Here is a 113662-nt window from a genome sequence, read left to right as displayed (position 1 = left end):
CGGGCAGGCCGCTGTCGTGGTGGAAGCAGGTGATCTCGCGCCGCCGCAGGATGGCGGCCAGGCGCGGGTGCTCCTTGACGGCGAAGCGCCGGCCCAGCGCGTCGCTGGACAGCCCGTCCACGGCCACCGGCCGCAGGAACTCGCCGTCGCCGTCCAGGCGCAGCAAGGCCACGGCGCCACAACGGAAGTGCAGGCGCAGCGTCTCGGTCAACCGTTGCTGGCGCACGCCGGCCGGCAGGTCCACCGCCAAGTCGGTCAGCAGCAAGGCATTGACTGCATTCATGGTCATAAATACCTTTTAATGGTTTGTTTAACCATTATTAGATCAGGTTGTTTTTACCATTATATTCGCAACCCATTGAATTGAAAAGGATTTTTTCTGGCTTGTCGATTGCATCGTGATGAAGGCCGGCAACGGCACTCACTTCCGGAGGAATTCACCACCATGACCCCACGCTTGCCACCCACCCGCGCGCCGGGCGCGCGCCCCGAGTCCCCCTCACCCAAGGAGCCCTCATGAACTACCTGGACCAATCGCTGGGCCACCTGGCCCGCCGCATCCCGGGCGCCACGCGCCTGTTCGGCGACCACCGCCTCGACTTCTGCTGCGCGGGCAACCGCACGCTGCGCACGGCGGCGCATGCCGCCGGCATCGACGCCAGGCCCATCGCCGCCGAGCTGCAGGTCCTGCATCGGCGCGCCGGCACCGCGCCGGACCGCGACTGGAGCGCGGCCACCGACGCCGAGCTGGTCGATCACATCCTCACCCGCTACCACGAGGTGCACCGCGAGCAACTGCCGGAGCTGATCCGGCTGGCGCGCAAGGTGGAGCAGGTGCATGGCGAACGCGCCACCTGCCCGCACGGCCTGGCCGACCACCTGCAGGCCCTGGCGCTGGAGCTCGTGAGCCACATGCGCAAGGAAGAAATGGTGCTGTTCCCGCTGATCGCGCAAGGCCAGGGCGAGATGGTCGCCATGCCGATCGGCGTGATGCGCCTGGAGCACGACGGCCACGGCGCCGAGCTGCGCCGCCTGGAGGCGCTGACCCGCGGCATCACCCCGCCGCCCGGCGCCTGCACCACGTGGCGCGCGCTCTACGCGGGCCTGCGCGCCTTCCGCCGGGACCTGATGGCGCACATCCACACCGAGAACAACATCCTGTTCGAGCGCTTCGCGCCGGCGCAGGTGCATTGACACAAGAAAAGGAGAGACCATCATGGGTCCGTACAAAAAACACTGGTTCACGCTGATCGGCCTGTGCATCGCGATGTTCTCGCTGCTGGGCTACTTCGGCGTCGACATCTACCGCTCGGCGCCGCCGGTTCCCGCCCAGGTCGCTACCACCCAGGGCCAGGCGCTGTTCACCGAGAAGGACATCCTGGACGGCCAGACCGCCTGGCAGTCGGTGGGCGGCATGCAACTGGGCTCGATCTGGGGCCACGGCGCCTACCAGGCGCCCGACTGGACGGCCGACTGGCTGCACCGCGAGCTGAGCGCCTGGCTCGACCTGACCGCCCAGGAGCGCCACGGCAAGGCCTACGCGGAACTGGACGAAAGCCGCCAGGGCGCGCTGCGCGCCGAGCTGAAGGCCGAGTACCGCAAGAACCGCGTCGACGCCTCGAACCACCTGGTGGTGAGCGCGCGCCGCGCCCAGGCCATCGCGCAGACAGCGGCCTACTACGACCAGCTCTTCTCGGCCGATCCGGCGTTCAGGAAGACCCGCCAGAGCTTCGCCATGAAGGAAGACACGCTGCCCAGCGCCGAGCGGCGCCAGCAGCTCGCGCGCTTCTTCTTCTGGACCGCCTGGGCCGCCGCCACCGAGCGCCCCGACAGCCGCGTGACCTACACCAACAACTGGCCGCACGAGCCGCTGATCGGCAACGTGCCCAGCAGCGAGAACGTGGTGTGGTCGATCGCCAGCGTGGTGGTGCTGCTGGCAGGCGTGGGCTTCCTGATCTGGGGCTGGTCCTTCCTGCGCCGCCATGACGAGCCCCACCCGGAAGCGCCGGCGCGCGACCCGCTGACCAGCTTCGCCCTCACGCCCTCGCAGCGCGCGCTGGGCAAGTACCTGTTCCTGGTGGTGGCGCTGTTCGTGTTCCAGGTGTTCCTGGGCGGCTTCACGGCGCACTACACCGTGGAAGGACAGCACTTCTACGGCATCGACGTGTCGCAGTGGCTGCCCTACGCGCTCACGCGCACCTGGCACATCCAGAGCGCGCTGTTCTGGATCGCCACCGGCTTCCTGGCCGTGGGCCTGTTCCTGGCGCCGGTGATCAACGGCGGCAAGGATCCGAAGTTCCAGAAGCTGGGCGTGGACGTGCTGTTCTGGGCGCTGGTGTTCGTGTGCGTCGGCTCCTTCGTCGGCAACTACCTGGCCATCGCGCACATCATGCCGGCCGAGTGGAACTTCTGGCTCGGCCACCAGGGTTACGAGTACGTGGACCTGGGCCGCGTCTGGCAGATCCTCAAGTACGTCGGCATCCTGCTGTGGCTGGTGCTGATGCTGCGCGGCGTGCTGCCGGCGCTGTTCAGGCGCAACGGCGAGGACAAGAACCTGCTGGCGCTGCTCACCGCCTCGGTGGGCGCCATCGGCCTGTTCTACGGCGCCGGCCTGTTCTACGGCGAGCGCACCAACCTGTCGGTGATGGAGTACTGGCGCTGGTGGGTGGTGCACCTGTGGGTGGAAGGCTTCTTCGAAGTGTTCGCCACCACGGCGCTGGCCTTCGTGTTCAGCAGCATGGGGCTGGTGTCGCGGTCGATGGCCACCTCGGCCAGCCTGGCCTCGGCCTCGCTGTTCATGCTGGGCGGCATTCCGGGCACCTTCCACCACCTGTACTTCGCGGGCACCACCACGCCGGTGATGGCGGTGGGCGCCGCCTTCAGCGCGCTCGAAGTGGTGCCGCTGATCGTGCTGGGCCACGAGGCCTGGGAAAACTGGCGCCTGAAGACCCGCGCGCCGTGGATGGCCAACCTGAAGTGGCCCCTGGCCTGCTTCGTCGCCGTGGCGTTCTGGAACATGCTGGGCGCGGGCGTTTTTGGCTTCATGATCAACCCGCCGATCTCGCTGTACTACATCCAGGGGCTGAACACCACGCCGGTGCATGCGCACGCCGCGCTGTTCGGGGTCTACGGCTTTCTGGCCCTGGGCTTCACGCTGATGGTGCTGCGCTACGTGCGGCCGCGGTTCGTGTTCAGCGAAGGGCTGATGAAGACCGCCTTCTGGGGCCTGAACGCCGGCCTGGTGCTGATGATCACCACCAGCCTGCTGCCCATCGGCGTGATCCAGTTCCACGCCAGCGTGACCGAGGGCCTGTGGTGGGCGCGCAGCGAGGCGTTCATGCAGCAGCCGCTCCTGCAGACGCTGCGCTGGGTGCGCACCTTCGGCGACGTGGTGTTCATCGTCGGCGCGGTGGCGATGGCCTGGCAGGTGGTCATCGGCCTGATGGGCCGTGGCGCCACGAGCCCCGCGGAACCCCTGTTGCAACCCGCCAGGTAGCGCGGCATGCGGGCCGCGCGGGATCGTCCTGCGCGTGCCCCGTACCTCTCTCGACGATGAAAAATCGCGTGCCCGGCGACCCGGTGCACGCGATTTTTTTGGCGCGGCGGCGGAGCGAAGTCCGCCCGGCCCCAGGCGCTTACTTCAGCGCCTTGAACCTCACCCGGTGCGGCCGCGCGCCCTCCTCGCCCAGGCGCTTCTTCTTGTCGGCCTCGTACTCCTGGTAGTTGCCGTTGAAGAACACCCACTGGCTGTCGCCCTCGGCGGCCAGGATGTGGGTGCAGATGCGGTCGAGGAACCAGCGGTCGTGGCTGATGACCATCACGCTGCCGGCAAATTCCAGCAGTGCGTCTTCCAGCGCGCGCAGGGTTTCCACGTCCAGGTCGTTCGACGGCTCGTCCAGCAGCAGCACGTTGCCGCCCTGCAGCAGCGTCTTGGCCAGGTGCAGGCGGCCGCGTTCGCCGCCCGACAGCGTGCCGACGCGCTTCTGCTGGTCGCCACCGTTGAAGTTGAAGCGCCCGCAGTAGGCGCGGCTGGGCATCTGGAACTTGCCGACGGTGATGATGTCCAGGCCGCCGGAGATGTCTTCCCACACGGTCTTGTCGTTGGCCAGGTCGTCGCGGCTCTGGTCGACGAAGGCCATCTTGACCGTCTGGCCGATCACGACCTCGCCGCTGTCGGGCTTCTCGCGCCCGGCGATCAGCTTGAACAGCGTGGACTTGCCCGCGCCGTTGGGGCCGATGATGCCGACGATGGCGCCGGCCGGCACCTTGAAGCTGAGGTTGTCGATCAGCAGGCGCTCGCCGAAGCTCTTGCTGACGTTGGTGAACTCGAACACCTCGTGGCCCAGCCGCTCGGCCACGGGGATGAAGATTTCCTGCGTCTCGTTGCGGCGCTGGTACTCGTAGTCGCTCAGTTCCTCGAAGCGCGCCAGGCGCGCCTTGGACTTGGCCTGGCGGCCCTTGGGGTTCTGGCGCGCCCACTCCAGCTCCTTCTTCATGGCCTTGGTGCGGGCGTCCTCGGTGCGCTGCTCCTGCTCCAGGCGCGCTTCCTTCTGCTCCAGCCAGGTGCTGTAGTTGCCCTTGTACGGGTGGCCCTGGCCGCGGTCGAGTTCCAGGATCCACTCGGCGGCGTTGTCCAGGAAGTAGCGGTCGTGCGTGATGGCGACCACGGTGCCGGTGAAGCGCTTGAGGAAGATCTCCAGCCATTCGACGCTTTCGGCGTCCAGGTGGTTGGTGGGCTCGTCGAGCAGCAGCATGTCGGGCTTGGACAGCAGCAGCTTGCACAGCGCCACGCGGCGCTTCTCGCCGCCGGAGAGCTGGCCGACCACGGCGTCCCACGGCGGCAGGCGCAGCGCGTCGGCGGCGATCTCCAGCTGGTGCTCGCTGTCGGTGCCGGCGGCGGCGATCACCGCCTCCAGCCGGCCCTGCTCATCGCTTAAGCGCTCGAAGTCGGCGTCGGGCTCGGCGTAGGCGGCATAGATCTCCTCCAGCCGCGCCTTGGCGGCGTTGACCTCGCCCATCGCCAGCTCGACCTCCTGGCGCACGGTGTGGGCCGGGTCCAGTTGCGGCTCCTGCGGCAGGTAGCCGATGTCCAGGCCGGGCATGGGCGTGGCCTCGCCCTCGATCTCCTTGTCGATGCCGGCCATGATCTTCAGCAGCGTCGACTTGCCCGAGCCGTTGAGGCCCAGCACGCCGATCTTGGCGCCGGGGAAGAAGCTGAGCGAGATGTCCTTCAGGATCTGCCGCTTGGGCGGCACGATCTTGCCGACGCGGTTCATGGTGAAGACGTACTGGGCCATGGATATACTCTTAAATTAATAGCTGTTGGCGCAACATGGACGCCGGCTGGCGGCCAAAAACGCTTGAAATCTCTGGGGGAGGCAGGGACGGGACGGCGTGGTGCTCGGGCGGCCTGCGGCCGCGCGCCGTTCGGCGGTGATTATCGGCGCTGTGGGCGGCCCGCACCCGGCGTGCGATAATGCCGGCGCTGGCGGATCACCAGTCCCCCGCTTCAGCCAGCCCTTCCGCTGGGGCCCCTTTCAAGGCACTCAAGCCTTTTCAGGCGCCCACCCAAGAAGAACCCGCTTCAAGCCTTCCCTGACTGGCCGGCACCCGCCGGAACAGGTTTGACGCTCCCGCGCCGCGACGAGACCGGCGCCACCATCCGATGAACTTTGACGATCTGAACCTGGCGCCGGCCATCCTGAAAGCGGTGCACGAGCAGGGCTACACCCAGCCCACCCCCATCCAGGCGCAAGCCATTCCCGCGGTGCTCGAAGGGCACGACCTGCTGGCCGGCGCGCAGACCGGCACCGGCAAGACGGCCGGCTTCACGCTGCCCATGCTGCAGTTGCTGTCCACCCGCCCGGCGGCGCGGCCCGGCGCCATCCGCGCGCTGGTGCTCACGCCCACGCGCGAGCTGGCCGCGCAGGTCGAGGAAGCCGTGCGCGCCTACGGCAAGCACGTGGACCTGAACTCCACCGTCATCTTCGGCGGCGTCGGCATGAACCCGCAGATCGACCGCATCCGCGCCGGCTGTGACATCCTGGTGGCCACGCCCGGCCGCCTGCTCGACCTGGAGCAGCAGGGTCACCTGAACCTGTCCCACGTCGAGATCCTGGTGCTGGACGAAGCCGACCGCATGCTGGACATGGGCTTCATCCACGACGTCAAGAAAGTGCTGGCCCTGCTGCCCAAGGCCAAGCAGAGCCTGCTGTTCTCGGCCACCTTCAGCGACGAGATCCGCCAGCTCGCCGGCAACCTGCTGAAGGACCCCAAGAGCATCCAGGTCACGCCGCCCAACACCACGGTCGAGCGCATCCAGCAGGTCATCTACCCCGTCGGCCGCGCGCGCAAGAAGGACGTGCTGGCCCACCTGATCGGCGACAACGACTGGAGCCAGGTGCTGGTCTTCACCCGCACCAAGTTCGGCGCCAACCACGTCGCCGACTACCTGACCAAGCACGGCGTCAAGGCCATGGCGCTGCACGGCAACAAGAGCCAGAGCGCCCGCACCCAGGCGCTGGCCGACTTCAAGAGCGGCGAGTTGCGCGCCCTGGTGGCCACCGACATCGCCGCGCGCGGCATCGACATCGACGAGCTGCCGCACGTCGTCAACTTCGACATCCCCAACGTGCCCGAGGACTACGTGCACCGCATCGGCCGCACCGGCCGCGCCGGCGCCAGCGGTGAGGCCGTCAGCCTGGTCTGCATGGACGAGGAAGGCTTCATGCACGAGATCGAGCGCTTCACGCGCCAGCAGATCCCGGTGCGCATCCTCGACGGCTTCGGCCCCGACGAAGGCGAGCGCGCCGAGCCCATCGCCATGGGCCGCCAGACCCTGTGGGGCGGCCTCGGCAAGCCGCCCAGCCGCGAGGTGATGCAGGCCGCCGCCCGCGCCGCGCGCCAGGACATGATGCAGCGCATCCGCGACAACAAGGCCGCCCAGGCCCCGCGCGGTGGGCGCGGCCAGCAGCCGGCCCGTGCGGCCCAGGCGCCGCGCGCCCGGGGCGAGGACGGCCAGGACGGCGCGTTCGCCGCCGCCCCGCAGGCCGGCGAGCCGCGCCAGGGCGATGGCGCCGCCCGCGGTGATCGCGGCCGCAACCGCCGCCGCGGGCGCGGCGGCAACGGCCAGGGCAACTTTCCGCAGGACGCCCGCCCCAATGCGCAGGGCCACGCCGGCCCGGCCCACCACGCCCCGCGCGCGCCGGACCCCGGCTACGAGGAAGAGGACGACCGCGACCTTGAACGCCTGCCGCGCCACATCGACCCGCTGCAGACCAACCTGCACGGCCGCCGCAACGCGCCGCGCGGCCCCAGCCACGGCGCCGTGGGCCAGCCTGACCCGATGCGCACCAGCATCGACCTGATGGGCAACAAGGGCGGCGGACGCAACCGCAACCGGCCCCCGTCGGGCGGCAGCCGGGGTGGCTTCGGCGGCGGTGGTGGCGGCGGCGGCAACCGCCGGGGCGGCTTCGGGCGCTGACGCGCCGCGCCTGCCGAGGTTTTCAAGCCTTTTAGGCCACCAGCCCTCGTCTATTCTACGCCGCCAGCTATCTTTTCGATAGTTTTCGCCATCGCTCCGACCCCGTCCGCAGCATCCAGCAGGTAGCGCGCCAGGCGCGCGGCCGGCGGCGGCAGCGCGTCCCACCAGCGCGCGCACACCACCAGTTGCCGCGCCGCCCAGGCATCGCCCAGGGCCACGCGGCGCAGGCCGGCGCCGCGCGCCTCGCGCTCGGCCACGGCGCGCGGCACGATGGCCACGCCCGCGCCCCGGCCCACCATGCGGCACACCGCCTCCAGGCTGCCCAGGCGCACCCGGCAGGGCAGCGCCCGCCCCAGGCGGCGCGCCTGCGCCGTCACCAGCGCCTGCAGGGCGTTGTGCTCGTGCAGGCCCAGGAAGGGCTCGTCCACCACGTCCTCCAGCCGCACGCGCCGCCGCCCGGCCAGGGCGTGGCCGCGCGGCGTGACCAGCACCAGCGGGTCGGCGCGCCACACGGCGCACTGCAGCCCGGTCGCGTCGGCCGCGTCGGACATCACGCCCAGATCGGCCCGCGCCTGCCGCAGCGCATCGGCGATCTGGTCGCTGGCGCGCTCCTCCATGTCGAGCGAATAGCCGGGATGCGCGGCCAGAAAGCGCGCCAGCGACCCCGGCAGGTGGGCCGTGGCCGCCGAGGTGTTGGCCAGCAGGCGCACGTGGCCCTTGGGGCCGCCCGAATGCTGCGCCATCTCGCCCCGCAGCAGATCGACCTGTGCCAGCACCCGGCGCGCGTGATCGGCCAGCGTCAGGCCGGCCGGCGTGGGGCGCACGCCGCGCCGCTCGCGCACCAGCAGCGGCGTGCCCAGGGCCGCTTCCAGGGCCTGCACGCGGGCGCTGGCCGAAGCGAGCGTGAGGGGCATGCGCGCCGCGCCGGCGGTGATGCTGCCGGTGTCGTGGATGTGCAGGAACAGCCGCAGGTCGGTCAGGTCGAAGTGCATGTCCGAACGCTAGCACGCCCGCGGCCAGCCTCAGCCATGGACTGAGGCCGGGTCTGGCGATCGCGCATGGCCAGGCCCGCGGGCAGCGCCCAGAATCGGCGCCATGACCGACCTCGCCGCCTCGCCCGCCCTGCTCTGGCTCTTCTGCGCCGCCGTGTTCATCGCCGCCGGCATCGTCAAGGGCGTGGTCGGCCTGGGCCTGCCCACGCTGTCGATGGCGCTGCTGGCGCTGGCCATGGCGCCGGCGCAGGCGGCGGCGCTGCTGATCCTGCCGTCGCTGGTCACCAACGTGCAACAGATGCTGCCGCGCGCCACGCTGCGCCCGCTGCTCGGCCGGCTGTGGCCGCTGCAGGCGGGCGTGTGCGCCGGCACGCTGGCGGGCGCGTGGCTGCTGGGTGCGCCGGCCGGCGCCGGGGCCGCGCTGGCGCTGGGCCTGGCGCTGATGGTCTACGCGGCCTGGGGCCTGTCGGGCGCGCGGCTGCCGCGCGTGCCGGCCCGGGCCGAGGCCGCGCTGGGGCCGCTGGCGGGCGGCGCGACCGGCTTGGTGACGGCCGCCACCGGCGTCTTCGTGGTGCCGGCGGTGCCCTACCTGCAGGCGCTGGGGATGACGCGCGACGAGCTGGTGCAGGCCATGGGCCTGTCGTTCACCGTCTCCACCGTGGCGCTGGCGGCCGGCCTGGCGCTGAACGGCCAGATGCCAGCGGCCGTGCTGGGCGGTTCGGCGCTGATGCTGCCGCCGGCGCTGGCGGGCATGGCGCTGGGGCAGTGGCTGCGCCCGAGGCTGTCGGCCGTGCGCTTCCGGCAATGCTTCATGGGCGCGCTGGCCTTGCTGGGGCTGCACATGGCTTGGCGGGCGCTGTAAAGCAGTCAGTCCACGACGATCACGCGCCTGACGCGCCGCGCGCCGCCATCGCATGGCGCCCAAAAAGCCCGATGGCTGCGGAGCAAGCCATGCCAGCAACCGCAGCGTGTGGAGCCTGGGGGTGGGTCATTTCACGCGCACGAACAGCGTTTCCAGCGGCTCTTCGCCCACCTGCCGGCTGCGGTGGCCGTGCAGGCGCGGGTCGAACGCGGAGCCCTCGGGCAGCGTGTCGTTGGAGTAGAAGCACTCGCCCGGCCCGAAGACGCGCGCGCTGCCGTCCTGCAGGCCGATCTCCATGCGCCCATGCAGCACCACCAGCCATTGCGGCGTGGTGGTGCAGTGAAAGCCGCTCTCGAACCCGACCGGGCTGTGCCGCCACTGGCAGCCCGTGGACGCCGCCAGCGCCGACAGGCGCGAGGCCGGTGTGCCCTCGGTGAGCGGGATGGCCACGTCGCGGAAGCGCGCGCGGCCGTCGGCGGTGGTGTAGAGTTCGGTTTGGGTCAGGGTGGTCATGGGGCGGTCCGGCGGATCGCGGCCAGTGTAGCGATAACCACTCATTACAACTTCGCGCCGCCGCGCCAACCCCGCGCCCGCGCCGCCGCCGTTCAAGCAAGCTCCCCTTCACTGATGCGGAGCCCTTGATGAAACCTCTCTCCCGCCTCCTCACCGCCGCCAGCCTGGCCGCTGGCGCGCTGCTCGCCGCCGCGCCGGCGCACGCCGTCGGCCGCCTGGTCGATCTCGACGTGATCGACCGCGACACCGGCGCGCGGCTGCCCGTCTACCGCCACCAGGGCGACTACTGGATCGCCGGGCGCCCTGGCGCGCGCTATGCCGTGCAGGTGCGCAACGCCACGGGCGGCCGCGTGCTGGGCGTGATGTCGGTGGACGGGGTGAACGTGCTGTCGGGCGACACCGCCGCCTGGGACCAGGCCGGCTACGTGCTCTCCCCCTTGCAGACCACCCAGGTCACCGGCTGGCGCAAGAGCGACGCCGAGGTGGCGGCCTTCCACTTCACCGGGCTGCCCCACTCGTATGCCGCGCGCACCGGACGGCCGCGGGACGTGGGCGTGATCGGCGTCGCGGTGTTCCGCGAGAAGCCGCTGCCGCCGCCGCCGGTCTACCGCCCCGCGCCGCGCTGGGAAGCGCCCGCCGCGGGCGAGTCCGCCGACGCCCTGGAGCGCGAGGGCGCCGCCAAGTCCGCCCCCGCCGCCGAGGCCCCGATGGACGCCGTGCGCAGCGCCCGCGCCGCCCCACAGGCCGCGCCGCGCCTGGGCACGGGCCACGGCGAGCGCGAAAGCTCCCACGTGACGCACACCCGCTTCGAGCGCCGCGCCGGCCAGCCGGACGAAGTCATCACCCTGCGCTACGACAGCCGCGACAACCTGCTGGCGATGGGCGTCATTCCCCGCCCGCCCAGCGGCCCGCGCCGGCCCGACGCCTTCCCCGAATCGCCCAGCGCCGGCTACGTGCCGGACCCCCCGGCATGGCGGTGAAACGGCCCACCCCCAGGCTCCACACGCTTCGCGTTGTTCCGCCTCCTCCCTCAAGGGGGCACCGCCAGCGGCCCGGCGGAGCCGGGCCGCCGCGGTTGCTGGCATGGCTTGCTCCGCAGCCATCGGGCTCTTTGGGCGCCATGCGATGGCGGCGCGCAGCGCGGTGCGGTAGCCGGGAGGGCTTGGCCATAATCCGGCGCATGTCCTCCCCGGCCGCGCCCGAAGACGAGCAGCTCATGGCCGCCTACGCCGCCGGGGACGCGCGCGCCTTCGAGATGCTGTACGACCGCCATGAGGCGCGCCTGTGGAGCTACGTGCTGCGCAGCGTCGGCGACGCCGCCAACGCCGACGAGCTGGCGCAGGAGGTGTGGTTCAGCGTCGCCCGCCAGGCCGGCGCCTACCGCCCCACGGCCGGCGCGGCCGGCCGGCCGACGGCGCGCTTTTCCACCTGGCTGTTCACCCTGGCGCGCCACCGCGTCATCGACCACCTGCGCGCCCGGCGCCCCCACGCCCGCCTCGACGACGACCTGGGCGACGGCCAGACCCTGGCCGACACGCTGGCCGCGCCCTCGGGCTTCGGCCCGCTGCGCCGCGTCGAGACGCGCGAGCAGGCCGCCCAGCTGCTGGCCGCGCTCGACGCCCTGCCGCCGGCCCAGCGCGAAGCCTTCCTGCTGCAGGCCGAGGCCGGCATGGGCGTGGCCGAGATCGCCGCCGCCACCGGCGTCGGCCCCGAGACCGCCAAGAGCCGCCTGCGCTATGCCCGCGCCGCCCTGCGCCGGGCGCTGGAGCACATCGCATGAACCGGCTGGGCCGCTCCCAAGGCGAATACCGCAGCGCGGAGGTACTCCCATGACCCAGCCGCCGCTCCCTGACGACGACCTGCTGGCGCGCTACCGCGAGGCCAGCGCGCTGGCGGGCGACCGGCCCGATCCGCAACTGCGCGCCGCCGTGCTGGCCCAGGCCCGGATCCTGGCCTGGCGGTACGCCGACGCCGGCGAGGACCCCACTTTGGCCGGATCCGGTATCGCTCCTGAAAACATAGCTATTGGCGCAGACGGGACGCCGGCTGAGGTCGGTTTTTCTTCAGAACCGCTGGCTCCGATGCCGGTGGAAGCCGCCAACGACCGGCACTGGCGCATCCCCGCCCTCGCCAGCGTCGCCGTGCTGGGGTTGGCCGGCCTGCTGGCGCTGCAGTTCGACCGCAGCCCGCCGCACGAGCAGGCCGTGGCCACCGGCCGGCCGCCGGCCGCGTCGGCCGCCGCCGAGGCGTCCCCGCCCCTTCCGGCGCCGCAGTCCGCCCCGGTCCCTGAAGCGGCCGAGACGCCGAAGGCCGACGCCGCGCCGTCCCCCGACACGGCCACCCCTCCCGCGCCGCCGCAGGCACCCGCGCTGGTGCCCGAGCCGGCGCCGGAGGCCACGCGCGCGGCGCGGCCCGCGCCGCGCGCCGAAGCCGAGCGCGCCGCGCGCAGCGCCCGCCCCGCCACCGCCCCCACCGACAAAACGGCCAAGGCCGCCCACCCGCCGCCCGTCAGCGCCGCGCCGGTCCCGCGCCGCGAACGCCCCGCCCCGGCGGCGGCTGCGCCGGACGCGGCCCGGCGGGCCAAAGCCGTGGCGCGCCCGCCCGAGGCCGCGGCCGCCACCGCGCCGCCCATGCCGCCGCCGGCCCCGCCTGCCGCGGAAGCGGCCGAAGCCGAGGCGCCCTTCCTCACGGCCCCGGTGCAGCGCAATGCCGTGCGGCCGGCGGCGCCGATCGCGCTCACCCCGGCCCAGCGCCTGCTGGCCGCCGCCACGCACGGGCAGACGGACGCCGTGCAAGGCGCGCTGGGCCTGGGCGCCCCGGCCGACGCGGCCGACGGCGCCGGCCGCACCGCGCTCATGCTGGCGGCGCGGCGCGGCAGCGTGGACATCGCCCGCTTGCTGACCGAGGCCGGCGCCGACCGGCGGCGCACCGACCGCCAGGGCCTGACCGCCGCCGACCACGCCCGCCGCGCCGGCCACGAGGCCCTGGCCCGCTGGCTGGAGGAATGACCACCCCCGTGGCTCCACTCGCTGCGCGATGTTTCGCCTCCCCCCTCAAGGGGGCGCACCCATTGGCCGGGGGGACCCCGGCCAGGGGTGCACTGGCGTGGCCTGCTCCGCGGCCTTTTGCTCCTCTGTGCTCGATGTCCAGCGGATCGTGCGTGGCGTGCGGCGCCCTGGACAACTGAGAAGATCGAGCCCCTGCGCAACTTCACATTCCACCGCTCCATGACCGCTGCCCCCTCCATCTCCTTCGGCCTGCAGGGCCGTGTCGCCATCGTCACCGGCGGCGCGCAGGGCATCGGCGAGGCCTGCGCGCGCCGCTTCGCGCGCGAGGGCGCGCGGGTCGTCATCGCCGACGTGGCCGACGCGCGCGGGCAGGCGCTGGCGGACGAACTGGGCGCGCGCTACGTGCATTGCGACGTGGGCGACAAGGCGCAGGTCGATGCCCTGGTCGCCCAGGCGGTGCAGGCGCACGGCCGCATCGACGTGCTGGTCAACAACGCGGGCATCTTCCGCGCCGCCGATTTCCTCGACGTGACCGAGGAAGACTTCGACGCCGTGCTGCGCGTCAACCTGAAGGGCGCCTTCCTGGTCGGGCAGGCCGTGGCGCGCGAGATGGCCCGGGCCAGGCGCGGCAGCATCGTCAACATGAGTTCGGTCAACAGCGTGCTGGCGATCCCCGGCATCGCCAGCTACAACGTCAGCAAGGGCGGCCTCAACCAGCTCACCCGCGCCATGGCGCTGGCGCTGGCCGACCAGGGCATCCGCGTCAACGCGGTCGGCCCCGGCACCATCGCCACCGAACTGGCGACCCAGGCGGTGCTGACCAGCGAGGACGCCAGGCGCCGGATCCTGATGCGCACGCCGCTCAAGCGCCTGGGCGAGCCGGCCGAGGTCGCCGACGTGGTGGCCTTCCTGGCCAGCGACGCGGCCAGCTACATCACGGGCGAGATCGTCATGGTCGACGGCGGCCGCATGGCGCTGAACTACACGGTGCCGGCGTGAGGGCCTGAGCCGGCCCATAATCCGCCGCCATGAGACTGCTCCACACCATGCTGCGCGTCGGCGACCTGCAGCGCTCCATCGACTTCTACACCCGCGTCCTCGGCATGCAACTGCTGCGCACGTCCGAGAACCCGGAGTACAAGTATTCGCTCGCCTTCGTCGGCTACGACGGCGGCAACCCCGGCCAGGCCGAGATCGAGCTGACCTGCAACTGGGGCACCACCGAATACGAGCTGGGCACCGCCTACGGCCACGTCGCCCTGGGCGTGCCCGATGCCCACGCGGCCTGCGAGAAGATCAGGGCCGCCGGCGGCCAAGTCACGCGCGAGGCCGGGCCGGTGTTGGGTGGCAGCACCGTCATCGCCTTCGTGACGGACCCCGATGGCTACAAGATCGAATTAATACAAACAGAATCAACAACTTACGACGACAGACGCCATTCAGACGCCAAAAATGCCGATCCGCTGCGTAGCGCGTAGCAGATAAGCGACAGAAGCCCGTACAAGCGGGCTTCTGTTTTTGTACGGTGATGGCGCGCAGCCATGGCTACCGACTTCCGCTCCCGGCAAGGAACTGCCGTCCAACTCGCGGTGCCGACCGTCAACTCAGACTGATCTGAGTCATTCGTGCCCGGTGGCCCCAGCGGCGGCTGCGATCATCACCGGACTTTCGGCGGGCAGCGGCTCGTATGACCGCTGCGCCCGCGAGACTGGGTGCTCAAAGTGGCGCGGTCGTGGTCTGGTCGTGAATGACAGATCGGAGGCGGAACCAACGGGCACTGCCGACCCAAGGACGACACTCACCATCCGCGAAAGCGGGCCGTCGACCGCAGTTGACGCGAGAATATTATGAACGTAATATTACGATCATCATGTCAGCCACCACCAGCCGAAAGGAACTGACCCACGACCGCATCCTGGATGCAGCGTCGCGTGCAATTCGCCGCGCTGGCTACGACGGCGTCGGTCTGGCTACCATCATGAAAGAGGCCGGCCTGACGCATGGCGGCTTCTATGCCCACTTCGCATCCCGCGATGCTCTGTTGGCCGAGGCCACGCAGCGTGCTGGTCGCGACACCGGGGCCGTGCTCGTCGATCGGCTGCGCCAGGCGCAGGCCCAAGGGATGAGTCCGTTCTCCGCGCTGGTGCACACCTACCTGGCTGATGCGCAACTCGAGAATGCCGAGTGCGGTTGCGTGGTCGCCGCGTTGGCCTCCGAAATCCCGCGCCAGTCCGAAGAGGTCGCCAGCGCAGCCCGCGCCCGCGTGCTGGGGCTGGTCGAATTGGTGCGCCGCACCCTTCCTGCCGGTGCCGACCCGGCGCAAGCCCAAGTGGTCGCGGCCACCCTGGTCGGCGCGCTGCAACTGGCGCGCACGTTGCAGGGCAAGGCGGGGAGAGCTTGGCTAGCGAACGTGCGGGACAAATTGATCCACCAGTACGACACCTGACACGTCGGTACAAGCCGACGCCGCGCTTTTGCGTGCCGACGAATATGACGATCATCATTTTAAGGAGCATCATGCAACTTGACAACGCCACCGTCCTCATCACCGGCGCCAATCGCGGCATCGGACTCGCGTTCGCCCAGGCCGCCCTGGCGCGCGGTGCACGCAAGGTATACGCCGGTGCACGGGACCCGAAGAGCGTTACGCTGCCCGGCGTCACGCCGATCCAGCTCGACGTGAACTCTCCTACCGACATCGCCGCCGCCGTCGAGGCAGCCGGCGACGTGACGGTGGTCATCAACAACGCCGGCATCGCACAGTTCACCAGCCTCCTCGCGGCGGATGCCGAGGCCAGTTTGCGCCAGCAACTGGAGACCAACGTGTTTGGCGTGTTGCGCATCAGCCGCGCGTTCGCGCCGGTGCTGGCCGCCAACGGCGGCGGCGCGCTGCTCAACGTGGCTTCGGTCACCAGCTGGATCACCAGTCCGGCGCTGGCCGCGTACGCGGTGGCGAAGTCGGCCACCTGGAGCCTCAGCAACGGACTGCGCAACGAGTTGCGGGGCCAGAAGACCCAGGTGCTGACCCTGCACATGGCCTTTGTCGACACCGACATGACCCAGGGCATTGCCAGCCCCAAGTCGACGCCGGACGACATCGTCGCCAGGGCGTTCGACGCGCTCGAAGCCGGCGCCGACGAGGTGCTGGCAGACGAGGTGACGCAACAGGTCCAGCTCGGCTTGTCAGCGCAGCCTGGCGTGTACCTGCAGGCGCGGGGCTGAACATGACCGCCGCCGCCAGCACCCCGGCTCTTCGTGCATCCGCTCCCACGTCTGCGTGGCCCGTGTTCTGGGTCGCCAGCATCGCCACCTTCCTGGTGTCGCTCGACACGACGATGCTGTTCGCCGCATTCGACCCCCTGCGGCATGCTTTCGCCGACGCTTCGACGGCGGATCTATCGTGGGTGCTGAACGCCTACACGGTGGTGTACGCCACGATGCTGATTCCTGCGGGCGGCCTGGCCGACACGCATGGGCGCAAGCGCGTGTTCCTGATCGGCGTAGCGCTGTTCCTGGCGGCCTCGGCGGCCTGCGGTCTGGCGGGCAGCGTGGGCTGGCTGATCGCGGCGCGGGTGGCACAGGCCGTCGGCGCGGCGCTGCTGACGCCGGCATCGCTGTCGATCGTGCTGGCGGCGTTTCCACAGGACAAGCGCGCGGTGGTCGTGAGCCTCTGGGGCGCGGTCGGTGGGCTCGCGGCCGCGGTGGGGCCGAGTGCAGGCAGCTTGGTGATTGACCACTTCGGCTGGCCCTGGGCGTTCTACATCAACCTTCCCCTCGGTGGCCTGGCCTTGTGGCGCGGTGCGTCGCTGTTGAACGAATCGGAAAGGTCCAGCGAGCGTCGACGGGTGGATGGCGTCGGCATGGCCTTGCTGATGCTGGCGGTGGGTGCGGTCACCCTGGCCATCGTCGAGTCCGAGGTGCCGACCTGGAGCCGCATGGAACTCGCGATCATGGGTACGACCGGGTTGATCGCCGCCGGTGCCTTCGTTGCGTGGGCGCGCAGGGCAAAGGCGCCGCTGGTGGACCTGGCACTGTTCCACAACCGCACCTACCGCTACGTCAATCTCGCCACGCTGGCCTTCGGCACGGCGTTCTCGATGATGTTCCTGAGCTTGTTCTTCTACATGATGAACGTCTGGCACTTCAGCCTGCCGCAGGCCGGCCTGGCGGTCACCCCCGGGCCGCTGCTCGTGATGCCGACGGCCATCGTCACCGGTCGCCTGGCGACACGGCTGGGGCATCGCCGCTTCCTGGTCGGCGGTTCGTTGCTGTATGCCTGCAGCAGCCTGTGGTTCCTGCTCGTACCGGGGACCGAGCCGCAATATCTGTCGCTCTGGCTTCCCGGTCTGATGATGAGTGGCATCGCGGTCGGCCTGGTGCTGCCATCGCTCTCCGCTGCGGCCGTGAGCCGCTTGCCGGTGGCGCACTACGCCGTCGGCAGTGCGGTCAACCAGGCCACGCGTCAGATCGGCTCGGTGCTCGGCGTGGCGCTCACCGTGGCGTTGCTGGGCCATGCAGCGCTGCAACGCACGGACTTCAATGCGCTGTATGCCCTGCATGGAGCGCTGGCGCTGCTCACGGGCTTGCTCTGCCTGCCGGTGAACACGAAGCCGGGGGCGGCGCAGCCGTGAACATGGCTGCTCAATGCGATGTCGATGTTGGGTCTTGCAGAAGCGGACCGGCATCACGATCACTTTTTCACACCATCAGTTGGATCCCTTATGTCGATTGAGAACACGGTCGAAGCCATGTTGAGCGCCTGGCAGGCGCAATTGGAGCAGGTGAGGCGGCGCAGGCTCGAACGCGGCGGAGGTCATGCCGGCCTGGCCCATCCGCATCAGATTCAAGGCAAGACAGGTCTGGAGGTGATGACCGCCTTGCTCGAAGGCGACTTGCCCCATCCGTACATGGCCGATACCTTCGACTGTGAACTGGTCGAGTTGGGTGATGGGCGCGCGGTCTTTCAGGCGACTCCGCAGCTCAAGCACTACAACCCGCTGGGTTCGGTGCATGGCGGCTGGTACGCGACCTTGCTGGACTTCGCATTGGGATGTGCCGTGCAGACCAAGCTGCCCGCCGGACGCAGCTACACCACCAGCCAGATCAATCTCAACATCGTCCGGGCGGCCAACACACAGACCGGCCCGCTGCGTTGCGTGGGGACCGCGCTTCACGTCGGGCGCCAAGTCGGCACGTCTGAAGCAAGGATCGTCGGCCCCGACGGGAAGCTCTATGCCCATGCGACAACCACCTGCGCCATCTTTGAGTCTCCGCCTTCTGCGCGTTGACTCGGAAAGACCCGATTCCTTCGGGCGCTCACCCCTGGCGATCCGCCATGGCCCGATCAACCCGTGGCAGCCCATTCGGGTCCGCCACGACCAGGAAGAACCCATGAAAGCATTGACCTTCAAGCGCTACGGCAAGTCGCCCGAGATCGGGCTCACCGACGTTCCCCGACCCACGCTAAGGGCCGACGAACTGCTGGTCCAGGTTCATGCGGCCAGCGTCAACCCGATCGACAACATGATCCCCACCGGGATCTTCAAGGCCGTGCTGCGGTTTGAGTTGCCAGCCACGCTGGGCAGCGATCTCGCCGGTATCGTGGCCGAGGTCGGCAGCCGCGTGACCCGGTTCAAGGTCGGCGACGCGGTCTTCGCCAACATCTTCGACCAGGGTATCGGCTCCATCGCCGAGTTTGCAGTGGTGCCGGAGAGCGCTGCCGCGCTCAAACCGGCCAATTTGGACTTCGTGCAGGCGGCATCGATTCCGATGGTCGGGCTGACCTCGTGGCAAGCGCTGAAAGAGCGCGTCAATCTTCAGCCGGGCCAAAAGGTCTTCATCCCTGCAGGCTCCGGCGGCATTGGCACGTTTGCCATCCAGTTGGCCAAGCTGTTGGGTGCCAAGGTGGGAACGACCACCAGCACGGGCAATGTCGAACTGGTGCGCAGTCTGGGCGCCGACGAGGTGGTCGACTACAAGAAGCAGGCGTTCGAGACTGTGCTGAGCGGCTACGACGCGGTGCTGGGCACCGTCAGGGGCGACTCGATCGAGAAGTCCATCGGCATCCTTAAGGCGCGGGGCAAGATCGTCTCCCTTGTCGGGCCACTGGACGTCGCATTCGCTCGCGCCCGCCGGCTCAATCTCGTCCTGAAGCTCGTGTTCGCGCTGATGAGCCGCAAGATCATGCGCCTGGCCAAGAAGCGGGACGTCGACTACTCGTTCCTCTTTGCCCGCCCGGACGGCGAGCAACTTGCCCAGATCGGCAAGCTCCTCGAGACACAGCGCATCCGGCCGGTGATCGACAAGGTGTTTACGTTCGAACAGGCCAAGGAAGCACTCGACTATCTGGCCCTGGGACGCGCCAAGGGCAAGGTGGTCGTGAAGATGCGTTGACGCCCCTTTATGGGCAGCGGCGCCCCTGGGCTGCCGCGCTTCCGTCTCCAACATTCCTGACCCAGGATCGACTTGCTCTTCCAACCTTTTGCTACGCGCTCGCTCCAACTCGCGAATCGCATCGTCATGGCCCCGATGACGCGCAGCCGCGCGGTCAACGCCAGCACACCCAACGACTTGATGGCCGCGTACCACGGCCGACATCACTCGGACAGTCGGGGGTATGTGGCGTCGGCACAGTTTGCCGTCGAGGCCGGCTTCGATGGCATCGAGCTGCATCCGGTGAACGGCTAGGCATGCACGCCGAACAGGCATTGCGCCGGCTCCGAGATCAACGCAAACTGTTGATTTATAAAGGCCCCGAAAAATGGGGATTACGCCTGTGGACTACAAAATCGAGCTGATCCAGCGCGCCGAGAGCGCAGCCGGTGGCGGGCTGCGCTGAGGCGGGGCGGGCGCCCATGGCAAGACCCATCAGCACCCGGCACGTGGCGCTGCTGCGCGGGGTGAACGTCAACGGCATCACGATCAAGAGCGCCGACCTGAAGGCGCTGTTCGTCGAACTCGGTTTCGGCGCCGTGCGCACCGTGCTGGCCAGCGGCAATGTGCTGTTCGACATTGCCGAGCCCGATGCCGCCGCGCTGCGCGGGCGCATCGAACAGGCCCTGCGCCAACGCTTCGGCTACGACGCCTGGATCGTGCTGCTGACGCAGCAGGCGGTGGGCGAGATGGCGGCGGCCTACCCGTTCGAGCGCATCGACGAGGCGCGCCATCCCTACCTCGTGTTCGGCTCCGACGCCGCCATGCTCGACGAGATCATGGCCGCGGCCGGCGCGGTCGACCCCGCGCGCGAGCGCCTGCGGCGCGGCCGGGGCGTGCTCTATTGGCAATGCCCGCGCGGCGAGAGCACCGACACGGCGGTGGCCAAGCTGCTCGCCAAGACACGCTACAAGTCAAGCACCACCACGCGCAACCTGCGCACGGTTGAGAAACTGCTGGCGGGTTGAGCTTGGAAACGGCACTTGGATGCGCCCGATCGCACCGCGCTGACCGCGTCAGACGGCGGCGTGAAGCACGGGCGGTGCCCTTGCCCGCTCAGCGCCCCGTCGTGGCTCCGAGCGCGAATGGAGGGGTCAGGTCGACGAACCTTCGGTCGCGCCACCTGCCGCGCCCCACACGTTGTTGTCGCGCCAGATGTTTTCCTTGCGCCAGTGCTCCGGCAAGCCCTGCCCAGTGGCCCGGATCACCCTCTTGAGCAGCAGCTTGAGCAACCGCGCCTCGTTGAAGTCGAGCTCACCGGCCGCGTCGGCCTCGGCGGACTTGCCCGCCGCCATCAACTCGATCGCGTATCGGCGTCCAGCCTCGGTGAAGCGGACCTGCTCGCCGTCGACGACGATCAGTTCGCGTTCGGCGAGGGTGGCGAAGTGCTCGTCGACGACGCGGTGGCCGCTGAATTCGACCAGGCGGCTCAGCTCGGTCACGCTGCGTCCTTCGCCCGTGCTCAAGGCCGACAGGATGCGGTAGTGAATGTCGTCGAGCCCCTGCCGTTGCACCTCGGCACGCAGCGGCATCAGCATCTGGTAGTAGGCGCGGCCAAGCAGGAAGCCCAGCCACTCGTCGCCGAAGCTCGAGCGGGTGTCCTCGACGTCTTGCGCCTTCTTCTTCATCAGCAAGCCGTAGTTGCCGCCGTGGAAGACCAGCGGCGCGCGGCCGAAGCTGTCGAACGCCACCACCTCGCCGACGAAGATCACGTGGTCGCCGCCGTCATGGCGATAGGACGTGCGGCATTCGAATCGGGCCGAGCAACCGGCGATCAGTGGCACGTCACCGTGGCCGCGTTCGACGGCCAGGCCGGCGAAGCGGTCGACGCCGCGCGCGGCGAACTGGTTGGAGACCTGCTCCTGGTCCGCCGCCAGGATATGCACCGCAAAATGCTCGGCGGCCATGAACGCCGCGGCTGTCGACGACCTGCGGTCGAGGCTCCACAGCACCATCGGCGGATCGAGCGAGACCGAGTTGAAGCTGTTGGCCGTCAGGCCGACGTCCTCGCCCGCCACGCTGCGCGTGGTGACCACCGTGACGCCGGTGGTGAACGAGCCCAGGGCTGCGCGGAACTGCCTGGAATCGATGGTCGTACTGTTGCTCATGTTGTCCTCCTTGACGCGGATTCTCGGCGTCGGCGCGCGGACGATGGAAGCGCACCATGGCCTTTCACCCCTTGAGGGTCGGCTGGCCGTTCAGGCCATCGGTGTATCGGGAGTGTTGGCATGCGCCTGTACTCATTGCCGCGCCGCCCGCAGCTCGGCGGGTGACTGGCAGCGACGAAACCACGCCAGCGCCGCCGCACACAAGGCTACCGAGGCGATCAGCGTGATCAGCGCTGCAATCAGCGCAACGCGCTGTGAGTGCGCGGCTTGAGCGCCAAAGTAAACAGCGCCCACCACCGCGACACCAATGGCGTTCGCGACCTGTTGGGCCGTCACCAGCACGCCCGAAGCGGAGCCCGCCCGACCGTGCGCGATCGAGCCCAGCACCGTGTTGAACAGCTGCGCCATGACCAACCCCTGGCCGTAGCCGAAGATCGCGAGCGGCACCATCAGCGCGAACATCGACAGCGGGTCGAGGCATGTGACCAGAACCGCAAGGCCCGCGAGCCCGAGAGCCTGCACGGCGCAGGCTTTGACAAGCGCACCCACGCCGTCGGTCTGCACACCGCCAGCGCGTCGTGTGGCAACGATGAAGGCCAAGGTCAACGGGACCATCACCGTGCCCGCGTCGAGCGCGGAAAGCCCCATCGCAGACTGCATGAACAGCGTGATCAGAAAGTAGAACGAGATGTTGCTGAGAAAGAAACAGAAGGTCGCGATGAGCCCGCGCACGAAGGCGCCGTTCGCCAGCAATGCCGGTTCAATGAGCGGCGAGCCGCCGCGGCGCTCGACCGACTGCTCCAGGCGCGGGAAGGCCGCGAGCAGCACGGCGCCCAGGCCCATGACGACGAACGACCACCACGGCCAGCCGAATTCGTGGCCGAACAACAGCGGACCCACGAACAGCGTGAGACCGGCGAACAGGACCAGCACGCTCACAAGATCGAGCTGTGTCCGTTCCTGCTTTCTCTCTGCGGGCATCAGCCACAAGGTCGCGAGCACCAGCGCGGCGCCGATGGGGCCATTGACGATGAAGATCGTGCGCCAGCCCAGATCGTAGGGATTGAGGGCCAAAAGCCAGCCGCCGGCGATGAAGCCCACCACGCCGCCCAGCCCGCCCGCAATGCCAAAAATCGCGAACGCCCGGCTGCGCGCCGCATCGGGGAACAGCGTGTGGATCGTGCCAAGGATCTGCGGCACCATCAGCGCGGCCGTGAGGCCCTGGGCCAGACGCGCGAGAACCAGCGCACTGGCCGTGGGCGCCAGGCCGCAGGCCAGCGAGGTGACGGTGAATCCGATAAGGCCGATGAGAAACAGGCGCCTGGCCCCATGCATGTCGCCCAGACGCCCACCCGTGATCACCATTGACGCATAGGCGATCTGATAGAGCGCGATCACGCTCTCGATCTGCGCCGTGCTGGCATGGAGATCGGCGCGCATGGACGCGATGGCGACGTTGACGATGAATATGTCGACCACGTACATGAACTGCGCGGCAACCACCACCGTCAGAACAAGCCAGCGTCGCGGGTTGATTGCGCCAAGAGGTAATTTTTCCATGACACGTCTTCGCTGCTCGGTATGAATGTTGCCGGAGTTTGCGCCATGGAGAAACCCTGTTCCACCATTCAGCGCCAAGCGCGCGCCGCGCGTGAGCATGGCGGGCCGATGGATTCTCCTCGAGAGGCCGGAGTCGCTGGCCGTGCGGTGGCCCACGCTCCAGAGGCAGCCAGTCGCAGCCAACCCCCATTGGCCAGAGGAGCGCTGGATAGCCCTTCTCGCGCAGTGCAGCGATCACTTTGTCCGTGGACTTTCACGGGTCACCCTTGAGCCATGCCACCAGCTCGGTCAGGCGCGCTCGAAGGCCCGTAGTGCGTCGGCCGCGTCGAAGCGGATGTCGTCACTTTTGAAGCGTTGCACGGATTCCACGATCAACGCAAGCTGTTGATTTATAAAGACCCCGAGAAGTGAGGTGATTACGCCCGTCGACTACAAGATCGAGCTGATCCAGCGCGCCGAGAGCAGCGCCGGCGGCGGACTGCGCTGAGCGGCGCACCAGGCGCCAGCGCACGCGACAGCGGCACGCTTCCAATTCGATAGCACGTAGCGGTTCATTGGCGCCGACATCCGGGCTTTTTGCCGCAAAAAAACACCGGGAGCCACGCCGCATGCCCCACCCCGCGCCACCCGCCAGCCCGCTGGAGATCGAGCTCAAGCTCGCCCTGCCCGGCGCCGACCCGCGCCGCATCGCCGTGCAGTTGGCCGCCGTGCCTGCGCTGGCCGGCCTGCCGACGCAGGTGGTGCGGCTGGTCAACACCTACTTCGACACGCCCGAGCAGCACCTGCGCCGGCAGCGCGCCGCCCTGCGCCTGCGCGGCGAGCGCGCCGCCGGCGGCACCCGCTGGCTGCAGACCTTCAAGACCGCAGGCACGCCCGGCCCCTTGAGCCAGCGCGGCGAGTGGGAAACCGCGCTGCGCCGGGGCGTGCTGGACCCCGCCGAGCTGCAAGGCACACCCTGGGCTGCCCTCGACGCGCGGGGCGAGCTTTTCGGCCAGCTGGAGCCGGTGTTCCAGACCCGCGCCACGCGCACGCTGCGCGTGTTCACCACCCCCGAGGGCAGCCGCATCGAAGTGGCGCTGGACGTGGGCAGCGTGCGCGCCGGTGACCGCTCCGTGGCGCTGTGCGAGCTGGAGCTGGAACTGCTGCAGGGTCCGCCCGATGCCCTGTTCGCCCTGGCCGAACAGGTGGCTGTGCTGCTGCCGGTGCTGCCCAGCGACACCAGCAAGGCCGAGCGCGGCTGGCGGCTGGCCGATGGCGGCGCGCGCCCGCCGCGCCGGGCCCGCCCACCCGCGCTCACACCCGATCAGCCCGTGAGGCCGGCCGCCCAGGCGGTGCTGGGCGAGGCGCTGGGCCAGTTCAGCGGCAATCTGGCCGACCTGGCCGAGGCGGTGGGCAGCGACGACGCCGAGCGGGTGCACCAGGCGCGCGTGGGTTGGCGCCGCTGGCGCAGCGCGCTGTGGCTGTTCAGGCCGCTGCTGGGCACGCACGCCCCGCCCGACGCCAGCCCCCTGCGCCCCGTGCTGGCAGCCCTGGGCGCCGCGCGCGACCTGGACGTGGCGGTGCTGGACACGCTGCCGCGCTGGGCCGACGCCTACATCGACGCCGACCCCGGCGCCGCGCCACGCCGCGCGGCCTGGCAGGCGCTGCTGGCCGCGCTGCAGGCCGAGCGCCACCGCCGCCACGCTGCCCTGCGCGCCGCGCTGCAGGTACCCGCCACCGGGCTGGCGCTGGTGCGCCTGCAGCGCTGGCTGCATGCGATGGCGCCCACGGCCGCGGACGCCGCAGCGCCCACGCCGGCCGGCGCCGCGTGGCTGGGCCCTTGGGCACGACGGCGCGCGCGCCGCCTGCGCGCCCGCCTGAAGGCCGCCGTTCAGGCGATGCCCGGCGCCGACCCGATGGCGCAGCGGCATCGCGTGCGCCTGCTCGCCAAGCGCAGCCGCTACGTGCTGGAGTCGCTGCGCCCGCTGCTGCGCCCCAAGCGCACGCGCAAGGCCATCGCGCAGGCCACCGCGTTGCAGACCGACATCGGCGCCGCGCGCGACCTGGACCTGCTGGCGCGCCTGCTGGCCACGCTGGGCGCCGACCGCGCCATCGTGGGTTTCTTTCGCGGCGTCAGCGCCGCCCGACAACCGGCCGCGAAGGGCGAATCCTGAATAAAACAGGCTTTAGCCAGCACCAATATTAGATATTAAGCTTCATATTTGATAGCAATCGTACTGCCCATCCGCGACGACGCTGCCGCCACGCGATGCCTTCCATGCTCGCCAGAACGCCGCTTCCGACCGCGGCGCCAGCCGTCATACTCGGCGCCATGGCCCGCAAGAAGACAAGCAATCCCCCTGACCTGAACCACCTGCTGATGCCGCAGACCCCCATCATGGTGGCGGTCGAGCAAGCCGTGCTGCGTCGCCATGCAGGGGCCGGCGCCACGGCGCCGGTGGCCGACCAGATCGCCGTGCGGCTCGCCGGCGTGATCACCATGGACATGATCCACGCGGGCCAGCGCCTGCTCGAAAAGGACATCAGCGAGGTGCTTCGGGTCAGCCGCGCGCCGGTGCGGGAAGCCTTGCGCATCCTGGAGCGCGAACGCCTGGTGGAGTTCCAGGCGCGCCGGGGGGCCTGCGTCACCGCGCCGGACGCCAAGGACATCGCCGACATCTACGAGGTGCGCATCGCGTTGTTCCAGATCCTGTTTCGGCAGCTCATGGCGCAGCGCCCTCAGGAACTCGAAGCCGTGTTCGACCGGCACATGCCACAGCTGGAGCAGGCGACCCAACAAGGTTCGGTGGACGACCACGCGCTGGCGGGCTTCCTGATGAACATGGACATGTTCAAGCTGGCCGAGGGACGCCTCATCGCCGACCTGCTGGCCTCGATTTCGCTGCGCGTGCTGCGTTTCGTGCGCCTCGGGCTGGCCGCCGATCCGCCCCGCATGGCCCGGGCGATGGAGACCTGGCGCGCCCTGCACCGCGCCATCACGCGGCGCGACGTGGACGAGGTGCTGTCCACCGCCGTCCGGCGCATGGAGCTGTCGCGCGATGCGGCGGCCCATGCGGCACTGCCGCAAGGCTGACGCGCCTGTGACGAAGGTGTGGGGTTGACGCTGGGTACCAAGCGATTCATAATTAATGTCGACAATAACAAATATCGATCCGAGTTCCTCACCCTTCAGGAGACAAACCATGCAAATCGAACGCCTCACGGTCAACATCGGTGCCGAGGTGTCCGGCATCCATCTGCGCGACGCGGTGCGCGACGACGCGCTTTTCGCCGAACTCAAGGCGCAACTGCTCAAGCACCGCGTGCTGTTTTTTCGCGACCAGGACATGGACCGCTTCTCGCGCGCCGACCACGTGGCGCTGGCCAGCCGCTTCGGCCCGCTGGAAGGCCATCCCGTGCTGGGATGCCACCCGGACTATCCAGGGCTGGCGCAGATCTACCGCAGCGAGGAAAAGAACCCCTACGAGAACAACTGGCACACCGACGCTCTGTGGCGGCCCAAGCCTCCGATGGGCGCGGTGCTGCGCTGCATCGAATGCCCCGAGGTCGGCGGCGACACCATCTGGGTGAACATGGTCGAGGCCTACCAGCGCCTGCCCGACGAGGTGAAGCGCAAGATCGACCGCCTGCGCGCCAGCAGCAGCATCGAGCACAGCTTTGGCGCGGCCATGGACGAGGAGAAGCGGCGCGCGCTGGGGCGTGAGCACCCGCCCGTGGAGCATCCCGTGGTGCGCACGCACCCCGAGACGGGCGAGAAGGTGCTCTATGTGGCCAGTTTCACGACGCACTTTCTCAACTACCACACGCCGGACAACGTGCGCTTCGGCATCGACAAGACCCCGGGCGCCAGCCAGCTGCTGCACTACCTGCAAAGCCAGGCGACGATTCCCGAGTACCAGGTGCGCTTCAAGTGGCGGCCCAACAGCGTGGCGATCTGGGACAACCGCTCCACCCAACACTACGCGGTCATGGACTACTGGCCCGCGCCGCGCAAGATGGAGCGCGCCGGCATCGTGGGCGACGTGCCCTATTGATCCTCAGGCGTGCCGGACCGCTGCCACGGCCAGGCTCCGGATGGCCGCGGTCCGCTGGGCCGCGGCCGCCTGCACCAGGGCGATGTCGCGCTGGACCACCGCACCCTGGAATGCCCGCCAGCCCTCCAGCGATGAGGCGACCGCGCCGGGCGATGCCGCAAAGCCCAGGCGCACGTAGCGCAGGGTGCGCAGTGACAGCGCCTTGAGCTGGTCCACCACCAGCCGGTTGCTGCACAGATCGGCAATGCGCTGGTTCAAAAGAAAGCTCTGCACGGCGTAGGCCCCAGGCGTTTCGCGGCTGGCTTGCTCCAGGCGCGGCAGAAACTGCTCGAAGACCCGTTGCAGGTCGTCGGGACGGTCTCGCATGACTTGCGCCAGCAGGATGCCGTAGAGCGCGAGGCGGACCTCGAAGATGTCCAGCAACTCCTCGGCGTCGGGCGCGGTGACGGTCGCCCCGCGCCGCGCGCTCAACCGCGCCAGGTGGTCGCGCTCCAGGATGCGGAGAGCCTCGCGCACCGGCGCACGGCTGACTTGCAGCACCGCGCCGATGTCGGCCTCCAGGAGCCGCTGGCCCGGCTTGAGCAAGTCCAGCGCGATCAAGCCGGCCAGCCGCGCGGCGATCTGTTCGGCGATGGGGGGCGAGGCGTGGATGCCTTCGCCGCGCAGCAGCGCCTTTTCCACGGCCAGCATGGTGCTGTCCTTGGGGGTGAGCAGGGCGGCCAAGCCTGGGTCATGGGGCTTGCCAGTCGCGCTGGCGGATGGCGGCGCGGCGGCGGCCCGAATTCGTGTCGACATTGCTTCACGTTAGCACAGCCCTGCCGGCAAACCGGGCGTCGACCTAGTGAAATCACTAATGTCGACATTAATTATTCCAAATACACTGCGCTGGCACTTGTCAAGGAGACTCCCCGTGAAACTGCTGACCGTCTTTCGCCCTGCCGCGGCTGTTGCCACGGCACTCCTGTTTTCCTGCGCGGCATGGGCGCAGGGCGATGCGTGGCCCAGCCGGCCCATCACGCTGGTGACCGCGTCCTCGGCCGGCTCGGGCACCGATCTGCTGGCCCGCGAGCTGGCGCAGCGCCTGAGCGCGGAACTCAAGCAACCCGTCGTGGTGGACAACAAGCCGGGCGGCAGCGGCATCATTGGCACCCAGGCCGTGGTGCGCGCGGCGCCCGACGGCTACACGCTGCTCTACACCACTGGCTCCAACACGGTGATGGCGCCCGCACTCATGAAGAACCTTCCTTACGACGTCACGAAGGACCTGGCGCCGGTGGCGCAAACCGTCGAGGGCGGCGTGATCCTGCACGTGAGCAACGACATGCCGGTCAAGAACCTTCCGGAGCTGGTCCAGCTCGTGAAGTCCAACCCCGGCAAATACTCCTACGGCACCTGGGGCGTTGGCTCTTCGGGCCATCTCACGATGGAGTGGCTCAAGCGCAAGACGGGCATGGAGATGCCTCATGTGGCCTACAAGCAGTCCAGCCAGTTGCTCACCGAACTGGCCACCGGCACGCTGAAGATCGGCTTCACCGACCCTGGGGCGCCGCTGCCTTTCATCGAGACCAAGCGGCTGCGCAGCATCGCGGTGACCGGCATCGTCAGGCTGCCGCGCACGCCGGACATTCCCACGTTCCAGGAGCAGGGCTATGACTTCGAGCCGGTCGGCTGGTTTGGCGTGCTGGCCCCGGCACATACCCCAGCACCGATCGTGGAGCGCCTGGGCGCCTTGATCACGCGCATCCAGAACCAGCCCGACATGGTGAAGAAAGTGGCCGCCCTGAACGTCCAGGCCGCCCAAGCGAAGTCGCCCGCGGCGTTCCAGGCCGTCATCGGCCGGGATCTGAAGATGTGGAAGCAGATCGTGGCCGACACGGGCATCACGGTGGACAACTGACGAAGGAGACGACCCATGACCCCCTCATTCACGCGCAGGCATCTCGTGCTGGGCAGCGCCGCTTCCGTGCTGTACAGCGCATCCCGGGCCCAAGGCGACCCGCCGTGGCCGGCCCGCCCCGTCAAGGTCATCGTGCCCAGCGGCGCGGGCAGCGTGGTCGACGTGCTCGCGCGGCAGTTGTACGAGCCTCTGGGCAAGGCGCTGGGCCAGCCCTTCGTCATCGACAACCGCCCCGGCGCCAACGGCCTGCTGGGAACGCAGGCCCTCAAGAACGCGGCCCCCGATGGCTACACGCTGCTGCAAGGTTCGTCCACCGCCACCGTCATGGCCGAGGCGCTCAACCCTGAGTTGCCGGTCAAGACCTTGCGCGATCTGGAGCCCATTGCGCTGACCGCTGTCGGCGGCGTGCTGCTGGTGGTGCATCCCTCCGTGCCCGCCAACACCCTGCCCGAGCTGGTGGAGCTGCTGCGGCGCGAACCGGCCCAGTACCCGTCCTACGGCAGCTGGGGCGTGGGCTCCAATGGCCACCTGACGATGGAATGGATCCGGCAGCGCACGGGCATCACCCTCAACCACGTGCCCTACAAGACCTCGCCGGGGCTGGTGACGGACATCGTGGGCGGCGTGATTCCGATCGGCTGGGTGGACCTGGTGTCGCCGCTGGGCTTCATCCAGCAGGGCAGGCTGCGCGGCATTGCCGTCAACGGCAATGCGCGCGCCTCCCGACTGCCCGACGTCAAGCTGATGTCGGAGCAGGGCTTTCCCTTCCCCGCGACCGGCTGGAACGGCGTTTTCGCGCCCAAGAACACGCCCGCGCCGATCCTGGACCGGCTGCACGACGCGATCAACGCGGCACTGAGCACGCCCGCGGTGCAGGAAGGCAGCCGGCGCGTCAACGTGGAGCCCACCCAAGGCATCAGCCGCCCGGCATTCGCCAAGATCGTTGAGAACGATCTGGCCGTCTGGCGAAAGATCGTCGTGGACGGAAACATCAAGCCCGAGTAGAGCCCGCGTTTTATTCATTCATTTCTCAATCCGGAGACCCTCCATGAACTTTCTCGACGGCCACCTGTACCCCGAAAACCAGCAGCCCCTGATCATCACCGCCGCACCCTACGCGCCGGGCTGGATTCCCTCGGACTTTCCCGAAGACATCCCGGTCACGATGGAAGAGCAGATCCAGAAAGCGGTGGATTGCTACGAGGCTGGCGCCACCGTGCTGCATTTGCATGTGCGCGAAGCCGATGGCAAGGGCAGCAAGCGCCTGTCCATGTTCAACGAACTGATCGCGGGGGTGCGCAAGGCCGTGCCGGAGATGGTCATCCAGGTCGGCGGCTCCATCAGCTTCGCGCCCGAAGGCCCGGGCGGCGAAGCCAAGTGGCTGTCCGACGACACGCGCCACATGCTGGCCGACCTCGAACCCAGGCCCGACCAGGTGACGGTGACCGTCAACACCACGCAAATGAATGTGACCGAGCACGCGGGCGAGGACGATTTCCGGGGCGTGTCGCGCGGCTTCCCGAACCTCTATAACACCTACAAGGACATGATCGTCCCCTCGAACCCCAGCTTCGTGGAGGAACACATTCGGCGCCTCACGGCCGCCGGCATCCAGAGCGAGTTCCAGGTCTACAACATCAACAGCTTCGAGACGATCGAGCGCATGATCCGCCGCGGCGTCTACAAGGGCCCGCTGGTGATGAACTGGGTGGCCATCAGCGGCGGCATGGACCAGGCCAACATCTTCAACCTGGCCAACATGCTGCGCGCCGCGCCCGATGGCGCGGTGATCACGGTGGAAAGCTCGGTGCTCAACGTGCTGCCCATCAACATGATCGGCATCGCCCTGGGCCTGCACGTGCGCTGCGGCATCGAGGACGTGCTCTGGAACCAGCGCCGCACCGGCAAGATGAGTTCGGTCGAACAGATCAAGCAACTGGTGCGCATCTCCGACGGTGAATTCGGCCGCCCCATCGCCACGGCACAGCAGGCGCGCGAGATCATGAAGATCGGCGTGTTCTACGACACGGCCGAGGAAACGCTGGCCGCCAACGGCTTCTCGCCCAACCGCAACGGCGCCAACCAGGGCTTCCTGCGCAAGCCCGCCTGAAATCAGAAGGCCCTACACCTGCGCGTGGCTGGGCCGTCGTTAACCGTTCTTATTGCAGCGTCACTTCCACCCGGCGCGCCTCGGCGTTGCTGCCGCTGGCGGTGCTCACTTCGGGCTTCTTCAGCTCGACCTTGTCCTCGCCGATGCCCAGCGACAGCAGCGCGTCGCGCACGGCCAAGGCGCGCTGCTTGGCCAGTTCCTCGTTGCGGGCGGCATCGCCGGTGGCGTCGTGGTAGCCGCTGATGACGGCCGTCTTGCCGGCCGCCACGCCTTTCACCACGTCGCCCAGGGCTTCCTTGGCACCGGTGGCGAGGTCGGCCTTGGCGGTGGCGAAATAGAACTTCACCACGCCCTCCTCCACCCGCACGCTGGCGGCGTCGTCGCCCACCGCGCCGCTGGCGGCGCCCGCGTGGCCGGCGGCGGCCATGGCACCCGCGCCCGCACCGCCGGTGGCGCCCTGGGCGGCCGTTACCGCCGCCGCGCCCTTGCTGGTGCGGTACAGGCCCACGCCGATGGCGAGGCTGATGGCCAGCAGGATTACCCCGGCCAGCACCGCGAACACGATGCCGTGGCTGTCATCATCTTGTGAACTCATGCTCAGTGGCTCCAATCAAAATTTGAGGCCGATTGTATAAACACTCAACATGCACTCCGCCTACGCGCCTTTCGAGCACCTGCGCCAGGGTGGCCGCGACCCGCTGGCGCTGCTGGCGGCCACGCGCGCCGAGTGGCGCCGCCGGGCCGGCGAGGCGCCCCACCATCTGGGCGATCTTTGGGTATTTGGCTATGCCTCTCTGATCTGGCGGCCCGACTTCAATTTTGCCGAACGGCACGCCACGCGCGTGGCCGGCTGGCACCGGGCGCTGGCGATGTGGAGCCGCATCAACCGCGGCACGCCCGAGTCGCCGGGGCTGGTGTTCGCGCTGCTGCCGGGCGGCAGCTGCCGGGGCGTGGTGTACCGCATCCCTCGGCGCGACGCCGACGCGGTGCTGGACCAGTTGTGGGCGCGCGAGATGCCCACCAGCGTGTACGACGCGCGCTGGCTGCGCTGCGCCACGCCGCACGGGCCGGTGGCGGCGCTGGCCTTCACGCTGTCGCGCCGCAGCCCGTCCTTCACCGGCCAGCTGACGCCCGACCACTACAGCCGCATCTTCCGCGAGGCGCGCGGGCGCTACGGCAGCACGCTGGACTACGCGCGCGAAACGCACGCCAGCCTGCGCGCGCACGGCGTCGACGACCGGCGCCTGGCGGCCCTGCTGGCGCACGCGCCCACGCCGCACGGCGCCTGACGTCGATTTCTATACTTGCGCCCATGAACGCCAGCCCCGACATCACCCACCTGCGCAAGAGCTACGAGCGCGCCGAGCTGTCCGAAAGCGCCTCGCACACCGACCCCCTGCAACAGTTCGCCCAATGGTTCGAGGAGGCGCGCGCCAGCCAGGTGCCGGAGCCCAACGCCATGACCCTGGCCACCGTCGGCAGCGACCTGCGCCCCAGCACGCGCATCGTGCTGGTCAAGGGCTTCGACGCGCGCGGTCTCGTCTGGTACACCAACCACGACAGCCGCAAGGGCCGCGAGTTGGCCGGCAACCCCCTTGCCGCGCTGCAGTTCCATTGGGTGGAGCTGGAGCGCGTGGTGCGCATCGAGGGCCAGGTGTCCCAGGTCAGCGACGCCGAGAGCGACGCCTATTTCGCCAGCCGCCCGCTGGACAGCCGCATCGGCGCCTGGGCCAGCCCGCAGAGCCAGGTGATCGCGGACCGCTCGGTGCTGGTGACCGCCGCCGCCAAGTACGGCGCCAAATTCCTGCTGAACCCGCCGCGCCCGCCGCACTGGGGCGGCTACCGGCTGGCGCCCGACCGCTGGGAGTTCTGGCAGGGCCGCCCGAGCCGGCTGCACGACCGGCTGGTGTACCTGCGCGAGGGCGAAGGCTGGCGGCGCGAGCGGCTGGCGCCGTGAAGCCACCGGCGGAGGCTTCGATTCAGGTCATATTCAGCATTCACCCCGCTTCTAGCCTACGGTTTTAGCTACTTTTTATATAGCAAACGGAATCACCCGGACGTGGCGCTAAGATGGCTCCGCACGTACCTTTCCCCCTCGACAGGAGACCTGCCCCATGGGCACCAGCCACCCGAGCGCTTCGCCGTCGTGCGGCGGGCATTTCGACTTCCTCATCGTCGGCGCCGGCATCTCGGGCATCGGCGCCGCGTACCACCTGCACCAGCGCTTCCCCGGCAGCCGCTTCGCCGTGCTGGACGCGATGGACGGCTTCGGCGGCACCTGGTGGACGCACCGCTACCCGGGCGCCCGCTCGGACAGCGATCTCTACACCTACGGCTACGGCTTCAAGCCCTGGCGCGGCCGCTCCATCGCCACGGCCGACGAGATCCGCGCGTACCTGGGCGAGGTGATCGACGAGAACGGCCTGGCGCCGCGCATCCGCTACCGGCACAAGGTGATGACGGCCGACTGGTCGTCGCAAGAGCAGCGCTGGACACTGGAAGTGGCGCGCACGGACTCGGGCGAGACGCTGACCTTCACCACCCGCTTTCTCTGGATGTGCTCCGGCTATTACGACCACGGCCAGGGCCACACGCCGCAATGGCCGGGGCTGGCCGACTTCGAGGGCCGGGTGGTGCATCCGCAGCACTGGCCGCAGGACCTGGACTGCGCGGGCCAGCGCGTGGTCGTCATCGGCTCGGGCGCCACGGCCGCCACGCTGATCCCGGCGCTGGCCGGCTCGGCGGCGCACGTGACCATGCTGCAGCGCTCGCCCACCTTCTTCGCGGCCCAGCCCTGGGCGCACGAGCTGGAAGCCCCGCTGCGCGCGCTGGATCTGCCCGATGAATGGACGCACGAGATCCTGCGCCGCGCCCACCTGGCCCGCAACGCCGAGGTGGTGCGCATGTCCTTCGAGCAGCCCGAGGCACTGCGCGCCTTCCTCATCCACGAGACCCGCGCCCAACTGCCCGAGGGCTTCGACGTGGACCGGCACTTCAACCCCGGCTACCGGCCGTGGCAGCAGCGCCTGGCCCTGGTGCCCGACGGCGACCTGTTCGCCGCCATCCGCGGCGGCCAGGCCTCGGTGGTCACCGACACCATCGAATGCTTCGACGCCACGGGGATCCGGCTGGCCAGCGGCCAGCACCTCGCGGCCGACGTCGTCGTCACCGCGACGGGCTTCAACCTGCACCTGTTCGGCGGCGTGCCCTTCGGCGTCGATGGCGAGCCGGTGGACTTCAGCCGGCGCGTCACCTGGCGCGGCGTGATGATCGAGGGCCTGCCCAACATGGCCTACCTGCAGGGCTACTTCCGGTCGAGCTGGACGCTGCGCGTGGACCTGGTCTGCGACCTGGTGGGCCGCGTGGTCGAGCACATGCGCGCGCAGGGCCACGCGGCGGTAGTGCCCACGCTGCGCGGCGAGGACGCCGGCATGCCGCGCCTGCCCTGGATCGACCCCGACAACTTCAACGCCGGCTACGTGCTGCGCGCGCAGCACCGCATGTTCCGCCAGGGCGACCGCCACCCCTGGAAGCACGGCATGGAGTACCCCGAGGAGCGCGCCATCCTGCCCGGCGTGCGCCCCGACGACAGCGCGCTGGCCTACTACTGAGAAGCCGTGAACGAACCCGCCACGCCCGCGCATCCCGCGCAGGCGCACGCCCTCGGCGTTGCAAATGCTCGCCGTAGCCCGCGCTACGTCTGCGCTTTGCGCCTTGATGGCACACCCCTGCGCGGGATGCGCGGACGCGGCGAATTCATTCACAGCTTCTGAGCCGCGCCACCTTTTCCCATTCACCACCACAGGAGATTTCCCGATGCCTCTCGATCCCCACCTCGCCGGCATGCTGCAGATGATGGCCAGCGCGGGCGCCAAGCCTATCCACGAAAGCACGCCCGCCGAAGCCCGCGCCGGCTTTCTGATGCTGACCGCCGGCAGCCGCACGCCCGAGCAGATCGTGCCCGTCGCCAGCGTGCAGGACACCACCGTGCCTGGCGCGGCCGGTCCGCTGAAGGCGCGCATCTACCGGCCCGAGGGCGCCGGGCCCTTCCCCACCGTGGCCTTCTTCCATGGCGGCGGCTACGTCATCGGCGATCTGGACACGCACGACAACACCTGCCGCGACATCTGCCGCGGCGCCCAGGCGGTGGTGGTGTCGGTGGACTACCGGCTGGCGCCCGAGCACCCCTTCCCCGCCGGCATCGACGACGCCGTGGCCGCCACCCAATGGGTGATCGCCCACGCCGGCGAGCTGGGCGGTAACGCCACCGTCGCCGTGGCCGGCGACAGCGCGGGCGGCAACTTCTCGGCCGTGGTGGCGCAGCAGCTGCGCGACGCGGGCATTCCGCTGGCCGCACAGTTCCTCATCTACCCGGCCGTGGACCACGCCGACGCCAGCCACCCCAGCATCGAGCAGAACGGCAAGGGCTATTTCCTCGAAGCGGAGACCATGGCCTGGTTCTACAACCACTACGCCGGCGGCTTTGGCGACACCCTGGACCCGCGCCTGGCGCCGCTGCAGGCCAAGAGCCTGACCGACCTGCCGCCCGCCGTGGTGGTGACGGCCGAGTTCGACCCGCTGCGCGACGCCGCCATCGCCTACGTCGCCGCCCTGAACGCCGCCGGCGGCCAGGCCGAGCACATCCCCGGCCCCGGCATGATCCACGGCTTCTACGACATGGGCCGCTGGTCGCCCGGCGCGCAGGCCGTCATCCAGCAGGGCATCAAGCGCTTTGGCGAGGTGCTGCGCGGCGGTTGAGGCCGCAAGGCACCCCGGACGCGCGTCCGGATAGCGGCGCCCGCGCGCTCAGCGCGGCGCCAGCTTCACCACCTCGCCATTGGCGCGCCCGCCGCGCCCCGCGCAGGGCGCCAAGGCACTCGCGTTCAGCCTAGAAACGGCAGTTGAACGCGCCCGCCAGTGCCGTGATCGGCGTGGCAGGCAAGGCGCGAGGACGCGGCAGGCTGATGCCTGCAAGGACGAGCAACGCCGCATGGCGCGGCGAGCGCGGTGCTGGCGGGCGCGTAGCGCGCTCACCCAAGAGGTGAAGGTCATCGAAGCAGCGAAAGTCAGCACCCATGCGGCTTTCCTGAAGATGGCGAGCGGTCAACTGCCGTTTCTAGGTTCAGTGGAGTCCGGCGGCGGCTTAATTCTCATGCCGGATTGGGTTGTAGCCCGTATGGATACTTCGTGGTCAGCTATCAAATTTGATGGTTCTCCGCCGGGCGCTCATCCCTGCCAACACCTCATCCAACACCAGGATCAATCAAATCTGATAGCTGTCAACGCTTGATGGGCGCGGGCCAGTGTCCTGAAACCCCTCAAACCCCAGTCCTGCCGCGTCGCCGCGCCAGCCAGCAGCGCGGACAGCAGCCCCGGCGCCCCCTCGCCCAGTGCTGGACAAACGGCAACAGCTCTCATTTTTGTAGTTCTCAGTCAAGAATCACAGCAGAAGGCCCAAGCCGGTCGGATGACAGCAAAGCGCTGACGAACCGCCCGGCCCAGGCTCACCCCCGCCGGCGCCAGCCCAGCAGCCCCAGCCCCAGGCCGAGCACCGCCAAGGCCCACGGCCCCAGCGCGGGCACCGGCGCGCGGCGGCACTGGCGGCCACCCGGTGCGCCGCGCCCGAGGGATCGACGATGCGGCCGTTCTCCAGGCCGTCGTCGTCGCCCGCGCCGCCGTCGCGCAGCGTGAACATCACCGTGCCCGCCGCCTCGTCCACCTGCGCCGGGTACTGCCCCCAGTCGCCGGCGTGCAGCTTCCAGTACTGCGTGCCCTGCGCCAGCGCCTGCGGGTAGGTCACCGTCATCGTCACATCGCTCTGGTCGCAGCCCGACAGCACGAAGTCCAGCAGGCCGTGCGTGAAGACCAGCCCCGCCGGCGGCTGCGCCGGGCCGCTGGTGGCCGGCGTGGTGGGCGCCAGACTCTCGAAGGTGCAGGCCGCGCCGCCGCCGCTGAAGCGGGCCGTGGCCGTGCCGCCCGGCACTGCCACGGTCTGGCTGCGCAGCGCCACGGCGAAGCCGTGGGCCACGTCCGTGGCAGCGGCCCAGTTGGCATCGCCCCCCTGGCTGGCCGTGACGGTGCAGGTGCCAGCGCTGGTGAAGCTGAGCGTGCTGCCGCCCAGGCTGCAATCGCCCGAGACGGCGAAGCTCACCGCCAGGCCGGACGAGGCCGTGGCCGCCAGTTCCAGCGGCGTGCCCACCGCCTGCGCGCCGGGGTCGGCGAAGGTGATGGTCTGCGCCCCTTGCAGCGTGGCGCCGGCGGCGGGGCTGGACACGGGGCCGGGGCCCACGCCGTTGGTGGCCGTCACGGTGAAGGTGTAGCTGGCGGCGTTGGGCAGGCCGTTCACCGTGCAACTGGTGGCGGGGGCAACGGCGGTGCAGGTGCCGCTGGGCGCGCCCGCCACGCTGTAGCCCGTGATGGCGCTGCCGTTGTCGGCCGGCGCCGTCCAGCTCACCGTGACCTCGCCGCTGCCGTGGGCGCCAGGGTCAGCCGCCACGCCCGTGGGTGCGCCGGGCACGCTGGGGGTGGTGAAGGGCGTGCTGCTCACGCCGCTGGCGTTGCCCGCGCCGTCGCGGGCGATGAAGTGGAAGCGGTAGGCCGTGCCCGGCGTCAGGCCGGACAGCGGGATGCTGGCCGCCACGTTGCCTGTCAGGGCCACTTGCTGCGTTGGGCCCAGGGCCAGCAAGTCGCTGGCGCTGGGCGCCGGGCTGGCGGCCGGCAGCACCAGCCAGTAGCCAGTGGCGTTCTCGCTCACCGTCACGCCGGCGCCGGCCGTGGTGCCGTCGGGGCCGGGTGTGAGCGTGGGGCCGGCGGTGAGGATGGGCGCCGTGGTGTCAAGGGTATCGAAAAAAGCAAAGGACTGTCCGCTCCGCACCAGGCGAGTCGAGAGGGTGAGGGACTTGACGTAGGCGTCGGCGTAGCCGACGTCGAAGTAGACGAACCACGCGATGGCTGGATCGGGCGCGTAGTTGGTGGAAGACCAGAAGATCCTGGGGTTGCCGCTGGCAGGGGTGTTGGGGAAAGCCGTGATATCGATGGCAGGAGAGACCGCATCGATCTTCACCAGCGATTCGAGCTCGTTCTTGTTGGGCAGGCGCCAGTCGGTATAGCCCTTGTGGGCAGTGGTATTGGCCGTTTGCGCGGCGGTGAGCGCCTGCGCCCAGGTGCTGGCGGCGGGACTGCCGGAGCAACTGGTCCCCGTCTGGCCCCAGGCGCAGCGGTCCCACATCAGGCCGGTGGCCGCGTCGGTCACGGTGCCATTGACGGTATCGACGGTGAAGGGCGCGGCCCAGGCGGCGGGTGCCAGCAGCGCGGCGGCCAGGCTCCAGGAAGCCCCGCAGGCGCGCAGGACGGTGCGAAGGGTGGTCGTGCTGGTCATGGGTGTAGGCGATGAAGGCGTGGGCAGGCGGCACAGCCGCTGCGCGCAGCGGCGCAGGTCGGTTGCCCAGGGTGTACTTGTGGTGGCGCGGAAAGCGGCGAACGGCCTGCTCCAGGTGCACGGCCAGATCCATGGCGGCCCTCCACAGGGGCAGTTGGCGGGCGTAGGCCATGGCCGTTACGGTAGAGGGACAAAAAAGGGAAAAATCACTGTCCGCTTCGCACCAGGCGAGTCGAGTTGGTGCCGGCCTTGCCGTCGGCGCCGGCGAAGCCGTCGTAGAAGAAGACGCCCCACGCAACGGCTGGATCGGGTGCGTAGGTATCCGACGACCAGTACCAACTGGATGCCGTGCCAGGAAAGTACGTCTGGTCGATGGCGGGGCTGTAGGCGCCGTTGTGGACGATGGACAGCAGCTCGCGCCGCGTGGGCAAGCGCCAGCCGGTGTTGCGGCCACAGCGGTTGGCGCTGTTGTATGCGGCGCCAGCGGCCATGGCGGCGGCATGGTCCATCGGCCCCAGTGTCTGGGTGGACCACAGCAGGCCGGTCACGTTGTCGTAGACGCAGGGGTGGCTGCCCAGCGTGGTGGTGACGTTGCCGCTGGCGTCGAGCGCGTTGAAGTCGAACCCCGCCGCGCCGCCGCCGGTCTTGGTCGGCAGCGCCCCGGCGGCCTGGGCGGCATCGCGGCCGAAGCGCCCGTCCTGGCCGGGGTGCGTGGCAGCGTTGCCGGTGCTGCCAGCATCGCAGGCAGCGGCCCAGGTGCCCGCGTTGTTCACGCATTGCATCTGGCCTGTGTCGTTGAGCGGAGCTGTCTGCGCTGCGGCCCAGGCGGGCAACAGGGCCAAGGCGAGGGTGGAGAGCAGGTGACACAAGCGCAAGCCGTTCTGATTTTTAGGCATTGCAGGGTAGGTGGTTGCGATTTGATTCATGGCATGAACGACGCTTCTTGGAAAAACTTGATCGATTAAATTATTCGTAACGGTATGATTTTCGTTGCATGGCTTCATTTCTTACGATTCATATATTGATTGTGTTGGCGGTTTCAAGACCGAAGCGCAACACGTGGTTATTGAGCGAGAACTGGAGCCTGCTGGAGCCATGGCCAGCAGGTGTGAGAAGACGGCCAGCGGGGTGTTGAAGCCATGGGTTGCGCGAGGTCTGCTGTTCAAGCTGTCGGCGATGGCGTCCAGTTCGTCCTGGCTGTGCACGCTCAGGTCAGTGCCCTTGGGCAGGTACTGGCGCAGCAGCCCGTTGGTGTTCTCGCAGGTGCCGCGCTGCCAGGGGCTGTGGGGGTCGCAGAAGTAGACCTGCACGCCCGTGGCGGCGGCCAGTTGCCGGTGGTAGCTCATCTCCTTGCCCTGGTCGTAGGTGAAGCTCTTGCGCATCGGATCGGCAATCGCGTTGAGCTTGGCCGTGAAACCGGCCAGCGCCGAGCTGGCCGTGGCATCGTCCATCTTGGCCAGCAGCACCAGGCGGCTGGAGCGCTCCACCAGCACGCCCACGGAGGACTTGTTGCCCGCCCCTTTGATGAAGTCGCCTTCCCAGTGGCCGGGCATCACGCGATCCTCGATCTCGGGTGGGCGCACGTGGATGCTGACCATCTCGGGGATCTGGCCACGCCGGTCGGTGCCACGGCTGCGCGGCAACCGTGTGCCACGGCCCTGGCGCAGGCAGGCGATGAGCTGGCGGCGCAGTTCGCCCCGAGGCTGGGCGTAGATGGCGGTGTAGATGGTTTCGTGGGACACGTGGCGCGCGGCCTCGTTGGGAAAGGTGCGCTTGAGGGTAGCGGCAATCTGCTGGGGCGACCACTTCCAGTCCAACAGGGTCATCACCAGGCTCCAGGACAGGCTGTCAGAAGACAGTTTGGCAAGAGGGCGGGCAGCACGCCGGCGCGCCTGGCAGGACAGCTGTGCGCGGTGCGAGCCGTAGGCCGCGTCAGCGCCCGTGTTGCGCGCCAGCTCGCGGCTGATCGTCGATGGCGATCGCCCCAGCGTGCGGGCCATCGCGCGCACGCTTTGCCCTTGCTGGCGCATGCTCGCGATCGTCATGCGGTCTTCGGGTTGGAGTTGTTCGTATCGGGAGGCGGATGGCATGTGAACACCTTACAGCAGGGGGTGTTGCACTTCGGATTTGAGGCCGCCGTTCAATGACGAGTTCACGCTTTTCATAATCAACCTCGGCCTTGAACATGCCATCCACAAACACCTTCGCACCCTCATTTTTGCGCAGATGAAAAGCCTCTCCGGATTCATTCACAACGACCTCCACCGAATCAATATCCATCTCTTGCGCAGTTGGTAGCGTAATGATGTATGGCTTCGCCGCTGCCGATGAAATTTCAGCCTTCATCTGCACCTTCTTTGGCTCTTTTGTGCTGACCGAGGTTTGATAGTGACCATTCAGTACCAGTTCACCATGGCCTCCACCAGGACAGTTCTGAGCAAAGATAAGATTTTGGCGGTCCAGCCCACGAATATGGCCACTGGCAATAGCCCTGTTGCCGGCCACTTTTGGATCATCTACCGGCGCCCTCGAAACATTGGCGGTATTCATCCAAGATGCACTTGGACGACCAATGAATTTCGAATTTCTCGGAAGATCAAAAAGCACAGATGCTTGAGCAACGCTCTCGCAGCCCACATTTATTTGACCAGATGAGACCTGGAAGGGTACTTCCGTATGAGAAGTTGCCGCAAAAATTCCAACCACCTCCAACGCAAGTTGATAATCTTTCGATGCCTTTTCGGCAACAGAACCCGGATTGCTCGGATTAAATTTTACGACAATAGCAGCCAGCGCCACCGAAGCCAGCCCCAGACTGATCAGAACGCTGTAGATGATATAGGAAAAAAGCAACAAAGTTTTGTTATGAGCATTTCCATTTTCGAGGTATGCCCTTTCAACCAGATGGGCAGACCAGAAAAAGACCATGAACCCAAGCGAAGTGGAACCCGCAGCAATCCATTTGAGATACTTCGGCGCCTCACTATTTGCCAGGTACAACCAACCGAGCACGATGGATACACCAATGATAACCGCAACCAAAGGCTTCACATGCGAAAACATGGGATGTTGGCGGACAACAACCGGCGGCTTGGTCATGATGAATCCGACAATAAAAGCCCCGGCGTTAATTATGGCACCAACAACTTGCACAATAGAATCCAGAGGCACTGAATTTACAACTCCGACATCAGCCATGGTATTTATCCATTTTGTTAGTGAGGATCTGAAAAACCCGAATGCAAGGGATCGGCATCACGAATATTTTCAATTGAGGCGATATTCAATCAATTCATCATCCATTGACCGCCAATAACTCCACCCAAACCGCTTGGCATAAAATGCGCATCAATGCCAGCCGGATCGCTGTGATTCCAGGACTGGACATCGGCATGGTGGGTAATCATCCTGACTTTTCGGAGGTGAATCGATGCAAGGCAGGACGCCCCCCGCCCTGCGCTGCCGTCACAGGCCCAGTTGCGCCTTCATCGCGGCCCAGGCCGGCGGGTTCAGGCGGTTGCTGGACGACAGGCGCCCGTTGAAGTCGCCCTTGATGGCGTGCGCGCGGTAGACCCACTGGTTGTCGGCGCCGCCCCAATCGACCTGCGCGTACACCACGTCGTAGTTCACCGCCGGGGTCGGCGGCTGTCCGGCGAAGCGCAGGAGGCGCTGGCCGTGGACGGTCTCGATGGCGTAGGTGCCGGTCGTCGCGGCGGCGCAGTTGGAGGCCACGGTGCCGTCGGCGTTCAGGTCGCATTCGTAGAACTGCACCATGCCGGCGCCGGTGAAGGCCACGCGCAGGTTGCGCAGCGCGCTGCTGCTCACGCCCATGCTCAGGCTGCCGGCTGGCGTGGGCAGCGTGACGCCCGCCGCCGGGTACTTCGCGATCACGGCTTCCAGCGTCCGGCGGTCGTCCGGCAGGGCGCGGGTCCAGAAGTTGTCGATGGTGATGTCGTTGCTCAACACCACGCTGGTGCGCACCTGCTCCTCGGCGCCGGCCGGGAACTGGACGCTGCCCAGCGCGCCGTTCAGGCCCGCCGTCGCGACGCCCACGTTGATGGTGTTGGACGGCTCGCCCTGCCAGCGCGTCACGAGGTCGGCCATGGCCTGGCCCGCCACGCTGCCCGAACGGCTCCAGCCCAGGGTCGTGCGCACGCCGCAACTCACCGACCGGCTGGGGTTGCCCAGCGTGCTCTGGATCGCCACGCCGCGGTCGCAGTATTTCCAGCCGTCCGCCGCCAGGTAGGCCGAGCGGTACAGCGCATTGCCGGCGCCGCCGTCGGGCCGCGCCGTGCCGCCGGTCTTGCCGCTGCGCGCGTCGGTGGCCTGTGCGCCCGATGTTCCCGCCGCCTTGGCGGAGCGGTCCAGCGTCTGGACGTAAAAATCGTTGGCGCTGGTGTACGACAGGCTGTTCAGCGTGGTGGCTGCGTCGAGTGCCGCCGCCTGGTCGCCCACCTGCAGCGCGATGCCCTGGCGCAGCATGCCCGAGATGAGCGCCGCCGCCGTGCGGGCGGTGTCGCGCACCTGGGCGTCGTCCCAGGCGGGGTCGTCCTGGTAGTTCTCGATCTTGGCGGGGGCGATGGCCAGTTGCGCCGCCACGTTGGCGCGCGCGTCGGCCTCGCTCATGCCGGCGGCCACGCCGGCCTGCACCAGGGTGGTCAGCGGGTTGATGGCGCCGCCGGCGCCAGCGGGGCGCTGGAGCACGTAGTCGGCGGTGGTGGCGGCGACGGCGGGGTTGTACGCGTCGATGGCGGTGGTGGTGGCGGCGGGGTCGCCCGTCTTGACGGGGGCGATGAGGCGGGCCGAGGCGGCGCCGGTGACGGTGGCGGCGTCGTAGGTCAGGGTGTACTTGCCGTCGGCGCCGGTGGGGGCGGAGGCGGGTTCGCCGGCATCGCAGGCATCGTTGGCGTTCAGGTCCAGGCAGACGACGACGTTCTTGAGGGTGCCGTTGCGGGCGACTTCGCCGGTGAGGGTGATGGGGGCGGGCGGCGGGGGCACGGGAGTGGGCGCCGGGGCGGGGGTGGGCGCCGGGGCGGGGGTGGGCGCCGGGGCGGGCGTGTCGTCTCCGCCGTCGCCGCCGCAGGCGGCCAGCGACAGGGCGGCGGTGAGGGTGAAGGCGCGGATCAGCAGGGCCTTCCTGTGGTTGTGGCTCATGGTTGTGCTCGTTGGTGGTCGTTTGTGCGTTTCGTCTTGCGACATCGGGGACATTAAAAGAAACACTTCTCCCGTACATCACCCAGTTGGGTGAGGAAGTAGCGCAATGAAACGAACGCTTCGATGAGCAAGCCCTGTCGTGGCTGCGCCCAGTTCGCGCGCGGCCAGCTTCATCGGCTTGCGACCCGGGACACGAAAAGAAGCGTTTCGGCGGTGCATCACCTGGCAGGGTGAGGGCTGTGCGTTGGCGCGGCGGATTCAATAAAAATGAACCCTACGGGACTCCAGCCGTTGTCAAACTTACCTTTGTAGCTACTATTAAAGTAGTAAATTGGATCAGTGCGTGACCAGCGCCAGCAGCAGCTTGAGCAGGTCCGCCTGCCGATGGGTGTGGGTCTTCTCGTAGGCCAGCCGCAACTGCGTCTTGAAGGTGTTGGCCGATACGCCCAGCCGCTCGGCCATCTCGGGCACGCGGCCGCCGTGCAGCACCTGCAGGGCGGCGCGCGCCTCGGCCAGGGTGAGGCCGAACAGCTCGCACAGCAGTTCGGGGCGCACGCGCGTGGCGCTGTCCAACTCGTACAGGAACACGATGGCGCGGGCCGCGCGGGCGCCGGTGTCGAAACCGTGCGAGGCGCCCAGCGGCGCGGCGTGGATGACGCAGGCGGGCCGACCGTCGGGCCGCGTCAGCACCAGCGCGTCGGAGAAATAGGCGTCCGCGCCATCCGCCCCCGCGTCCCGCAACGGCTGCAGCGCCCGCCGCAGCAGGGCCTGAAACGCGGCCTCCTGCGCGCGCAGCGGGGCGGCCAGCCGCAGGCCCACGGCGTCGCCAGCGCCGGGGCGGGTGGTCACCACGTCGCTGCGGCGCAGCAGGGCGTCGGCGGCGCGGCTGACAAAAGTGCTGCGCCCGGTGGCGTCCAGCAGCACCACGGCGCCGGGCAGTTGGTCGAGCGCGGCCAGCGTGGCGGCCACGTGCAGCTGCTGGTCGCGCAGGTGGTACATGACGCCCAGCGAGCGCGACAGGTGCGTGAGCAGGCGCCGCAGCAGTCCCGCGTGGGCGGGCGTGTAAGGCTCGGCGCCTGGCCCCCGGAAGAGGGTGGTGGCGGTGGGCAGCTGGCGGGCGTCGCCGCCGCTGAAGACGACGCCCATGCAGCCGTGCGACAGGCCGGCCGGCGCCCACAGCTCCTTGTAAAAGGCGCTGGCGTGGGCCTCGGCGCGCGGCACCAGGTCGTCGCCGTTCCAGGCCATGCCGTCCGCCAGCAGCCCGCGCTCGACGATGCGCTGGATGAACAGATCGTCACGGATGCTCTTGGCGCCCCAGCGCTCGACCGTGGCCGGCGCGATGTTGTGCGTGAAGGCGAAGCCGCCCTGCGCCGGGCTGTGCAGGGGCGTGAAGAGCAGGCTGGCGCTGGCGTCGAAGGCCGCGCTCATGCGCCCCAGCACGGCGTGCCATTCGCGCGGCTGCAGCGCGGCGGCGTAGATGGCGTGCACGAGTTCGTCGTACTGCTCCAGGTCGATGGGCACCGACTCCTCCTTGTTGTCCTTGTTTGCCGATGGCGGAGTCTTCCACGACACCGTGTTTATATGAATTAGTGTTTATGCGAATAAGAGCATAACGTCGAAAGTCGCACGGGTGAGCAGCCTGGCCCAGCGATTCGGAGAATATGTGCGCGACATGCGCTTGGCGCAGGGCCTCAGCCAGGCGGAGTTCGGCGAGCGCTGCGGCTTCTACCAGACCTACTTGAGCCGCATCGAGCGCGGCCGCGCCAACCCGACGCTGAACGCGATTGAAGTCATCGCCAACGCGCTGGGCGTGACGGTGTTCGAGATGTTCGCGGCGATCGCGGTGCGCGGGGACTGAGAAGCTGTGAAGCAAACGCCTGACGCCATGACCGAGACGGCAATGGACCTGCGGCGACGCAATCGACCGCGCGGCGCTGGTGCGGGCGGTTCAGCGGGTGCGCGAGCCGGTAGGTGGGTTTGCAGGGATGCTGGCGCGAGCCGGTAAGGCCCGGATACGGGCGTATTCGCCCGTGCTTCAGTACACGAAGGCGATGTTCAGCGAGGCCATGCGCATGAGGTTATGGGCCAGCGCGTGCCACAGCAGTACGGCACGGGTCTTGGCCAGGCCACGCACGTTGAACTGCAGCAGTCCACGCCGTCGCAGCTGGGCGTTGGCGCACTCCACCATAGCCCCGCGCCGCGTGTACAGCAACTTGCCTTCGGGGCTGGCCATGCGTTGTCGCCATGCGGCCAGATGCTCGCTGTCAGTGCTCTTGGGCTCGTAGGGGTCGATGTTGGGGTTGCGGCTCTTGGGTAGCGGCAGCATCGGCGCAGTGCCTTGCTCGGCCAGGTGTTCGATGGCTGGCAGCTTGGTGAAGCCGCCGTCGGCCAGCCAGTGCGCAGGGGTGATCTCGTAGCGCCGCTGCAGCTGCGCGTGCATGGGCACCATCTGGTTCATGTCGCTGCCGCTGTTGACCACGTCCACCGCGGCAATGAGCTGAGTGGCCGCGTCCACCGCCAGTTGGGCATTGAACGCCGGGCGGAAGCCTCCGTCGGCCATCTTCATGACCCGTGCTTCGGGGTCGGTGCTGCTCACGCGCGGCTCGGGTTCGGCCTTGGCCGCCGGCGGGGTGCCCGCGGGCGGCTCGTCCTTGGCAGCAGCGGCGGCCTTCTTCGGCGCACGCGCCTTGTCGATCTCATCCATCGTCGCCAGCGCTTGCGCCAGGCGCTGTTCACGCTCGCGCGCGGCGCGCTCCTGGGCGGCGTGCTTGCGCCGCGAACTGGCGCCCGCGTCGGCATCGAGTTCGGCCTTCAACGCCTGCACCTGAGTCTGCGCCTGAGCCATGAGTTGCTGCAGTCGACCCTTGCGCCGGAAGCTTGCCGCCTTGGCCGAGGCACGCACGCGCAGGCCGTCTTGCGCCACCACGTTCAGCGTCACCAGCTTGCGATCGAGCAGCGAGGCGATGCTGCGCGTGAGCTGTTGGTCCAGCCACACCTCATGCTCGGTGCGCAAGTCCGCCAGCGAGTGGTAGTTGACCCCGACGCCGCCGCACAGCCAGCGGTAGGCGTTGTCGCGCTCGCACAGGCGGTCGACCTCACGCGCGGAGCCCACGCCGTCGACGGTGGCCCACAGCCCAGGATCGCCGGGTCGATCGCCGGGCGTCCGGCGCCGCCTTGCACGGCCTTGATGCGCGCGTACAGCGGCGCGAGGTCCAGCGATTGCGCGAACGCCCACACCGTGCGGGTCGGGTGATCGGGCGGCAGCAGCGAGTCCAGGTCGCAGGCCCGCAGCTCGACTTGATCGCGCTGCGGGCTCATCACGCGCGCCGCCGCAGATGCACCGCTGACGACCTCTTCGCTTCGGGCTGCCGGAATGGGCAGCTCTTGTTCGTCGAACAACCCCGCGTGGCGCTGTTCGGGCTTCGGCTGATCGGCGTCGGTGCTCATGCACCGCTCAACGCCGGCCCGAGGCTATTGGTTCACAGGTGGTTCACAGGTTCTGAGTGGCCGGCGCCGCCGGGGCGAGGCGGCGACTCAACCCAACCCGGCCAGCAGCACCATCACCACCGACACCGTGACCAGCGCCAGCGCGGTGGACACGGCCACGCTGGCCGTCACCAGATCCTCGGCCTTGTGGTAGCGCTGCGAAAACAGGAACACGTTGGCGCCCACCGGCAGCGCGGCGGCCACCACCATCACCTGCAGCGGCAGCCCGCGCAGGCCCAGCGCCCAGCCGGCGCCCGCCATCAGCAGCGGGTGCAGCACGGTCTTGAGCAGCGACAGGCCGATGGCGCTCTTCAGGTGCGGGCCGATCGCCGTCCGCGCCAGGGTCACGCCCACCAGCACCAGCGCCACGGGGCCGAAGGCGTCGCCCAACAGCTTCAGCGGCCGCTCGACCACCGGGTGCAGCCCCAGGCCGGTGAGCGAATACAGGAAGCCCGCGATGATGGGCAGCGGCACCGGGTGCAGCACGGCGTTCCTGACCGCCTGCGCCACGGTGGCGGCGATGTGGCGCGGCGGCGCGCTGCCCTGGGCGGCGGCCTCGCGCGCCAGCAGCAACTCGATCACCACCGTGGCGAAGGTCAGCAGCACCAGCGCGTGCAGGGAGATCAGCGTGAACAGGTGCACCAGGCCGGCCTGCCCGTAGGCCAGTTGCACCAGCGGCACGCCGATCATCAGCGTGTTGCTGAAGATGGCCGCCAGCGCCAGCACGGCCGCGCGGCTGGTGCGGCCGAAGGCGAGCAGCAGCGCCACGAACAGCGCGCCGGCCACGACGTAGTACAGCGCCACCGAGCGCAGGTCCAGCCGGTCCAACTGCGCCGTGGCCATGGTGCGGAACAGCAGCGCCTGCACCAGCACCAGGAACACCAGGTTGGACAGGTCGCGCACCGCCTCGCCGCGGACCAGCTTCAGGCGCCCGGCCGCGACGCCGATGCCGATCAGCAGCACCACGGGCAGCAGCGAGGAGAGCACCGGATGGTCGAGCGACATGGACAGGGCAAGGAAGGCGGTTTATGGACGAAAATCGGCATCAGCCAGCACCTGTATTGCGCCGGAAGCTATCATTTCAGTAGCTTCCGGACGGCGCGTGGTTCCCCGCCCGGCCCCGGCCCTGGCGCCGGGGCGGCGGCGCAAAGCACGGATAATGTCATCCTTTCGCCGCTGCTGGCGCCCGAGCGCGCCGTGCCGGGCGCCCCGCGCCCCCGCCCATCGACACCGCCATGAACGCCCCCCTGCCCCCCCGCCATTCCGCCCCGCCGGCCGTCTCGCCCGTGGAAGACATCGTGGCCGAGCTGCACGCCGGCCGCATGGTCATCCTGGTCGACGAGGAAGACCGCGAGAACGAGGGCGACCTGGTGCTGGCCGCCGACCACGTCACGCCCGAGGCCATCAACTTCATGGCGCGCTTCGGCCGCGGCCTGATCTGCCTGACCCTCACGCGCGAGCGCTGCGAGCGCCTGCGCCTGCCGCCCATGGTGTCGCGCAACGGCACCAAGATGGGCACCGCCTTCACCGTCTCCATCGAGGCGGCCGAGGGCGTGACCACCGGCATCTCCGCCGCCGACCGCGCCCGCACCGTGCAGGCCGCCGTGGCGCCGGGCGCCCAGGCCAGCGACCTGGTGCAGCCCGGCCACATCTTCCCGCTGCAGGCCGTGGAGGGCGGCGTGCTGATGCGCGCCGGCCACACCGAGGCCGGCTGCGACCTGGCCGCCCTGGCCGGCTGCAGCCCGCCGCCGTGATCTGCGAGGTGATGAAGGACGACGGCACCATGGCCCGCCTGCCCGACCTGCAGCTGTTCGCCGCCGAGCACGGGCTGAAGATCGGCACCATCGCCGACCTGATCGAGCACCGCAGCCGCACCGAGTCGCTGATCGAGCACGTGGCCTCGCGCCCGCTGCACACCGCGCACGGCGAGTTCATGGCCCACGCCTACCGCGACAAGCCCAGCGGCTCGCTGCACCTGGCGCTGGTGCTGGGCCAGTGGGCGCCGCAGGACGCCGTGCCGGTGCGCGTGCACGAGCCGCTGTCGGTGCTGGACACGCTGGAACTGGACCGGGGCATGCACTCCTGGAGCGTGCCCGCCGCGTTGCGGCACATCCAGCGCGAAGGCCGGGGCGTGGCCGTGCTGCTGAACTGCGGCGAGAGCGCCGACCAGTTGCTGGCCCAGTTCGAGGGCACGGCGCGCGCCGCCCACGCACCCCAGCGCGGCCGCATGGACCTGCGCAGCCACGGCGTGGGCGCGCAGATCCTGCGCTCGCTGGGCGTCCAGCGCATGCAGGTGCTGAGCACGCCGCGCCGCCTGCCCAGCATGGCCGGCGGCTTCGGGCTGGAAGTGGCCGGCTACATCACCAAGGAGTAAAGGATTTTCATGTTCGGAGCTGACAAGGGACAACCCACGCCGCTGGACGGCAGCGCGCTGCGCATCGGCATCGTGCAGGCGCGCTTCAACGAGGGCGTGACCAACGGCCTGCGCGACGCCTGCCTGGCCGAGCTGGCCGCGATGGGCGTGAAGAAAGAGCACGTCACCCACCTCACCGTGCCCGGCGCGCTGGAGGTGCCGCTGGCGCTGCAGCTGCTGGCGCGGCGCGGCGAGGTGGATGCACTGATCGCGCTGGGCTGCATCATCCGCGGCGAGACCTACCACTTCGAGCTGGTGGCCAACGAGTCGGGCGCGGGCGTCACGCGCGTGTCGCTCGACCACGGCATCCCGGTGGCCAACGCCATCCTCACCACCGAGAACCCGACCCAGGCCATGGTGCGCCAGATCGAGAAGGGCCGTGACGCCGCCCGCGTGGCGGTGGAGATGGCGCTGCTGAAAGGGCGCCTGGGATGAACGCAGCGCGCCATGGACAACTGACATGACCAACCCGCCGGACCCCCAGCCGCGCCCGCCCGTCCGCGGCACGCGCAAGTCCTCCACCAAGTCGGCGCGCTCGCGCTCGCGCGAGTTCGCGCTGCAGGGGCTATATCAGCACTTCGTCGGCGCCAGCGACGCGGCGGTGATCGATGCCTTCACGCGCGAGCTGCAGGGCTTCAACAAAGCCGACGCGGTGCACTTCGACGCGCTGCTGCACGGCTGCATCGAGCTGGCAGGCGACCTGGACGCGCTGATCGTGCCGCTGCTGGACCGCAAGCTGGCCGAGATCTCGCCCGTCGAGCACGGCTGCATGTGGATCGGCGCCTACGAGTTCCTGCGCTGCCCCGACGTGCCCTGGCGCGTGGTGATGAACGAGTGCATCGAGCTGGCCAAGGACTTCGGCGGCACCGACGGCCACAAGTACGTCAACGCCGTGCTCAACGGCCTGGCCCCGACGCTGCGCGGCGCCGAGGTCGAGGCCGACCGCGCCGCGCTGCGCGCGAGGGCCGGGGACAAGGCGTGAGGATTTCCGCCCGGGCCCAGCGCATCGAGCCCTTCTACGTGATGGAGATGGCCAAGACGGCCGCCGCCATCGCGCGCGAGGCAGCCGGCACCGACCAGCCGATGATCTACCTGAACATCGGCGAGCCCGACTTCACCGCGCCGCCGCTGGTACAGGAAGCGGCCGAGCGCGCCATCCGCGACGGCCGCACGCAGTACACGCAGGCCACCGGCCTGCCGCAGTTGCGCGAGCGCATCAGCGACTGGTACGCCCGGCGCTTCGGCGTCGCGGTGCCGGCGCGGCGCATCGTCGTCACCGCCGGCGCCTCGGCCGCGCTGCAGCTGGCCTGCCTGGCGCTGATCGACGCCGGCGACGAAATCCTGATGCCGGACCCGAGCTACCCGTGCAACCGCCAGTTCGTGAGCGCCGCCGAGGGCCGCGCCGTGCTGCTGCCGGCGACGGCGGCCGAGCGCTTCCAGCTCAGCGCCGACAAGGTACAGGACGCCTGGGGCGCGCGCACGCGCGGCGTGCTGCTGGCCTCGCCCTCCAACCCCACCGGCACCTCGATCCACCCCGACGAACTGCGCCGCATCCACGGCGTGGTGGAGGGGCGCGGCGGCATCACCCTGATCGACGAGATCTACCTGGGCCTCAGCCACGAAGACACCTTCAGCCACAGCGCGCTGGGCCTCGGCGACCAGATCATCAGCATCAACAGCTTCAGCAAATACTTCAACATGACCGGCTGGCGCCTGGGCTGGATGGTGGTGCCCGATGCGCTGGTGGACGTGGTGGAGCAGATCGCGCAGCACCTGTTCATCTGCCCCAGCACCGTGTCGCAGCACGCGGCGCTCGCTTGCTTCGAGCCGGACAGCCTGGCCGAGTACGAGCGCCGCCGCGCCGAGTTCAAGGCCCGCCGCGACTACTTCGTGCCGGCGCTGAACGCGCTGGGCCTCCAGGTGCCCGTCGCCCCCGACGGCGCCTTCTACGCCTGGGCCGACTGCACCGCCGCATGTGACCGGTTGTTCGCCGGCCGCTCCGAATACAATAGCGGCATGCAAACCGCCGGCAGTTGGGAATTCGCCTTCGAGCTGATGAAGCGCGCCCACCTGACGGTGACGCCGGGGCGCGACTTCGGCCACGCCGACACGGCGCGCCACGTCCGCTTCTCCACCGCCAACTCCATGGCGCAGTTGCAGGCCGCCGTCGAGCGATTGAGGGCGGTGCTGGCTTAAAGGATGGCATGGCGGACTTCGAGTTCCCGATCCGCGTCTACTGGGAAGACACCGATGCCGGCGGCATCGTCTTCTACGCCAACTACCTCAAGTTCTTCGAGCGCGCGCGCACCGAATGGCTGCGCGCGCTGGGCCTCGGCCAGCATGCGCTGCGCGAGCAGACCGGGGGCATGTTCGTGGTGGCCGAGACGGCCGCCCGGTACCTGCGCCCGGCGCGGCTGGACGATGAACTTATCGTCACCGCGCGGCTCCAAGAAGCCGGCCGGGCGACCCTGGAGATCGCGCAGCAGGCCTTCCTGAAAGGGCCCGACGCGCGGCGCGGCGACCTGCTGTGCGAGGCCAGCATCCGCATCGGCTGGGTCCAGGCCGGGTCCCTGCGGCCGGCGCGCATCCCGTCCACCCTCCTTGATCGACTCATTTCATGAACCAGGACCTCTCCATCATCCAGCTGGTGCTGCACGCCAGCTTCGTCGTGCAACTGGTCATGCTGCTGCTGCTGGCCGTGTCCATCACGAGCTGGGCCGCCATCGTCCGCAAGCTGCGCGCGCTGAAGGAAGTGCGCGAACTCAACGACGCGTTCGAGCGCGCCTTCTGGTCCGGCACCAGCCTGAACGACCTGTACGCCTCGGCGGCGCAGAACGCCAAGCACGCCGGCCCGATGGAGCGCATCTTCGCCAGCGGCATGCGCGAGTACCAGAAGCTGCGCGAGCGCCGCATGCAGGACCCCGCCACGCTGCTGGACGGCGCGCGCCGCGCCATGCGCGCCAGCTTCCAGCGCGAGATGGACGCGGTGGAAACCAACCTGTCCTTCCTGGCCTCGGTCGGCTCGGTCAGCCCATACGTGGGCCTGTTCGGCACGGTGTGGGGCATCATGCACGCCTTCACCGGCCTGGCCAGCCTGCAGCAGGTGACGCTGGCCACCGTGGCCCCCGGCATCGCCGAGGCACTGGTGGCCACCGCCCTGGGCCTGTTCGCCGCCATCCCCGCCGTGATCGCCTACAACCGCTTCGCGCGAGAGATCGACCGCCTGGCGATCAAGCTGGAGACCTTCATCGAGGAGTTCTCCAACATCCTGCAGCGCAACCTGGGCGTGCAGGGCTCGTCGGCCAGCGGTCACTGAGAGAACGCCATGGCAGCCGTCACCTCCCGCGGCCGGGGCCGCCGCACCATCAACGAGATCAACATGGTGCCCTTCATCGACGTGATGCTGGTGCTGCTCATCATCTTCATGGTGACGGCGCCACTGATCACGCCGGGCACCATCAACGTGCCGAGCGCGGGCAAGTCGAGCAAGGCGCCGGACAAGCGCGTGGACGTGCAGATCGACAGCGAGGGCAAGCTGTCGCTGGCCGGCGAGGTCAAGCGCGCGGGCGTGACCGACAAGGAAGCCGTGGCCGCCATCAAGGACCTGCTGGCCGACAACCCCGAACTGCCGGTCATGATCGCCGCCGACAGTGAACTGCGCTACCAGCAGGTGATGGCCATGATGAAGCTGCTGCGCGAGGCCGGGGTGCAGCGCGTGGGGCTGTCCGTGAAATGACCCACCCCCGTGGCTCCACTCGCTGCGCGATGTTGCGCCTCCCCCCTCGAGGGGGCGCCGCCAGCGGCCGGGCCAAGCCCGTCCGCGGCCGCCGCTGGCATGGCCTGCTCCGCGGCCATTCGACTCTTTGGGCCCGGGTAGCGCGCGGCGCCATGGGTCACTGACATGAACGCCGTCACGGCCGAGCGCTCCGAGTTCGATCCGCCGCCGCCGCGCGGCTTCGGGCGCGCGTTCGCGGTGGCGCTGCTGGCGCACCTGCTGCTGATCCTGGCGCTGACCTGGGGCCTGCGCTGGAAGAACGACGCCGACGACGCGGCCATCGACGCCGAGCTGTGGGCCGCCGCGCCGCAGCAGGCGGCACCGCGCGCCGCGCCGCCGCCCCCACCCCCGCCCGAGCCGCCGGCGCCCGCCCCGCCCCGCCCCGCCCCGCCGCCGGAACCGCCCCGCCCCGCGCCCGCCCCGAAGCCCCCGCCGCCGCGCCAGGCCGAGAACGACGAGCGCGAGGCCGAGATCGCCCTGGCGCAGAAGAAGAAGCGCGAGCAAGATCAGCGCCGCGCCGCCGAGAAGGAACGCCAGGAGCGGCTGGAGAAAGAGCGCGAGCGCGAACGCCTCGAAAAGGAACGCGAACGCAAGGAAGCCGCGCAGAAGAAGGCCGCCGACGAAAAGAAAGCCGCCGAACAGCGCCGCGAGGCCCAGGAGCGCAAGGAGGCGGCCGAAAAGAAGGCCACCGAAGAAGCCCGGCGCAAGGAAGCCGCGGTCAAGGCCGAGACGGCCAAGAAAGCGGAAGCCCAGGCCAAGGCCGAGGCCGCGAAGAAGGCGGAAGCGCAGGCCAAGGCCGCCGCAGCCCAGAAAGCCGAGGCCGCCCGCGAGAAGAAGGACGCCGACGCCCGGCGCAAGGCCGAGCTCGACCGGCTGACCCGGATGGCTGGCGCGGGCGATGCCGGCAGCAGCAACGGCGCCGGCAAGGGCCGCACCACCGGCGGCGGCGCCGAGCGCGATGCCGGCCCCTCGGCCGGCTACGGCGCCAAGGTGCGCGCCAAGGTGCGGCCGAACATCGTGTTCCCGGACGAGATCGCGGGCAACCCGGTGGCCGAGGTGGAGGTGCGCACCTCGCCCGACGGCACCATCATCGGCAAGCGCCTGCTCAAGTCCAGCGGCAACAAAGCCTGGGACGCCGCCGTGCTGCGCGCCATCGACAAGACCGAGGCGATGCCGCGCGACGTCGATGGCCGCGTGCCCTCGCCGATGATCATCGAGTTCAAGCCGCGCGGCTGATTGCTACCAGTTCAATAGCTTCCAGCGCAATACCTGTGCAGGCTAGAGGCCGATTTGGCTTGAATTCCTGGCCTGGCGACTACTCGTAGACGACCAGCGCCCGGCCTTCGTCGGCCTGCGCCATCCAGCTCGCCAGCGCCGCGTCGCTGGGGAAGAACCGGGCCTGCTCGCCCAGTTGCAACTGGGCCATCACCCCGCCGCCCTCGCCGCGCCGCTCCAGCAGCAGCCGCACGGGCAGGCCGCGCAGCAGCTCGCCGTGCTCGGTATGCTCCACCTTGGGCGGGTGGTCGGCCAGCAGGCGCCGGACGTCGGGCGCCTGTCCATTGACGGCCACGCGCAGGAACTTGCCGAAGCGGCAGCGCGCCGAGGGCAGGTCCCAGATCTGGGTCACGTTCAACTGCAGCCCGCCGGAGAAGCGGTCGGGCATGGCCTTGGCCATGACGATGATGAGTTCGTCGTCCTTCAGCAGGTGGCGGTGCTGGTGGATCAGCGCCTCCTCGGCGCGCGCGTCCATCGAGGCTGACTTGTCGTCCAGCTTGAACAGCGCCAGCTTGCCGCGCTGGCCGTTGATGACGCGGAAGTCGCCCACGATGCCGGCCAGCAGTTGCGGCTCGCGGCTGTCGATCAGCTCGGCCAGGCGGCGGCGCGCGAACTGGCGCACCTCGCGCTCGACCTCGTCGAACAAATGGCCGGACAGGTAGAAGCCGATGGCCGTCTTCTCGAAGGACAGGCGCTCCTTCACGCCCCAGGGGGCCACGGCGGGCAGCTCGGGTTCCTGCGTGCTGGAGCCGTGGCCGTCGTCCAGCAGGTCGAACAGGCCGCCCTGGTGCACGTGGGCGTCGCTGGCGACGGCGAAGTCGAAGGCGAGATCGATCGACGCCGCCAGCGCCGCGCGATTGAGCTGCAGGCCGTCGAACGCGCCGGCGCGGATCAGCGCCTCCACGGTGCGCTTGTTGACGCGCGTGCGGTCGATGCGGCGGCAGAAGTCGAACAGGCTCGTGAACGGCCCGCTCTCGCCGCCGGCCGCGCCCGCGCCGCGCCCCTCGCGCGCGGCGACGATGGCCTCGATGGCCTGCTGGCCCGTGCCCTTGACGGCGCCCAGGCCGTAGCGGATCAGCCCGTCGCCCACGGGCTCGAAGCGGTAGCCGCCGCGGTTGACATCGGGCGGCTCGAACTGCATGCCCTCGCGCAGGGCGTCCTCGTACAGCACCTTCAGCTTGTCGGTGTTGTCCATCTCCACCGTCATGTTGGCGCAGTAGAACTCGGCGCGGTAGTGCACCTTGAGCCAGGCCGTGTGGTAGGCCAGCAGCGAGTAGGCGGCGGCGTGCGACTTGTTGAAGCCGTAGCCGGCGAACTTCTCCATCAGGTCGAAGATCTCGTCGGCCTTGGCGACGGAGATGCCGTTCTTGGCCGCGCCCTCGCGGAAGATGGCGCGGTGCTGGGCCATCTCCTCGGCCTTCTTCTTGCCCATGGCGCGGCGCAGCAGGTCGGCGCCACCCAGCGAGTAGCCGCCCAGGATCTGCGCGGTCTGCATCACCTGCTCCTGGTAGACCATGATGCCGTAGGTCTCGGAGAGCATCTCGGCCACCAGCGGGTGCGGGTACTCGACCGGCTCGCGCCCATGCTTGCGGGCGACGAAGCTGGGGATCAGGTCCATCGGCCCCGGGCGGTACAGGGCGTTGAGGGCGATCAGGTCCTCCAGCCGCGTCGGCCGGGCGTCGCGCAGCATGCCCTGCATGCCGCGGCTTTCAAACTGGAACACGGCCTCGGTGCGGCCGTCCTGGAACAGCGCGTAGGTCGGGGCGTCGTCGAGCGGGATGTTCTCGAAGGCGAAGTCCTTCTGCCCCGGGTGGCGGCTGACGATGAACTCCTTGGCGATCTCCAGGATGGTGAGCGTGGCCAGGCCCAGGAAGTCGAACTTGACCAGGCCCACGTCCTCCACGTCGTCCTTGTCGTACTGGCTGACGGCGGAGTCGCTGCCGGGCTGCTGGTAGAGCGGGCAGAAGTCGGTCAGCTTGCCGGGCGCGATGAGCACGCCGCCTGCGTGCATGCCGATGTTGCGGGTCAGGCCCTCCAGCTTCTGCGCCAGCGCCAGCAGGGTCTTGACCTCGTCTTCCTTGTCCAGCCGCTCGGCCAGCAGGGGCTCCACTTTCAGCGCGCCGTCGATGGTGATGTGCTGGCCGGGCTTGTTGGGGATGAGCTTGCTGATGCCGTCGCAGAAGGTGTAGCTCATGTCCAGCACGCGGCCCACGTCGCGGATGGCGGCGCGCGCGGCCATGGTGCCGAAGGTGGCGATCTGGCTCACGGCGTCCTTGCCGTACTTGGCCTTCACGTAGTCGATCACGCGGTCGCGGTTGGCCTGGCAGAAATCGATGTCGAAGTCGGGCATCGACACGCGCTCGGGGTTCAGGAAGCGCTCGAACAGCAGCTTGTACCGCAGCGGATCGAGGTCGGTGATCTTGAGCGCGTAGGCCACCAGCGAGCCGGCGCCCGAACCGCGCCCCGGCCCCACCGGGCAGCCGTTGGCCTTGGCCCAGTTGATGAAGTCGCCCACGATCAGGAAGTAGCCCGGGAAGCCCATCTTCAGGATCGTGGCGATCTCGAACTCCAGCCGCTCCAGGTAGCGCGAGCGCTCGGCTTCGCGCCTGGCCGGGTCGGGGTACAGGTGGCGCAGACGCTCCTCCAGCCCGTCGTGCGAGGCCTGGCGGAAGTAGGTTTCGATGGTGTGCCCCTCGGGCACGGGGAAGTCGGGCAGTTGCGGCTTGCCCAGCGTGAGCGTGAGGCTGCAGCGGCGCGCGATCTCCACCGCGTTGGCCAGCGCCGAGGGCAGGTCGGCGAACAGCGCCTGCATCTCGGCCGTGGACTTGAAGTACTGTTCCTGCGTGAACCGGCGCACGCGCCGGGGGTTGCCCAGGATCTCGCCCTCGGCGATGCACACGCGCGCCTCGTGCGCCTCGTAGTCCATGGCCGCGGCGAACTGCACCGGATGCGTGGCCACCACGGGCAGCTTCAGGCGCGCGGCCAGTTGCACCGCGGCCACGACGTGGGCCTCGTCGTCGGGCCGGCCGGCGCGCTGCAGCTCCAGGTAGAAGCGGTGCGGAAAGCTGTCGGCCAGTTGCAGCGCCAGTTCGCCCGCGCGCGCCGCGTCGCCCTGCAGCAGCGCCTGTCCCACGGGCCCGGCCTGGGCGCCCGACAGCAGGATCAGGCCGCCGGCCAGCTCGCGCAGCCAGGCCCAGCGCACCACGGCCTGCGTTCTGGAGGGGCTTTGCGTCCAGGCGCGCGTGAGCAGTTCGGACAGGTTCAGGTAGCCCTGGCGGTTCTGCGCCAGCAGCAGCACGCGCGGGAGGGCGGCGGCGGTCGCGGCCGACCCGCCGGGCGCGTCGGCGACGGGCGCCTCCAGCAGCACCTCGGCGCCCAGAATCGGCTTGACGCCCGCGCCACGCGCGGCCTTGTAGAACTTGATGCCGCCGAACAGGTTGTTCAGGTCCGTGATGGCCAGGGCTGGCTGGCCGGCGCGGGCCGCGGCGGCGACCAGGTCATCGATGCGGGGTGTGCCGTCGACGACGGAAAACTCGGTGTGCAGGCGCAGGTGAACGAACATGGGAGGCATTTTCAAGGCGGGCGGAACTGCAGCGCCGCTGGGCGGGAACAAGCCGGCCCTGGCGAGACGCATCCCCGGTCGGGAGGCGATTTTTTGCACGGAATCTTTGAGTTTGCCGCATGGGGTCGCGTCTTTTAGTCGTGACCAAATATTTGTTTCTCATTACCTGGCGAAAAGCCTTGCGGCCCTTTTGGGGGGCGCAAGGCTTTTTCCGTTCAGGCCAAGCCTTCCCGGGCGTCTTCAGGCGCGCAATCCGAGGCGCCCATCCACGCTGAAGGCGCCGGCTCCGAAGGCCGCCAGCAGCAGCAGGCCGCCGGCGATGGCCAGGTTCTTGTTGAAGTTGATTCGCTGCGCCATCACCTGCTCGGCCGGCACCGCCCAATAGTTGTGGAAGAAGAACGCCGCCGCCAGTGTGAACACCGCCAGCGCCAGCGCGGCCCAGCGCGTCTTGAAGCCGATCAGCAGCAGGATGCCGCAGCCCAGTTCGGCCAGGATGGCCAGCACCGCGCCCACCTCGGGCATGGGCAGGCCCTTGGAGGCGATGTAGCCCGCGGTGCCGGCGAAGCCGCTGATCTTGCCCAGGCCGGCGGGGATGAACAGGTATGCCAGCAGCAGGCGGCCGATCAGCGCGAGTGGGTTTTGCATTGGGTTCATTGGGAGAATTTCCTTCGTTGGTGCGCACCGTGGACGGCCACGCCGCGATCCTGCGGCTGGCAACGGCGACCATGCTCGCGGCCTCCGGTGCAGGGGCCCTACTGTAGGCGCCAGACGGGCCGCGGCGGGTGCGCTGCCTTGATGGCATCATTCAAAATATTTGAATCCATCGCTGGCCATCATGCAGAACCCGAGCGACGTTCTCACCCCCGACGCGCTGCGCATCCTGAACGCGATCGCGCGCGCCGGCCACTTCGCCGGCGCCGCGCGCGAGCTGGGCCTGGTGCCCAGCGCCTTGACCTACCGCGTGCGCCAGATCGAGGACGCGCTGGATGTGCTGCTGTTCGACCGCGGCGCCCGCCAGGCCCGGCCCACGGCCGCCGGGGCTGAGCTGCTGGCCCAGGGCGAACGGCTGCAGCGCGAGGTCGATGCCGTGGTGCACCGCGTGCGGCGCGTGGCCACGGGCTGGGAGCCGCAGCTCACCCTGGCCATCGACGGCGTGCTCTCGCGCACGGCGCTGATGGAGTTGTGCGCCGACTTCTTCCGGCTGGAGCCGCCGACACGCCTGCGCATCCGCGACGAGATCCTCAGCGGCACCGTGGGCGCGCTCACCTCCGGCCAGGCCGACCTGGCCCTGGGCACCATCCTGGAGCCGTCCAGCGCGGCGCACCTGAAAGCGCGGCCGCTGGGGCCGGTGCGCTTCGTCTACGCGGTGGCGCCCCACCACCCGCTGGCGCGCCTGCCCGAGCCGCTGTCGGACGCCGACCTGCAGCCGCACCGCGCCGTGGTCGTGGCCGACTCCACGCCCAGCGGCGCCACGCAGTCCTTCGGCCTGCTGGAGGGGCAGGAAACCTTCACCGTCTCCAACGTGGCCGCCAAGCTGGACGCCCATCTGCGCGGTCTGGGGGCGGGCTTCCTGCCCGAGCCCATCGCGCGGCCCTATCTGGCCACCGGCCGTCTGGTCGCGCGCCGGGTCGAGCGCAGCACCCGCATGGTCCACCTGACCTACGCCTGGCACGCCAACGCCCAGCCCGGCAAGGCCCTGGCCTGGTGGCTGGAGCGGCTGGAGCGCCCCGTCACCCGCCGCGCCCTGCTGGAGCAGCACGGCGGCCCGCCCGGCGCGTGACACAATGTCCGCGACCCGCCGTTCCCCCTACCCGAGAAGCCCCGCCGTGACACGCCGCCGACCCGCCCCCACCCCTCGCCGCATCGCCGTCGTCGGCGCTGGCCTCGCCGGACTGGCCTGCGCGCGCACGCTGCTGCGGGCCGGGCACGACGTGGCCGTGTTCGAGACCGCCCCCCAGCCTGGCGGGCGCATGGCCGCGCAGGACTCGCCCTTCGGCAGCTTCGACAGCGGCGCGCAGTACTTCACCGTGCGCGACCCGCGCTTCGCCCGTGCGCTGGAAATCACCGCGCCCGGCCTGGCGCGGCGCTGGAGCGCCAACGCCGTGCGCGTGCTCGACGAACGGGGTCGCGTGATCGAAGCCGCCCTGCCCACGCGCGAGGCGCACTGGGTCGCCACCCCCACCATGGCCGCGCTGCCCCGGCACTGGGCCGAGCCGCTGCGCGCCGCCGGCCGCCTGCACCTGGACACGCACGTGCTGCGCCTGGCGCGCGACACGCTCGATGGCACGCGCTGGCAACTCCACGCCGAGGGCGGCGCCGACGACCACGCCGTCCACGCCGGGTTTGACCAAGTTTTGCTGGCCCTGCCCGCGCCCATCCTGCGGCACATGCTCTCTATTTCAGAGCAAACTGAACCACTGGCCGAAGCCCTGGCCGGCGTGGACATCGCCCCGTGCTGGACGCTGATGCTGGCCTTCCCCCACGCCGCCCAGCCCGGCCTGCACACCCTGGGCCCGCAGTGGAACGCCGCGCGCAGCACGCACCACCGCATCGCGTGGCTGGCGCGCGAATCGTCCAAGCCCCGGCGCGGCCCCATCGAGCGCTGGACCGCGCAGGCCAGCGCCGCCTGGTCGCGCGAGCACGAGAACGACGACACCCCCCGCGCCACCGCCAAGCTGCTGAAAGCCTTCGCCGAGGTCACCGGCATCCGCGCCACGCCGGCCCACGCCGAGGCGCTGCTGTGGCGCCAGGCCAAGACCCTGCAGCCGCTGGGCCGCCCCTTTGTCTGGGACGCGGCGCTGGGCGTCGGCCTGTGCGGCGACTGGTGCCTGGGTCACCGCGTCGAGGACGCCTTTGTTTCCGGACTGGAGCTGGCGCTGACCGTGGCCGCGCGTTGAGTGTCGGGCGTTCAGCGTTTGCGTGAGGCGCACGCCAAACGCCCAACGCTCGACCTTCCCCATGACCACCGGACGCTTCGCCCCGTCCCCGACCGGCCCGCTGCATGACGGCTCGCTGGTCGCCGCGCTGGCCAGTTGGCTCGATGCGCGCGCCCACGGCGGCCGGTGGCTGGTGCGCGTCGAGGACGTGGACACCCCGCGCTGCGTGCCCGGCGCGGACGACGCCATCCTGCGGCAGCTCGCCACCTGTGGCCTGGTGCCCAACGCGCCGCCCGTGTGGCAGTCGTGCCGCGCGGCCCTGTACCAGCAGGCGCTGGACCGCCTGGCCGCCGCCGGCCGCGCCTACCCCTGCGCCTGTTCGCGCAAGGACATCGAGGCCGCGCAGGCCGAGCGCGGCCTGGTGCGCGCCCGCGGGCGCGAACGGCCCTACCCCGGCACCTGCCGCCCCGAGCGCGGCGGCCCGGCCGGGCGGCCTGCCCGCGCCTGGCGGCTCCATACCGGCATTCTTGAACAAAAACAGCCGATAGCTGGCGTGGAATCTACACCACCAGCTACTCAATCAATAGCAGATGACACCGTCATCACCTGGACCGACCGCCGCCTGGGCGTGCAGCGGCAGGACGTCGCATCCAGCGTCGGCGACTTCATCCTGAAGCGCGCCGACGGCCTGTGGGCCTACCAGCTCGCCGTGGTGGTGGACGACGCCGCGCAGGGCATCACCCACGTGGTGCGCGGCGAAGACCTGGCCGACAACACGCCGCGCCAGATCCTGCTGCAGCGCGCCCTGGGCCTGCCCACGCCGCGGTACCTGCACACGCCCCTGGTGCGCGCCGCCGACGGCGAGAAGCTCAGCAAGCAGAACGGCGCGCAGGCGCTCGATCTGACCGATCCCGCCGCCACGCTGCGGCAGGCGGCCACCCGCTTGGGCCTGGCCCCCGAGCCCGACGCGCGCGGCGTTCCTGAACTGTTGGCCCGCTGGGTGCCGGCATGGCGGGCGCTCCATCCTTGACGGGCCCGCGCCGCCCTACCTGGGGCCGGCCACCTCCAGCGAGCGGTAGCCCAGCCGCACCTTGCCAGCCTTCTGAAGCAAGCGGAGTTCCTCGTTCACGCGTTGCCGTGACGCGCCGACCGCGTTCGCCAGATCGCCCTGCGACAGCCGCAGCACGACGCGGCCATCGGCGGCGCATTCGCCGTTTTCCTGCGCCAGGCGCTGCACCGTGGCCCAGACGCGCGCGCTCAGCGTACTGGTCGCCTGGGTGGCGATGACGTCGAACAGTTCACTGACGCGCAGGCTGAGCAGACGCGCCACCGCCATGCAGGCCTCGCCGTTGCTCGCCAGCAACTCCAGAAGGGCCTGCCGCGGCAACAGCAGCACTTCGGTCGATCCCGAAGCCACCAGATCGACCGGCACCGGCATGTTGGCCAGCACGGAACTGAGGCCGCTGACCTCGCCGGGCTCCATCCAGCGGATCAATTGCTCGGTGCCGTCGGCCGTCGGGATCAACGTGCGCAGACGTCCGGCGACGACGATCAACGCATGGGCCGCCGAATCGCCGCGCTGCTGCACAAGCTGCTCGTCGCGGTAGCGGCGCGGCACGCCGATGCGCCGGAAAGCGGCGGCGACCGGGTCGGTCGATTCGACCAGGAGATTCACCCGGTAGCGCTCCGCAGGCTGCAGGATCCGCTGGGTCTTGGGGATTGCGAGCATGGTGTTCACCCTGAAATTGTCGCGCATGCGGCAATTTCAGGGAAGGGTCGTTTCTAAATTGACAACCGCTCGGCATGCGTTGAATGGCTCGATCAGGAGATCTCACCTTGGGAACCATCCGCCGTTGCCGCGAACAAGGCCATCCGTCCTGACATGAATCCTTGGGGCCCCATAGAAGCGGCGCCCATCACCCGATCCCCTGGAGACAACCATGACACGAAGCCCATTCACAGCCCGGCGCACCGCCCGCCTCGCGCGGACCATCGCGCTGGCCAGTGCCTCGCTGCCTTTGCTGGCGGGCGCGCAGGGTGCACCTGCCGCGCCTCCTGCGCCCACCCCCGCGCCCGCTACCGAGGCCACCGCCCGGGCCAATGCGGCTTGGCTGGAGCGGTTGCCCTTCTCCGACCGCCAGGACTTCGAGGACGCCGCGCGCGGCCTGGTGGCGCGCTTCACCGACCAGCCCATCCGCACCGCCGACGGCCGCGTGGCCTGGGACCTGGGCGCCTATGCCTTCGAGAAGGACGAAACCGCGCCTCCCACCGTCAATCCCAGTCTCTGGCGCCTGGCGCGGTTGAACAACGAGGCCGGCCTGTTCAAAGTCACCGATCGCCTGTACCAGGTGCGTGGCGCCGACCTGTCGAACATGAACATCATCGAGGGCGACACCGGCCTGATCGTGATGGATCCGCTGATCACCGCCGAGCCGGCTCGCGCCGCGCTGGAGCTGTACTACGCGCACCGCCCGCGCAAGCCGGTGGTGGCCGTGATCTACACGCACAGCCACGTGGACCACTTCGGCGGCGTCAAGGGGGTGGTGGACGAGGCCGACGTCAAGGCCGGCAAGGTGGCGATCATCGCGCCGGCGGGCTTCGTGGAGGAGGCCGTGAGCGAGAACGTGCTGGCCGGCAACGCCATGACCCGGCGCGCGCAGTACATGTACGGCGGCCTGTTGCCGCGCAGCGCCACCGGCCAGGTGGATGCCGGCCTGGGCAAGGCCACGTCCCGCGGAACGGTGACACTGATCCCGCCCACCGACCTGATCACCAAGCCCCTCGACACCCGGCGCATCGACGGCATCGACATCGAGTTCCAGCTCACGCCCGGTACCGAGGCGCCGGCGGAGATGAACCTGTACTTTCCGCAGCTCCGCACCGTGTGCGTGGCGGAAAACGCCGTGCGCACGCAGCACAACATCCTCACCATCCGCGGCGCCCTGGTGCGCGACCCCAAGGCCTGGTCGCACTACCTGGGCCAGACGCTGCACCTCTACGGCGAGCGCAGCGACGTCCTGATCGCCCAGCACCATTGGCCCACCTGGGGCAAGGCGCGCATCGCCGAGTACCTGAGCGACCAACGCGACATGTACCAGTGGCTGAACGACCAGGCCCTGCGGCTGCTGAACCAGGGCTACAAGCCGCTGGAGATCGCCGACAAGCTGAAATCGCTGCCCGAGCCGCTGGCGCGCAAGTGGTATGCGCGCGACTACTACGGCTCGGTCAGCCACAACGTGCGCGCCATCTACCAGCGCTTCATGGGCTACTACGACGCCAACCCCGCGAACCTGAACCCGCTGCCGCCGGTGGACAGTGCCAAGCGCACCATCGAATGGATGGGTGGCGCCGAGGCCGTGCTGGCCAAGGCGCGCGAGGCCTATGCGCGCGGCGAGTACCGCTGGGTGGCGCAGATCGGCAACGAGTTGGTCTTCGCCGCGCCGGACAACGTGCAGGCGCGCCATCTGCAGGCCGATGCGCTGGAGCAGCTCGGCTACCAGAGCGAGAACTCCACGTGGCGCAACGCCTACCTCACCGGCGCGCAGGAGCTGCGGCGCGGCGTACCGAAGCTGCCTCCCCGGGCCGGCTCGCCCGACCTGGTGCGCGCGCTCACCGTGCCGCACTTCTTCGACTTCATGGCGGTGCGCCTGGACGCCGACAAGGCGGCCGGCCGGAACATGACGCTGAACTGGAACTTCACCGACCTCGGCCAGCGCTACGCCATGACGCTGCACAACAGCGCGCTCACCTACCTGGCCGATGCGCAGCACGCCGGGCCCACCGCCGCCGTCACGCTGACGAAGGCCACGCTGGACCGCATGAGCCTGCGGCAGACCACCCTGGAGCAGGCGCTCCGTGAGGGCGGCCTCCGGATCGACGGTGACCCGGCGGCGGTGACGGCGCTGTTCGGCATGCTGGACACCTTCGATCCGTCGTTCAACATCGTGACGCCGCACCGGTGAGACCATGGATCCGCTGGATCTGGGGATTGCGAGCATGGCGTTCACCCTGAAATTGTCGCGCGCGCGGCAACTCCATGGGGAAGGTCGTTCCTAAATTGACACCCGCTCGACATGCGTTGATGCGGATCGAACGAAGGGCGCCGACTTTTCTTGAACAGCTGGATCAGGAGACATCACCTTGAAAATCACACCCGCACCCTTTGCCCGCCGACAGGCCCTTGTCGCCGCCGCCGCTGCAGCGGCCCTGCTGTATCTGCCCGCAGCCAGCGCGCAGACCTATCCGACCAGAGCGGTACGCATCGTCGTGCCCTTCGCGGCCGGAGGCGGCACCGATGTCATGGCCCGAACCGTCGGTGAACAATTGAGCAAGCGCCTGGGACAGCCGGTCATCGTCGAGAACAAAGTGGGCGGCTCCGGCATGCTCGCCGTGGACGGCATTGCCAAGTCGGCCGCCGATGGCTATTCGATCGTGCTGGGTATCACCGGCCCACTGCTGACCAACCAGTTCCTCTATGAAAAGATGCCCTACAACATCGAGCAGGATCTGGTCTTCGTGGCGCAGGCCGCCGATGCCCCCCTGGTGCTCGTGGTCGCGAACAGTGTGCCGGTCAAGACCGCACCCGAGCTGTTGAAGTACATGGCCGCGAACAAGGGCAAGCTGTCCTATGGCTCCTTTGGCATCGGAAGCTATCCGCACCTGGCCGGGTACTACATGAGCAAAACGACGGACGCCGACATGGTCCACGTCGCCTACAAGGGTGAAGCCCTGATGCTGCAGGACGTCGTGGGCGGACGGGTGCAGATGGCCTTTGCCACCGCCCTGGCCGCCAAGGCGCTGGCGGAGGGCGGCAAGATGAAGATGCTCGGCGTGACCGGCAGCAAGCGCATGGCGACGCTGCCCCATCTGCCGACCATTGCCGAACAGGGGCTCGATGACGAGGTCTACAAAGTCGTGGGGTTCATGGGCTTCGCGATGAACCGCAAGACCCCACAGCCCATCGTCGAACGTCTTTCGAAGGAGCTGCAAGCAGTTCTGGTCCTGCCGCCCGTCGTCTCGCGCTTTTCCGACATGGGGTTCACGGCGCACACTGGTTCGCAGAAGGATTTCGAGAACCGATACAAAACGGACGCCCCGGTTTGGAAGAAACTCGTTCTAGACTCAGGCGCGAAGGTGGAATGACGGTCGTCCACGACATCCGAATGCAATCGGCGCCCTGGCGCGAGGAGAAACCCATGAACCAAGATGAAGGCACCAGCCTGCAGGCGATCCTGCGCCGTCCGCGCGTCGAAATCGACGTGGAGCACTATTACGCCGGCGTGGAAATCGCCTATGACGGCGGCGTCAACCTGGCGTTCACCGGCGATGCGCCCTCCGTGCCGCCGCGCATGGTCCAGCACTCCCTGCGCATGGCGCAGCGCATCTACCGCGTGGCCGAGCGCGTCTACTGCGCGGTGGGCTATGCGCTGGGCAACGTGGTGTTCATCGTCGGAGACGAGGGCATCGTGGTGCTGGACACCACCGAGAAGAAGGAAGGCGCCGAGGCGGCGCGCGAAGACTTCTACCGCGCCTGTCCGGCGGCCAGGCCGCTGCCTTTCGTGGCCGTGATCTACAGCCACAACCACACCGACCACATCGGCGGCGTGCGCGCGTTCGCCAGCGACGAAAGCGTGGCCAGCGGCGCGTGCAAGATCATCGCGCACGAGACCCTGATGGAAGCCGTGACCAACAACGCGGTGATCGCCGGCCCGATCCTGACCCTGCGCTCGGCCTACTCCTTCGGTTCGTTGCTGGAAGCGGGGCCCGAGGGGCGCATCAACAACGGCATCGGGCCGGAGTTGCGCAAGGGCCAGACCACCTTCATCGCGCCTACGGTGACCTTCGCCGATCGGCTCGACATCACCCTGGCCGGCATCCGCTTCGAGTTGCTGCACGCTCCTTCGGAATGCGACGACGAGATCATCGCCTGGCTGCCCGACCTCAAGGTGCTGATCAGCGCCGAGGTGGTTCAGGGCGAATGCCTGTGCAACCTGCACACGCTGCGCGGCACGCGCTATCGCGACCCGCAGCAGTGGGTGCGCACGCTCGACATGATGCGCGCGCTGCCCGCCGACTACATGGTGCCGTCGCACGGCCGGCCAGTGGCGGGCAAGGACAACGTGGCGGAACTGCTGCGCGTGTACCGCGACGCCATCGCCTTCATCCACGACCAGGCCGCGCGCTTCATGAACCGCGGCGCCACGCCCGACGAACTGGCGGACCTGCTGCCGGCGCTGCCGCCGCACCTGGCGCAGCACGCGTGGCTGGGCGAGTACTACGGCACGGTCAAGCACTCGGTGCGCCAGATTTTCACCGGGCAACTGGGCTGGTTCGATGGCGACCCCACGACGCTGGACCCACTGCCGCCACGTGACCGCGCCGCGCGCTGGGTCGCCTTGATCGGCGGCCGCGAATCGGTGCTGGCGCGGACGCAGGAGGCGCTTGCCGACGACAACTCGCTGGACCAGGCGCGCTGGGCGGCCGAGTTGGTCAGCCTGCTGGTGAAACTGGACACGACGGACACCGAGGCGCGCCTGCTCAAGGCCCGCGCGCTGCAGCGGCTCGGCTTCGCGACCGAGAACATCAACTGGCGCAACTGGTATCTGACCGCCGCCCGCGAACTCGAAGGCCGCTACGAAGGCCTGAACGCCAGCGGGCGCGACGCCATGTCCTCGCCCGACATCTTGCGCACCATTCCAGCCCACCGGCTGCTGGAAATGCTGTCGATCCGGTTGGCGGCCGAGCGCAGCTTTGACAAGCATCGCTGCCTGCAGTTCGAGGTGAGCGACCAGGCGCAGATCCTGACGGCGGAACTGCGTCATGGCGTACTGCAGATTCACGCTACCGCGTTCGCGGTGGATGGCGAGGTCGCGCCCCGTGTCGTGTTGGACCAAGCCAGCCTGGGCGAGATGCTGGCGGGCGGCGAGGCCGCATTCCGGCAACTCGTGGCCGACGGCAAGGCAACGCTCAGAGCGGGCGATCTGGACCAGGTGAGTGCGTTTCTGGGATTTTTCGACCCAAGGCCACGGAGCCTGGCCAAGCTGGCGACCCACTGAGGTGAAAAGCGGCCCCGCAGGCGGGGTCTGGCCGCCTTGGCCAAAAGCCATGGCACACCCAGCGACTCAGCCAACGTCCAGCGTCAAATGGGCTTGCTGCAGGAGTTCGAGTGCACGGAGTGATTCCGCGGCGATCAACCGGTCGATGATGGAATCCTTGCCCACGTCGGAAAAGGCCATGGACCAGTCTGGGTACCGCCGCGCCGCAGTCAAAGGCTCCTGGAGCAGGGCCGTGACGTTCTGGTGGCGCGGGTCTTCACAGATGCGGTCGACCAGCGGGTCGAGCGCCGGCGATGGCCCCTCGATGTACTGACAGAAGCGCTCGCCGTCGAAAAGCAGCACGCCCGTGATGCCATGCGAGGCATTGAACGCCCTGGCCGTCCTGACGATGGCGCCCACACAGCTCGCATCGTGGCCGTCGGCCAGGGTGCTGTGGTAGAAAAACAGGCTCCGCGCTTCGTTGCTCATGGTCCTCGCCCCGCCATCGCCCAGCAAAGAGGCATCATAGCCACCGGGCGGACAAGAAAAAAGCACCGGGCATTTCTGCCAGGTGCTTGATTTCATTGGTAGGCGCGATTGGACTCGAACCAACGACCCCCACCATGTCAAGGTGGTGCTCTAACCAGCTGAGCTACGCGCCTGAGGATGATTCGAAGCGCGAGAGTGTAGCAGATCGGCGCCCCCCCTTTTAGCGCCGGCGCGCCAGGCGCACGCCGCTGACTTCCCGGACCTGGCCCAGCACCTGCGCCAGACGGCGGGTGTCGCCGACCTCGACGGTGAAAGTCATCCAGGCCCAGCCCTTGACGGACTGGGTCTGCACGCCGATGACGTTCATCTTCTCGCGCGCGAAGACGTCGGAGATGTCGCGCAGCAGGCCTTGGCGGTCCACCGCCTCCACGGCGACGTCCACCGGGTAGGCGGGCGCGTGGCCAGTGGCGGGGGTGCTCCAGCCGACCTCGATCACGCGCTCGGGCTCGCGCGCCAGCAGGTCGCGGAAGCTCGCGCAGTCGCGCCGGTGCACGCTGACGCCCCGCCCGCGCGTGACGTAGCCGGCGATGTCGTCGGGCGGCGCCGGCTTGCAGCAGCGGGCGGGCTGGGTCAGCAGCGAATCGAGCCCGACGACCAGCACGCCGCCGCGCGCGCCGTCGCCGCCGCGCGCCTTGCGCTGCAGCAGATGGGCCCCCGGCTCGGGCTGCGGCTCGCGCGGGCGCAGCGCGGCCTCGATGCTGCGGCGCGACAGCTCGTCCTTGCCCACGGTCTCGAACAGCGCGTCTGGCGTCTTGAAGCCCAGCTCGCCGGCCAGGTGGTCCAGCGACACGGCCGTGCGGCCCTCGCGCTGCAGCAGCTTCTCGACAATCTCGCGGCCGCGCGCGATGGTTTCGCGCGTGTGCTGGGCGTTGAACCAGGCGCGCACCTTGGCCTTGGCGCGCGAGGACGCCAGGTAGCCCAGCTCGGCGTTGAGCCAGTCGCGCGAGGGCCCGCCTTCCTTGGCGGCGGTGATGGCGACGGTCTGGCCGTTCTGCAGCGGCGTGTTGAGCGGCACCATGGCGCCATCGACCCGCGCGCCCCGGCAGCGGTGGCCCAGGTCGGTGTGCAAGGCGTAGGCAAAGTCCACCGCCGTGGCGCCGGCCGGCAGCTCGACGATCGCCGCCTCGGGCGTCAGCACGTAGATGCGGTCGTCGAACAGGCCATGCTGCGGCGCCCCGCCCGACAAGTCGCGCTCCCACGCCAGCAGCTGGCGCAGCACGGCGATCTTGGCGTCGTAGTCGCTGCCCGCGCTCACGCCGGCGTAGCCCTTGGTACCGGCCTCCTTGTAGGCCCAGTGCGCGGCCACGCCGTGCTCGGCGTGGTCGTGCATGGCGACGGTGCGGATCTGGATCTCCCAGGCGCGGTCCTCGGCGTCGCGCACCACGGTGTGCAGGGACTGATAGCCGTTGATCTTGGGCTTGGCGATGTAGTCGTCGAACTCGCCCGGCACCAGCGTGAAGCACTGATGCACCCAGTCCAGCGCGGCGTAGCAGTCGGTGACGGTGGGCACCAGCACGCGCAGCGCGCGCACGTCGAACACCTGGTCGAAGTCCAGCCCCTTGCCGCGCATCTTGCGCACGATGCTGCTGATGTGCTTGGGCCGGCCGCTCACCATGGCGTCGATGCCCTGCGCGCGCAGCGCGGCCTCGATCTCGGCGCGGCGCTGCTCCAGCGCGGCTTCGCGCTCGACGCGTTTCTCGTCCAGCAGGCTGGCCACCAGCTTATAGGTGTCGGGCTCCTGGGCGCGGAAGATCAGGTCCTCCATCTCCCACTTGATCTGCCAAATGCCCAGCCGGTTGGCCAGCGGCGCGAACACCTCGTGCGATTCGCGCAGCAGGCTGGGCGACAGGGGCTGGCGCGCCGCCGTGCAGTAGCGCAGCGTCTGCAGCCGCGAGGCCAGCCGCAGCAGCACCACGCGCAGGTCGCGGCTGAAGGCCAGCAGCATCTTGCGCACGAACTCGGTCTGCTGGCCGGCGTGGTCGGAATCCTGCGGCAGCTCGTGCCGGCTGGCGCGCGAGCGCTGCTGCACGCGCTCGAGCTTGGAGGTCTCGACGGCCAGATGCGCGAAGCTCTCGCCGAAGGCCTTGCCGATCACCTCCTCGGGGCGATGGAGCTGGCCGCTGGCGTAGCTCAGGTAGACCGCCGCCTGGATCGCCTCGGAGCCGCCGATGCCGGCGAGGACGGCGGCCACGGCGTCGGCGTGGGCCAGCAGGTTCTCGCCCGAGGCGGCGATCTCGCCGGCCAGCAGCGGCTCGGCGAAGGCGCGCGCGCGGTCCCGCACGCCCGCCTCCATCCCGGCGTCGCCGGTGGCGGTGATGACGCCGGCCACCGGCTCGCCCGCGGGCGCGGCCGAGAGCGGCAGCGCCTTCATGGGCGCGGCGCCGCCTCGCCTGCGGGCGCGGACAGCAGCAAGTCGAGCACGGCGTGCCCCTGGTCGTCGGCCATCGGCATGGCCGCCACGCCATGCGGTGGCTGCGCGGCCGAACCAGTGCAGGTGACGTGGTGGAGCGTGGGCTGGGTCATGGCGGTCGGAAGGCGAGGCCAGGAGGAGAAAGGCCCGGATTTCGAGCCTCCTCGCGCCATCCTAATGCAAACTGCGGACCCCCGTGGCGCGCGGCCCTTCAGGCAACGCACCCCGTGGCCGTCCGCCTGGATGCTATACATAATATAGCTACGAGCGCTTGATGGATACCGGCTAAAGACCGAAAAAGCTTGAAAACAGGATGGTCAGGCCCCGTTCAGCGCGCCTGGATCGAGCCCGAGACCGTGACATTCACCATGCTCTTGCCCGGCTCCACCGGCACCGGCGCGTCGGCCGCGGCGGCGCGCATCTCCTTGGCCATGCCGTACATCCGCGGCGCAAAGCCCTGGTCGTCGCTGCTGACGCTGACTTCGCGCAGCGTGTAGCCGGCAAAGCCGAAGGCCCTGGCGATCTCGGCGGCCTTGGCCTTGAAGCGTTCGATGGCCTGCGCCTGCGCCTCGCCCTCAACCTGGGCGCGCTGCTCGCGGCTCAGATTGAAGCCGAGGTTGCCGATGGTCATCGACGGCACGCGCGCCGCCGCCTGGGTGATGCGCGGGAAGTCACGCCCCTCCAGCACCACGCTGGCGCTCCCCTGCCAGCCGCTGATCTTGCCGTCGCGGCCGTAGTGCGGGTGGATGCTGAAGTCGCCCGTGCGCACGTCCATCTGGCCCGGCTGCGCGGTCTTCTTGACCTCGGCCAGCGCCGTGTCCACCGCCTGGCGCAGCCCGGCCTGCACCGCCGCCGCGTCCGCGCCCTCGCGCGAGGTCGAGAGCTGGAGCGTGAGCAGGTCCTGCACCACCTCGACCTGGCCGGAGGCCGATAGTTGCAGCACGTTCTGGGGCGGGGCGATGGTCATGGCGGCGGGCAGGGCGGGTTGCGCGCGGGCGCCGGCCACGGCCAGGCCCAGGAGAAGCGGAAGGGCTGAAAGAAGGGTCAGTCGTTTGTTCATGCGTTGAATCTCCGCGATGTGGCTCCCGGCGACGGCCGGAGGGCGGCCGCGCATGATGGCATGGCGCGCGCCGCGGGCCTGTCGGACAAAGGCGGAAGAATGGAGTGACGCGCCGCGGCCTCTACGGCCGGTCGGACTGCTGCGCCATCGGCGGGTTGCCGGCCTCCGCCCGCATGGCGGCGCGCCGGATCTGCTCGCGCAGTTCGTGGCGCTGCTCGGCGCTCAGGCGCCGGTCGGCGGGCATGCCGGCGTCGCGCTGGCGGTAGTGCGCGTCCACCGCCATCCAGAGCGGGCTGCGCTGCGACGCGCGGTCCTGCGGCGCCACCTCGCCGAGGACCGGCGGGCCGGTTTCCGCGCCCTCGCCGCTGGCCTGCGCCCACACGGACAGCGGCGCCGCGGCGCCGCCCAGGAGCATGAGGAGAACTGCTTTGGAAACCATGGCACACATCACAATGTTCGACCATCTCATGCGGTCGGCGTGTTTGTCCGCCAAATCGGGCGAAATGGGGGCAACATGTGTAACACCCTGAAAATCGTCCCGGGTTAACCCGGAATCCCGGAAGCTTCGGGGTAACAATGGGCCTGTTACATATAGGGGAAAGATCCCGCAAGGACGAGATGAACCAGTCTGCCAACCGTACCGACAAGATCGTCGTCGTCGATGACGACGCCCGCATCCGCGACCTGCTGCGCCGCTACCTGGCGCAGGAAGGCTTCGAAGTGATCGTGGCGGAGGACGCCAAGGCGCTGTCGCGCATCATGCTGCGCGACACCATCGACCTGATCGTGCTCGACCTCATGATGCCCGGCGAGGACGGCCTGTCGGTGTGCCGGCGCCTGCGCGCCGCGGGCGACAAGACGCCCATCATCATGCTGACCGCCAAGGGCGAGGACGTGGACCGCATCGTCGGCCTCGAAGTCGGCGCCGACGACTACCTGGGCAAGCCCTTCAACCCGCGCGAGCTGCTGGCTCGCATCCACGCCGTGCTGCGCCGCCGCCCGCCGCAGGAGGCGCCGGGCGCGCCCTCGGCCGAGAACGAATCGGTCAGCTTCGGCCCCTTCGCGTTCGACCTGGGCGCGCGCGCGCTGCACAAGAACGGCGAGGAGATCTCGCTGACCACCGGCGAGTTCGCCATGCTCAAGGCCCTGGTGCGCCACCCGCGCCAGCCGCTGTCGCGCGAAAAGCTGGCGCAACTGGCGCGCGGGCGCGAGTTCGAGCCCTTCGACCGCAGCCTGGACGTGCAGATCTCGCGCCTGCGCAAGCTGATCGAGCAGGACCCGGCCAGCCCGCGCTACATCCAGACGGTGTGGGGCGTGGGCTACGTGTTCGTGCCGGACGGTACGAGCTGACCCCCCGCCCCGCCCCCTTTCTCCCTCCAGCATGACGACGGCGGCCGAGCCCCAGCCCGACCCGGCCGCCGCGCCGCCGACCCGCCCGGAGCCGCTCGACTCGATGAACGTGCCGCTGGAGGCCGAGGCCGGGCACCGCCCGCCGCGCTTCGGCGTCAGCCTGTTCTGGCGCACCTTCTTCCTGCTCAGCCTGCTGCTGGTGGGCAGCTCCATCGGCTGGTACCAGTTGTTCCGCACGCTGGAGTACGAGCCGCGCGTGATCGACAACGCGCGCCAGATCGCCTCGCTGGTCAACCTCTCGCGCGCGGCGCTGGTGCACTCCGACGCCATCGCCCGCGTCTCGCTCATCAAGACGCTGGCCGAGCAGGAAAAAGTGCGCATCATCCCGCACGAGCCGGGCGACAAGTTCGACCCGTTCGCCCAGGGCGAGCTGGAGCAGCGCATGAGTAACGAGCTGGTTGCGCGCCTGGGCCCCGGCACCCTGGTGGCCAGCAGCGTCAATGGCGAGGACGGCCTGTGGGTGGGCTTCTCGATCGAGGGCGACTCGTACTGGCTGCTGATGGACCGCTCGCGCGTCGGCGCGCTGCTGGGCGGGCGCGCCTGGCTGCTGTGGCTGGCCACTCTGGGAGCGCTGTCGCTGGTCGGCGCGGCGCTGCTGGCGCGGTTGATCAACCAGCCGCTCAAGCAGCTCTCCATCGCCGCCGCCCGCGTGCGCGATGGCCACTACCTGCACAGCCGGCTGGACGAGGGCGCGCTGTCCGGCGAGGTCCGCGAAGTCAACATCGGCTTCAACCGCATGGCCGACCAGCTCTCCAAGATCGAGCAGGACCGCGCCGAGATGCTGGCCGGCATCTCGCACGACCTGCGCACGCCGCTGGCGCGCCTGCGGCTGGAGACCGAGATGAGCGTGGCTGACGAGGAAGCGCGCGAGCACATGGTGGCCGACATCGCGCAGGTGGACGCCATCATCGACAAGTTCCTCGACTACGCGCGGCCCGACCACCTGTCGATGGAGCCGCTGCCGCTGGCCGAGGTGGCGCTGGCCTGCGCGCTGCCCTTCACCGTGCGCGAGGACATGCAGGTGCAGATCGACATCGCGCCCGAGCTGCGCGTGATGGGCGACGAGGTGGAGCTCTCGCGCGTGCTGTCCAACCTGCTGGAGAACGCCCGCCGCTACGGCAAGTCGCCCGACGGCCAGGGCACGCGCGTGCGCATCGCGGCCACCGCGCACGACTTCATGGTGACCCTGCGCGTGCGCGACCACGGGCCGGGCGTGGCACCGGAGCTGCTGCCCAACCTGACGCGCCCGTTCTTCCGCGGCGACAGCGCCCGCACCTCGGCCACCGGCGCCGGCCTGGGCCTGGCCATCGTGGTCAAGATGGTGCAAAGCATGGGCGGCTCGCTGCAGCTCATCAACAGCCCCAGCGGCGGGCTGCTGGCGCTGATCCGCCTGCACCAGGCGGACGACCCGAGCGGGCTCGGCCACGCGCCGCCCAAAAAGAAGCGCCGCCCGGGCTGAGTCCGGAAATTTTATGAGAATCGGCCTCCAGCCCGCGCCGGATAATCACCTTAAGCTATCTGAACAATAGCACCACGGCGCGCGCCTCGATCGCCGCGCCCTGCCCCACCGGCCCCAACCGCTCGGCCGTCTTGGCCTTGACGTTGACGCGCGCCGCGTCGTCCAGACCCAGCACCTCGGCGATGCGCGCCACCATGGCGGGGATGTGCGGCGCCAGCCGGGGCGCCTGGGCGACGACGGTGCTGTCCACGTTGCCGATGCGCCAGCCCACCTCGCCGACGCGGCGCGCGGCCTCGGCCAGCAGCACGCTGGAATCGGCGCCCTCGAAGCGCGCGTCCGCGTCCGGGAAATGCCGCCCGATGTCGCCCAGTCCCGCGGCGCCCAGCAGCGCGTCGGTGATGGCGTGCAGCAGCGCGTCGGCGTCCGAATGGCCCAGCAGCCCGTGCGTGTGGGGGATGCGCACGCCGCCCAGCACCAGCGGCCGGCCGGACACCAGGGCGTGCACGTCCCAGCCCTCGCCGATGCGCAAGTCGGGTGGGTTCATGTCTCGCGGCTCCTCAGAACGGCTTCGGCCAGGGCGAAGTCCTCGGGATAAGTGACCTTGACATTGCGCGCGCTGCCCGGCACCAGCAGCGGCCGATGGCCCGCCGCCTCGACGGCGCTGGCCTCGTCGGTGATGCCGGCGAAGCCCGCGGCCGCCTGCGCGGCCAGCGCGTCGTGCAGCAGGCCGAGGCGGAACATCTGCGGCGTCTGCGCCAGCCACTTGCCGGCGCGCTCCAGCGTGGCGGCCACGCGGCCGTCCGCATCCGCCTGCTTGAGCGTGTCGGGCAGGGGCAGCGCCAGCAGCCCGCCCACGGCGTCGGGCAGGCAGGCATCGATCAGCGCGTCGATCTGCGCCGGCAGCACCAGGCAACGCGCCGCGTCGTGCACCAGCACCCAGTCGGTGGGCGCGGCGCGTTCGGCGAGCAGGTGGCGCACGCCGTTGAATACGCTCTCGGCCCGGCTCGCGCCGCCGCGGCGCGCGACGGCACAGGGCGCCTGCGGCGGCCACGCGAAGGCGTCGTCCGGCGCCACCACCACCAGCACCCGCTCGATGCGCGGCACCCGCGCGAAGGCCGCCAGCGTGTGCAGCACCAGCGGCCGGCCAGCCAGCGGCTGGTACTGCTTGGGCAGCGCCGCGCCCGCGCGCGAGCCCGTGCCGGCGCAAGGCAGCAGGGCGAAGCAGCGGTGGAGGGTGGTGGGATCGGCGGTCATGAAAGTGCCGAGATTCTAGGATGTCGTGCAGCGGCGGCCAGGCCGATAACTATAAAAATCATAGCTTTTGGCGCAGCATGGACGCCGGCTAAGGGCCAAAAACATTCAAAATCAAGTGCCCCGCCGGCCGGCGGGGCCAGCCCACGGCCCGCGAACCTAAAATGAGGTCCTGCGCACCCCCGCCCCTTCCGGCCGGGGGTTTTGTCGTTGTCATTCGCGCCCTTTTTGCCCTCATGGACCTGCCCAAGCTCACCCCTGGCAAGCGCCACACCCTGCCCCGCCCTCCCGCGTCCGCCGACGCGCTGCTGCTGGCCCGGCTGACCGAGCGCGAAAAGGGCCACGGCCGGCCGGTCGCCCTCTTCACCGCCGACGCCACCGACACCCAGCGCCTGCTGGACGAGATCGCCTTCTTCTCCCCTGATTTGCGCTGCGCCGTCTTCCCGGACTGGGAGACGCTGCCCTACGACAGCTTCTCGCCTCACCAGGACCTGATCAGCGAGCGGCTGGCCACGCTGTGGCGCATCTCGCAGCGCGAGGTGGACGTGGTGCTGGTGCCCGCCACCACCGCGCTGTACCGGCTGGCGCCGCCAGCCTTCCTGGCCGGCTACACCTTCCAGTTCAGGACCGGGCAGAAGCTGGACGAGGCCAAGTTCAAGGCCCAGCTCACGCTGGCCGGCTACAGCCACGTGACGCAGGTGGTGAGCCCCGGCGAGTACGCGGTGCGCGGCGGGCTGATCGACCTGTTCCCCATGGGCTCGCCGCAGCCCTTTCGCGTCGATCTGTTCGACGACGAGATCGACTCCATCCGCACCTTCGACCCCGACTCGCAGCGCAGCCTGTACCCGGTGCCCGAGGTGCGCCTGCTGCCTGGCCGCGAGTTCCCGATGGACGACGCCGCGCGCACGCGCTTTCGTGCCCGCTGGCGCGAGCTGCTGGAGGGCGACCCGACCAAGAGCCGCATCTACAAGGACATGGGCAACGGCGTGGCCACCGCCGGCATCGAGTACTACCTGCCGCTGTTCTTCGACGAGACGGCGACCGTCTTCGACTACCTGGGCGAGGCCAGCACGCTGGTGCTGCACGGCGACCTGGAAGGCGCGTTTCAGCACTTCTGGCAGGACACGCGCGAGCGCTACCGCCTGGTGCAGGGCGACCCCGAGCGGCCCGCGCTGCCGCCAGAGGCGCTGTTTCTCACGGCGGAGCAGTTCTACACGCACACCAAGGCGCATGCGCAACTGGCGATCCGCTTCGGAGAAGCCGGCGCCGACAAGCCCTACGCCGAGTTCGACACCCTGCCGCCCCTGGCCGTGGTGCGCGGGGCCGAAGACCCGCTCACGCGCCTGAAGGAGCACATCGCCCGCACGCCGCACCGCGTGCTGGTGCTGGCCGAGAGCGAGGGCCGCCGCGAGAGCCTGCTGGACTTCCTGCGCGCCAGCGGCGTCAGCCCGCCCGCCTTCGACTCGCTGGCCGAGTTCGAGTCGTCCGCCGACGAGAAGCTCGGCATCGCCACCGCCGCGGTGGCCGCCGGCTTCGCCTGGAACGAGGCCGCCATCGACTTCGTCACCGAGACCGAGCTGTTCGCCACCGGCCCGACCACGCGCCGGCGCGGCAAGCGGCAGGAGGCGGTCAGCGACGTCGAGGCGCTGATCAAGGACTTGAGCGAGCTGAACGTGGGCGACCCGGTGGTGCACAGCGGCCACGGCATCGGCCGCTACCGGGGCCTGGTCAACATGGACCTGGGCGAGAAGAACGCCGACGGCAGCCCGGCCCTGCAGGAGATGCTGCACCTGGAGTACGCCGACAAGGCCACGCTGTACGTGCCCGTGTCGCAGTTGCACCTGATCAGCCGCTACACCGGCGTGAGCGCCGACGAGGCGCCGCTGCACAAGCTGGGCAGCGGCCAGTGGGAAAAGGCCAAGCGCAAGGCCGCCGAGCAGGTGCGCGATAGCGGCCGCCGAGCTGCTGAACATCTACGCCCGCCGCGCTGCGCGCGAGGGCCACGCCTTCCGCTTCTCGGCGGCCGATTACGAGGTCTTCGCCAACGACTTCGGTTTCGAGGAGACGGCCGACCAGAAGGCCGCCATCCACGCCGTCATCCAGGACATGGTCTCGCCCCAGCCGATGGACCGGCTGGTGTGCGGCGACGTCGGCTTCGGCAAGACCGAGGTGGCGCTGCGCGCCGCCTTCGTGGCGGTGACGGGCGGCAAGCAGGTGGCCTTTCTCGCGCCCACCACGCTGCTGGCCGAGCAGCACCACCAGACGCTGGTGGACCGCTTCTCCAAGTGGCCGGTGAAGGTGGCCGAGATGAGCCGCTTCCGCTCCGGCAAGGAGATCACCGCCGCCGCCAAGGGCCTGCAGGAGGGCAGCGTGGACATCGTGGTCGGCACGCACAAGCTGCTGTCCGAAAGCGTGAAGTTCAAGAACCTCGGACTGCTCATCATCGACGAGGAACACCGCTTCGGCGTGCGCCACAAGGAGCAGATGAAGGCCATGCGCGCCGAGGTGGACGTGCTGACCCTCACCGCCACGCCGATCCCGCGCACGCTGGGCATGGCGCTCGAAGGCCTGCGTGACCTGAGCGTGATCGCCACCGCGCCGCAGCGGCGCCTGGCCATCAAGACCTTCGTGCGCAACGAAGGCACCGGCGTGATCCGCGAGGCGGTGCTGCGCGAACTGAAGCGCGGCGGACAGGTGTACTTCCTGCATAACGAGGTGGAGACCATCGAGAACCGGCGCCAGAAGCTGGAAGAAATATTGCCCGAGGCGCGCATCGCCGTGGCCCACGGCCAGATGCCCGAGCGCGAGCTGGAGCGCGTGATGCGCGACTTCGTGGCGCAGCGCTACAACATCCTGCTGTGCTCCACCATCATCGAGACCGGCATCGACGTGCCCACCGCCAACACCATCGTGATGAGCCGCGCCGACAAGTTCGGCCTGGCGCAACTGCACCAGCTGCGCGGGCGCGTCGGGCGCAGCCACCACCAAGCCTATGCCTACCTGATGGTGCCCGACATCGAGGGCCTGACCAAACAGGCGGCGCAGCGGCTCGACGCCATCCAGCAGATGGAGGAGCTGGGCAGCGGCTTCTACCTGGCCATGCACGACCTGGAAATCCGCGGCGCCGGCGAGGTGCTGGGCGAGAACCAGAGCGGCAACATGATGGAGATCGGCTTCCAACTCTACAACGAGATGCTGGCGGAGGCCGTGCGCTGCCTGAAGGAAGGCAAGGAGCCCGACCTGCTCTCGCCGCTGTCGGTGACGACCGAGATCAACCTGCACGCCCCCGCCCTGCTGCCCGACGACTATTGCGGCGACGTGCACCTGCGCCTGTCCTTCTACAAGAAGCTGGCGACGGCGAAGACGTCGGACCAGATCGACGCGCTGCTGGAGGAGATCGTGGACCGCTTCGGCAAGCTGCCGCCGCAGGCGCAGACGCTGATCGACGTGCACCGCCTGCGCGTGCTCAGCCAGCCCTACGGCGTGCAGAAGGTGGACGCCGCCCCGGGCGTCATCAGCATCGCCTTCCGGCCCAACCCGCCGATCGACCCCATGGCCATCATCCGCATGATCCAGAAGAACAAGCACATCAAGCTGGCCGGCAACGAGAAGCTGCGCATCGAGCGCGAACTCAAGGAGCCGAAGGAGCGCGCGCAGATGGTGCGGGATGTGCTACGCAGCCTGGGGCAGCCCGTCGCTGCAGCGGCATGATGACCGGCGGCCCCACCGTGCTACGCACGTTGGCGTCTGTCGAACAACGAAGGCCTCCGCGACGGTTCGGAAACACGACTGGGGATACTCAACTCAAGCAGGATTCGATTGAATTCCACTGCTTGTCTTTGACCATGACAAACCGGCACCGACCTTGCGACAGGTTCGCCCAAAGCCCACCAATCAGTCGATCATCCTGCGCGCTGCCCCAGCGGTCTGCGCCCTTGTACTCGACGGCCAGGATCGGGCCGACCTGGTCTGCAGCGCCGGGCAGCTGACACAGAAAGTCCGGGTAGAAGCGCCCATCGGCCTTCTGCAGGAAGAACGAACTGCCTTCGCGCCGAACGAGGTTGCGCACCCAGAACTGGATGCGTCCCTGCTGTGCCTGAATGTCCAGCCCGCAGGCGCACTCGAACTCCTCTTTGCTGTCGAAGTCGCCGACGCGCCCGTAGAAATGCTTGCGGAAGTCGAAGTGTCCCCACCGGCCGTCGTAGTCACGGCTGGGTGCATAGGCCTGCGCGTGGAACTCGAAGGCGTACTGATCCGTCACCGCGACGCGCGACGCCGCGTCATCGCCGAACAGCGCCTGCTGAAACGCCTTGCCGACCGCCTGCTTGCGCAGCTCACGGATACGCGCCTCCAGCAGATTGCGAAGCAGGAACTTCTGCAGATTGGCGCGTGCGAGCGTGAAGCCGTCCCGTCGCAACAGTTCGGTCAGCCACTTGGCGACGAAAGCTTGCTTGCTGGCGTGGGTGAGTGAGGGCTCCGGCAGGTTCTTGCACAGCCACGTCGCGAGACGTACCTCGTCCCAGTGCTCGGGCTGATAGACCAGCCCCAGGTCACGCTGCAGGTCGGGCAGAAAGCGCGAGACCACCTTGCCGCTCTCGCCATCGACATCGATCTCGCCGCCTTCGGACACCTTCAAGCCCGCACCCAGCGCGGTGATGTCGTCGCCGGTCGGCGCGGCGTCGTACGTCGATACATCCCACGGATAGTCGAGCACCTCCGGGTCGTCGAACAGTTGCAACTCGCCTTGAACGCGCAAGGCCATCTGCGGCACGCGAAAGCGATCCCCCAACTCGGCCGGCGTCTGGAAGAACTCGATGGCCGTGGTACGGCTGATCTCGGCCGCCTCGACGATGGCCGCTGCCGCAGAGTCGCTGATGACCGAGTCCTTGAGCACCTCGGCATCGTCCTCGGTCAGCGGCGTGGTGATGGTCAGCGTGTTGAGCTTTCCGTCCCAGCTCACCTTGTCGCGCACCGGCTTGGGCACGCGCTTGAGATCGGGCTTTTCGGTCAGCGTGATCGCCACCGGGCGAACGACGACACGCCCGACACGGCCTTCCAGATCCAGCCGTGCCTGGTCGGCCTTGGCGGCGGTAACGAATTCGGTGACCTCGCGTCGTTCGAAGCCGGCGCCCGCCACGAGGCGATCTCGCAGCGCACCGGCCGTCTCGGCGAAGTTGCGCGACACCACGAAGGCATAGGACTGATTCAAGGCCTTGGCCTGCCGATGGCTTGCGCCGGGTTGACGCAACACGCGCCCGAGCAACTGCTCCACCGCCGTGGCCGACGACAGCGACGCCATGCTCACCAGGATGTAGGCGAAGGGGCAGTCCCAACCCTCGGTCAGCGCCTTCTGGGTGATGACGAACTTCACCGGGCAGGCGGGATCGGCAATGCCCAGCTTGTGGTCGGCGTCGATCTGCTCCAGCCCCTTTTCCTCGCCGGTGGCAACGACGATCTCGCTGGCCGGGATGCCGTGGTTGGTGATCAGTTCATTGCGAACACGCTCGAAGTCCAGTGTCTCAACGCCTGCGCGGCGCGGCTCCGACTGAATCAACACCAGTGGCCGCAGGTAGAGGCTGCCTGCGCGACGCTCCTCATCAGCCAGTTCATGCAAGGCATTGCGCCGGCCGATGGCGTCAGCCAGACACTGCTGCCAGTTCGGCTCGGTTTGCAGCACCACCGGCAGCTTGATCATCTCCTCCGCCTTCAACTCAGCGGCGGAGACGCTGTGCAGCACATTGCTCGGCGTGCGCTCCAGGTCGGGCGTGGCGGTCAACTCCATCACGCCACTGGGGCGCAAGCGCGCCAGCATGTCGAACGCCAGTTCGGTGCGGCTGTTGTGCGCCTCGTCCACCACCACGAAAGGCCGGCGCAGGCGCAGCACGTTGGCCAGCGAGCACGGCGTCGTGCGTTCGGCACCTTCGCCTTCACTCAACAAACCCTCGCGCTGGGTGGGCGACAGGTTGTCGAAGTGGTGCATCAACGCGCCGCTGCTCTGGTACACCTTGCGGGACTCCTCGTCCTCCACCTGAAACGCCTGCCGAGTGGCGACGATGATCGTGGTCGAGGTGTCCAGCGTCGCGCGGGTCACACTCTTGGCCTCGTCGAGGTCCATGACCGTGATCGGCCCCGCTTCACGCAGCGCCGTGTGGTACGGATGCAGCCGGTCGCGCAAGGCGCGCAAGGTCTGCTCGCGGATGGGCTTGCTGGGCACCAGCCACAGGATCAGGCTGTGCTCGCAGCGCAGCAGATGCGTGTTGACCAGCGCGACGCTCTTGGCCGCCAGCCAGGTCTTGCCGCCGCCAGTGGGCACGCGCAGGCAAAAGTAAGGCATGTCGGCCGGAAAGCCCGACAGCGGGTGGTACGCATTGCCTCGGCCCCACAGCCGCTCCGTGGTGGCGGTGAAGGCGATCGATGCCGACGGCAGCTCGTGGCAGGCCTTGAAATAGGCCTCGACGCTGTCGAGCACTTGCTGCTGGTAGGTCTTGGGCGCGAACGTCGTCATGGCTTACACCTCCAGCGCATAAGGGGTTTGCTTGAAGGTGATGCCCTCACGTGCAGCCCGGCCGCCTATGCGGTTGGCGGCGGCGTAGATCACTTTGGGGCCAGCGAACTTGGGCAGCACGTCGAACACCGGACCGGTAAGCACGTTGCCACCAGTGGCGGTGTGGTCCTTGAGGATGCCGTTGTAGAGCAGGTAGATCGCACGGCCATCGTGCGCGCCCAAAAGCGGCGAATCGGCTTGTCCCATATATCCCATGCCTGTTTCGGCGAACCAGACGAACTCGGCCAATTGGGCAAACTTCACATCGGTGCGGATGTGACCATCGGCGTCGAACAGAGGATGCTCGGATAAACGGCAGAACTGGAAACCGCCGCCCAGGCCGGGCATGGCCTCGCCCTTGGCGTTGGTGTAGCCCTGCGCCACACGGCGCACGCGCTCAGCGGTGACGTTCTTCGCAATGCCACCGTCCATCTCCACCAAGATGAAGCGGCGATTGCCACCGTCTTCGGCATTTTGTTTGAGGACGGCATGAGCCGTGGTGCCGGAGCCAGCGAAGCTGTCAAGGATGAGGGAATCCTTATCGCTGGCAATTTTCAGCAAATGCTGGATCAATCGCGCTGGCTTGGGCGTGAACTTCACGTCTGGCACCAAATTCCGCAATTCTTTCGCGGCCTCATCCGTGTGACCAACGCTATCGTGCTTCAACAGTGAAACGGGCATCATGCCCTGCTGAATTTCGGAGAGAAAATTCTTGAGTGCAGGAACACTGTTGACTCCCTTTACTCCCCACCAGATTCTTTTTTCCGACTCGTTACGTTCATGCACTTCACGCGACATAGCCCAAACTCGCGTTCGCTTCGGCCAAATTTCCTCCTCTGTATTGGGCTGGCGAATGGCGTAGTAAAGATTAGGTCGCTCATCCGATGTGTAGCGGCATGTGTAGTCCATCGCCTTCCATGACCCACGAGCATCATGGTCAGGATTCTTGTAGCGGCCAGTTTGGTCTTCAGTCAATGGCAAAAGATTGCGCTGGAATTGGGCGCTTGCCCGATACGCCATCAACGATTCATGTAGATATCCAATATCTTTGGTATCTGGCGGCGGCGCATATCGTTTTTCCCAAGCAAAAGTACATAGGAAATTTCTAGACCCAAAAACCTCATCCATCAACAAACGCAGGTTCGCCACCTCGTTATCGTCAATAGAAACAAAAATCGCCCCATCCCCGCGCAGAAACTGCCTGAGCAGCACCAGCCTCGGATACATCATGCACAGCCAGCGGTCGTGTCGGTCCAGCGTCTCGCCTTCCTTGCCGACCACCTCGCCCAGCCACTTGCGAATCTCCGGGCTGTTGACGTTGTCGTTGTAGGCCCAGCCCTCGTTGCCCGTGTTGTACGGCGGGTCGATGTAGATACACTTGACCTGCCCCGCGTAGCGCGGCAGCAGCGCCTTCAGGGCGTGCAGGTTGTCGCCCTGGACGATGAGGTTGCCCTCATCCTGCTTATCAGGGTTTACCCCCCCCCCCGCAAATTTCCGCAGCTCAGTTCGGGCACGGGTTCGAGCAGGCGGAAAGGCACTTCCTTGTGGTGTTTGACAACGGCGTCCTTGCCGATCCAGTTCAACGTTGGCATCTGTTTTCGTTTCTCATTTTTCGGGTGCAAGGAGCTGCACCGTCGGAAAGTACCCCGCATACCGCCGCACATCCCGCGTCAGCACCGGCCAGCCCGCCACCGCCGCGTGGGCGCCGATGAAGAAGTCAGCCAGCACGTTGGTCTTGGCGCCACCCTGGCGGCGGTACTTCACGAAGGCTTTGCCGGCCAGGAACAGTGCGGGTCGGGGCATTTCGATGACGGGGATTTGCAGCGCCGCGAGTGTTTCGTCCAGCGCCTCCACGGTGCTGAAGGTGAGCGAGAGCTCGGCGTAGATCACGGGGTTGATGGCCAGGCGATGGATTTGCGCCTGCGCGCGCAGTTGGGCGATGGACCAGTCGGCCCATTCCGGGTCGTTTTCCAGCACGTCCACCAGGACATTGGTATCCACCAGCATCGGGCTCAACCCCGCAGCAGGGCCATCAGTTCTTGCGTGCGCCAGGGCACGTCGGCCTTGCCGCGCGCGGCGTCGAAGCGGTCGGGCGGCGTTTTGTGCGTCTTGCCGCGCAGGCCGGCGGCCTTGTGCAGCACCACTTCACCATCGCGGTTGACGGCGAAGTCCACCGCGCTGCCGGGCGTGAGACCCAGCGCGTCGCGGATTTGCTTGGGAATGGTGACCTGGCCTTTGACGGTGAGCGTGGTGGGCATGGTGGCAGCGTCCGGAGAGAAAAGTTTTACCGATTATAAATAGGTAATACTTTGATGGAGGAGGCAATTCGGGTCCATCCGAGCGCGCGCCCGCACCTGAAAGCCGCGCTCAAGGCCGTCCCGCGTGCGGCACCTGCACGCGCGTCGTCCACACCGCCGCTTCGCGCGCCGCCTTGCGCGCTTCCTCGTGGAAGTCCGGCGCCACACAGATGAACAGCGTGTGGCCGTCCGGGCCGCCGAGCGCGCAGGCAAAAGTACCCATCGAACCTGTCGAAAGGGTGTCCAGCACCTCGCCGCCCGGCGCCACGCGCACCACGCAGTTGCGCCCGCTGTCGGAGAACCAGACGGCGCCCTCGGCGTCCATCGTGGCGCCGTCGGGCAGCGCCTTCAGGGCGCCCATCGCGCTGGCGACGTCGGTCAGCGGCGGCGGGTCGCCGAAGCAGGCCCAGTCGCGGCGCGGCCCCAGGCTGCCGTCGGCGGCGATGTCGAAGGCCGAGATGCGGTTGCCGATGGTCTCGCACACGATCAGCGTGCGGCCGTCCGGCGTGATCATCGAGCCGTTGGGAAAGTACAGGCCATCGGCCGCGCGGTGTACCGACCCGTCGGGATCGACGCGCGCCAGCACCGCCGTGGCGGGTGTGCCGCCGCCCATCAGGTCGAAGCCGAAGTTGCCCACGTAGGCGCGGCCCTGCGCGTCCACCACCATGTCGTTGAGATGCCCGGCGGCCATGCCGGACAGATCGGCATGCACCACCAGTTGGCCATTCGGCTCGCGGCGCAGCAGCTTGCGATCGCGCATCGAGACGATCAGCAGCCGGCCGTCCGGCAGCCAGCCCAGCCCGGAAGGCTGCTGCGGCACGTCGGCCATTCGCTCCACCTGCCCGTCCAGCGCCACGCGGATCACCTGGCCGGTGTAGAAGTCCGACAGCCACAGCCGGTCCTCGTGCCAGCGCGGGCACTCGAAATAGGTGTAGCCGTCGACGAGAACGGAAAAGCGCGGATCGATGCTCATGGTGTCTCCTGGTGGTTGTGAAATTGCCGATGGGATGGTGCGAAGTCTATCGAGCGCCATGGGTGACGCCAGTGGCTGGCCCGGCTGCCAGCAGTCCAATGAGATCATCTCCATATAATCAGCCGCCATACCATATGACGGCTGCATGATGGAACTCGAACAGAAGTACCTCGCCCTGCTGAACGAGGCCGAACGGCGCGGGCTGCCCGACCTGCCGGCCATCCGCCTGTGCTTCCAGACCCTGTCGCTGGCCGCCCGCATCGACCGCGACTGCGCCACGCTGCTCGCGCCGCACGGCCTGTCGGAAGGCCGGTTCGTGATGCTGTTCCTGCTGGACGCCGCGCCCGATGGCCTGGCGCCCAACCTGCTGGCCGAGCAGGCGGGCGTGACGCGCGCCACCGTCACCGGCCTGCTCGACGGGCTGGAGCGCGAGGCGCTCATCGAGCGCCACGCCGAGCCTGGCGACCGGCGCGCGCTGCGCATCCGGCTCACGCGCCAGGGCCAGCAGCTCGCGCGCAAGCTGTTCGAGCAGCACGGCCTGTGGATCGCGGGCCTGTTCGGCAACCTGACCGCCACCGAACGCACGCAACTGGCGCGCCTGCTCGACAAGGTGGCCACCAACACCGGCGCCGCGCATGGCACCGCCTGAGCACAAGGGCGCCACGCGCGCGGCGGACATTCCGGCCGAGGTGCTGGATGCGCTCTCGCGCGGCGTGCTGCCCACGGCCACGCTCGCCGAAGGCCTGGCGCTCGACCAGGGCCGGCTGCTGCGCACCGTGTTCCCCGATCTGCCACGGCCGATCCACGGCGCCGCCGAGGACGCCTGCCGCCTCGGCATCCTCAAACGCATGGAGCGCATCGGTGCATTGCTGCTGCAGGAACTGGGTAGCCCCGGCATCGGCACCTGCCGCGCCCACCCCGCCGACACGGTGCGTGGCTGGGCCTGCTTCATGGTCGGCGCGCAGCCCGGCCTCGACCTGCCCGCGCGGCTGGCCGCCATCCGCCCGCTGGCCGACGATGCGCACTTCGGCGTGCGCGAATGGGCCTGGCTGGCCGTGCGCCCGCAGCTCGCGCGGCAACTGCCCGAGGCCATCGCGCTGCTGGCCACGTGGACGGATTCGCCCTCCGAGCGCCTGCGCCGCTTCGCCAGCGAGGCCCTGCGCCCGCGCGGCGTCTGGTGCGCGCACATCGCAGAACTCAAAAGCCGCCCCGAAGCCGCCCTGCCCCTGCTCGCGCCGCTGCGCGCCGACCCCAGCGCCTACGTGCAGGACTCGGTGGCCAACTGGCTCAACGATGCGGGCAAGAGCCGGCCCGACTGGGTGCGCGGGCTGTGCAACCAGTGGCTGCAAGGCAGCCCCGGCCCCGCCACGCGGCGCATCTGCGCGCGGGCGCAGCGCAGCCTGAAGTGAGCTCCGAATCAGTCTTCGATGAAGAATCCAGATGTCACGCGCCTTGGTCACATACCCGCCCTTGACCATTCCCACCGACGCGAACGCAAAGATGGACCGCCAGCGGATGTGGCCGCTGCCCTCGTACACCGTGCGCGCCCAATCGTCCAGCGGCACATGGGCTTCGATGGCCTTCAATCAGGCGACACGAGCGCGACGGTCGGGAAATAGCCGACATACCTTCTCACATCCCGCGTCAGCACCGGCCACTCCGCCACCGCCGCATGCGCGCCGATGATGAAGTCGGCCAGCACGTTGCTTTTGGTGCCGCCCCGGCGGCGGTATTGCACGAACGCCTTGCCCGCCAGGAACAACGCGGGCCGGGGAATTTCTGTCACGGGGATTTGCAGCGCCGCCAGGGTGCCTTCCAACGCCTCGACGGTGCTGAACGTGAGCGACAGCTCGGCATGGATCACGGGGTTGATGTGCAGGCGGTGGATCTGCGCCTGGGCGCGCAGTTGCGCGATCGACCAGTCGGCCCACTCGGGGTCGTTCGCCAGCACGTCCACGAGGACGTTGGTGTCCACCAGCATGCGGTTCAGCCCCGCAGCAGGGCCATGAGGTCTTGCGTGCGCCAGGGCACGTCGGCCTTGCCGCGCGGGCCGGCGGCCTTGTGCAGCACCACTTCGCCGTCGTGGTTGACGGCGAAGTCGATCAGCGTGCCGGGCGTCAGGCCCAGCGCGTCGCGTATCCGCTTGGGGATGGTGACCTGGCCCTTGATGGTGAGCGTGGTGGGCATGAGGGGTGTCTCCGGGTGGCGTTCTTACCAGTTCTAGTGGGGTAATACCCGATAATCATTCCCCGTCCTCCGATCCACGGATTGCACGATGCACCTGTCTCCGTCCACCGCCCTGGCCCTGCTGCTCGCCCTCGCCGGCGCGCCCGCCGCCGCGGCCGACGACGCGCTGGCGCGGCGCTTCGCGGCGGACGTGGTGCAGGTGGCCGACGCGGGCGGGCGCGCCTTCGCCGTGCTCGACAAGCCGGCCGCCACGCTGTGGGTGTTCGACGGCCAGGGCCGCCCGGTGGCCAGCAGCCCGGTGCTGGTGGGCCAGGCGCGGGGCGACGCGGCGCCGGCCGACATCGGCACCCGCCCGCTGGCCAAGGTGCGGCCGCACGAAAAGGTCACCTCGGCCGGCCGCTACGTCACCGAGGGCGGGCGCAACCTGCGGGGCGAGGACATCGTCTGGCTCGACTACGACGCCGCCCTGTCCATGCACCGCGTGCGCGACGTGCCGGGCGAGGCGCGCCACGAGCGCCTGCGGACGCCCTCGGTGGCCGACAACCGCATTTCCTTCGGCTGCATCAACGTGCCGGCCGGCTTCTACGACCGCCACATCGACCCGTTGTTCAGCCGCGCCACCGGCGTGGTCTACGTGCTGCCCGAGACGCGGCCTTGGGCCAGCGTGTTCCCGTTCGCGGCCCGCAACGCCGAGCGTTGAACGCCGTGGCGGTCAGCCCGCCGACGCCACCGGCTCGGCGCGGCGCCTCAGGCGGGCGGCGTCCCGCGCACCCACGGCGGCGGCCCGGTCCAGCCAGCCCGCGCGTGCTGGCGGCGTGCTGTCGTGCACCGGGCCGAAGCGCGTCACCCGCACCGGCTTGAAGCCGCAGAAGCGCAGCGTGCTGCGCACCAGTTGCCTCACCGTCGGGTCGCCTTGCAGTAGGCGCAGGTACCAGCCGGGCGAGTCGGTGGTCAGCAGCACGCGCACCGAGCGGCCGCCGAGCAGGCCCAGCGGGTCGCCATTGGGCTGGTAGCGGTAGGCCCAGCCGCGCTGGAATGCGCGGTCGAAGAAGCCCTTCAGCAGCGCCGGCACCGAACCCCACCACAGGGGCGTGACCAGGCACAGGTGCGTACTGGCGTCGATCAGGCGCTGGGCGTGCCGCAGGTCGGGCTCCAGCGGCTGCTCGCCCCGGTAGCCTTGGTGCAGGAGGGGATCGAAGCGCAAATCGCGCAGCGCCAGCACCGTCACATCGGCGCCGGCTTGGCGCGCCGATTCGGCGTAGCGCCCGGCCAGCGCCGCGCACAACGAGCCGGGGTCGGGATGGGCGTCGATGACGAGCACGGCGGACATGGCGGCTTCCTTTCAACAGTGGGTTTCAATCGGTAATCTTGACAACGTAAAGATAATGTCGAGCGCAGTGCCGGCTAGAATTTTTCTCATGTCAAGTTCCATCGAATCCGATCATCCTTACCACCACGGCAACCTGCGCCAGGCCTTGCTGGAAGCGGCTTTCGAGCTGCTGGCCACGCGTCCGGCCACGCAGCTCAGCCTGCGCGAGGTGGCCCGCGCCGCGGGCGTGAGCCATGCCGCGCCCTACCACTACTTCGCCGACCGCGACAGCCTGCTGAAGGCCGTGGGTGCCGAGTGCATGCGCCGGTTTCTGCAGGCGCAGCAGACCGCCGTGGCGCGTCGCCGCGCGCCAGTGGAGCGGCTGATCGCCCTGGGCCTGGCCTACGTGCGCTTCGCGCACGAGCAGCCCAACGCCTTCGCGCTGGTGTTCGACGCCCAGCTCTGCCCGCCCGGCGCGCCCAACGCCGACTCGGCCCCGCTCATCGCCGCCAACGAGGCGCTGCTGCGCGACTGCGTGGCCGCCCTACAGCAGGCCGACGACGTGCCCGACGTCGATGGCGACGCGCTGGGCGCGGCCCTCTGGGGCACGGTGCACGGCCTGGCGCAGCTCGTGATGGCCGGCCATCTGCCCATGGATGCGGTGGAGCCAGCGCTGCGCGCCCTGCTGGGGCTGCGCGCGCCGAGGCATGGATAATTCATGGTTTTTCAGGCTCCAGCCCGCATCCATCAAGCGCGAACAGCTATTAAATCAGAAGCATATGAACTCCACTCCCCCTGCCCATGATGCGCGCGAGATCAGCCCGGGCCTGACGGTGCGCGGCATCGCGGCGCCCCTGGCCCTGCGCGACTTCAGGCTGATCGCCTTCGACATGGACTCCACGCTGATCAACATCGAGTGCGTGGACGAGATCGCCGACGCCGCCGGGCGCAAGGCCGAGGTGGCCGCCATCACCGAGGCCGCCATGCGCGGCGAGATCGTCGACTACAAGGACAGCCTGCGCCGCCGCGTGGCGCTGCTGCAGGGCGTGCCGGTGTCGCACCTGGAGCGGGTGTACGCCGAGCGCCTGCGCCTGAACCCGGGCGCGGCCGAGCTGGTGGCGGCCTGCCAGGCGGCGGGGCTGAAGACGCTGCTGGTGTCGGGCGGCTTCACCTTCTTCACCGACCGGCTGCGCGACCGGCTGAAGCTGGACTTCACGCGCTCCAACCTGCTGGGCGTGGAAGGCGGCGCGCTCACCGGCCGGCTGGTGGACCAGCCCTGGGGCGACATCTGCGACGGCGCCGAGAAGCGCCGCATGCTGCTGGAGACCTGCGCGCGCCTGGGCATCGCGCCAGCGCAGGCCATCGCCATGGGCGACGGCGCCAACGACCTGCCGATGATGGGCGAGGCCGGCCTGTCGGTGGCCTACCACGCCAAGCCCGCCGTGCGCGCGCAGGCCATGGTGGCGATCGACGCGGGCGGGCTGGACCGGCTGCTGGAAGTGGTGCGGCCGGCGGCGTGACTTCTTGGCAGGTGGTTTTTGAATAAAAACAACCGAAGGCCCGTGCCGGTATTGCGGCAGAAGCTATTTTTTCAGTAGCGTTCAGGCTTCCGGCGCGATCTGCTCGGCCCAGTCGTACAGGGCCTCCAGCACGGCCTGCCCACGCTCGTCTTGCACCGTCTCGGCCAGCGCGTCGATGCGGTCGGCCAGGGCTTGCAGCGTGAGAGCGCCGCCCTCGCCCCCGATCAGGCGCGCCTGACGGTGCGCCTGCCAGCGGGCGGCGTCCTGCGCGCTCAAGGTGTCGGGGAAGTTGCGCGCGCGGTAGCGCAGCAGCAGTTCGGCCAGGCGCTCGTCGTCGAAGCCGGCGCGGGCCACGGCCAGTTCCCGCGGGTGGAGGGCGCGCAGCTTCTCCAGGCGGCGGCGGTCGGCGTCGCCCAGGAAGCCGCCGTACAGGTCCTCGTCCACGTCCACCGCGCCCTCGCCCGCCGGGCGCGCGTGGACCTGGGCCCACAGCGCGCTCAGGTCGGGCAGCGCGCGCAGGCGCTCGAAGTGCGTCTGCGCCACGCCGAAGTCAATGCCCCAGCGCTCGGCCAGCTCGGGCCGCAGCGTCCGGAGGTTGCCGATAACGATGGGCGACTTGTTCAGGTGCACGCCCTTGACGGGCAAGCGCGCCACGCCCTCGGGCAGGTTGGCGGTGGCGGTGAACAGGCGCGCGCGCACTTCGTCGGCGGTCAGCGCGGCCAGTTCGGACGGGTCGGCCGACAGGTCCCAGGCGAGCAGCTCGTTGCGGTTGGTGGGATGCATGGCCAGCGGCGCCATCACGGCGATGCAGCCGCGCGCGGCGCCGAAGCGGCCGCTGACGTGCAGGAAGGGCCGGGCCTCGCGCAGGGTGGTGGGCAGGCCCAACTCCTGCGCCACCCGATCCTTCTTGCGCAGCGACAGGCAGAAGTCGAACAGCTTGGGCTGCCGGGCGCGGATCAGCCGCGCCAGCGCGATGGTGGCGCGCACGTCGGACAGCGCGTCGTGCGCCTGCGTGTGGACCAGGCCATTGGCGGCGCTGAGTTTTTCCAGCCGGAAGGTCGGCAGGCCGTCGTCGCCCAGCGGCCAGTCGATGCCCTCGGGCCGCAGCGCGTGGGCGCAGCGCGCCACGTCCAGCAGGTCCCAGCGGCCGCAGCCGTTCTGCCATTCGCGCGCATAGGGGTCGATGAGGTTGCGCCAAAGCAGGAAGCGCGTCACCTCGTCGTCGAAGCGGATGGAGTTGTAGCCCGCGCCGATGGTGCCGGGCTGGCCGAGCGCGGCGTTGATCTGCTCGGCGAAGCGGTGCTCGAGCAAGCCCCTGGCGGCGCAGTCCTGCGGCGTGATGCCGGTGATCAGGCAGGCTTCAGGCTCGGGCAGGCGATCCTGCGGCGGCTGGCAGTAGAGCACCAGCGGCTCGCCCACCTCGTTCAGCTCGGCATCGGTGCGCAGGGCGGCGAACTGCGCGGGCCAGTCGCGCCGGGGGGTGGTGCCGAAGGTCTCGTAGTCGTGCCAGAGAAAGGTGGGCGTGGTCATCGGCGCCAGCATAACCAATGCGCTCCCCGCGCCGGCCCAATCCGTGCGGAGGAAAGTGCGGGACAGGAAGTGGGCGACGCCGGGCGACGAGCCTACTCGCGCGATGTGGCGCGCCCAACCCACAGCGCAATCAAGGTGCAGACCACACCGGAGAGCAGGTACAGCCCTGCGGCCACCGGCCCGAAGCGGGACGACAGCCCCAGCGCCACCAAGGGCGCGAAGGCCGCGCCGATCAGCCAGGCCACGTCGGTCGAGATCGCGGCGCCGGTATAGCGAAGACGCTTAGGCAGGTTGGACGTCACCACGCCCGAGGACTGGCCGTAGGACAACCCCAACAGGATGAAGCCGACGATGATGAAGGTTTTCTGTCCCGCCGCGCCAGCGCCGAGCAGCATGGGAATCACAAGACTGAAAACCCCGATCAGCACCGAAGCCGCCAGCAGGACGCCCGCCCGGCCGAAGCGGTCCGCGAGAACGCCCGAGAGCACGATGGCCACCGCCGCGCAGCAGGCGCCGACGATCTGCGTGCTCAGGACTTCGGCCACCGGCTGGTAGGAAAAAATCATGATCCAGGACAGCGGAAACACCGTGACCAGATGGAACAGCGCGAAGCTGGCCAGCGCGACGAAGGAATTGATCGCCACGTTGCCGCCTTCGGCATCCAGCAACTCGCGCACCCTGGCCGGCTCCAACTCGAGTTGTTCGAGCCTGGCGGCGTAGGTGGGATCGACGACCAGGCGCAAGCGCGCGAACAGCGCCACGACGTTGATGGCGAACGCCACGCAGAAGGGGTAGCGCCAGCCCCAGTCGAGAAACTCGGCCTCGGTGAGCGAGCTGTGGAAGTACGCGAACAGGGCGGCCGCCAGCACGAACCCGACGGGCGCGCCGAGCTGTCCGATCATGGCGTACCAGCCGCGTCGGTTCTCGGGGGCGGTCAAGGCCAACAGGGTGCGCAAGCCATCCCAGGAGCCGCCTTGCGCCAGACCCTGGCCGATGCGCAGCAGCACGAGGGCCCAGATCGCCAGTGCGCCCTGGCTCTCGTAGCTGGGCAGGAAGGCCATGCTCACGGTGCAGCTGCCAAGCAGGAACAGCGCGATCGTGAGCTTGAAGGCCAGCCCCCAGCGGCGCTGGATGGCCATGGACAAGGCGGTGCCGAAGGGACGGGCGATGAAGGCCAGGGAAAAGATGGCGAAGGCCATCAGCGTACCGTCGAGCCGAGACAGAAAGGGAAACAGCAGGGACGGAAACACCAGGACGCAGGCGATGCCGAATACGAAGAAATCGAAGTACTCGGAAGACCGGCCGATGATCACGCCGACGGCCACTTCGCCCGGAGTGATGTCATCGTGCGCGGAGCCTGCAGGAGCGCCATGATGACCCATGGACGAAGGCGGATAGCTGATGGTGCTCATGGGCAAATGGTACATGACGTGAGGAGGCGGCCTGTTCTACACTGATTTTTCGCACTTCGCAATAGTGGTTTCAGCGCCGAGCTTGATGCATACTAATTGCTCGCCACCATGAATCTGCCATTGGTTGACACTGATCCTTGACCATTGGTTGTTTCCACTCATCCGGCCCTAATCCTCAAAAGAAAAACGCGCCTCGACGCGTCTCCAGCATGCTGAAAACCAAGGAACTTCGTGGGCTTGCGTGGCTTGCGGCAGCCGTTTCGATGGCCAGTCTGACGGGCTGTGACAAAGCCGTCGTTTTGAATCCCGCAGGAGACATCGCCGCTCAGCAAGGGCAGTTGGTGGTCACCGCGACGGTGCTGATGCTCATCATCATCGTTCCGGTGATCCTGTTGACGCTGTTGTTCGCCTGGAAGTACCGGCAGTCGAACACCGAGGCCGAGTACGACCCCGACTGGCATCACTCGACGATGCTGGAGCTGGTGATCTGGACGGTGCCCCTGTTCATCGTCATTGCGCTGGGCGCGCTGACGTGGATCGGCACGCACAAGCTGGACGCCTACCGCCCCCTCGACCGCATCGACTCCGCCCGCTCCCTGCCAACCAACGTGGAGCCCCTGGAGGTGCAGGTGGTGGCCATGGACTGGAAGTGGCTGTTCTGCTATCCCGAGTACGGCGTCGCCACGGTGAATGAACTGGCCGCACCCGTGGATCGCCCCATCCTGTTCAAGCTGACGGCCACCTCGACGATGAATGCCTTCTACGTGCCCGACCTGGCCGGCATGATCTACGCCATGCCTGGCATGCAGACCCAGCTCAATGCCGTGGTCAACAAGCCCGGCGTGTTCCCCGGCATGGGTTCGCACTACAGCGGCGCCGGGTTCTCGGGCATGACGTTCAAGTTCCACGGCCTGAGCGACAGCGACTTCACCCACTGGGTGGAAAAAACCAAGGCCGAGGGCAAGCCCCTGGACCGCGCCACCTACCTGGCCCTGGCCAAGCCCAGCGAGCGCGATCCCGTCCAGCGCTTCTCGATCGTGGAAAAGGATCTGTACGACAAGGTGCTCAACCGTTGCGTCGAGGACGGCCAGATATGCATGCGCCAGATGATGGCCATCAATGCCATGGGCGGCGAAGCCTACGCGAAGGCCGTGGGCCTGAACCTGCCGCGGGACATGTGCTCGGCGGACAGCGGCCCGCTGGTACTGGCCCCCCTGGACGCGCGCGGTCTGCCAGGCGCCACCACCCTGCAATGAAATCGGCGATCGCGGCGAACGCCGGTCGGCAGCGCTCCACCTCCTGAGAGACTTGGATATGTCAGAACAAGCAGCTACCCTGTCCCATCCGCTTCTGGGTCGATTGACCTGGGACTCCATACCGATGGCGCACGAGCCGATCCTACTGTGGACCTTCGTCGCCGTGGTGCTGGGAGGCATCGTGATGGTGGCCGCCCTCACCAAGTTCCGCCTCTGGGGACCTCTCTGGCACGACTGGATCTGCAGCATCGATCACAAGAAGATCGGCATCATGTACATCATCCTGGGCATCGTGATGCTGCTGCGCGGCTTCTCCGACGCCATCATGATGCGGCTGCAACAGGCGATAGCCTTCGGCGACAACGTGGGCTACCTGCCGCCGCACCACTACGACCAAATCTTCACCGCCCACGGCGTGATCATGATCTTCTTCGTGGCCATGCCGCTGGTCACGGGCTTCATGAACTACCTCCTGCCGCTGCAGATTGGCGCGCGCGACGTGGCCTTCCCGTTCCTGAACAACTTCAGCTTCTGGATGACCACCTCCGGCGCCGTGCTGGTGATGCTATCGCTGTTCCTGGGAGAGTTCTCGACCTCGGGTTGGCTGGCGCTGTCCAACCTGGGAACACAAAACCCGGGCGTGGGGCTGGACTACTACATCTGGTCGCTGCAGATCGCGGGGGTGGGCACGACGCTGTCGGGCATCAACCTGATCGTCACCATCATCAAAATGCGCGCGCCCGGCATGACCCTCATGAAGATGCCCGTCTTCACCTGGACCGCCCTGTGCACCAACGCGCTGATCGTGGCCACCTTCCCGGTGCTGACAGCCGCGCTGGCGCTGATGTCGCTGGACCGCTACGCCGGCACCAACTTCTTCACGAACGACTTGGGCGGCAACGCCATGCTGTACGTGAACCTGATCTGGATCTGGGGCCACCCCGAGGTGTACATCCTGGTCCTGCCCGCCTTCGGCATCTTCTCCGAGGTGGTGGCGACCTTCTGCCGCAAGCGCCTGTTCGGCTACACCTCCATGGTGTACGCGACGGTGTGCATCACCATCCTGTCGTACTTGGTGTGGCTGCACCACTTCTTCACCATGGGTTCGGGCGCCAGCGTGAACACCTTCTTCGGCATCACGACGATGATCATCTCGATCCCGACGGGCGCCAAGATTTTCAACTGGCTGTTCACCATGTACAAGGGCCGCATCCGCTTCGAGCTGCCCATGATGTGGACGGTGGCCTTCATGGTGACCTTCGCCATCGGCGGCATGACCGGCGTGCTGCTGGCCGTGCCCCCGGCCGACTTCGTGCTGCACAACAGCCTCTTTCTGATCGCGCACTTCCACAACGTGATCATCGGCGGCGTGGTGTTCGGCCTGTTCGCGGGCATCAATTTCTGGTATCCCAAGGCCTTCGGCTACAAGCTCGACGAGTTCTGGGGCAAGTGCTCGTTCTGGTGCTGGCTGATCGGGTTCTGGGTCGCCTTCACGCCCCTGTACATCCTGGGCCTGATGGGCATCACCCGCCGCGTCAGCCACTTCGAGGACCCCATCCCTGCAGATCTGGTTCGTGGTCGCCGCCGCCGGCGCCGGCATCGTCGCGCTGGGCATCGCCAGCTTCCTGATCCAGATCGTGGTGAGCTACCTGCGGCGCGACCAGTTGCGCGACGCCACGGGCGATCCCTGGGACGGCCGCACGCTGGAATGGGCGACCTCCTCGCCCCCGCCCCAGTACAACTTCGCCTTCACGCCCGTGGTGCACGAGATCGACGCCTGGTGGGACATGAAGAAGCACGGCTACCAGCGTCCGCTCACCGGCTTCCAGCCCATCCACATGCCGGCCAACACCGCCGCCGGCGTGGTGATCTCGGGACTCTCGCTGGTGCTGGGCTTCGCGCTGATCTGGCACATGTGGCCGCTGGCCGCGGCATCGTTCGCGGCGATGATCCTGGCCGCCATCATCCATACCTTCAACTACAAGCGCGACTACCACATCCCGGCCGTCCAAGTGACGGACACCGAGAACCTGCGCACACAACAACTGCTGGCCAGCCATGTCTGACATCCGCTACCAAGCCGCTGCCACGGGCGGCACCATGAGCGCCGCGCTGCCGGCGCGCGAATTCCACCTCGCGCACGAACCCCATCCCGAGAACGGCACCGCCCTGGGTTTCTGGCTCTACCTGATGAGCGACTGCCTCATCTTCGCGGCGCTGTTCGCCACCTACGGCGTGCTGGGCCGCAGCTACGCGGCCGGCCCCACCGGCGCGCAGTTGTTCGACCTGACGCTGGTGGCCCTCAACACCGCGTTCCTGCTGATGTCGTCCATCACCTTCGGCTTCGCCATGCTGTCCAAGCAGAGGATGAAGGTGCGCGCCACGCTGGGCTGGCTGCTGGTCACGGGCCTGTTCGGCCTGTGCTTCCTGGCGCTGGAGCTGTACGAGTTCGCGCACCTGATCCATCAGGGCGCGGGACCGCAGCGCAGCGCCTTCCTCTCGGCCTTCTTCACGCTGGTGGGCACCCACGGGCTGCACGTCACCTTCGGCCTGATCTGGCTCGTGGTGCTGATGCTGCAGATCAGCAAGCACGGCTTGATCCGCGAGAACAAGCGACGCCTGATGTGCCTGTCCATGTTCTGGCACTTCCTGGATGTGGTCTGGATCGGCGTCTTCACCTTCGTGTACCTGATGGGAGTGCTGCAATGAGCGCGCAAGATGTTCACGGGGGCGCGGCCCACGGGCACGACGATCATCACCACGATGACGGCCCGCACAGCACGGTTTCGGCCTACATCATCGGCTTCTTCCTGTCGGTCGTCCTGACGGCGATCCCCTTCTGGCTGGTCATGGCCAAGGTCATCGACGACCGCGGCACCGCCGTGCTGGCGCTCGGCAGCTTCGCCGTGGTGCAGATCCTGGTGCACATGGTCTGCTTCCTGCACATGAACGGCAAGGCGGAAGGCGGCTGGACCCTGCTGTCCACCATCTTCTCCATTGTCTTCGTGGCCGTCACCATCGCCGGCACCTTGTGGGTCATGCTCCACATGAACACGCTCATGATGCCAGGCCACGGCGAGCACGCGGCGGCGGCCGCAGAGAGGACGCCCGCCGCTGCCGAGACGCCTGCGGCGCGGCAGGGCTATGGCGGCGCGGCCACGAACTGAACCCGCGCACCCTCTCGAGCAGGCGCGTCCGCACTCCCGCCTGACCCGGGCGGTGCTCGCGATGGCGGGCGTCGCCTTGTTCATCGGGTTCGTCGCACTGGGAACCTGGCAGGTACAGCGCCGCGCCTGGAAGCTGGCTCTGATCGAAAGGGTGGAGCAGCGTCTTCACCTGGCGCCCGTGCCGCTGGCGGACGTTGGCCCGTGGACCGCCGTCAACGCCGCGCGGCACGAGTACCTGCCGGTCCGGACGAACGGCCGCCTGATCACCGACAAGACGCTGCTGGCCCAGGCGGCCACCGAACTGGGCGCCGGCTTCTGGGTCATGACGCCGCTGCGGCTGCCCGACGGGTCACATGTCTGGATCAACCGCGGCTTCGTGGCCGCGTCGGCACGCAAGGACTGGGTCACGCCCCAGACGTCCGCGGCGAACGTGGACGTCACGATCACGGGTCTGCTGCGCATGAGCGAGCCCGAGGGCGGCTTCCTGCGCCACAACGATGCGCAGGCCCAGCGCTGGCACTCGCGGGATGTGCAGGCCATGTCGGAGACACAGGGGTTGGCGCCTGCGGCGCCTTTCTTCATCGACGCCGGCCTGCCTGGCCAACATTCCACGCCGCTCGCGGGGGAAGTACGGGCCAGCGCGGCCGACGGCCCCCGCCCCGGCATGACCGTGGTGCGCTTCCACAACAGTCATGCCGTCTATGCCCTGACGTGGTATGGCCTGGCGCTGATGGTGGCGGGCGCCGCCTGGGTGGTGGTGCGGTCCGAACGTCGGCGGCCTGGCTAGAGAATCGGAATTCAAGCCAAATCGGCTTGCAGCCCGCACCAATTAATCTCCAATAGCTATACAAATAATAGCAAAAAGGCTGACTGCTTTCGCAACCAGCCTTTTTCGTGACGGCCTGAGCCTTCAGTCCGCCGCGACTTCCTCTTCCGGCTCCGCCGGCTCGGAGCCCTTGGCACGCTCCCTCCTGGGCAGCGGGGCGATGTCGAGCAGCACCTCGCCCGACTCCTGCAGGTCCACCGTCAGGCGTCCGCCGTCGGTCAGGCGGCCGAACAGCAGTTCGTCGGCCAGCGCGCGACGGATGGTGTCCTGGATCAGGCGCTGCATCGGCCGCGCGCCCATCAGCGGATCGAAGCCCTTCTTGGCCAAGTGCTTGCGCAGCGTGTCGGTGAAGGTGACCTCCACCTTCTTCTCGGCCAGTTGCTGCTCCAGCTGCAGCAGGAACTTGTCCACCACGCGCAGGATGACCTGCTCGTCCAGCGGCTTGAAGCTGACGATGGCGTCGAGCCGGTTGCGAAACTCGGGCGTGAACAGGCGCTTGATGTCGGCCATCTCGTCGCCCGCCTGGCGCGGATTGGTGAAGCCGATGGTGGCCTTGTTCATGGTCTCGGCGCCCGCGTTGGTCGTCATGATGATGATGACGTTGCGGAAGTCGGCCTTGCGCCCGTTGTTGTCCGTCAGCGTGCCGTGGTCCATCACCTGCAGCAGCACGTTGAAGATGTCCGGGTGCGCCTTCTCGATCTCGTCGAGCAGCAGCACGCAGTGCGGCTTCTTGGTGATGGCCTCGGTCAGCAGGCCGCCCTGGTCGAAGCCGACGTAGCCCGGAGGCGCGCCGATCAGGCGGCTGACCGCATGGCGCTCCATGTACTCCGACATGTCGAAGCGGATCAGGTCCACGCCCATGATGTAGGCGAGCTGCTTGGCGGCCTCGGTCTTGCCGACGCCAGTGGGACCGCTGAACAGAAAGCTGCCGATCGGCTTGTCGCCCTTGCCCAGGCCCGAACGCGCCATCTTGACGGCGGCGGCCAGCACGTCGAGCGCCTTGTCCTGGCCGAACACCACGCTCTTGAGGTCGCGCTCGAGCGTCTGCAGCTTGCTGCGGTCGTCGTGGCTGACGTTGGCCGGCGGAATGCGGGCGATCTTGGCGACGATCTCCTCGATCTCGTGCTTGCCGATGGTCTTCTTGCGCTTGCTGGCCGCGGCGATGCGTTGCGCCGCGCCGGCCTCGTCGATGACGTCGATGGCCTTGTCGGGCAGGTGGCGGTCGGTGATGTACTTCGCCGACAGCTCGGCGGCGGCCTGCAGCGCGCCCAGCGCGTACTTCACGCTGTGGTGCTCCTCGAAGCGGCTCTTGAGGCCCTTGAGGATCTCGATGGTCTCGGGTACCGTGGGCTCGACCACGTCGACCTTCTGGAAGCGCCGCGACAGCGCCGCGTCCTTCTCGAAGATGCCGCGGTACTCGGTGAAGGTGGTGGCGCCGATGCACTTGAGCTGGCCGCTGGACAGCGCCGGCTTGAGCAGGTTGCTGGCGTCCAGCGTGCCGCCCGAGGCGGCGCCCGCCCCGATCAGCGTGTGGATCTCGTCGATGAACAGGATCGCGCCTGGCTTGTCCTTCAGATTCTTGAGCACGCCTTTCAGCCGCTGCTCGAAGTCGCCGCGGTACTTGGTGCCGGCCAGCAGCGCGCCCATGTCGAGCGCGTAGACAACGGCGCCTTCCAGCACCTCGGGCACGGTGCCCTCGGTGATGCGCCAAGCCAGGCCTTCGGCGATCGCCGTCTTGCCCACGCCGGCCTCACCCACCAGCAGCGGGTTGTTCTTGCGCCGGCGGCACAGGATCTGGATGGTGCGCTCGACCTCGTAGTCGCGGCCGATCAGCGGGTCGATCTTGCCGTCCTTGGCCGCCTGGTTCAGGTTCTGGGTGAACTGCTCCAGCGGCGAGGCCTTCTCGCTCTTCTCGGCGCCGCCCTCCTCGCCTTCGGCCCCGCCCCCAGCTTGGCCCTCGGCCGGCTTGGCGGCCTCGGGCGGGTCGCTCTTGCGGATGCCATGGGCGATGAAGTTGACCACGTCCAAGCGCGTCACGCCCTGCTGGTGCAGGTAGTAGACGGCGTGCGAGTCCTTTTCGCCGAAGATGGCGACCAGCACGTTGGCGCCGGTCACCTCCTTCTTCCCGTTGCCGGTGGACTGCACGTGCATGATGGCGCGCTGGATGACGCGCTGGAACCCCAGCGTGGGCTGGGTGTCCACGTCGTCCGTGCCCGCCACCTGCGGGGTGTTGTCCTTGATGAAGTTGGTCAGCGACTTGCGCAGGTCGTCGATGTTGGCTGAGCAAGCGCGCAACACCTCCGCGGCGCTGGGGTTGTCCAGCAGGGCGAGCAGCAGGTGCTCCACGGTGATGAACTCGTGGCGCTGCTGCCGGGCCTCGACGAAGGCCATGTGGAGGCTGACTTCCAGTTCCTGGGCGATCATGATGTGTTTCCTTTGCGCCTTGGCTTACGTTACGACAGTCTGAAGGCTTTCAGCACCGCAGATGAGGGAAGTTCGGTGATATTCAACATTCAACGCCATGGGCCTTGGCCTTGTGGACAACCGGCCTATTCGATCGGCTCGCTGACGCACTGCAGCGGGTGGCCGGCCTGCCGCGCCGCGTCCAGCACCTGGTCCACCTTGGTGGCGGCCACGTCGCGGGTGTAGACGCCGCACACGGCTTTGCCGTCGAGGTGGATCTTCAGCATGATCTGGGTGGCGGTCTCCCGGTCCTTGCTGAAGAACTCCTGGATCACCACCACCACGAATTCCATGGGGGTGTAGTCGTCGTTGAGCATCACCACCTGGTGCATCTGCGGCGGCTTGACCTTCTTGGGAACCCGTTCGAGCACGACCTCGCCGCCACCGTCCTCCTGGGGCCGCTGCGGCGCGGTGGTGCCCGGGATGAGCGGGGGAGAAGTCGGTTGGGAAGTGGCCATGAAATCCATTCTATCGGCCCGTCCGCCGGCAAGCGGCCGGCGCCGGACAGCCCGGATATCGGGCCGATGATGGCCGGTGCAAGAGGCCGCCGACGCCATCTCCCTCGGGCGAGCCATGATTGACAAGCCTCGCGCGCCTGCCGCACACTGCGCGGCAGCAGGACGGAAGTTACAAAAGAGGAGACATCGATGCCCAACGGAAGAGTCAAGTGGTTCAACGACCTCAAGGGGTTCGGCTTCATCGAGCCCGAAGACGGCGGCCCCGACGTCTTCGCCCACTTCTCCGCCATCACCATGGACGGCTTCAAGACGCTGAAGGAGGGCGCGCTCGTCAGCTACGAGGTCAGCCAAGGTCCCAAGGGGCTGCTGGCCCAGAACATCCGCACCGCCGAGCCCGATCCAGCGGCCCTGCCCGCCCAAGGTTACGCAGCCCCCATGGCGGGCGAGCCGCCCCCGATGGCGGCCTGAGTCCCCATTCCACCTCCTCCCAAAACCCAGCCCGGGCCTCCAGCGACCGGGCTTGTTTTTTTGTGCGCCGGGTTCGGCTCGCGACCCCAAAAACAATGCGGATGAGAATCAATTTCATTTAGTTAGAATCGGGGGTAGCTTCCAGCGCGCAGCGGGGGCGGCATCAGCGTCTGCAGAGGAGTTATCCCCCATGCGTCTTAGTCTTACTGTGTTAGTAATTTGAACAAATTCAAGGCATTATGCGCACATCTTCGAGCAGGAGGTGAGCCTTATGAAGGATCTGCAGGAATTTGAGCGCTACATGGCGCATCTGGGCGAGGGACTGGGCCATGCCGACCGGCAGGGTGGACTGCGTGGGTATTGCACCGGGCTGATGGCCCCGCTCAAGCGCAAGAGCGTGGAGCCGATGGCCGCGCACCTGGCGCCCTCGGCCACGCGCTCGCGCCATCAGTCGTTGCACCACTTCGTGGCCGACTCGGCCTGGTCGGACGAGCAGATGCTGCTGCGCGTGGCGCAATGGGTGGTGCCGGCGATGGATTTTTCCGATGGCGGCTGGTGGATCGTGGACGACACCGGCTTTCCCAAGCAAGGCCGGCATTCGGTGGGCGTGGCCCGCCAGTACTGCGGCATGCTGGGCAAACAGGACAACTGCCAGGTGGCCGTCAGCGTCAGTCTGGCCTGCCAGGCGGGCAGCCTGCCGGTCGCCTGTCAGCTGTACCTGCCCCAGGAGTGGGCCGATGACCCGCAGCGGCGCAAGAAGGCCGGTGTTCCGCAAGGCCTGGAGTTCGCCACCAAGCCGGCGATTGCGCTGGCGCAGATCGAGCACCTGATGGCGCAGGGTGCGCCCAGGCACTGCGTGCTGGCCGATGCTGGCTACGGCGTGGACACGGCGTTTCGCGAGCGCCTCGGCCAGATGGGTCTGGCGTACGCAGTGGGCGTGACAGGCCAGGTGACGGTGTGGCCCCCCGGGCATGCGCCGCTGCCGCCCAAGCCGTACAGCGGCCGGGGCCACGTGCCCACCCGGCTGCGGCGGGGTGACGTCCGGCACGAGCAGCCCCTGTCGGTCAAGGAAGTGGCCTTCGGGTTGGCAGCCGATCAATGGCAGAACATCGAATGGCGAGAAGGCACGAACTTCACGCTGCGCTCGCGCTTTGCCCGCGTGCGCGTGCGGGCGGCCCATCGTGAGCACCTGCGCACCGAGCAGCGACCCGAGGAGTGGCTGCTCATCGAGTGGCCAGAAGGCCACAAGGAGCCAATGAAATACTGGCTGTCCACGCTGGATGAGGATGTGCTGCTTGAGCGCATGGTCTACGAGGCCAAGATGCGCTGGCGCATCGAGCGCGACTACCAGGATCTCAAGCAGGAGCTGGGACTGGGGCACTACGAAGGCCGGGGCTGGCGGGGGTTCCATCACCACGCCAGCCTGAGCATCGCGGCCTGGCTTCCTGACGGCCCAGCAACTGCGCCATCCCGAGGGTGCGGGTAAAAAAACGCTGCACGAAGCCAAGAACCTGCCCTACCCACGCATTACAAGCCTCGCGGCAGCCCCGCGCACGCAGCGCCACGTCCCATCGTCCATCACGACTTTGCGGCTGCGTATCGCCGCAGCCTTGCTCAAGACGCTGCCCAGGTGTCCGTGCTGCCTGCGGGCAAACGCAAGACTACGCTTGTAACACAGTAATATTAGCCCCATCCTGGTCGCCCTGGCCCTCGGCGCGCCCTGCGCCGCGACGGCGCAGCAGTCGGCGACCGCTGCCAGCGTGGCGCAGCACTACGCTCAACTGGTGCATGCCAGCCATGAAGACGCCCTGGCGGCGGCCAAGGACATGCAGGCCGCCATCCATGCCTTTCTGGCGGCCCCCTCGGCCCTGACCCTGGGCATGGCGCGCGAGCGCTGGCTGGCCGCGCGCGAGTTCTACGGGCAGACCGAGGCGTTCCGCTTCTACGGCGGCCCCATCGATGACGACCACGGCCCCGAGGGGCGCCTGAATGCCTGGCCGCTGGACGAGTCCTACGTGGACCACGTGCAGGGCAAGCCGCAGTCCGGGTTCATCGGCGACGCCAAATCCAGGATCACCAAGGCCAACATCGCCAAGTCCAACGAGCGCGGCGGCGAAGAGAACGTCAGCGCGGGCTGGCATGCCATCGAGTTCCTGCTGTGGGGCCAGGACCTGAGCGAAACCGGCCCCGGCAACCGCTCGTTCGAGGACTACGTCGATGGCAAGGCGCCCCATGCCAACCGCCGCCGCCAGTACCTGCGGGTGGTGACGGAGTTGCTCATGGACGACCTCGGCGCCCTGGTCAAGGCCCAATACTGTTCAGATACGCAGCACTGGCGTGGGCTGATGTCGCTGGTGGAGCAACGCGCCGCGATGGCGGACGGTGAAGCTGCTCATCTTGCGCTTGACTCCGCGCGGGTTGAGGCGTCCGCGGCTACTAACGCAGCGACCACGGGCAATCTCGGCCAGCAGGGACTCACGCCAGCTTTCGAGGCGCTCAGGGGGGAACGGCCGCGGCTTGCGGCATCTTGCGTTTGATCACGCGCGCCGCGTGGCTGAAGCTCAGGCGATCCGGGTCGAGTGCGCGCTGCCAAGCCGCTTGTGCCATGAGTTGGCGGATGGCGAAGTGCGCCAGCAGCAGCCCCCACGGTTCCTGCTTCACCAGATCGGGCGTCTTGCTGCGCAGCACGGTGCTGCTGGCGCGCAGGTGCGTCTTGAACTCATCGAACACACCCTCGATCTCCCAGCGCTCGTGGTACAGCGCCGCCAATTCTTGGCCGGGCGCCTGCTCGGGGTCGAGCAAAGTGGTCACCAGGCGGTAGCTGTCCTTTGTGGGGACGGCCAAGTCGCGCAGCGTGTACTCGATGACGCGCACCGTGCGGCCATGCCGCCGGGCGCTGTCTTCACTGTCGAAGACGGTGCTCAGGTACGAGCCATCGGGCAGGACCTGCTGCGCCGCCAGCTTGATGTTGGAACTCACGCGCCACAGCAGCGTGGCGCCGCTGTCGCAAGCGAGCGCCCAGAGCTTGAAGCTGTAGAAGCCCCGGTCGGCCATTACCAACATGTCCTTGCGCAGCCAGCCCGGCAGCAGTTCCGTGGCCATCGCCTTCTCGCTGCGTGCGTACGCGGCGATTCCGGCAGCCACGATGGCGTGCGTGCCGCACTCGACCAGGCCGAGCAGGCGCGCCTGCGGGAAGGCGCTCTGGCCGCGTACGGCTGTGGGGTAGCCGATTGCGCTGACTGCCTCGCCCTGTCTCGGCCAGCACCTCGTCGATCAGAGGCCTCGAACACACGCTTGCCAGTACACCTGTGCTGATCAGGTGGGCGACATCGACCTGGTGCGGCAGTACCTTGCGCGTTCTTGCCATCGGCTCCGTCCTCCATGGATTGGATGGAGCCGAATTATGCTGGCCATTTGTCTATCTGAACAGTATTGGCTCTAGGCCTGGGCCCCCGGCGCCCGCAACTACCGCGCGCGCTTTGCCCACGGCGGCCAGGAATCGGTCCGCAAGATCATCGTCGGGCTGGGTTCGCTCTCGCGCGGCGAACTGGCCGGCGAGCGGATGGAAGTGGCGCTCGCGTCCCAGGACCAGGAAGACGAGCACTCCTGCTTTTCCGACAACACGCACCGCGACATCGTGACCAATGCGCTGGGCCTGCGCAACGTGTGGCTGGGGCAGTACAAACGCCGCGACGGCAGCACCCTGAGCGGCCCGGCCGTGCGCGACCTGGTGGCCGCCAGCGACGCGCCGCTGGCCGGCAGGACCACGGCCCAGCTGGAGGCGTCCCTGAAGGCCGCCGAGGCCATCCAGCCCCCGTTTGACCGCGAAATCGTGGGCGGCAGGGACGCCCCGGGCCGCCAGCGCGTGCAGGCCGCCATCGACAGCCTGGTCGCGCAGTCCAAGCTGCTGGTGGAATCCGCCAACGCCATCGGCATCACCAAGCTCACCCTGGTGCAGCCGTGACGGCGCAGCGCAGGCTGGCGGCCCTGGCCTTCCTGCTGACCGCCACGGCGGGCACGGGCGCCTGGCTGCAGGCCGCACCGCCCGACGACCCGCTGGGCGTGCAGACCGGCGGCGCCACCACCGTGGAGGCGACGGGAAAGAATGCGTTCTCCTTCCCGTTCGTCAACCTGAGCGACGAAGAGCGCACGCGCTTTGCCATCGGCAACTCCTTCTTCCGGCGCAACTGGGTCGAGGCGCCGGCCTCCACCATCGCGCGCGATGGTCTGGGCCCGCATTTCATCGCCCGCTCCTGCGCGGGCTGCCACGTGCAGGACGGACGCGGCGCCCCGCCCGACTGGAGGCGCTACCCTGGGGCCGGACCCCGAGCCCGCCGTGGCCCTGCTGATGCGCCTGTCGGCGCCCGGCCCGGCCGACGCCCAGCTGGGCGTGCGCCCCGATCCCGTGTACGGCGACCAGTTCAACACCGCCGCCGTGCAGGGTGTCAGGCCCGAGGGCCGCGTGGAGATCCGCAGCCGCGCGCTACACGCTGCGCCAGCCGCTCTACACGCTGGCCAGCCTGGGTTACGGCCCGCTGGCCCCGGGCGCCATGGTCAGCCCCCGCATCGCGCCGCAACTGGCCGGCGTCGGCCTGCTGGAGGCCATCGCCGAGGCCGACATCCAGGCCAATGCCGCCGCGCAGGCCGCGTCGCCCGACCCCATCAAGGGGCATCCCAACCGCGCCTGGGACGCCGTGGCCGGCGCCGAGCGCATCGGCCGCTTTGGCTGGAAGGCCAACGTCGCGCACCAGACCGCCGGCGCCTTCTTGGGCGACATGGGCATCACCAGCCGCCTGTTCCCGCACGAGGCCTGCACCCCCGCGCAGACCGACTGCCTGGCCGCCCCGCACGGTGGCGGCAAGCGCACCGGCGGCGTGGGCATCGTGGCGGCGGCCCAGGCCAGCGCCGCGCGGCCGGAGATCGACGACGCCACCTTCGACGACGTGGTCTTCTACCAAGCCACCCTGGCCCCGGCCGCGCGCCGCCGCGCCGACGACCCGCAGGTGCTGCGCGGCCAGGCGCTGTTCGCCCAAGTCCAATGCGCTGCCTGCCACCGACCCAGCTACGTCACCCCGGGCGCGCCCTTCCCTCGGCTGGCCAGCCCGGTCGCGGCTGGCCAGCGCATCTGGCCCTACACCGACCTGCTGCTGCACGACATGGGGCCGGACCTGGCTGATGGCCGCCCCGACTTCCTGGCCAGCGGACGGCAGTGGAAAACCCCGCCGCTGTGGGGCATCGGCCTGATCCGCGACGTCAACGGCCACCACGCAGGCGACGCCGCGCCTGGAGGCCGCGCGCGCCGCCTGGGTGCAGGCCGTGCGGGACTGGGATCTCTACGCCGGCGTGCCCCTGGGGGCGCTGATCGAGCGCCGCTCGCTGCGCCAGATCGACTTCGCTCCCGCGCGGCCCGCCCTGATCCGCCGCGCCGTCGGCCAGGCGCCCGCCGGCAGCGCCGACATGGAGCGCATCGGCACCCCGGCCAAGGGGCTGCCGGCGCTCGAATGGCTGCTGTGGCAGGCCCCCCTGAAGCTCGCCACGCCCGAATGCGCCTACGCCGTCCAGGTGGCGGCCGACATCGACCGCGAGGCGACCCAGCTCCAGCGCGACGCCGACGCCGCAGCCGCGCGCGAGGCCACGCCCGAGGAGGCGACCGCCGCCTTCGCCGAACTGCTGAACCAATGGGTGGGCAGCAGCGAGCGGCTGCGTTGGGCCGACCTCGACAAGCCCCGCCGCGAAGCCGCCAGCCGGGGCGAGAAAGACACGCCGCCCGCGTGGCCGCGCGCCCTGAGCGGGCAGACCTCCGCCGCCTGGGCCGCGCACTGGCAGGCCCTCGCGCGGCTGGCTGCCATGGCGGGGTCGGCGGCCCCGGCACCCGGCGCCGTCCTGGTCACGCTGGAGGCCTACCTGCGCGGGCGCGGCCTGATCGCGCTGGCCGACCGCTGGGCCGCGCGCGTCGCCGCCACCGGTGCGGCGGTGGACGCCATCGACCCGGCCCGGCCCGCCACGCTCGACCAGGCCGTGCGCGAACTGACGCAGACCAAGCGGCTGGCCGAGGACGAAGTGGCCGCCGCGCTCGACGTACGCATGGGCTTTTCCGATGCCGATGGCGACTGACCCGCTGCGCCGCCGCCTGCTGGCCGCCCTACCGCCGGCCCTGTGCGCGCCCGCGGACACAGCAGCGCCGCAAACCCCGGCCCGACTGGCCGCCACCTGGGCCAGCGGCGTCGACGGTAGCTACCACGCCGGGCTTTCGCTACAAAATAAAGAGCATTTACCGAAGCATGGACACGGGCTGGAGGCCAAAAACACCATTGAACTACCCACCCGCGCCCACGCCCTGCTGGCGGGGCCGGACGGCGCCCTCTTGGTCGTCGCGCGCCGCCCCGGCGACTGGCTGCTGCGCTGGCGTCCCGGCGCCGCAGCCGAGCCGCAATGGGCCTGGGCGGCGCCCGAGCGCGCCTTCAACGGCCATGCCCTCTGGAGCGCCGACGGCACGCGCCTGTTCACCACCGAGACAGACCTGGGCAGCGGCGCGGGTCTGGTCGGCGTGCGCGACGCGCGCACCCTGGACCTGCTGGCCGAATGGCCCACGCACGGCATCGACCCGCACGAGCTGCTGCTGGACGCCGGCGGCCAGCTCATCGTCGCCAACGGCGGCGTCCCCACCCGGCCGGAAACCGGCCGCGCCAAGGGCGACCTGGGCCGCATGGATTCGTCCCTGGTGCGCCTGCACGCCGCCACCGGCCGGCGCCTGGGCCAATGGCGCCTGCCCGACCCCCGCCTCAGCCTGCGCCACTTGGCGCGCATCGAGGTGGACGGCAAGCCCCGCATCGGCATCGCCCTGCAGGCCGAGCACGGCGATGCGGCCGCGCGCACCGCCGCCCCGGTGCTGGCGCTGTTCGACGGCGAGGGGCTGCGCAGCGTGGCCGCGCCCGAGCCCCTGGCCGGCTACGGCGGCTCCATCGCCGCTTGTGCCGGCGCGCTGTGGGTGAGCTGCCCGCGCGTGAACGGGGTGGCGCGCTTCGACGCCCAGGGACGCTGGCAGGGCCTGGTGCCGCTGCCCGAGGCCTGCGCCCTGGCGCCCGAAAGCCAGGGCCGGCGGCTGTGGATCGGCGGGCTGGAATGCGCCGCCCGCCACGATGGCGCGCGGCCCGCCGCCTTCCGCGCGGTGGGGCCGCGGCTGGACAACCATTGGCTCTGGTGGCCGCACGGCCCGGCGGACGCCTGATTCCGGGCATCCTTGAAGATGAAAACAACTCTTATTTGTAATTCAAGACTTCGTGTTCTCCAAGCGAAGCGCGGGCGGTGACCACCCCCTCTCGCGCTTCTTTGACCGTTCGCCGGACTCGCATGACCCCATGCCTGTCCGGCGCTTTTTTTGATCAGGCCCCGGCCGGTCGCCGGCTCTCTGCCGCTCCAGGGCAGCCAGGCGACTACGGGGCCTCGGCCACCGCGCGCAGCGCCTGGAGGAATGCCCGCACGACCGGTTCCAGCAACTCGGGGCTGGTCATCCCGGCACGGTCGCGGGACGTGTGGAACAGCGGATGCAGCCCCGCCATGCCGAACGCGCGCGGATACCCTGCCCCCATGATCTCGCGCAGCTCGCCGATGCCGGCTCTTGCACCGACCAGGCGCGCCGCGACGGCCACGTCCTTGAACGCCGGCTCCACCAGGGGCTGCAAGTCGGCTCTCATGGCCAGGAAGCGCGTATTGCTGTTGACGCCCTGCGCAGCCGCGCCCGCGCCATCGGCGGGCTTCGCATGGCAGGCCAGCGATGCGCCGTAGTGCAGCTAGGCCGTCACGCCGTTCGGCTTGGGCGCCTTGTCGCGGATGAAGTATTCCATGCCGCCGTGGCCCACCTCGTGGCCGCTGGTGCTCACGAACACGAAGTTGACGTCCGTCAGCGATTGGCTCGCCACCCGGGCCGTGGCGAGGAAGGCCACGATGCCAGGTCCGCGCTCGCAGGTGCTGGTGAACCAGCTGCTCACCGGCGTCGAGACGACGATGGTGCGCGCCTTGCCCCGGTCCAACCGGCCGATGACGTTGCGGCCCGGCACGTTGCGTTCGTAGTGGCCCTTGACCGACACCGTGACGGGCTGGCCCAGGTGCTCGGCCGCCGCCAGCCTGGCTTCATCCTTCGGGACCACCAGGATCACGGGGACCGGCCAGGGCGCGCCCGCCTGGGTCACGTTGTAAGTGAAGAGAGTGCATCGCCGACGGCGGGTCGCTCAGCACCGCCGCCTGGCGGCGCGATGCTGAGCGCGGCCGGCGCCGCACGTCGAATCGCCGTCGTTCCACACCAACCTGTCCCTGGCGGCGGCCGGCCCAGCCTTGACGGTGGGGCCGCAAAGCGCGGTCAGGCACTACGAGGCCCGCGGCCTGGTGCGTGAGCTGCGCCCGGAGCGGCCCCTACCGAGCGGCCCCCTGTTCTTCGTCACGCGGCAGGAACTGGCCGGCCTGCCCGAGATCGGACGGGTCAAGCAGGCGCCGCAGGCGTTCGCACGCGCACAGGATCGAGCGCGGTGAACTTTGCCCTTAGCACTCGCTCCAATAGAGTGCTAAAATACTTGACCATGACGAAAGGACATTCGACGATGACCCGACTGGACACGAGCCCTTCCGCGAATGCCGTGGCGCTGGCCAATCCGTGGGCCGTCGTGCCGCCGCTGGGCAACCTGGACGCCTACATCACCGCCGTCAACCGCCTGCCGATGCTGACGCTGGAGGAAGAGCAGCGCTACGCCCGCGAGTTGCGCGACGGCGCCAGCCTGGAGGCGGCCGGCCGGCTGGTGCTGTCGCACCTGCGGCTGGTGGTGTCGGTTTCGCGCCAGTACCTGGGCTACGGGCTGCCGCACGGCGACCTGATCCAGGAGGGCAACGTGGGCCTGATGAAGGCCGTCAAGCGCTTCGACCCCGACCAGGGCGTGCGCCTGGTCAGCTACGCGCTGCACTGGATCAAGGCCGAGATCCACGAGTACATCCTGAAGAACTGGCGCCTGGTCAAGGTGGCGACCACCAAGGCGCAGCGCAAGCTGTTCTTCAACCTGCGGTCGATGAAGCAGGGCTTCAAGGCCGAGGACGCCGAGGCCGACATCACGCACCGCGACGCGCTGACCGACGCGCAGATCGACGTGGTGGCGCGCGAGCTGAACGTCAAGCCCGGCGATGTGCGCGAGATGGAGACGCGCCTGGCCGGCGGCGACGTGCTGCTCGACCCCGCGCCGGCCGAGGGCGACGGTGAGCACGCCTTCGGCCCCATCGCCTACCTGTCGGACGACCGCCACGAGCCGACGGCGATGCTGGAGTCGGCCCAGCGCGACACGCTGGCCACCGAGGGCATCGCCACCGCGCTCAAGAGCCTGGACGAACGCAGCCGCCGCATCGTGACCGAGCGCTGGCTGAACGTGAACGACGACGGCTCCGGCGGCATGACGCTGCACGAGCTGGCGGCCGAGTACGGCGTCAGCGCCGAGCGCGTGCGCCAGATCGAGGTGGCGGCGATGAAGAAGATGAAGGTGGCGCTGGCCGAATACGCCTGAACCGGCCCGCCAGACCCCACCGCCCTGCCCGCGCGAGCCGGCAGGGTTTTTCATGCCTTATCGGGCTTCAGCCCGCGTTGATAGTGCGCCGGCAGCTATCAATAGCATAGTATTTCATCGATGCGGCGCGGGCCGCTACGATGGGCCCCACTGCATCCACCTTGCACAGGCCTTCGCATGACCTCCACGACCCTCTCGCGCCGCGCCGTGCTGGCCGGCGCCGCCCTGCTGGCCGGCCCGGCCGCCGCGCTCGCCCATCCGGCCCGGGCCTGGCCCAGCAGGCCGCTGCGCCTCATCGTGGGCTTTCCGGCCGGCTCGTCGCCCGACCTGACGGCGCGCGCGCTGGCCGAGCCGCTGGCGCAGGCGCTGGGCCAGCCGGTGGTGGTCGAGAACCGCGCCGGCGCGGGCGGCAACATCGGTGGCGACGCCGTCGCCAAGGCGGCGGACGGCCACACCGTGGGCCTGATGATCAACGGCAACATGACCATCGCCCGGCTGCTGAACCCGGCCGTGCGCTACGACCCGCTGACGGACCTGGCGCCGGTCAGCCTGATCGGCGTGGCGCCGCTGGTGCTGGTGGCGCCGGCCGATGCGCCGGGCGCCGATGCCGGAGGTTTCCTCGACGCCGCGCGCGCCGCGGGCAGCCGCTGGAGCTACGGCTCGCCCGGCGTCGGCACGGTGGGCCACATCGGCATGGAGTTGCTCAAGCGCCGCTCGGGCATCACCCCGGTGCACGTGCCCTACCCGGGCTACCCGCAGGTGGCGGCGGCCCTGGCGGCGGGCGACCTGCAGCTGTCGATGCTGCCGCCGGCGCTGGCGCTGGCGCAGATCAGGGCCGGCAAGCTGCGCGGCATCGGCGTGACCTCCAGCGGGCGCAGCCTGCTCGCGCCCGAGCTGCCCAGCCTGCAGGGCACCGGGGTGAGGGACTTCGACCTCGAGATCTGGAACGCCGTGGCCGCCCCCGCCGGCATGCCGCGCGCGCACTTGGACAAGCTGGCCGCCGCGGTCAGCGCCATCGTGCGCGCGCCTGAGATGCGCCAGCGCCTGTTCCAGCAGGGCTGGCAGGCGGTGGGCTCGTCGCCCGAAGGGCTGGCCCAGCGCATCCAGCGCGACACGCAGGTGCTGGGCGGCATTGTCCGCGCGCAGAGCATCCGCGTGGATTGACGCCCGTTCGCTAATTTTTATATAGCTGTTTGCGCTTATCCGGCGCGGGCTGAAGGCATTTTTTAACCTGAAACGGCCGTCAGGCGCCGTTCAGCAGCAGCTTCACGTCCTCGGCCATGGCCTGCGCGCCGCTGCCGTAGCGGCTGTACAGGCGCAGCCGGCCCTGCGGGTCGTAGACGTAGCTGGCGGCGGTGTGGTCCATGGTGTAACTGGTGGGGGTCTTGCCGTCCACGCGCTTGTAGTAGACCTTGAAGTCCTTGGCCAGCGCGGCTAACTGGTCGGGCGAGGCGGCGTACAGCGCCAGGAAGCCGGGGTCGAAGGCGGCCATGTACGCCATCAGCACCTCGGGCGTGTCGCGGTCGGGATCGACGCTGACGAACAGCACCTGCAGCCGGTCGCCGTCGGCGCCCAGCGTCTGCTTGACCTGGGCCATCTCGCTCATGGTGGTGGGGCACACG

95 protein-coding genes, 1 tRNA gene and 14 pseudogenes (2 of these 110 running past the window's edge) are annotated in these 113662 nt (G+C 68.9%); 66 read left to right on the top strand and 44 right to left on the bottom strand.

The features are described 5' to 3' along the window. Window positions 1-289 carry the start of a nitric oxide reductase transcriptional regulator NorR gene (gene norR / locus IPG65_RS10465; RefSeq protein ID WP_293189162.1) on the bottom strand. It extends 1286 nt beyond the left edge of the window, so the window shows 289 of its 1575 coding nt (coding positions 1-289); the start codon lies at window positions 287-289; its stop codon lies beyond the left edge, outside the window. Between the two features lie 227 nt (window positions 290-516). Here norR and ytfE point away from each other — a divergent pair, with 227 nt between their 5' ends. Both ytfE and IPG65_RS10455 read left to right on the top strand, forming a co-directional pair. Beyond that, window positions 517-1194, top strand: a complete 678-nt coding sequence (gene ytfE, locus IPG65_RS10460) for an iron-sulfur cluster repair protein YtfE (RefSeq protein ID WP_293189160.1) — start codon at window positions 517-519, stop codon at window positions 1192-1194. Between the two features lie 22 nt (window positions 1195-1216). Continuing rightward, on the top strand, window positions 1217-3496 hold the full coding sequence (locus IPG65_RS10455) for a nitric-oxide reductase large subunit (protein WP_293189158.1): 2280 nt from the start codon (window positions 1217-1219) through the stop codon (window positions 3494-3496). A 139-nt stretch (window positions 3497-3635) separates the two neighbouring features. Here IPG65_RS10455 and ettA read toward each other — a convergent pair whose 3' ends face one another. Then, window positions 3636-5297 carry an energy-dependent translational throttle protein EttA gene (ettA, locus tag IPG65_RS10450; protein ID WP_293189156.1) on the bottom strand — a complete coding sequence of 554 codons (1662 nt, stop codon included), beginning with the start codon at window positions 5295-5297 and terminating at the stop codon, window positions 3636-3638. Between the two features lie 368 nt (window positions 5298-5665). Between ettA and IPG65_RS10445 the strand changes: the two genes are divergently transcribed. After that, the gene (locus tag IPG65_RS10445) at window positions 5666-7483 is read left to right on the top strand and encodes a DEAD/DEAH box helicase (protein ID WP_293189154.1); all 1818 of its coding nucleotides are present in this window, start codon (window positions 5666-5668) and stop codon (window positions 7481-7483) included. A gap of 50 nt (window positions 7484-7533) precedes the next feature. Here IPG65_RS10445 and IPG65_RS10440 read toward each other — a convergent pair whose 3' ends face one another. After that, window positions 7534-8475: a LysR family transcriptional regulator gene (locus tag IPG65_RS10440; protein ID WP_293189152.1), complete on the bottom strand. Its 942-nt coding sequence runs from the start codon at window positions 8473-8475 to the stop codon at window positions 7534-7536. Window positions 8476-8578: 103 nt separating this feature from the next. Between IPG65_RS10440 and IPG65_RS10435 the strand changes: the two genes are divergently transcribed. Continuing rightward, a complete protein-coding gene (locus IPG65_RS10435) occupies window positions 8579-9337 on the top strand; it encodes a sulfite exporter TauE/SafE family protein (RefSeq protein WP_293189150.1) in 759 nt (252 codons plus the stop codon). A 126-nt stretch (window positions 9338-9463) separates the two neighbouring features. Here IPG65_RS10435 and IPG65_RS10430 read toward each other — a convergent pair whose 3' ends face one another. After that, window positions 9464-9850, bottom strand: a complete 387-nt coding sequence (locus IPG65_RS10430; protein ID WP_293189148.1) for a hypothetical protein — start codon at window positions 9848-9850, stop codon at window positions 9464-9466. 128 nt (window positions 9851-9978) lie between these two features. On the opposite strand from IPG65_RS10430, the gene IPG65_RS10425 reads away from it, so the two are divergent. From IPG65_RS10425 to IPG65_RS10370, 12 genes and pseudogenes are all read left to right on the top strand, one after another. Then, window positions 9979-10830, top strand: a complete 852-nt coding sequence (locus IPG65_RS10425; RefSeq protein WP_293189146.1) for a hypothetical protein — start codon at window positions 9979-9981, stop codon at window positions 10828-10830. A gap of 200 nt (window positions 10831-11030) precedes the next feature. Further along, window positions 11031-11630, top strand: a complete 600-nt coding sequence (locus IPG65_RS10420) for a sigma-70 family RNA polymerase sigma factor (RefSeq protein ID WP_293189145.1) — start codon at window positions 11031-11033, stop codon at window positions 11628-11630. A gap of 49 nt (window positions 11631-11679) precedes the next feature. Next, window positions 11680-12858 (top strand): ankyrin repeat domain-containing protein, encoded by a 1179-nt coding sequence (locus tag IPG65_RS10415; protein ID WP_293189143.1) that lies wholly within the window; start codon window positions 11680-11682, stop codon window positions 12856-12858. Between the two features lie 219 nt (window positions 12859-13077). After that, the gene (locus IPG65_RS10410) at window positions 13078-13857 is read left to right on the top strand and encodes an SDR family NAD(P)-dependent oxidoreductase (RefSeq protein WP_293189141.1); all 780 of its coding nucleotides are present in this window, start codon (window positions 13078-13080) and stop codon (window positions 13855-13857) included. A 29-nt stretch (window positions 13858-13886) separates the two neighbouring features. Further along, window positions 13887-14336 (top strand): lactoylglutathione lyase, encoded by a 450-nt coding sequence (gene gloA, locus IPG65_RS10405; RefSeq protein ID WP_293189139.1) that lies wholly within the window; start codon window positions 13887-13889, stop codon window positions 14334-14336. A 392-nt stretch (window positions 14337-14728) separates the two neighbouring features. Continuing rightward, window positions 14729-15304 carry a TetR/AcrR family transcriptional regulator gene (locus IPG65_RS10400; protein WP_293189137.1) on the top strand — a complete coding sequence of 192 codons (576 nt, stop codon included), beginning with the start codon at window positions 14729-14731 and terminating at the stop codon, window positions 15302-15304. A 71-nt stretch (window positions 15305-15375) separates the two neighbouring features. Then, window positions 15376-16080 carry an SDR family oxidoreductase gene (locus tag IPG65_RS10395; RefSeq protein ID WP_293190057.1) on the top strand — a complete coding sequence of 235 codons (705 nt, stop codon included), beginning with the start codon at window positions 15376-15378 and terminating at the stop codon, window positions 16078-16080. A 2-nt stretch (window positions 16081-16082) separates the two neighbouring features. Continuing rightward, window positions 16083-17489 carry an MFS transporter gene (locus IPG65_RS10390; RefSeq protein WP_293189135.1) on the top strand — a complete coding sequence of 469 codons (1407 nt, stop codon included), beginning with the start codon at window positions 16083-16085 and terminating at the stop codon, window positions 17487-17489. A 90-nt stretch (window positions 17490-17579) separates the two neighbouring features. Further along, entirely contained in the window at window positions 17580-18146 is a 567-nt protein-coding gene (locus IPG65_RS10385; protein WP_293189133.1) for a PaaI family thioesterase, read from the top strand. A gap of 103 nt (window positions 18147-18249) precedes the next feature. After that, window positions 18250-19251, top strand: coding sequence for an NADP-dependent oxidoreductase (locus tag IPG65_RS10380; protein WP_293189131.1), 1002 nt, complete (start codon window positions 18250-18252; stop codon window positions 19249-19251). 72 nt (window positions 19252-19323) lie between these two features. Continuing rightward, window positions 19324-19446 (top strand): annotated as a pseudogene (locus tag IPG65_RS19360) (alkene reductase); the annotation flags it as partial. Window positions 19447-19712: 266 nt separating this feature from the next. After that, window positions 19713-20258 (top strand): DUF1697 domain-containing protein, encoded by a 546-nt coding sequence (locus IPG65_RS10370; protein ID WP_293189127.1) that lies wholly within the window; start codon window positions 19713-19715, stop codon window positions 20256-20258. Window positions 20259-20384: 126 nt separating this feature from the next. On the opposite strand, the gene IPG65_RS10365 is transcribed toward IPG65_RS10370, so the two are convergent. Together IPG65_RS10365 and IPG65_RS10360 are read right to left on the bottom strand one after the other, a co-directional pair. Beyond that, window positions 20385-21398, bottom strand: coding sequence for a flavin reductase (locus IPG65_RS10365; RefSeq protein ID WP_293189125.1), 1014 nt, complete (start codon window positions 21396-21398; stop codon window positions 20385-20387). 132 nt (window positions 21399-21530) lie between these two features. Further along, complete coding sequence (locus IPG65_RS10360; RefSeq protein WP_293189123.1) at window positions 21531-23057, bottom strand: MFS transporter; 1527 nt, start codon at window positions 23055-23057, stop codon at window positions 21531-21533. 509 nt (window positions 23058-23566) lie between these two features. On the opposite strand from IPG65_RS10360, the gene IPG65_RS10355 reads away from it, so the two are divergent. The 3 genes from IPG65_RS10355 (at window position 23567) to IPG65_RS10345 (ending at window position 26992) form a co-directional block, all read left to right on the top strand. Next, window positions 23567-25111, top strand: coding sequence for a CHAD domain-containing protein (locus IPG65_RS10355; protein WP_293189121.1), 1545 nt, complete (start codon window positions 23567-23569; stop codon window positions 25109-25111). A 158-nt stretch (window positions 25112-25269) separates the two neighbouring features. Further along, window positions 25270-26031: a GntR family transcriptional regulator gene (locus IPG65_RS10350; RefSeq protein WP_293189119.1), complete on the top strand. Its 762-nt coding sequence runs from the start codon at window positions 25270-25272 to the stop codon at window positions 26029-26031. A gap of 109 nt (window positions 26032-26140) precedes the next feature. Beyond that, complete coding sequence (locus IPG65_RS10345; RefSeq protein ID WP_293189117.1) at window positions 26141-26992, top strand: TauD/TfdA family dioxygenase; 852 nt, start codon at window positions 26141-26143, stop codon at window positions 26990-26992. Between the two features lie 3 nt (window positions 26993-26995). Here the strand turns inward: IPG65_RS10345 and IPG65_RS10340 are convergent, their stop codons facing one another. Next, a complete protein-coding gene (locus IPG65_RS10340; protein ID WP_293189115.1) occupies window positions 26996-27787 on the bottom strand; it encodes a GntR family transcriptional regulator in 792 nt (263 codons plus the stop codon). Window positions 27788-27902: 115 nt separating this feature from the next. Here IPG65_RS10340 and IPG65_RS10335 point away from each other — a divergent pair, with 115 nt between their 5' ends. The 3 genes from IPG65_RS10335 to IPG65_RS10325 are packed head-to-tail and all read left to right on the top strand — an operon-like array spanning window position 27903 to window position 30999. Beyond that, complete coding sequence (locus IPG65_RS10335; protein WP_293189113.1) at window positions 27903-28889, top strand: tripartite tricarboxylate transporter substrate binding protein; 987 nt, start codon at window positions 27903-27905, stop codon at window positions 28887-28889. A 15-nt stretch (window positions 28890-28904) separates the two neighbouring features. Continuing rightward, entirely contained in the window at window positions 28905-29894 is a 990-nt protein-coding gene (locus IPG65_RS10330; protein ID WP_293189111.1) for a tripartite tricarboxylate transporter substrate binding protein, read from the top strand. A gap of 43 nt (window positions 29895-29937) precedes the next feature. Further along, window positions 29938-30999: a 3-keto-5-aminohexanoate cleavage protein gene (locus IPG65_RS10325; RefSeq protein WP_293189109.1), complete on the top strand. Its 1062-nt coding sequence runs from the start codon at window positions 29938-29940 to the stop codon at window positions 30997-30999. A gap of 49 nt (window positions 31000-31048) precedes the next feature. On the opposite strand, the gene IPG65_RS10320 is transcribed toward IPG65_RS10325, so the two are convergent. Continuing rightward, the gene (locus tag IPG65_RS10320; protein WP_293189107.1) at window positions 31049-31594 is read right to left on the bottom strand and encodes an OmpA family protein; all 546 of its coding nucleotides are present in this window, start codon (window positions 31592-31594) and stop codon (window positions 31049-31051) included. Between the two features lie 49 nt (window positions 31595-31643). On the opposite strand from IPG65_RS10320, the gene IPG65_RS10315 reads away from it, so the two are divergent. From IPG65_RS10315 to IPG65_RS10290, 6 genes are all read left to right on the top strand, one after another. Next, window positions 31644-32288, top strand: coding sequence for a gamma-glutamylcyclotransferase (locus IPG65_RS10315; protein ID WP_293189105.1), 645 nt, complete (start codon window positions 31644-31646; stop codon window positions 32286-32288). A 23-nt stretch (window positions 32289-32311) separates the two neighbouring features. Further along, window positions 32312-32956, top strand: coding sequence for a pyridoxamine 5'-phosphate oxidase (gene pdxH / locus IPG65_RS10310; RefSeq protein ID WP_293189103.1), 645 nt, complete (start codon window positions 32312-32314; stop codon window positions 32954-32956). Window positions 32957-33113: 157 nt separating this feature from the next. Further along, window positions 33114-34610 (top strand): NAD(P)/FAD-dependent oxidoreductase, encoded by a 1497-nt coding sequence (locus IPG65_RS10305; protein ID WP_293189101.1) that lies wholly within the window; start codon window positions 33114-33116, stop codon window positions 34608-34610. A 6-nt stretch (window positions 34611-34616) separates the two neighbouring features. Beyond that, window positions 34617-34772 (top strand): hypothetical protein, encoded by a 156-nt coding sequence (locus IPG65_RS10300; protein ID WP_293189099.1) that lies wholly within the window; start codon window positions 34617-34619, stop codon window positions 34770-34772. Between the two features lie 43 nt (window positions 34773-34815). Then, window positions 34816-35757, top strand: a complete 942-nt coding sequence (locus IPG65_RS10295) for an alpha/beta hydrolase (RefSeq protein ID WP_293189098.1) — start codon at window positions 34816-34818, stop codon at window positions 35755-35757. 283 nt (window positions 35758-36040) lie between these two features. Then, complete coding sequence (locus tag IPG65_RS10290; RefSeq protein WP_293189097.1) at window positions 36041-36289, top strand: hypothetical protein; 249 nt, start codon at window positions 36041-36043, stop codon at window positions 36287-36289. A gap of 214 nt (window positions 36290-36503) precedes the next feature. Here IPG65_RS10290 and IPG65_RS19355 read toward each other — a convergent pair whose 3' ends face one another. The 7 genes and pseudogenes from IPG65_RS19355 to IPG65_RS10260 form a co-directional block, all read right to left on the bottom strand. Beyond that, complete coding sequence (locus IPG65_RS19355) at window positions 36504-36551, bottom strand: hypothetical protein (RefSeq protein WP_366932134.1); 48 nt, start codon at window positions 36549-36551, stop codon at window positions 36504-36506. A 74-nt stretch (window positions 36552-36625) separates the two neighbouring features. After that, window positions 36626-38377, bottom strand: a pseudogene (locus IPG65_RS10285) (DUF1566 domain-containing protein); the annotation flags it as partial. A gap of 206 nt (window positions 38378-38583) precedes the next feature. Further along, on the bottom strand, window positions 38584-39303 hold the full coding sequence (locus IPG65_RS10280; protein ID WP_293189095.1) for a DUF1566 domain-containing protein: 720 nt from the start codon (window positions 39301-39303) through the stop codon (window positions 38584-38586). A gap of 81 nt (window positions 39304-39384) precedes the next feature. Continuing rightward, on the bottom strand, window positions 39385-40422 hold the full coding sequence (locus IPG65_RS10275; RefSeq protein ID WP_293189094.1) for an IS30 family transposase: 1038 nt from the start codon (window positions 40420-40422) through the stop codon (window positions 39385-39387). Then, entirely contained in the window at window positions 40310-41575 is a 1266-nt protein-coding gene (locus IPG65_RS10270) for a hypothetical protein (protein ID WP_293189093.1), read from the bottom strand. The genes IPG65_RS10275 and IPG65_RS10270 overlap by 113 nt, the downstream gene beginning before the upstream one ends. A gap of 267 nt (window positions 41576-41842) precedes the next feature. After that, complete coding sequence (locus IPG65_RS10265; RefSeq protein ID WP_293189092.1) at window positions 41843-43531, bottom strand: hypothetical protein; 1689 nt, start codon at window positions 43529-43531, stop codon at window positions 41843-41845. Window positions 43532-43867: 336 nt separating this feature from the next. Continuing rightward, entirely contained in the window at window positions 43868-45052 is a 1185-nt protein-coding gene (locus IPG65_RS10260; protein ID WP_293189091.1) for a hypothetical protein, read from the bottom strand. A gap of 109 nt (window positions 45053-45161) precedes the next feature. On the opposite strand from IPG65_RS10260, the gene IPG65_RS10255 reads away from it, so the two are divergent. After that, entirely contained in the window at window positions 45162-45389 is a 228-nt protein-coding gene (locus IPG65_RS10255; RefSeq protein WP_293189090.1) for a helix-turn-helix transcriptional regulator, read from the top strand. 177 nt (window positions 45390-45566) lie between these two features. On the opposite strand, the pseudogene IPG65_RS10250 reads toward IPG65_RS10255, so the two are convergent. After that, window positions 45567-46852: pseudogene (locus tag IPG65_RS10250) on the bottom strand (IS1182 family transposase). Window positions 46853-47065: 213 nt separating this feature from the next. Continuing rightward, window positions 47066-48022: an AEC family transporter gene (locus IPG65_RS10245; RefSeq protein ID WP_293189089.1), complete on the bottom strand. Its 957-nt coding sequence runs from the start codon at window positions 48020-48022 to the stop codon at window positions 47066-47068. Window positions 48023-48252: 230 nt separating this feature from the next. On the opposite strand from IPG65_RS10245, the pseudogene ribBA reads away from it, so the two are divergent. The 8 genes and pseudogenes from ribBA to tolA all read left to right on the top strand — a co-directional run bounded on the left by ribBA (window position 48253) and on the right by tolA (window position 54441). Continuing rightward, window positions 48253-49391: pseudogene (ribBA, locus tag IPG65_RS10240) on the top strand (bifunctional 3,4-dihydroxy-2-butanone-4-phosphate synthase/GTP cyclohydrolase II). Between the two features lie 9 nt (window positions 49392-49400). After that, complete coding sequence (gene ribH / locus IPG65_RS10235; RefSeq protein ID WP_293189088.1) at window positions 49401-49865, top strand: 6,7-dimethyl-8-ribityllumazine synthase; 465 nt, start codon at window positions 49401-49403, stop codon at window positions 49863-49865. Between the two features lie 67 nt (window positions 49866-49932). After that, a pseudogene (gene nusB / locus IPG65_RS10230) lies at window positions 49933-50412 on the top strand (transcription antitermination factor NusB); the annotation flags it as partial. Then, window positions 50409-51626, top strand: a complete 1218-nt coding sequence (locus IPG65_RS10225; protein WP_293189086.1) for a pyridoxal phosphate-dependent aminotransferase — start codon at window positions 50409-50411, stop codon at window positions 51624-51626. The pseudogene nusB and the gene IPG65_RS10225, both read left to right, overlap by 4 nt. Before the next feature lie 8 nt (window positions 51627-51634). After that, window positions 51635-52051 carry a tol-pal system-associated acyl-CoA thioesterase gene (ybgC, locus tag IPG65_RS10220; protein ID WP_293189085.1) on the top strand — a complete coding sequence of 139 codons (417 nt, stop codon included), beginning with the start codon at window positions 51635-51637 and terminating at the stop codon, window positions 52049-52051. Next, the gene (gene tolQ / locus IPG65_RS10215) at window positions 52048-52746 is read left to right on the top strand and encodes a protein TolQ (RefSeq protein ID WP_293189084.1); all 699 of its coding nucleotides are present in this window, start codon (window positions 52048-52050) and stop codon (window positions 52744-52746) included. Before ybgC ends, tolQ begins: the two co-directional genes overlap by 4 nt. A 9-nt stretch (window positions 52747-52755) precedes the next feature. Further along, a complete protein-coding gene (locus IPG65_RS10210) occupies window positions 52756-53166 on the top strand; it encodes a biopolymer transporter ExbD (protein WP_293189083.1) in 411 nt (136 codons plus the stop codon). Between the two features lie 165 nt (window positions 53167-53331). Then, on the top strand, window positions 53332-54441 hold the full coding sequence (tolA, locus tag IPG65_RS10205; RefSeq protein ID WP_293189082.1) for a cell envelope integrity protein TolA: 1110 nt from the start codon (window positions 53332-53334) through the stop codon (window positions 54439-54441). 79 nt (window positions 54442-54520) lie between these two features. On the opposite strand, the gene dnaE is transcribed toward tolA, so the two are convergent. Both dnaE and IPG65_RS10195 read right to left on the bottom strand, forming a co-directional pair. Next, window positions 54521-58042 carry a DNA polymerase III subunit alpha gene (gene dnaE, locus IPG65_RS10200; RefSeq protein ID WP_293189081.1) on the bottom strand — a complete coding sequence of 1174 codons (3522 nt, stop codon included), beginning with the start codon at window positions 58040-58042 and terminating at the stop codon, window positions 54521-54523. 240 nt (window positions 58043-58282) lie between these two features. After that, window positions 58283-58696, bottom strand: coding sequence for a DoxX family protein (locus IPG65_RS10195; RefSeq protein WP_293189080.1), 414 nt, complete (start codon window positions 58694-58696; stop codon window positions 58283-58285). Window positions 58697-58877: 181 nt separating this feature from the next. Here IPG65_RS10195 and IPG65_RS10190 point away from each other — a divergent pair, with 181 nt between their 5' ends. The 3 genes from IPG65_RS10190 to gluQRS all read left to right on the top strand — a co-directional run bounded on the left by IPG65_RS10190 (window position 58878) and on the right by gluQRS (window position 61948). Beyond that, entirely contained in the window at window positions 58878-59822 is a 945-nt protein-coding gene (locus tag IPG65_RS10190; protein WP_293189079.1) for a LysR family transcriptional regulator, read from the top strand. A 4-nt stretch (window positions 59823-59826) separates the two neighbouring features. Then, window positions 59827-60939, top strand: coding sequence for an FAD-dependent oxidoreductase (locus tag IPG65_RS10185; protein ID WP_293189078.1), 1113 nt, complete (start codon window positions 59827-59829; stop codon window positions 60937-60939). Window positions 60940-61000: 61 nt separating this feature from the next. Continuing rightward, window positions 61001-61948, top strand: a complete 948-nt coding sequence (gene gluQRS, locus IPG65_RS10180; RefSeq protein WP_293189077.1) for a tRNA glutamyl-Q(34) synthetase GluQRS — start codon at window positions 61001-61003, stop codon at window positions 61946-61948. Between the two features lie 15 nt (window positions 61949-61963). On the opposite strand, the gene IPG65_RS10175 is transcribed toward gluQRS, so the two are convergent. Then, window positions 61964-62674: a Crp/Fnr family transcriptional regulator gene (locus IPG65_RS10175; protein ID WP_293189076.1), complete on the bottom strand. Its 711-nt coding sequence runs from the start codon at window positions 62672-62674 to the stop codon at window positions 61964-61966. Window positions 62675-62858: 184 nt separating this feature from the next. Here IPG65_RS10175 and IPG65_RS10170 point away from each other — a divergent pair, with 184 nt between their 5' ends. The 3 genes from IPG65_RS10170 to IPG65_RS10160 all read left to right on the top strand — a co-directional run bounded on the left by IPG65_RS10170 (window position 62859) and on the right by IPG65_RS10160 (window position 67973). Further along, complete coding sequence (locus IPG65_RS10170; protein ID WP_293189075.1) at window positions 62859-64880, top strand: alkyl sulfatase dimerization domain-containing protein; 2022 nt, start codon at window positions 62859-62861, stop codon at window positions 64878-64880. Between the two features lie 178 nt (window positions 64881-65058). Beyond that, the gene (locus IPG65_RS10165) at window positions 65059-66060 is read left to right on the top strand and encodes a tripartite tricarboxylate transporter substrate binding protein (RefSeq protein ID WP_293189074.1); all 1002 of its coding nucleotides are present in this window, start codon (window positions 65059-65061) and stop codon (window positions 66058-66060) included. A 53-nt stretch (window positions 66061-66113) separates the two neighbouring features. Beyond that, window positions 66114-67973: an alkyl sulfatase dimerization domain-containing protein gene (locus tag IPG65_RS10160; RefSeq protein WP_293189073.1), complete on the top strand. Its 1860-nt coding sequence runs from the start codon at window positions 66114-66116 to the stop codon at window positions 67971-67973. 66 nt (window positions 67974-68039) lie between these two features. Here the strand turns inward: IPG65_RS10160 and IPG65_RS10155 are convergent, their stop codons facing one another. The 6 genes from IPG65_RS10155 to IPG65_RS10130 form a co-directional block, all read right to left on the bottom strand. Beyond that, window positions 68040-68441: a BLUF domain-containing protein gene (locus IPG65_RS10155; protein WP_293189072.1), complete on the bottom strand. Its 402-nt coding sequence runs from the start codon at window positions 68439-68441 to the stop codon at window positions 68040-68042. A gap of 96 nt (window positions 68442-68537) precedes the next feature. After that, window positions 68538-68614, bottom strand: a tRNA-Val gene (locus IPG65_RS10150). Window positions 68615-68661: 47 nt separating this feature from the next. Further along, on the bottom strand, window positions 68662-70872 hold the full coding sequence (locus IPG65_RS10145; RefSeq protein ID WP_293189071.1) for a bifunctional (p)ppGpp synthetase/guanosine-3',5'-bis(diphosphate) 3'-pyrophosphohydrolase: 2211 nt from the start codon (window positions 70870-70872) through the stop codon (window positions 68662-68664). Further along, window positions 70869-71024, bottom strand: coding sequence for a hypothetical protein (locus IPG65_RS10140; protein ID WP_293189070.1), 156 nt, complete (start codon window positions 71022-71024; stop codon window positions 70869-70871). The genes IPG65_RS10145 and IPG65_RS10140 overlap by 4 nt, the downstream gene beginning before the upstream one ends. Before the next feature lie 215 nt (window positions 71025-71239). Further along, window positions 71240-71878, bottom strand: coding sequence for an SIMPL domain-containing protein (locus IPG65_RS10135; protein WP_293190055.1), 639 nt, complete (start codon window positions 71876-71878; stop codon window positions 71240-71242). Between the two features lie 214 nt (window positions 71879-72092). Then, window positions 72093-72386, bottom strand: coding sequence for a hypothetical protein (locus IPG65_RS10130; protein WP_293189069.1), 294 nt, complete (start codon window positions 72384-72386; stop codon window positions 72093-72095). Between the two features lie 203 nt (window positions 72387-72589). On the opposite strand from IPG65_RS10130, the gene ompR reads away from it, so the two are divergent. Together ompR and IPG65_RS10120 are read left to right on the top strand one after the other, a co-directional pair. Continuing rightward, window positions 72590-73321 carry a two-component system response regulator OmpR gene (ompR, locus tag IPG65_RS10125; protein ID WP_293189068.1) on the top strand — a complete coding sequence of 244 codons (732 nt, stop codon included), beginning with the start codon at window positions 72590-72592 and terminating at the stop codon, window positions 73319-73321. A gap of 103 nt (window positions 73322-73424) precedes the next feature. Further along, a complete protein-coding gene (locus IPG65_RS10120; protein ID WP_293190053.1) occupies window positions 73425-74840 on the top strand; it encodes a sensor histidine kinase in 1416 nt (471 codons plus the stop codon). Window positions 74841-74895: 55 nt separating this feature from the next. On the opposite strand, the gene ispF is transcribed toward IPG65_RS10120, so the two are convergent. After that, complete coding sequence (gene ispF, locus IPG65_RS10115; protein WP_293189067.1) at window positions 74896-75384, bottom strand: 2-C-methyl-D-erythritol 2,4-cyclodiphosphate synthase; 489 nt, start codon at window positions 75382-75384, stop codon at window positions 74896-74898. After that, window positions 75381-76094 carry a 2-C-methyl-D-erythritol 4-phosphate cytidylyltransferase gene (gene ispD / locus IPG65_RS10110; protein ID WP_293189066.1) on the bottom strand — a complete coding sequence of 238 codons (714 nt, stop codon included), beginning with the start codon at window positions 76092-76094 and terminating at the stop codon, window positions 75381-75383. The genes ispF and ispD overlap by 4 nt, the downstream gene beginning before the upstream one ends. A 233-nt stretch (window positions 76095-76327) precedes the next feature. On the opposite strand from ispD, the pseudogene mfd reads away from it, so the two are divergent. Further along, window positions 76328-79802: pseudogene (mfd, locus tag IPG65_RS10105) on the top strand (transcription-repair coupling factor). Window positions 79803-79890: 88 nt separating this feature from the next. Here the strand turns inward: mfd and IPG65_RS10100 are convergent. From IPG65_RS10100 to IPG65_RS10080, 5 genes are all read right to left on the bottom strand, one after another. Further along, a complete protein-coding gene (locus tag IPG65_RS10100; protein WP_293189065.1) occupies window positions 79891-82596 on the bottom strand; it encodes a DEAD/DEAH box helicase family protein in 2706 nt (901 codons plus the stop codon). 3 nt (window positions 82597-82599) lie between these two features. Further along, on the bottom strand, window positions 82600-84003 hold the full coding sequence (locus IPG65_RS10095; RefSeq protein ID WP_293190052.1) for a site-specific DNA-methyltransferase: 1404 nt from the start codon (window positions 84001-84003) through the stop codon (window positions 82600-82602). Window positions 84004-84240: 237 nt separating this feature from the next. Then, window positions 84241-84642 (bottom strand): type II toxin-antitoxin system VapC family toxin, encoded by a 402-nt coding sequence (locus tag IPG65_RS10090; protein ID WP_293189064.1) that lies wholly within the window; start codon window positions 84640-84642, stop codon window positions 84241-84243. Between the two features lie 5 nt (window positions 84643-84647). Then, the gene (locus tag IPG65_RS10085) at window positions 84648-84893 is read right to left on the bottom strand and encodes an AbrB/MazE/SpoVT family DNA-binding domain-containing protein (protein ID WP_293189063.1); all 246 of its coding nucleotides are present in this window, start codon (window positions 84891-84893) and stop codon (window positions 84648-84650) included. 109 nt (window positions 84894-85002) lie between these two features. Beyond that, complete coding sequence (locus IPG65_RS10080; RefSeq protein ID WP_293189062.1) at window positions 85003-85905, bottom strand: SMP-30/gluconolactonase/LRE family protein; 903 nt, start codon at window positions 85903-85905, stop codon at window positions 85003-85005. 148 nt (window positions 85906-86053) lie between these two features. Here IPG65_RS10080 and IPG65_RS10075 point away from each other — a divergent pair, with 148 nt between their 5' ends. Beyond that, entirely contained in the window at window positions 86054-86554 is a 501-nt protein-coding gene (locus IPG65_RS10075; protein ID WP_293190050.1) for a MarR family transcriptional regulator, read from the top strand. Continuing rightward, complete coding sequence (locus IPG65_RS10070; RefSeq protein WP_293189061.1) at window positions 86541-87314, top strand: DNA alkylation repair protein; 774 nt, start codon at window positions 86541-86543, stop codon at window positions 87312-87314. Before IPG65_RS10075 ends, IPG65_RS10070 begins: the two co-directional genes overlap by 14 nt. Before the next feature lie 173 nt (window positions 87315-87487). Here the strand turns inward: IPG65_RS10070 and IPG65_RS10065 are convergent, their stop codons facing one another. Further along, window positions 87488-87886: a type II toxin-antitoxin system VapC family toxin gene (locus IPG65_RS10065; RefSeq protein WP_293189060.1), complete on the bottom strand. Its 399-nt coding sequence runs from the start codon at window positions 87884-87886 to the stop codon at window positions 87488-87490. 5 nt (window positions 87887-87891) lie between these two features. Next, window positions 87892-88092: a type II toxin-antitoxin system PrlF family antitoxin gene (locus IPG65_RS10060; protein WP_293189059.1), complete on the bottom strand. Its 201-nt coding sequence runs from the start codon at window positions 88090-88092 to the stop codon at window positions 87892-87894. 88 nt (window positions 88093-88180) lie between these two features. On the opposite strand from IPG65_RS10060, the gene IPG65_RS10055 reads away from it, so the two are divergent. Beyond that, window positions 88181-88792 carry a L,D-transpeptidase gene (locus IPG65_RS10055; protein ID WP_293189058.1) on the top strand — a complete coding sequence of 204 codons (612 nt, stop codon included), beginning with the start codon at window positions 88181-88183 and terminating at the stop codon, window positions 88790-88792. Between the two features lie 12 nt (window positions 88793-88804). Here the strand turns inward: IPG65_RS10055 and IPG65_RS10050 are convergent, their stop codons facing one another. Beyond that, complete coding sequence (locus tag IPG65_RS10050; protein ID WP_293189057.1) at window positions 88805-89422, bottom strand: NAD(P)H-dependent oxidoreductase; 618 nt, start codon at window positions 89420-89422, stop codon at window positions 88805-88807. Window positions 89423-89510: 88 nt separating this feature from the next. Here IPG65_RS10050 and IPG65_RS10045 point away from each other — a divergent pair, with 88 nt between their 5' ends. Together IPG65_RS10045 and serB are read left to right on the top strand one after the other, a co-directional pair. Next, on the top strand, window positions 89511-90116 hold the full coding sequence (locus IPG65_RS10045) for a TetR/AcrR family transcriptional regulator (RefSeq protein WP_293189056.1): 606 nt from the start codon (window positions 89511-89513) through the stop codon (window positions 90114-90116). 64 nt (window positions 90117-90180) lie between these two features. After that, window positions 90181-90921, top strand: a complete 741-nt coding sequence (gene serB / locus IPG65_RS10040; RefSeq protein ID WP_293189055.1) for a phosphoserine phosphatase SerB — start codon at window positions 90181-90183, stop codon at window positions 90919-90921. Between the two features lie 81 nt (window positions 90922-91002). Here serB and sbcB read toward each other — a convergent pair whose 3' ends face one another. Then, entirely contained in the window at window positions 91003-92451 is a 1449-nt protein-coding gene (gene sbcB / locus IPG65_RS10035; protein WP_293189054.1) for an exodeoxyribonuclease I, read from the bottom strand. 92 nt (window positions 92452-92543) lie between these two features. Further along, window positions 92544-93833, bottom strand: coding sequence for an MFS transporter (locus tag IPG65_RS10030; RefSeq protein ID WP_293190048.1), 1290 nt, complete (start codon window positions 93831-93833; stop codon window positions 92544-92546). Between the two features lie 239 nt (window positions 93834-94072). Here IPG65_RS10030 and cyoA point away from each other — a divergent pair, with 239 nt between their 5' ends. The 5 genes and pseudogenes from cyoA (at window position 94073) to IPG65_RS10005 (ending at window position 99073) form a co-directional block, all read left to right on the top strand. Further along, window positions 94073-95119 carry a ubiquinol oxidase subunit II gene (gene cyoA / locus IPG65_RS10025; RefSeq protein ID WP_293189053.1) on the top strand — a complete coding sequence of 349 codons (1047 nt, stop codon included), beginning with the start codon at window positions 94073-94075 and terminating at the stop codon, window positions 95117-95119. 58 nt (window positions 95120-95177) lie between these two features. Further along, window positions 95178-97185: pseudogene (gene cyoB, locus IPG65_RS10020) on the top strand (cytochrome o ubiquinol oxidase subunit I). Further along, complete coding sequence (gene cyoC / locus IPG65_RS10015) at window positions 97178-97828, top strand: cytochrome o ubiquinol oxidase subunit III (RefSeq protein WP_293189052.1); 651 nt, start codon at window positions 97178-97180, stop codon at window positions 97826-97828. The pseudogene cyoB and the gene cyoC overlap by 8 nt, the downstream one beginning before the upstream one ends. Further along, window positions 97825-98286 carry a cytochrome o ubiquinol oxidase subunit IV gene (cyoD, locus tag IPG65_RS10010; protein ID WP_293189051.1) on the top strand — a complete coding sequence of 154 codons (462 nt, stop codon included), beginning with the start codon at window positions 97825-97827 and terminating at the stop codon, window positions 98284-98286. The genes cyoC and cyoD overlap by 4 nt, the downstream gene beginning before the upstream one ends. A gap of 61 nt (window positions 98287-98347) precedes the next feature. Then, a complete protein-coding gene (locus IPG65_RS10005) occupies window positions 98348-99073 on the top strand; it encodes an SURF1 family protein (protein ID WP_293189050.1) in 726 nt (241 codons plus the stop codon). Window positions 99074-99196: 123 nt separating this feature from the next. Here the strand turns inward: IPG65_RS10005 and clpA are convergent, their stop codons facing one another. Together clpA and clpS are read right to left on the bottom strand one after the other, a co-directional pair. Continuing rightward, window positions 99197-101536 carry an ATP-dependent Clp protease ATP-binding subunit ClpA gene (gene clpA, locus IPG65_RS10000; protein ID WP_293189049.1) on the bottom strand — a complete coding sequence of 780 codons (2340 nt, stop codon included), beginning with the start codon at window positions 101534-101536 and terminating at the stop codon, window positions 99197-99199. A gap of 125 nt (window positions 101537-101661) precedes the next feature. Next, window positions 101662-102042 (bottom strand): ATP-dependent Clp protease adapter ClpS, encoded by a 381-nt coding sequence (gene clpS, locus IPG65_RS09995; protein ID WP_293189048.1) that lies wholly within the window; start codon window positions 102040-102042, stop codon window positions 101662-101664. 180 nt (window positions 102043-102222) lie between these two features. Here clpS and IPG65_RS09990 point away from each other — a divergent pair, with 180 nt between their 5' ends. The 3 genes and pseudogenes from IPG65_RS09990 to IPG65_RS09980 all read left to right on the top strand — a co-directional run. Further along, entirely contained in the window at window positions 102223-102501 is a 279-nt protein-coding gene (locus IPG65_RS09990; protein WP_293189047.1) for a cold-shock protein, read from the top strand. A gap of 271 nt (window positions 102502-102772) precedes the next feature. Next, window positions 102773-104182 (top strand): annotated as a pseudogene (locus tag IPG65_RS09985) (IS701 family transposase). 22 nt (window positions 104183-104204) lie between these two features. Next, window positions 104205-104810 (top strand): annotated as a pseudogene (locus tag IPG65_RS09980) (imelysin family protein); the annotation flags it as partial. Between the two features lie 187 nt (window positions 104811-104997). Here IPG65_RS09980 and IPG65_RS09975 read toward each other — a convergent pair. Beyond that, window positions 104998-105868: pseudogene (locus IPG65_RS09975) on the bottom strand (IS4 family transposase). A gap of 78 nt (window positions 105869-105946) precedes the next feature. Between IPG65_RS09975 and IPG65_RS09970 the strand changes: the two are divergent. The 4 genes and pseudogenes from IPG65_RS09970 to IPG65_RS09955 form a co-directional block, all read left to right on the top strand. Next, window positions 105947-106465 (top strand): annotated as a pseudogene (locus IPG65_RS09970) (imelysin family protein); the annotation flags it as partial. Between the two features lie 32 nt (window positions 106466-106497). Continuing rightward, a pseudogene (locus tag IPG65_RS09965) lies at window positions 106498-107765 on the top strand (di-heme oxidoredictase family protein); the annotation flags it as partial. Window positions 107766-107781: 16 nt separating this feature from the next. Further along, a pseudogene (locus IPG65_RS09960) lies at window positions 107782-108615 on the top strand (imelysin family protein); the annotation flags it as partial. Beyond that, on the top strand, window positions 108599-109729 hold the full coding sequence (locus IPG65_RS09955) for a DUF1513 domain-containing protein (RefSeq protein ID WP_293189045.1): 1131 nt from the start codon (window positions 108599-108601) through the stop codon (window positions 109727-109729). The pseudogene IPG65_RS09960 and the gene IPG65_RS09955, both read left to right, overlap by 17 nt. A 205-nt stretch (window positions 109730-109934) precedes the next feature. Here the strand turns inward: IPG65_RS09955 and IPG65_RS09950 are convergent, their stop codons facing one another. Together IPG65_RS09950 and IPG65_RS09945 are read right to left on the bottom strand one after the other, a co-directional pair. Continuing rightward, a complete protein-coding gene (locus IPG65_RS09950; RefSeq protein ID WP_293189044.1) occupies window positions 109935-110195 on the bottom strand; it encodes a hypothetical protein in 261 nt (86 codons plus the stop codon). Window positions 110196-110291: 96 nt separating this feature from the next. Next, entirely contained in the window at window positions 110292-110657 is a 366-nt protein-coding gene (locus IPG65_RS09945; RefSeq protein ID WP_293189043.1) for a hypothetical protein, read from the bottom strand. A gap of 118 nt (window positions 110658-110775) precedes the next feature. Between IPG65_RS09945 and IPG65_RS19350 the strand changes: the two are divergent. The 3 genes and pseudogenes from IPG65_RS19350 to IPG65_RS09930 form a co-directional block, all read left to right on the top strand. After that, a pseudogene (locus tag IPG65_RS19350) lies at window positions 110776-111027 on the top strand (LysR family transcriptional regulator); the annotation flags it as partial. A 68-nt stretch (window positions 111028-111095) separates the two neighbouring features. Beyond that, window positions 111096-112040 (top strand): RNA polymerase sigma factor RpoH, encoded by a 945-nt coding sequence (rpoH, locus tag IPG65_RS09935; protein ID WP_293189041.1) that lies wholly within the window; start codon window positions 111096-111098, stop codon window positions 112038-112040. A gap of 177 nt (window positions 112041-112217) precedes the next feature. Then, window positions 112218-113204 carry a tripartite tricarboxylate transporter substrate binding protein gene (locus tag IPG65_RS09930; protein ID WP_293189040.1) on the top strand — a complete coding sequence of 329 codons (987 nt, stop codon included), beginning with the start codon at window positions 112218-112220 and terminating at the stop codon, window positions 113202-113204. A gap of 79 nt (window positions 113205-113283) precedes the next feature. On the opposite strand, the gene IPG65_RS09925 is transcribed toward IPG65_RS09930, so the two are convergent. Then, window positions 113284-113662, bottom strand: the 3' portion of a protein-coding gene (locus IPG65_RS09925) for an SCO family protein (RefSeq protein WP_293189039.1). It continues 233 nt past the right edge of the window; the window shows 379 of its 612 coding nt (coding positions 234-612); its start codon lies off the right edge, out of view — the gene reads right to left on this strand; the stop codon is at window positions 113284-113286.

It is taken from the genome of Ottowia sp. (genome assembly GCF_016703145.1).
Classification (GTDB): Bacteria; Pseudomonadota; Gammaproteobacteria; order Burkholderiales; family Burkholderiaceae_C; genus Ottowia.
This window is presented reverse-complemented; position numbering and strand designations above follow the sequence as displayed.

Bases quoted from the DNA above. Each gene is read 5' to 3' on its own strand.
- ytfE (WP_293189160.1), top strand. From the start codon at position 517: ATGAACTACCTGGACCAATCGCTGGGCCACCTGGCCCGCCGCATCCCG.
- IPG65_RS10455 (WP_293189158.1), top strand. From the start codon at position 1,217: ATGGGTCCGTACAAAAAACACTGGTTCACGCTGATCGGCCTGTGCATC.
- ettA (WP_293189156.1), bottom strand. From the start codon at position 5,297: ATGGCCCAGTACGTCTTCACCATGAACCGCGTCGGCAAGATCGTGCCG.
- IPG65_RS10445 (WP_293189154.1), top strand. From the start codon at position 5,666: ATGAACTTTGACGATCTGAACCTGGCGCCGGCCATCCTGAAAGCGGTG.
- IPG65_RS10440 (WP_293189152.1), bottom strand. From the start codon at position 8,475: ATGCACTTCGACCTGACCGACCTGCGGCTGTTCCTGCACATCCACGAC.
- IPG65_RS10435 (WP_293189150.1), top strand. From the start codon at position 8,579: ATGACCGACCTCGCCGCCTCGCCCGCCCTGCTCTGGCTCTTCTGCGCC.
- IPG65_RS10430 (WP_293189148.1), bottom strand. From the start codon at position 9,850: ATGACCACCCTGACCCAAACCGAACTCTACACCACCGCCGACGGCCGC.
- IPG65_RS10425 (WP_293189146.1), top strand. From the start codon at position 9,979: ATGAAACCTCTCTCCCGCCTCCTCACCGCCGCCAGCCTGGCCGCTGGC.
- IPG65_RS10420 (WP_293189145.1), top strand. From the start codon at position 11,031: ATGTCCTCCCCGGCCGCGCCCGAAGACGAGCAGCTCATGGCCGCCTAC.
- IPG65_RS10415 (WP_293189143.1), top strand. From the start codon at position 11,680: ATGACCCAGCCGCCGCTCCCTGACGACGACCTGCTGGCGCGCTACCGC.
- IPG65_RS10410 (WP_293189141.1), top strand. From the start codon at position 13,078: ATGACCGCTGCCCCCTCCATCTCCTTCGGCCTGCAGGGCCGTGTCGCC.
- gloA (WP_293189139.1), top strand. From the start codon at position 13,887: ATGAGACTGCTCCACACCATGCTGCGCGTCGGCGACCTGCAGCGCTCC.
- IPG65_RS10400 (WP_293189137.1), top strand. From the start codon at position 14,729: ATGTCAGCCACCACCAGCCGAAAGGAACTGACCCACGACCGCATCCTG.
- IPG65_RS10395 (WP_293190057.1), top strand. From the start codon at position 15,376: ATGCAACTTGACAACGCCACCGTCCTCATCACCGGCGCCAATCGCGGC.
- IPG65_RS10390 (WP_293189135.1), top strand. From the start codon at position 16,083: ATGACCGCCGCCGCCAGCACCCCGGCTCTTCGTGCATCCGCTCCCACG.
- IPG65_RS10385 (WP_293189133.1), top strand. From the start codon at position 17,580: ATGTCGATTGAGAACACGGTCGAAGCCATGTTGAGCGCCTGGCAGGCG.
- IPG65_RS10380 (WP_293189131.1), top strand. From the start codon at position 18,250: ATGAAAGCATTGACCTTCAAGCGCTACGGCAAGTCGCCCGAGATCGGG.
- IPG65_RS10370 (WP_293189127.1), top strand. From the start codon at position 19,713: ATGGCAAGACCCATCAGCACCCGGCACGTGGCGCTGCTGCGCGGGGTG.
- IPG65_RS10365 (WP_293189125.1), bottom strand. From the start codon at position 21,398: ATGAGCAACAGTACGACCATCGATTCCAGGCAGTTCCGCGCAGCCCTG.
- IPG65_RS10360 (WP_293189123.1), bottom strand. From the start codon at position 23,057: ATGCTCACGCGCGGCGCGCGCTTGGCGCTGAATGGTGGAACAGGGTTT.
- IPG65_RS10355 (WP_293189121.1), top strand. From the start codon at position 23,567: ATGCCCCACCCCGCGCCACCCGCCAGCCCGCTGGAGATCGAGCTCAAG.
- IPG65_RS10350 (WP_293189119.1), top strand. From the start codon at position 25,270: ATGGCCCGCAAGAAGACAAGCAATCCCCCTGACCTGAACCACCTGCTG.
- IPG65_RS10345 (WP_293189117.1), top strand. From the start codon at position 26,141: ATGCAAATCGAACGCCTCACGGTCAACATCGGTGCCGAGGTGTCCGGC.
- IPG65_RS10340 (WP_293189115.1), bottom strand. From the start codon at position 27,787: ATGTCGACACGAATTCGGGCCGCCGCCGCGCCGCCATCCGCCAGCGCG.
- IPG65_RS10330 (WP_293189111.1), top strand. From the start codon at position 28,905: ATGACCCCCTCATTCACGCGCAGGCATCTCGTGCTGGGCAGCGCCGCT.
- IPG65_RS10325 (WP_293189109.1), top strand. From the start codon at position 29,938: ATGAACTTTCTCGACGGCCACCTGTACCCCGAAAACCAGCAGCCCCTG.
- IPG65_RS10320 (WP_293189107.1), bottom strand. From the start codon at position 31,594: ATGAGTTCACAAGATGATGACAGCCACGGCATCGTGTTCGCGGTGCTG.
- IPG65_RS10315 (WP_293189105.1), top strand. From the start codon at position 31,644: ATGCACTCCGCCTACGCGCCTTTCGAGCACCTGCGCCAGGGTGGCCGC.
- pdxH (WP_293189103.1), top strand. From the start codon at position 32,312: ATGAACGCCAGCCCCGACATCACCCACCTGCGCAAGAGCTACGAGCGC.
- IPG65_RS10305 (WP_293189101.1), top strand. From the start codon at position 33,114: ATGGGCACCAGCCACCCGAGCGCTTCGCCGTCGTGCGGCGGGCATTTC.
- IPG65_RS10295 (WP_293189098.1), top strand. From the start codon at position 34,816: ATGCCTCTCGATCCCCACCTCGCCGGCATGCTGCAGATGATGGCCAGC.
- IPG65_RS10280 (WP_293189095.1), bottom strand. From the start codon at position 39,303: ATGAATCAAATCGCAACCACCTACCCTGCAATGCCTAAAAATCAGAAC.
- IPG65_RS10275 (WP_293189094.1), bottom strand. From the start codon at position 40,422: ATGACGATCGCGAGCATGCGCCAGCAAGGGCAAAGCGTGCGCGCGATG.
- IPG65_RS10270 (WP_293189093.1), bottom strand. From the start codon at position 41,575: ATGGCTGATGTCGGAGTTGTAAATTCAGTGCCTCTGGATTCTATTGTG.
- IPG65_RS10265 (WP_293189092.1), bottom strand. From the start codon at position 43,531: ATGAGCCACAACCACAGGAAGGCCCTGCTGATCCGCGCCTTCACCCTC.
- IPG65_RS10245 (WP_293189089.1), bottom strand. From the start codon at position 48,022: ATGTCGCTCGACCATCCGGTGCTCTCCTCGCTGCTGCCCGTGGTGCTG.
- ribH (WP_293189088.1), top strand. From the start codon at position 49,401: ATGTTCGGAGCTGACAAGGGACAACCCACGCCGCTGGACGGCAGCGCG.
- ybgC (WP_293189085.1), top strand. From the start codon at position 51,635: ATGGCGGACTTCGAGTTCCCGATCCGCGTCTACTGGGAAGACACCGAT.
- tolQ (WP_293189084.1), top strand. From the start codon at position 52,048: ATGAACCAGGACCTCTCCATCATCCAGCTGGTGCTGCACGCCAGCTTC.
- IPG65_RS10210 (WP_293189083.1), top strand. From the start codon at position 52,756: ATGGCAGCCGTCACCTCCCGCGGCCGGGGCCGCCGCACCATCAACGAG.
- tolA (WP_293189082.1), top strand. From the start codon at position 53,332: ATGAACGCCGTCACGGCCGAGCGCTCCGAGTTCGATCCGCCGCCGCCG.
- dnaE (WP_293189081.1), bottom strand. From the start codon at position 58,042: ATGTTCGTTCACCTGCGCCTGCACACCGAGTTTTCCGTCGTCGACGGC.
- IPG65_RS10195 (WP_293189080.1), bottom strand. From the start codon at position 58,696: ATGAACCCAATGCAAAACCCACTCGCGCTGATCGGCCGCCTGCTGCTG.
- IPG65_RS10190 (WP_293189079.1), top strand. From the start codon at position 58,878: ATGCAGAACCCGAGCGACGTTCTCACCCCCGACGCGCTGCGCATCCTG.
- IPG65_RS10185 (WP_293189078.1), top strand. From the start codon at position 59,827: ATGTCCGCGACCCGCCGTTCCCCCTACCCGAGAAGCCCCGCCGTGACA.
- gluQRS (WP_293189077.1), top strand. From the start codon at position 61,001: ATGACCACCGGACGCTTCGCCCCGTCCCCGACCGGCCCGCTGCATGAC.
- IPG65_RS10175 (WP_293189076.1), bottom strand. From the start codon at position 62,674: ATGCGCGACAATTTCAGGGTGAACACCATGCTCGCAATCCCCAAGACC.
- IPG65_RS10170 (WP_293189075.1), top strand. From the start codon at position 62,859: ATGACACGAAGCCCATTCACAGCCCGGCGCACCGCCCGCCTCGCGCGG.
- IPG65_RS10160 (WP_293189073.1), top strand. From the start codon at position 66,114: ATGAACCAAGATGAAGGCACCAGCCTGCAGGCGATCCTGCGCCGTCCG.
- IPG65_RS10155 (WP_293189072.1), bottom strand. From the start codon at position 68,441: ATGAGCAACGAAGCGCGGAGCCTGTTTTTCTACCACAGCACCCTGGCC.
- IPG65_RS10145 (WP_293189071.1), bottom strand. From the start codon at position 70,872: ATGAAGGCGCTGCCGCTCTCGGCCGCGCCCGCGGGCGAGCCGGTGGCC.
- IPG65_RS10140 (WP_293189070.1), bottom strand. From the start codon at position 71,024: ATGACCCAGCCCACGCTCCACCACGTCACCTGCACTGGTTCGGCCGCG.
- IPG65_RS10135 (WP_293190055.1), bottom strand. From the start codon at position 71,878: ATGACCATCGCCCCGCCCCAGAACGTGCTGCAACTATCGGCCTCCGGC.
- IPG65_RS10130 (WP_293189069.1), bottom strand. From the start codon at position 72,386: ATGCTCCTGGGCGGCGCCGCGGCGCCGCTGTCCGTGTGGGCGCAGGCC.
- ompR (WP_293189068.1), top strand. From the start codon at position 72,590: ATGAACCAGTCTGCCAACCGTACCGACAAGATCGTCGTCGTCGATGAC.
- IPG65_RS10120 (WP_293190053.1), top strand. From the start codon at position 73,425: ATGAACGTGCCGCTGGAGGCCGAGGCCGGGCACCGCCCGCCGCGCTTC.
- ispF (WP_293189067.1), bottom strand. From the start codon at position 75,384: ATGAACCCACCCGACTTGCGCATCGGCGAGGGCTGGGACGTGCACGCC.
- ispD (WP_293189066.1), bottom strand. From the start codon at position 76,094: ATGACCGCCGATCCCACCACCCTCCACCGCTGCTTCGCCCTGCTGCCT.
- IPG65_RS10100 (WP_293189065.1), bottom strand. From the start codon at position 82,596: ATGACGACGTTCGCGCCCAAGACCTACCAGCAGCAAGTGCTCGACAGC.
- IPG65_RS10090 (WP_293189064.1), bottom strand. From the start codon at position 84,642: ATGCTGGTGGATACCAATGTCCTGGTGGACGTGCTGGAAAACGACCCG.
- IPG65_RS10085 (WP_293189063.1), bottom strand. From the start codon at position 84,893: ATGCCCACCACGCTCACCGTCAAAGGCCAGGTCACCATTCCCAAGCAA.
- IPG65_RS10080 (WP_293189062.1), bottom strand. From the start codon at position 85,905: ATGAGCATCGATCCGCGCTTTTCCGTTCTCGTCGACGGCTACACCTAT.
- IPG65_RS10075 (WP_293190050.1), top strand. From the start codon at position 86,054: ATGGAACTCGAACAGAAGTACCTCGCCCTGCTGAACGAGGCCGAACGG.
- IPG65_RS10070 (WP_293189061.1), top strand. From the start codon at position 86,541: ATGGCACCGCCTGAGCACAAGGGCGCCACGCGCGCGGCGGACATTCCG.
- IPG65_RS10065 (WP_293189060.1), bottom strand. From the start codon at position 87,886: ATGCTGGTGGACACCAACGTCCTCGTGGACGTGCTGGCGAACGACCCC.
- IPG65_RS10060 (WP_293189059.1), bottom strand. From the start codon at position 88,092: ATGCCCACCACGCTCACCATCAAGGGCCAGGTCACCATCCCCAAGCGG.
- IPG65_RS10055 (WP_293189058.1), top strand. From the start codon at position 88,181: ATGCACCTGTCTCCGTCCACCGCCCTGGCCCTGCTGCTCGCCCTCGCC.
- IPG65_RS10050 (WP_293189057.1), bottom strand. From the start codon at position 89,422: ATGTCCGCCGTGCTCGTCATCGACGCCCATCCCGACCCCGGCTCGTTG.
- IPG65_RS10045 (WP_293189056.1), top strand. From the start codon at position 89,511: ATGTCAAGTTCCATCGAATCCGATCATCCTTACCACCACGGCAACCTG.
- serB (WP_293189055.1), top strand. From the start codon at position 90,181: ATGAACTCCACTCCCCCTGCCCATGATGCGCGCGAGATCAGCCCGGGC.
- sbcB (WP_293189054.1), bottom strand. From the start codon at position 92,451: ATGACCACGCCCACCTTTCTCTGGCACGACTACGAGACCTTCGGCACC.
- IPG65_RS10030 (WP_293190048.1), bottom strand. From the start codon at position 93,833: ATGGGTCATCATGGCGCTCCTGCAGGCTCCGCGCACGATGACATCACT.
- cyoA (WP_293189053.1), top strand. From the start codon at position 94,073: ATGCTGAAAACCAAGGAACTTCGTGGGCTTGCGTGGCTTGCGGCAGCC.
- cyoC (WP_293189052.1), top strand. From the start codon at position 97,178: ATGTCTGACATCCGCTACCAAGCCGCTGCCACGGGCGGCACCATGAGC.
- cyoD (WP_293189051.1), top strand. From the start codon at position 97,825: ATGAGCGCGCAAGATGTTCACGGGGGCGCGGCCCACGGGCACGACGAT.
- IPG65_RS10005 (WP_293189050.1), top strand. From the start codon at position 98,348: ATGGCGGGCGTCGCCTTGTTCATCGGGTTCGTCGCACTGGGAACCTGG.
- clpA (WP_293189049.1), bottom strand. From the start codon at position 101,536: ATGATCGCCCAGGAACTGGAAGTCAGCCTCCACATGGCCTTCGTCGAG.
- clpS (WP_293189048.1), bottom strand. From the start codon at position 102,042: ATGGATTTCATGGCCACTTCCCAACCGACTTCTCCCCCGCTCATCCCG.
- IPG65_RS09990 (WP_293189047.1), top strand. From the start codon at position 102,223: ATGCCCAACGGAAGAGTCAAGTGGTTCAACGACCTCAAGGGGTTCGGC.
- IPG65_RS09955 (WP_293189045.1), top strand. From the start codon at position 108,599: ATGCCGATGGCGACTGACCCGCTGCGCCGCCGCCTGCTGGCCGCCCTA.
- IPG65_RS09950 (WP_293189044.1), bottom strand. From the start codon at position 110,195: ATGAGAGCCGACTTGCAGCCCCTGGTGGAGCCGGCGTTCAAGGACGTG.
- rpoH (WP_293189041.1), top strand. From the start codon at position 111,096: ATGACCCGACTGGACACGAGCCCTTCCGCGAATGCCGTGGCGCTGGCC.
- IPG65_RS09930 (WP_293189040.1), top strand. From the start codon at position 112,218: ATGACCTCCACGACCCTCTCGCGCCGCGCCGTGCTGGCCGGCGCCGCC.